The organism is Rhizobium sp. 16-488-2b (assembly GCF_017741815.1).
Lineage (GTDB): Bacteria > Pseudomonadota > Alphaproteobacteria > Rhizobiales > Rhizobiaceae > Rhizobium.
This window is the reverse complement of record NZ_JAGHMF010000004.1, coordinates 1-112,854: the sequence shown is the minus strand read 5'-3', so window position 1 is coordinate 112,854 and position 112,854 is coordinate 1. Positions and strand designations below refer to the sequence as shown.

Genomic DNA, 112,854 nt, shown 5'->3' with positions numbered 1-112,854 from the left:
GAGCACGATTATTCCACCCTCTTCACAAAGTTTTTTGCCAGGCCTGCTGAGTGAAAACAGGGCCTTTCGTGACAGTTTGCGATGGTCTATATCAGCGGCGCAAACAAAAATCGATTGGGTAAGCACTGTTTTGATGCACATTTCGGGATTGCAGCCGGCGAAGGCCAGAGCTGCGGCCAAAGGGCGGCGCGACACAGGTTTTCTCTTCAATCCGGATTTTATCTAGGCCGGCACATCAAGGATGACGACAGTGGAATATATCTCGACCCGCGGCAAAGCCCCTGCTCTCGGTTTCTGCGATGCATTGCTGGCGGGTCTGGCGCGTGACGGTGGCCTCTATGTGCCGCGCGAATGGCCGCAACTCTCCAAGAAGGAGATCCGGGCGCTGCGCGGCAAGAGCTACCAGGAGATCGCCTTCACCATCCTGTCGCCGTTCACCAACGGTGAAATTCCAGCCGACACCTTCCGGTCGATGATCGACGAAGCCTACGGCACCTTCCGCCATCCGGCGATCGCGCCCTTGGTACAGACCGGCCCGAACAACTTCGTGATGGAACTCTTCCACGGCACGACGCTCGCCTTCAAGGATGTGGCGATGCAGCTTCTGGCGCGGCTGATGGACTATGCGCTGGAAAAGCGCGGCGAGCGTGCCACCATCGTCGGCGCCACCTCGGGCGACACGGGCGGGGCGGCGATCGACGCATTCGCCGGCCGCGAGCGCACCGACATCTTCATTCTCTTCCCGCATGGCAAGGTTTCGCCGGTGCAGCAGCGGCAGATGACGACGTCGACGGCATCGAACGTGCATGCGCTCGCCGTCGAGGGCAATTTCGATGATTGCCAGAACCTCGTGAAGGCGATGTTCAACGACGGCGCGTTCCGCGACAAGGTGAAGCTCTCCGGCGTCAACTCGATCAACTGGGCGCGCATCATGGCGCAGATCGTCTATTATTTCACGACGGCGATCACGCTGGGCGCACCTGATCGCAAGGTCTCGTTCACCGTGCCGACCGGCAATTTCGGCGATATCTTCGCCGGTTACTGCGCCAAGCGCATGGGCCTGCCGATCGGCAAGCTGGTCGTCGCCACCAACGAAAATGACATCATGGCGCGCACGATCAAGACCGGCCGCTACGAGATGAAGGACGTCAAGGCGACGACCTCGCCGTCGATGGACATCCAGATTTCGTCGAACTTCGAACGACTGCTGTTCGAAGCCTATGGCCGCGATGCGTCGAAGGTTCGCGCTGCGATGGACAGTCTGAAGCAGTCTAGCGGTTTCGACATTTCGGCCGATGCCATGTCCTTCATCAAGAAGGATTTCCGCGCCGGCCGCGCCAGCGAAAAGCAGGTGGCCGAGACGATCAAGACCACGCTCGAAAAGACCGGCTACCTGCTCGATCCGCATTCGGCGATCGGCGTTTTTGTCGCCGACAAGCATGAAAAGGCCAATTCGCCGATGGTGACGCTGGCCACCGCGCATCCGGCTAAGTTCCCCGCCGCCGTAAAATCCGCATCCGGTATTGACCCCGCGCTTCCGACGTGGCTTGCTGATTTGATGGACAAGGAGGAGCGCTTTCAGATCGTTAAGCCCGAGCTCAAAGAGGTAGAAACATTTATCGACGAGCATTCCCGGGCCTAATCGGCAGAAGGCGCAGAAAGATAGCCAATGACAGTTGAGTGCACCCGGCTCAAATCCGGGCTGACAGTAGTGACACAGACCATGCCGCATCTCGAAAGTGCAGCACTCGGGGTCTGGATCAAATCAGGTTCGCGCAACGAGACAACAGACGAGCATGGAATTGCCCACCTGCTCGAACACATGGCCTTCAAGGGAACCGCGCGCCGCAGCGCCCGCGAGATCGCCGAACAGATCGAGGATGTCGGTGGCGAAGTCAACGCCGCCACCTCGACCGAAACGACCTCCTACTACGCGCGCGTCCTGAAGGACCACGTGCCGCTCGCCGTCGATATCCTGGCCGACATCCTCACCGAATCTGCTTTCGAAGAGGAAGAGCTGGAGCGTGAGAAGCAGGTCATCCTGCAGGAAATCAACGCCGCCAACGACACGCCCGATGATGTGGTGTTCGACCGGTTTTCCGAAGTCGCCTATCGCGACCAGACACTCGGCCGCGCCATTCTCGGCACGCCGCAGACGGTGGTCTCCTTCACGCCGCAGCAGATTCGCGGCTATCTCAGCCGCAACTACACGACCGACCGCATGTTCGTGGTCGCAGCCGGCGCCGTGCAGCACGACGAGTTCGTGCGCATGGTCGAGGAGCGATTCGCATCGTTGCCGACCGCGCCGAGTGCCACGCCGGTCATGGACCCCGCCAAGTATATCGGCGGCAACATCCGCGAGACGCGCGACCTGATGGACGCCCAGATCCTGCTCGGCTTCGAGGGCAAGGCCTATCACGCGCGCGACTTCTACTGTTCGCAGATCCTCGCCAACATCCTCGGCGGCGGCATGTCGTCCCGCCTGTTCCAGGAAGTGCGCGAAATCCGCGGCCTCTGCTATTCGATCTATGCCTTCCATTGGGGCTTCTCCGACACCGGCATCTTCGGCATACATGCCGCGACCGGCGGCGAGAACCTGCCGGAACTGGTGCCTGTCATCATCGACGAATTGCACAAGTCGGCGACCTCGATCGACCAGAAGGAAATCGAGCGTGCCCGCGCGCAGATCCGCGCCCAGCTTCTGATGGGCCAAGAAAGCCCGGCGGCGCGTGCCGGCCAGGTGGCGCGGCAGATGATGCTCTACGGCCGGCCGATCTCCAATCCTGAAATGATGGAGCGGCTCGAAGGCATCACCATCGAACGCCTGACCGACCTTGCGGGCCGGCTGTTCTTCGACACCGTGCCGACGCTTTCGGCGATCGGCCCGCTCGAGCATCTGGCGCCGATGGAAGACATCGCCGCGTCGCTCACCTCGCCTGCCCCACAGGGCAAGCAAGCCGTACTTTGAACCTGCATTCGCGTTGCCGGGAGTGATCGATGCCAAAATCGGTGTTTCGGTTCCTGTCTCGGCAGCCGGAAGCAGTTGAAATCGAAGACGCCAATTATGTGCTGCGGCTGCCGCGCTATCAGGATTTCAACCAGTGGCACAAGCTGCGGTCGGCAAGCCGCGGCTTTCTCGAGCGTTGGGAGCCGACCTGGCGGCGCGACGAGCTGACGGAAGGCTCCTATCGGGCCCGCGTCATTCGCGGCAAGCAGGAATATGCGTCCGGCCAGGCCGTTCCGCTGCTGCTTTTTCACCGTGAAAACATGACGCTGCTTGGCGGCATCACCATCGGCTATATCAGGCGCGGGGCGGCACAGAGCTGCATGATCGGCTACTGGATGGGCGAAGCGCATGCCGGCCAGGGCCATATGTTCGCCGCACTTCAATTGGTTATACCCTACATCTTCGCAGGCCTTGAGTTGCACCGTATCGAAGCAGCCTGTATTCCAGACAATGCTCGGAGCATCCGCCTGCTTGAAAAAGCCGGGTTTCAGCGGGAAGGCTATCTGCGCGGATACTTGAAGATCAACGGTCAGTGGCATGATCACGTGATGTTTTCACTGCTTGCCACCGATACGGATAAAGGCAGGATAACCGACAGCCGATGACCAACAAACGCATGCTGCACCCATCACCATCTGGACGTTTCGTCGCGGTGATCGCAGCGCTTTTCCTGTCGGCTTTGGCGCTGATGGCAGGGGTCGCGCAGGCGGCCGAACCGGTGAAGATTTCCCGCGACGACACCGCGCTCGATCTGACCAAGACCACAGAGATTTACGCCAACCAGGGCGAGGCCTTTCAGGTGTCTACCGCGGCCGGCGCCGACGGCATCCGTCGGCGCATCGAGGTGCGCTCGAGCTCCGGCAACCACCAGGGCGACTGGGCCGTCTTCGCGCTTGCCAACGTTTCCGACGAGCAGCTGGAGCGCGTCATCGTCGCGCCGCATTTCCGTCTGGTGAATTCCAAGCTTTTCTGGCCCGACCTCGGATCGCAGCGCATCATCGCGATCACGCCGAGCGAAGGCTTCGCGCTCGACCGGCAGCCGAGCGACGATTCCGACGTCTTTCGCATCACGCTCAACCCGGGCTCCGTCATCACCTTCGTCGCCGAGCTTTCGACGCCGGAACTGCCGCAGATCTATCTGTGGGAGCCCGACGCCTACAAGGACACGATCAACGCGTTTACGCTCTATCGCGGCATCGTGCTCGGGATCGCGGGCCTGCTGGCGGTGTTCCTCACCATCCTTTTCGTCGTCAAGGGCACTTCGATGCTGCCGGCGACCGCCGCTCTCGCCTGGGCGGTGCTCGGCTATATCTGCGTCGATTTCGGCTTCCTTGGGAAGCTCGTCAGCATCGCTTCGGCGGACCAGCGAATATGGCGCGCCTGCGCGGAAGTGGCGCTGGCATCGAGTTTCGTCATCTTCCTGTTCACCTATCTCAACCTCAACCGGTGGCATACGCATCTCGGCTACGTGACGCTCGCCTGGGTGCTGGGTCTGGCGCTGCTCTTCGGCGTCGCGATCTACGACCCCGCCATCGCCGCCGGTATCGCCCGCCTGTCCTTCGCGCTCACCGCGACGCTGGGCCTGCTGCTCATCATCTATCTCGGCCTCAACCGCTATGACCGCGCCATTCTCTTGGTGCCCGCCTGGGCGCTGATCCTGGTGTGGCTGTTCGGCGGCTGGCTGACGATCACCGGCCAGCTCGACAACGACATCATCCAGCCGGCGCTTGGCGGTGGCTTGGTGCTGATCGTGCTTCTGATCGGCTTCACCGTCATGCAGCACGCCTTTGCCGGCGGCACGTTCCAGCAGGGGCTGTTCTCCGATCTTGAGCGGCAATCACTGGCGCTGACCGGCTCCGGCGATATGGTGTGGGACTGGGACGTGGCGCGTGACCGCGTCGTCACCATCCCTGACGTTTCCGTCAAGCTCGGCCTTTCGCCCGGCACGATGCATGGCGCTGCCCGCAACTGGCTGCCGCGCCTGCATCCCGACGATCGCGACCGTTTCCGCGCCACGCTCGACGTGTTGCTCGAACATCGCCGGGGCCGGCTGAACCACGAGTTCCGCATCCGCGCCGAGGACGGGCATTTCCACTGGCTCCTGATCCGCGCCCGACCGGTGCTCGATTCCAACGGCGAAGTGATCCGCTGCGTCGGCACCGTCATCGACGTGACCGAGCAGAAGAACTCGATCGACCGGCTGCTGCAGGACGCGCTGCACGACAACCTGACCGGCCTTCCCAACCGCCAGCTGTTCCTCGACCGCCTGCAGGGTGTGCTGGCGCTGGCACCGGGTGGCGATACGCTGAGGCCGACGGTCATGGTGATCGATATCGACCGCTACAAGCTGGTCAACGACGCGCTTGGCGTAGCCGCCGGCGACAACATCCTGATCGCGCTGACGCGCCGTCTTCGCCGGCTCCTGAAGCCGCAGGACACGCTGGCGCGTCTCTCCGGTGACCAGTTCGGGCTCATCCTCGTTTCCGAGCGCGATCCCGCCAAGATCGCCGACTTCGCCGATGCGATCAGCAAGGCGATCATGGTGCCGATCAACTTCGCCAATCGCGAGATCATCCTGACGGCGTCGATCGGGCTTGCCTCCTTCGTCGACCAGCAGGAAAACGCGACGGGGATGCTCAGCGATTCCGAGCTTGCCATGTACCGGGCGAAACGCGCCGGCGGCAACCGCGTCGAGCCGTTCCAGCCCGCCTTCCGCGACTTCGGCGCCGACCGGCTGCAGCTGGAATCGGATCTCCGCCGTGCGCTGGAGCGCAAGGAACTGTCGATGGTCTACCAGCCGATCGCCGGCCTGGAAGATGTCGAGATCGCCGGCTTCGAAGCGCTGATGCGCTGGGAGCATCCGAAGCGCGGCAGCATCCCGCCGTCGGAATTCATCCCGATCGCCGAGGCTTCCGACATCATCAACATGCTCGGCGTCTTCGCGCTTGAACAGGCGACCAACGACCTGATGGCCTGGGAGAGCCAGACCGGCGAGCTGCCGATCTTCGTGTCGATCAATCTCTCGAGCGCGCAGCTCCTCAACAACGATCTCTATGACGACGTGCGCTCGGTTCTCGCCAAGACCCATTGCGATCCGACCCGGCTGAAACTGGAGCTGACCGAGACGATGGTAATGGAAAACCCGGAACAGGCGCGCCTCGTGCTGGGCAAGCTGCGCGAAATCGGGCTTGGGCTGGCGCTCGACGATTTCGGCACCGGCTACTCCTCGCTCTCCTACCTCACCCGCTTCCCGTTCGACACGATCAAGCTCGACAAGACGCTGGTCTGCGACACCAGCGACCGGAAGTCGACCGTGCTGCGCTCGGTGATCTCGATGGCGCGCGAGCTCGAGATGAAGGTTGTGGCCGAAGGTATCGAGTCCAACGAGGACGCGATCGAACTGGCAAAGATGGGTTGCACCTACGGCCAGAGCTATCTCTTCGGCCCGCCGATGGCGTCGGAATCGGTGCTGCGGCTGCTGAAGGAGCGCTTTCCGCTGACCAAGCGCGCCTGAGGTCTCTCAGGCGCCCGAGTTTCAGACCCCAAGGGTTCAGGCAGCAGCCTGCCGTGGCTCGGCGACGCGATCCTGGATCAGCCGGTGCAGATATTCGAGCTTTTCGACGACAGCGTTCGACAGCACGAAGGGATAGGAATCCGGCTGGCCCATGCTGCGCTGGATGGCGTTGATCGCCACCGATAGCGGCACCCAGGCGCTGACCAATTGCTCGGCGCTTGCCGCCCGATAAGGGTTGAAATCCACCTCCGACGCCATTTCCTCATGGCCGCGCGGATCGATGGCGATGCCGAAGCCGCGCGCGGTCTCCAGCGTATCGACGATGTGCAGATAATGCGCGAAGCACTCGGCGAAATCCTCCCAGGGATGGGCCGTCGCATAAGCGCTGATGAAGCTCTGCTGCCAGCCGAGAGGCGCGCCGTTCTGATAATGGTTCTGCAGCGCCTGGCCATAATCCTGGCGCTCGTCGCCGAAGACGGCGCGGAAGCCGTCGAAGGCATCGCGGTCGCGGACCAGGCGGTTCCAGACGAAGTGCCCGATCTCGTGGCGGAAATGGCCGAGAAGCGTTCTATAGGGTTCGTTCATCGAGGCGCGGGCAAGTTCGCGGGTGATGTCGTCGGCCTCGGCGGCGCGGATGGCGATGACGCCTTCGTCGTGGCCTGTCATGGCCGGGATGACATTGCCGTCGAGCTGCACTTCATCCTCGAGGAAGTCGAAAACCAGGCCGCCTTGCGGATCCTCGTTGCGATCGGGCGGCGGAAGACGCCAGCGCAGCAGCGAATAGAAGAGATGGCGCTGCGCCTGGCTGATGCGGCGCCAGCGATCGATCCCTTCCTGCGTATGGGTGTTCGGAACCAGGCGATTGTAGCGGCAGGCGATGCAAAACGGATTTTCCTCATCCGCATTGACCAGCCAGTTGCAGATATCGAGACCGGCATTGGCGCAGAAGCGCACCCCGCGCTGAGGGTCCGACGTCAGCTGCCACAGCGTCTCGTCGCGCGGCTCAAGCGCGCGCATCGAGAGATCATCGGGCAGGAAGCCGAGGCGATGGTTGCAGCGGACGCATTGCCGGTTGTCGAAGTGCACGACCTGATCGCAGTTATCGCAGGCGAAAAGCCGCATGGAACGCCCCATAGCGTGGTGTTGATACAAAACGACCCGCAGCGCGGATGCGCGACGGGCCATTGCGGGGATGTTTTCGATCACATGCGATCGACGACATCCTTGATCTTGCCTTTGGCATCGCCCTTGGCGGACTGGGCCTTACCCTTGGCTTCCTGGACGGCGCCCTTGGCGCGGGTGGAATTGTCGCCGGTCGCCTTGCCGACAGCCTGCTTCGCCTTGCCGGCAATCTCGTTTGCCTTGCCGGAAATCTTGTCGCTGGTGCTACCCATCTGATGTCTCCTTTTGGTACGGGCCTCGTGCCCGGTGCGAAAAGAGAACGTGGTTCGCAGCTATTCGTTCCGCGAATTTTTGCGTCTTCAGGCATGGCCGGCTTCGGTGGAGAGCATGGCCGCCGAAATGCCCATGCCGGCCAGCGCGCGCTCGTATTTATCATCGAGATTGGGATCGAAGATGAGGGCGTCGTTGGCCGGGCAATTCAGCCAGCCATTGCTGGCGATCTCGGCTTCGAGTTGCCCCGCGCCCCAGCCGGCATAGCCGAGCAGCATGGTGGCGCGCTTCGGCCCCTCGCCCTTGGCAATGGCGCGGATGATGTCGAGCGTCGCCGTCATGCAGATATCGTCGCTGACGGGAATGCTGGAATCGCAGAGATAATCATCGGAATGCAGAACGAAGCCACGGCCGCTTTCCACCGGCCCGCCCGTCTGAATCGACAGATCGCCAGATGGCGGCGGCATGAGGATCGCCTCGTCGCTCTTGATCATGTCGAGATGCATGAGCACGTCGGTGAACGAAAGCTCCTGAGAGCGATTGATGATGAAGCCCATGGCGCCGGCGTCGGAATGGGCGCAGACGTAAATCACCGTGCGGGCGAAATTGCTGTCCGATACGCCGGGCATGGCGATCAGGAACTGGCCGTCGAAGAAGCCGCGTTCACGTCTGTTTTTCAGGGTCGACAGGGACATGATACCTCCTGATGCCAGACCGCTCGAGGCGCCGACAAGAGAAACATGGGCCAATGTCCTGTTTCAATCAACTGAAAATGAAAATTAAATCGGATGCGGCTTCTGGCTAAGGGCAGCGGATTTGAATAACCATTGCCGCATGACCTTTGCCACGCACAAAAGACGCCTCGTCCTGATCCTCGCCACGGCTCTTGGCCTGTCCCTGCCCGTGCTCTCCGCAGCGCAGGCGGGCACCAGCGAATGGGTCGACAATGCCGGCGGGCGGATGCGGCTGGTGGCGATGGCGCCCGACGCGCATGGCATGATCCGCGCCGGGCTGCAGATCGAACCCAATGCCGGATGGATCACCTATTGGCGCGAGCCCGGCAATAGCGGCATCCCCCCGCAGATCACGATCGCGCCCGAGACGGGCGTGACGCTGGTTAAGATCGGCTACCCGATTCCGAAGCACATCAAGGACGACAGGCTCGACGACATCGGCTACGACGCGCCGGTGACGCTGCCGCTCACGCTTTCGGCCACAAGCGGTGCCACCGAAATCAAGGCGCAGGCCTTCGTCGGCATCTGCAAGGATATCTGCGTGCCCTTCCAAGCCGACTTCACGCTCGCGCTTTCGTCGGCGGGGCAATCACAGCCTGAGGAAAAGGCGATATTGGACGCCGCCGACGCACGGCTGCCGGAGGAGGCCTCCTCCAAGTTCAAGGTAACCAAGCACACGCTGTCGGCCGACCAGAAGGAGCTGACGCTTGATATCACGCTCCCCGACATCGGCGACACGACGCCTGACGTCGTCGTTGCCGGCCCGAGCGGCTATGTCTTCACCAAGCAGCTGATGAGCAAGCGCGATGGCACTTCGCTGACGACGACGATCTCGATCGGCAAGCTGCCGAAGAACTACGACATATCTGGCAAGAGCTGGACCGCGCTTGTGATCGACGGCGCCCGCGCCATCGAAAGCCCGCTTGCTTTCAAATAGGCCGATCCTATCATTCACACCTGCCCTTGATCCCAACGTCTGCGCCCCGACGGCGCCTCACAAACAACAACCAGGAGATAGTCATGACCATTGCAATCGGCGACACACTGCCTTCGGCGACCTTCAAGGAAAAGACGGCTGACGGCCCGGTCGAGACCACGACCGAGGCGCTGTTCAAGGGCAAGCGCGTGGTGCTCTTCGCCGTGCCCGGCGCCTTCACGCCCACCTGCTCGCTCAACCACCTGCCCGGCTATCTCGAAAACCGCGACACCATTCTCGGCAAGGGCGTAGACGACATCGCGGTCATCGCCGTCAACGACTGGCACGTCATGGGCGCCTGGGCGCAATCCTCCGGCGGCATGGGCAAGATCCACTTCCTCCCCGACTGGGACGCCTCCTTCACCAAGGCCATCGGCCTCGACGCCGACCTCTCCGGCGGCGGCCTCGGCGTGCGCTCCAAGCGCTACTCGATGCTTGTCGAAGACGGCGTCGTGAAGTCGCTCAACGTCGAGGACAATCCCGGTCAGGCGACGGTTTCGAGCGCTGCGACGATGATCGAGCAGCTTTGATGTGATGTTGCGGGGTGGGCCTGAGCGTGGTGGTTTCGGCCGTCGCGTCTGCCCCGCACCGTTGCATTCCTGGCAACGTGCTTAGATCCTCGGGACAAGCCCGAGGATGACGTTGAGAATGTAGGAAGCGACGCATTTTCAACAAGTTAGCAGCCCAATAGGCTAGCGGTGCATCGTCCCCACGACCGTCATACTCGGGCTCGTCCCGAGTATCTGCTGCGGGTGCAACTGGCTCGACGTGAATGGACGCTGGGCGAGGACGAGGCTGCGGGTGCGGCCTCACGTCCACTCCCGCGTCCGCTCCCTTCTAGCTCCATTGCACCGCTGTATTCCTGGTGGCGTGCTTAGATCCTCGGGACGAGCCCGAGGATGACGTTGAGCATGTGGGAAGCGACGTCTTTCCAACAAGTTAGCAGCCCAATAGGTTAGCGACGGCCCATCCCCTCGACCGTCATACTCGGGCTCGTCCCGAGTATCTGCTGTGGGCGCAAATGGCTCGACGTGAATGGACGCTGGGCGAGGACGGGGCTGCGGGTGCCCAGGCGCCAATACATATCCTTCCGCTTATTCCAGTGGCTCGCGCCCCTTTTACTCCCCTGCACCGTCGCATTCCTGGAGGCGTGCTTAGATCCTCGGCACCTTGGCCGAGGATGACGACGAGAGCGTGGGACGTGACGCTCTTTCAACATGTTAGCGACGAAGTAGGCTAGCGGCGCATCATCCCCACGACCGTCATACTCGGCCTCGTCCCGAGTATCTGCTGCGGGTGCAATTGGTTCGACGTGCATGGACGCTGGGCGAGAACGGGGCTGCGGGTGTGTCGCCGGACGTCCAGTCTCCGTCGGTCTTCCCTGACACCAATTCCAGTGGCTCCGTCCCCTCTCACCTCCCCTGCACCGTTGCATTTCTGGCAACGTGCTTAGATCCTCGGCACGTTGGCCGAGGATGACGCCGAGAGCGTGGCGGCGTTTTCACTCTTCGCCCCCAATCCGCCATTCAACTCCCCTGTTTTCCACCAACCTCTGTCGATCGCCGATATTTTCGCGCTCGACGACTTGCGTCATCGCCGGAAATATCGTTATAACGTTACAAAGTAATGTTATTACATGCTGAGTACCCGCAATGACCCTCCTGAACAACCTCGCCGCCGGCCTGATGAGCGCTTCGGCCATCCACCGCGTGATCGGCGCCATCGTCGTCGCCGGCCTGCTCTGGATCGCCATCGCATGGGCGGTGATGCTGCCATGAGCGAAGACCTGATCCGGCTTTCCAATCTCACCGTCGCCTATAACCGGCACCCGGCCGTGCACCACGTTTCCGGCGCGATTACGGCCGGCAGCCTGACGGCCATTGCCGGGCCGAATGGGGCGGGGAAGTCGACGCTTTTGAAGGCGATCATGGGTGAGCTCAGGCCGAGCGAGGGGCGTGTCGAGCATCGGCTGCAGCGCACCGATTTCGGCTACCTGCCGCAGGCGGCCGATATCAACAGGCGGTTTCCGATCTCGGTGCTCGATACCGTGCTGCTTGGCGCATGGCGGCAGGCGGGGGCGTTTTCGCGGGTTTCGGGTGCGGAAATGGTGAAAGCACACGAGGCGATTTCGGCGGTCGGGCTGGAGGGCTTCGAGCGGCGGCAGATCGGGTCGCTGTCGTCGGGCCAGCTGCAGCGGGTGCTGTTTGCGCGGCTGTTGTTGCAGGACGCCAAGGTGATCCTGCTCGACGAGCCGTTTACCGCGATCGACGCCCGCACCACCCGCGACCTGATCGAGATGATCCTGACCTGGCATGGCGACGGGCGGACCATCGTGGCGGTGCTGCATGATTTCGAGCAGATCCGCGCGCATTTCCCGCAGACGCTGCTGCTCGCCCGCGAGATGATCGACTGGGGGCCGACCGCCTCCGCCATGTCGTCCGAAAACCTGTTGAAGGCGCGGGCGATGGCCGAGCGCTGGGATGAGGACGCAGATGCCTGCGCGCCGGCCGCATGACCATCTACGATCTCTTCTTCGCACCCTTCGTCGATTACGGCTTCATGCGCCGGGCGCTGGTCGCATGTCTCTGCCTCGGGCTCGGCTCCGGGCCGATCGGCGTGTTTCTGATGTTGCGGCGCATGAGCCTGATGGGCGATGCGATGAGCCATGCGATCCTGCCCGGGGCGGCGATCGGCTATCTCGTTGCCGGCTCGCTGTCGCTGACGGCGATGGGGATCGGCGGGCTGGTGGCGGGACTTGCCGTCGCCCTGCTGTCCGGCGCGGTCAGCCGGGTGACGGTGCTGCAGGAGGATGCGAGCTTTGCCAGCTTCTATCTGGCATCGCTGGCGCTCGGCGTGCTGATCGTCTCGCTCAGAGGGTCCAATATCGACCTGCTGCATGTGCTGTTCGGCACCATCCTCGCCATCGATCCCCCGGCGCTCTACCAGATCGGCGCGATCACGACGCTGACGCTGATCGTGCTCGCCGCGATCTACCGGCCGCTGATCGCGGAGTGCTTCGACCCGAGTTTTCTTAGAGCGATCGGCGGGCGCGGTCCGGTCTACCACTTCCTGTTCCTGCTGCTCGTCGTGCTCAATCTCGTCGCCAGTTTCCAGGCGCTTGGCACGCTGATGGCGGTGGGGCTGATGATGCTTCCGGCCGCGATTGCGCAGCTCTGGTCGCGCAGCCTGCCCTCGATGATGCTGGTGGCTGCCTTTAGCGCCGCGGCATCCGGCTATTTCGGGCTGATCGCCTCCTACCATCTTGAGCTCGCCTCCGGGCCAACGATCATCATGACGGCGGCGGCGATCTACGGCTTTTCCATCTTTTTCGCACCGTCGGGCCTTGCCCGGCGTCTCTTCCCCCGCGCCCATCTCAAGGGCTAACCAAAGGATGCTTCTATGCCCCATAGAAGATTGCTTCTTGCCGCCTCGCTTCCCGCGTTGATGGCCTTTTCGGCCATGCCGGCTTCGGCCGAAACGCTTCATGTCGTGGCCTCCTTCACCGTGCTCGCCGATGTCGTCAAACAGGTTGGCGGCGACCATGTCGAGGTCAAGAGCCTCGTCGGGCCGAACGGCGACCCCCACGAATTCGAGCCCTCGCCCACCGACGCCAAGAATCTGAAGGCTGCGAAAGTGACCTTCGTCAGCGGCGAAGGGCTGGAAGGCTGGATGGACCGGCTGATCGCCGCGTCCGGCTACAAGGGCACGCCGGTGACCGTCTCCGAGGGTGTGAAGACGCGCACCATGGAAGAGGACGGCAAGACGGTGACCGATCCGCACGTCTGGAACAGCCCCGTCAGCGTCAAGGTCTGGGTTGAGAACATCGAGAAGGCGCTCACATCGGCAGATCCAGCCGACGCAGCGGCGTTCAAGGCCAATGCCGAGGCTTACACCAAGAAGCTCGACGAGATGGACGCCTATGCCAAGGCGAAGTTCAAGGATATCCCCGAGGATCACCGCAAGGTGCTGACCAGCCATGACGCCTTCGGCTATTTCGGCCGGGAGTATCATGTGAGCTTCCTGGCGCCGCTCGGCGTTTCCACCGAAAGCGAGGCGTCAGCCGCCGAAGTTGCCAAGCTGATCGAGCAGATCAAGGCCGAACACGTGAAGACCTATTTCTTCGAAAACTCCAACGATCCGCGCCTCGTCAAGCAGATCGCCAAGGCAACGGGGGCAGAGCCCGGCGGCGAGCTCTATGTGGAATCGCTGTCGGACGCCAAGGGCCCGGCATCCACCTATGAGAAGATGTTCCGCTACAATGTCGACCAGATCTCCGCCGCCATGGCGAAGGGTAGCTGACGATAGCGAATAGTATTTTCGACCTGCGGGATCACACCTGCAGGTCGAAGACGATCAGGCCGCCGAGGCCGCCATCCAGCGACGAGACGATGCGCTCGCCGACGGCGACATGCTCGGGATGGACGAGATAGGCGTCGCGCGCTTCCGGGCTTTCGAAGGTGACGGCAAAGCCATCGACGAAGCCGGCATGCAAGCCCTCTGGCGAGACGTTCGGGCCGTATTTGATATCCAGAATACCCGGAATGACCTGCTTCAGCGCGACGATCTGCTCGAATAAGGACTGCTTCTCTTCGCCCGTGATGGCCGATTTCAGCCGCATCAGCACTGAGTGCAGGATCATATGGTCGCCTCCCGACATGTTGTTATCCGCAAAGCATAGTGGGAATGCGGCTGCGGGCAAGATGCAAAGATTAGCCATGGAAAAAGGCGCGACCGGTGACCGGCCGCGCCTTCTCATCAATGATTGCCGAGCCGCGATCAGGCGGCGGAGCGACCTGCGAAAGACGACGTCAGGCGGTCGGCGAGCGCACGGGCCGGCGACTGAACCGGGCGCGAGCTTGACGTGGCGGCACTGACGGCGCGGTCGTCGAGCTTGAACTGCGACAGGAGCTCCAGCAGCGTCGCCGCCTGGGTCGCGAGGCCGTGGCTTGCCGCGGTCGCCTGCTCCACCATGGCCGCGTTCTGCTGCGTGCCCTGGTCCATATGGTTGACGGAGGTGTTGATCTCCGACAGGCCGGTCGACTGTTCGCGCGCCGAAAGAACGATCGACTGGACGTTGCGATTGACGTCCTGCACTTCGGTGACGATCTCCTGCAGCGCCTTGCCGGTGCGGCCGACGAGATCGACGCCGCCACGCACCTGGTCGCCGGACTTGGTGATCAGCTGCTTGATTTCCTTGGCGGCGTTTGCCGAGCGCTGGGCGAGTTCGCGCACTTCCTGGGCCACGACCGCGAAGCCCTTGCCGGCTTCACCGGCACGTGCCGCTTCCACGCCGGCATTGAGCGCAAGCAGGTTGGTCTGGAAGGCGATGTCGTCGATCACGCCGATGATGTTCGAGATCTGGCTCGACGACTGCTCGATCTCGTGCACGGCATCGACCGCCTCGCGGACGATCTCGCCGGAGCGTTCGGCACCGGCCTGGGCGCGCTTGACCAGCTCGCCGGCATCACCGGCGCGGGTGGCCGAATCCTTAACGGCCGTCGTCACCTGCTCCAGTGCCGCTGCCGTTTCCTCGACGGAGGCTGCCTGCTGTTCGGTGCGGCGGGAGAGATCGTCGGCCGATGCCTTGATCTCGGCTGCGCCGGCATCGATCATCCGGGCGTTCTCGCCAACGGTGCGCAGCGTTTCCTGCAGACGGCCGATCGATTCATTGTAGCTGATGCGCAGCGCGTCCAGCTGGTCGGCGAACGGCGTTTCGAGGCGGTAAGTCATGTCGCCATCGGAGAGGCGCTGCAGGCCGGCGCCGAGGCCATCGACGGCAAAGCGGACGTCTTCGGCCTCACGTGCCTTCTGCGCTTCGCGAGCGATGCGCTCGTTTTCGCTGAGGCCGCGATTGGCTTCCGTTTCGCGCTCGAGGCGTTCGCGCTCCAGCGCGTTGTCGCGGAAGATGGCGACCGCGGCGGCCATTTCGCCGATCTCGTCGCGGCGGGCGCCGTGCGGGATCTCATGGCTGTTGTCGCCCGATGCAAGCTTGTTCATTGCGCCGGTGATGTCGCTGATCGGGCGCACCACGCGGAAGAACGAGAAGAAGGCGGCGGCGATGGCGAGAAGAGCGGCGATGGCGACCGCCGTGACCGTCGAGATCCGGGCGAAGCTGATGACGTCGCTGGAGATTGTTATCGACTGCGCCGCCAGATCCTTGTTGTTGTCGACCACGCCCTTGATGATGCCGCTGGCTTCAGCACTGATCGGGTCCATGTTGTCGACCATGAACGGCTTCAGGCTCTCCCGCTCGCCGGCGGCTGCCCTCTTGGCGATCGTCGCGCCGAATTCGTCATAGGCGCGGAGGTCTTTCCTGAGCAGCTCCACCTTGGCGCGGGTGGCCGGCAGCGTGACGCGGGTCTCGAAGGAAGCGAATGCCTCGTCGCGGACGCCGCGGGCGCCTTCAAGCGCCTTCTCGAGCGTTGCAATTTCCTGCGGCCCCGTGGCCGACAGCATGGCCATGACATAGCGGCGCTGGTCGGTGAAGCTCTTGTCGAGCGCAGCCAGGAAGGCGTTGCCGGTCATGTTTCGAACCATCAACTGCGATTGCGTCTCAAGATTGGAAATGGAATTGAGCGCCAAGCCGCCCTGAATGACACCCAAGATAACAACGCCGCCAAACAGCGCCGGTATCAATGTCCTGATCTTCAAATTCATCATCTTAAGCCCCGGTCTTTCATCAATCTTTTCGGTCTGGTCCTCCTCAACCCGGGAGGCGTTTGACAAATCGCAATTGAGAAATGCTTACCGAACGGATCGTTGCGGCGAAATGTAGCAAGCCCTCATCGAAGCGCGGGACGCCAGCAGTGACGGCTTCGAGATGGCCGTTTCGAGGGCCAAACCGTCGTAAACGGGACGACGTCGGCGACATTCTCCTCTAAGCTGCGACGCATGACCGCACGGGAAGAGGAGCCCGCGCGTACCGCAGCATTTTCAACGGAGGAGATGAAAATGAGCAAGAACCGTGGCGTCGTCTACATGCGGCCCGGCGTTGTCGAAATCCATGACATCGATGATCCGAAGCTTGAGGCACCCGATGGGCGCCGCATCGAGCATGGCGTGATCCTGAAGGTGATCTCGACCAATATCTGCGGATCGGACCAGCACATGGTGCGCGGCCGCACCACGGCGATGCCGGGGCTGGTTCTCGGCCATGAAATCACCGGCCAGATCATCGAAAAAGGCATCGACGTCGAGATGCTCGAGGTCGGCGACATCGTCTCCGTGCCGTTCAACGTCGCCTGCGGCCGCTGCCGCTGCTGCAAGTCGCAGGACACCGGCGTCTGCCTCACCGTCAACCCGTCGCGCGCCGGCGGCGCCTATGGCTATGTCGACATGGGCGGCTGGATCGGCGGCCAGGCCCGTTACGTCACCATCCCCTATGCCGACTTCAACCTCCTGAAAATTCCGGATCGCGACCGGGCGATGGAGAAGATCCGCGATCTCACCATGCTCTCGGACATCCTGCCGACCGGCTTCCATGGCGCGGTGCGCGCCGGCGTCGGCGTCGGCTCGACTGTCTATGTCGCGGGCGCCGGTCCGGTCGGCCTTGCGGCCGCCGCTTCCGCCCGCATCCTGGGTGCCGCCGTCGTGATGATCGGCGACTTCAACAAGGATCGCCTGGCGCATGCCGCCCGCGTCGGCTTTGAGCCCATCGATCTCTCCAAGAGTGACCGGCTGGGCGACATGATCGCGCAGGTGACCGGGAGCAACGAGGTGGACAGCGCCATCGACGCCGTCGGCTTCGAGGCGCGCGGGCACTCTGGCGGCGAGCAGCCGGCGATCGTGCTCAACCAGATGATGGACATCACCCGCGCGGCAGGCTCGATCGGCATTCCCGGCCTCTACGTCACCGAGGATCCCGGCGCCGTCGACAGCGCCGCCAAGACCGGCAACCTGTCGCTGCGCTTCGGCCTCGGCTGGGCCAAGGCGCAATCCTTCCACACCGGCCAGACGCCGGTGCTGAAGTATAACCGGCAGCTGATGCAGGCGATCCTCCACGACCGCCTTCCGATCGCCGATATCGTCAACGCCAAGGTGATCCCGCTCGAAGAAGCCGTTCAGGGCTATGAGAGCTTCGACCACGGGGCGGCGACGAAATTCGTGCTCGACCCGCATGGGGATGTGGCGAAGGCGGCTTGAGGGATATGAGGATGAGGGGGTGGCCAGCGTTGGCGCGTGTGGCCCCCTCACCCTACCCTCTCCCCGCTGGGGAGAGGGGGAGCAAGAGGCCCGCCACGAGTCCCTTCTCCCCCGCGGGGAGAAGATGCCGGCAGGCAGATGAGGGGGCTGCGGGCACTGACGTTGGCCACTTTCAAAACCCCCAGCCAAAAAACAGCACACGTTTCCTCCGGCAGGTTTTACCCCCGGTTGATACGGCATCTGATCGGACGGGGCGCCAGAAGCTGCCTCGTAAATAGTTTAGTTTATTGACACCTTCCGGCGCCCCGTTCGGCGGTCTGCTATCGCGTCCTGGTTCCTTTACCGGGTGATCGGCATCTTTTCAGAGATATGCTCGCGGGGTTGTTCTTGTCCTTGAGGCTTTCGCTCCCCGGGCATCCCGAATGGGCCGTCTTGATCGACGCCGGGGCGGGCCTCCGCGGACCTGTCGCCCGCGGCACCTCAGCGCCGTTCCGCAAAGCCCTTTCAGGCTCCACGGTCGGCCAGTCGCCGTCCCTTATGTGCATAGGCGCGTGGTATCGGCGAACCGACCTTCGCGTCCGCACACCAGCTCTTCGCTGGCGGGACCATTCCGCAACGCCCCTCGTTTCACCCTGCGTCAGGGGCTTCCCGAAAGCGCCGATCCCGCCTCGCCGGTAACGCAACCGGTGTATCCGAAGACGGGACGGAGTGAGTTTGGCGCAGGCGAGGAGCGCGGGGAAAATGTGTGGTGTAAGTGGTTGATATTGTGGGATGTGGGGTGAGATGAGAAGCGCCGCTAAAGGCGTCGCGTGATCGGCGTTGATGACCGCACTCGGCCCATTGCGGACTTTCGAAGGTCTGTGCAATGTGCAGGGCATGATCGATATTACGTTGCCACCATCCGTTGCGGCTCTTTGTAAAAGTTGCGAAACCATCTGTGAGAAAGAATGCTGCGGCATCAGCGCATTCAGCTTTTCTCCGTTCAACGTAATCTACCATCTTACCAAGGTGGACGCATGCATCCTGGATAGCGATGTTGCCGAAATCCGTTCTGGACTAGCTGAACTCCTAACGAATCTTCGGGGAGCGGTTCGTCGCGTCGAAAAGGTGGTTATCTCGGAGTTCAACGCGATCCTGACTGCACAACAGATGATTGCTCTGGTTGGTGAGATTGATTCCGCCCTCTCGGAAGGCTGTGCCATCTATGCCAGTCAAGAGGATCGTGTCGACGAGAGATATCAGAATTTCCTACGGATCATCGAAACACCTAAGTGACCGCTTCTCGCGCGAAGCGATCAAACTCTTTCGACATCGGCCCAGTCCACTGATCGTCGGTCCTACCCTGTGGCCCCCTCACCCTACCCTCTCCCCAAGGGGAGAGGGGGAGCAAGAGGCAGGGCACGAGTCCCTTCTTGGATGATCAAAATATGAGATAGTCGTTTCTGCCGGGCGGGTGGCCACCCGCCCGGCAGCTGGTTGTCGGATCGTCACCTTCTCAGCCGTCAGGGGCTGTGGGGAGCAGGATCGCAACCGGCTCTTCATCAGGCCCGTGTGGTTGCAGGAACCTTGGGGTTCGTATCCAAGACAGGGACGACGAAGATGACCGATGATAGCATGATCTGTGCCGGAATCGATGTCGGCAAAAGCCATCTCGACATCGCCATCCATCCCGGCGACGCGCGGCTGCGGGTCGCCTATGATGCGGCGGGCCTGAAGCGGCTCGACGCCTTTCTTCAAGAGCATGATGTCAAAAGGGTCGGCTTCGAAGCCTCCGGCGGCTACGAGTGGCGGCTGATGGTGCATTTGCGGGGCAAGAAGCGCCCGGCGGCGCGCCTGCAGCCGGCGCAATTGCGGTACTTCGCCAGAAGCCGGCTGCAGCGGGCCAAGAACGACCGGCTGGACGCCACGCTGATTGCCGTCTTCACCGCCAGCCTCAAGACGCTGCCGGTGCTGCCCGATGCCCGCTTCGACAGGCTTTCGGCCGAACTGACCTATCTGGAGCAGATCGAACAGCAGATCGCGCTGGTGAAGACATTCGCCGAGACCGCCGTGCCCGACATCGTCAAGCGCCGGCACGCCCGCGAGATCGCCAGGCTCGAGACCTGCCGCAATGCGCATATGCTGCGGCTCGAAAAGCTGGTTCGTGGCGACCCTGATCTGGCGCGGCGGCTCGACCTTCTGGTTTCCATCAAGGGGATCGGGCTGCGCAGCGCGCTGTGCCTCGTCATCCGCATGCCCGAGCTCGGCCATGCCGGCCGCAACGAGGTCGCCGCTCTTGCCGGCGTCGCCCCCTATGATGACGACAGCGGCAAACATCGTGGCAGGCGCAGGATCCAGGGCGGTCGCGAAAGGCTGCGCAAGAGCCTGTTCATGCGCGCCTTCACAGCCAGCCGGCACAATCCGGATCTGGCGGCCTTCTACAAGCGGTTGCGCGGCAACGGCAAGGAGCACCTGTGCGCGGTCATCGCCGTCGCTCGAAAGCTCGTCATTCTCGCCAACACAATCCTCACCCGACAGACCGAATGGACGCCGAAATATGTGAAAGGATGAGACATGGTTGCTCCCCCGCGGGGAGAAGATGCCGGCAGGCAGATGAGGGGGCTGCTGGCGCTGCGGTTGGCTGTAAATCAAGCTCCCTTCGTGCCTTTGCCATCAGGCGAAGGCAGCACACCACCCAACCTCTCCGCCACCTCAAACAGCGCCGGCACCGCCGGATTGCTCGACGCAGCCGAAGCGCAGAGCACGATGTCGAACTCCGGCGCATCCTTGATCGGCCGCGAGACCAGCCCTTCCGCCAAGTCCGCACACAAGGACTGCGGGATGAGCGCGATGCCCAGGCCTTCGGCGACGAGGCGGATGATGGTGTGCTGCAGGCGGGGTTCGAGTGCGAAATGCGGGACGACGCCTGAAGAGGTGCAGTAGTTGCGGATGGCGTCGCGGAGCGTCGGCGTCACGCTTGCGGGGGCGGCGATTAGGCGTTGGCTTGCGAGGTCCGTTGGGCCGGCGATGTCGAGTTTCGCCAGGCGGTGATCTCCAGGCACGATCAGGCGCAGGCGGTCGCGGGCGAGAAGCGTGGTGCGCAGGTGCGTGGCCGGGCTGCCGCCGAAGGTGACGGCGGCGTCGAGGCGTCCTTCGATCAGCATCTCCTCGATATCTGTGGGTATGCGCTCCTCGAGCACGAGGCGGACATCCGGCCGCGCCTCGGAATAAAATCGCACCAGCGCCGGGACGACGCTGTAGGCGGCGTTCATCATGAAGCCGAGCTTCAGTTCGCCCTTCACGCCGGATGCGACCAGCTGCACGTCGCGGCAGGCGGCGTCGAAACGCTCGAGCACCGCGCGGCACTCGTCCAGAAAATGCCGGCCCGCCGCCGTCAACGCGACGTTGCGGGAATTGCGCTCGAAGAGGCGGGCGCCGAGCGTCTTCTCGATCGCGGCGATCTGGCGGCTGAAGGGCGGCTGGCTCATGTTCATGCGCGCCGCCGCGTGGCCGAAGTGCAGCGTCTCGGCGAGCGCCACGAAATAGCGCATGTGGCGCGTGTCCATTTCATACCTCTGAGGTATCAATCAGCGATGATATCGACATTGGATTATATCGATATCAGGGGCTAGACAATGGTCTTTGCAACCTGAGTTCCCTCCCCCAATGCTGACCAATCTCCTCATCGTGCTCCCCATCTTCGCGCTCATCCTGACCGGATGGATCGCGCGCAAGACCGACGCGCTCGGCCCCAATGCGACGCGCGAGGTGAACCGGCTGGTGGTCTATCTGGCGCTGCCTGCCCTGCTCTTCGACATCATGGCGAATGCCAAGCTCTCGCAGATCTGGCAGCCGGGCTTCATCCTCGCCTTCACCTCAGGCTGCGCCATCATTTTTTGCGCGACGCTCTGGTGGCGGATGGCGAAGGGGCGGCATCTGGCGGATGCGGCGATCGACAGCCTCAACGCCAGCTATGCCAATACGGGGTTCGTCGGCTTTCCGCTGGTGCTCTCTGTTGTCGGCGACAACGGCATGGCGCCGACGCTGATCGCGACGATCGTCACCGTCTGCGTGCTCTTCGCCGTCGCCATCGTCTTGATCGAGGGCGGGCTGCAATCGGAGACGCGGCGGCGCGATATCGCCAGGAAGACTTTCCTCTCGCTGGCCAAAAACCCGCTTCTGATCGCGCCGGTGCTCGGGGCGTTGTTCATGGTGTCGGGTGTGGCACTGCCGGCGCCGGTGCATGCGTTTCTCAAACTTCTCGGCGGCGCGGCATCGCCCTGCGCGCTGATTGCGCTCGGGCTGTTTCTGGCGGGATCGAAGGCTGGGGCTGCGACCGAGCGGGCGGCGACGGCGGGGATTCTGGTCGGGCTGAAGCTCATCGCGCAGCCTTTGGTGACCTGGGTCATCGCAGGGCCGCTGCTGCATTTACCACCGGTTGCGGTGCATACCTGCGTGCTGCTCGCAGCTCTGCCGACGGGCACCGGGCCGTTCATGCTGGCGGAGTTTTATGGGCGCGAGGCGAGCTTGACGGGGCGCGTGGTGCTTGCCTCGACGGTGCTGTCGATCGGGACGATTTCGGCGTATCTGGCGGTTGCTGGGTGAAATTTGGTTGGGGCGAGCGGCCCGCCACGAGTCCCTTCTCCCCATCGGGGAGAAGATGCCGGCAGGCAGATGAGGGGGCTGCATGCGGGGTGTTTAAGATAATAAATTTAAATGGATAGCTGGAGATCGGGGCCCCCTCATCCGACCCTTCGGGCCACCTTCTCCCCGTTGGGGAGAAGGGGAAGCCGAGCAAGGAGAGACGCCCCGCCCTACCGCTTCTTGAACGGCTCCATGCCCTTGCGAGCCAGCTCGTCGGCGCGTTCGTTTTCCGGGTGGCCGGCGTGGCCCTTGACCCAGTGCCACTTGACCTTGTGGCGCTGGTTGGCGGCGTCGAGTGCCTGCCAGAGTTCGCCGTTTTTCACCGGCTTCTTGTCCGCGGTCTTCCAGCCGTTCTTCTTCCAGCCGAAGATCCACTTGGAGATGCCGTCCATGACGTATTTGCTGTCGGTGTGGAGATCGACCTCGCAGGCGCTTTTCAGCGCCGTCAGCGCCGAGATGGCGGCCAAGAGTTCCATGCGGTTGTTGGTGGTTTCCGCCTCGCCGCCGCAGAGCTCCTTCTCGACCTCGCCATAGCGCAGCACCGCGCCCCAGCCGCCGGGGCCGGGATTTCCGGAGCAGGCACCGTCGGTGTAGATGTCGACGTGCTTCATGGCGTGAGCCCGTATTCTGCGGCGGATTTGATCTGCCGGTGGAAGCGCAGCTTGCGCAGGTATTCGAGCGGGTCCTTCTTCGTCACCATCGCGCCCTCCGGCGTCATCAGCCAGTCGTAGAGGCGGGTCAGGAAGAAACGCAAAGCCGAGCCGCGCGAGAGGATCGGAAGTGCTTGAAGTTCGGCGTCGCTGAGCGGACGTACGCTGGTATAGCCTTCGAGCATCGCCATGCCCTTGGTGATGTTGTAGGCGCCGTCCTTTTCGAAGCACCAGGCATTGAGGATGATCGAGACGTCGTACGCCAAGAGATCGTTGCAGGCGAAGTAGAAATCGATCAGGCCCGAGAGATCGTCGCCCAGGAAGAAGACGTTGTCGGGGAAGAGATCGGCGTGGATGACGCCCGATGAGAGATCCTTCGGCCAGTGTGCCGCGAGAAAATCGAGCTCACCACGGATCTCCGCCTGCAGCCCCTTCTCGACCTCGTCGGCGCGGGCTTCAGACTTGTCCCACAGCACCTGCCAGCCATCGACGGAGAGCGCGTTGGGGCGCTTGAGCTCGAAACCTTCGCCGGCGATGTGCATGCGCGCCAACGCCTTGCCGACCTCGCGGCAATGTTTCGCTTCCGGCTTGCGCAGCCACATGCCTTCGAGGAAGGAGATGAGGGCTGCGGGGCGATCCGACAGCTGGCCGAGCAGCGCGCCATCCTTGCGCGGCAAGGGCAGCGGGCAGGACAGGCCGCGGGCGGAGAGATGCTGCATCAGGCCGAGGAAAAACGGCAGGTCGGTTTTCTCGACGCGCTTTTCGTAAAGCGTCAGGATCAGCGGGTCCTTCGAGGTATGCAGCAGGAAGTTGCTGTTTTCGACGCCCTCGGCGATGCCCTTGTAGGACAACAGCGTGCCGGCGTCATATTCCGTCAGGAACCACTTCAGATCGTCTTCGGAGATATCGGTGTAGACTGCCAAGGCGGGCTCTCGTTTTCGGTTTGGTGCTTCGGTCGGCTTCGGGCGGCGCAAATGATACCCCCCTCTGCCCTGCCGGGCATCTCCCCCACAAGGGGGGAGATTGATCCGTGGTGAGGGTTTCCCCAAACAATTGATCTTGCAGCGAGCGGCGGCCCCCAGCCGATCTCCCCCCTTGTGGGGGAGATGTCCGGCAGGACAGAGGGGGGGTGGCCCCACCCTCCGACCAACGATTACCCGTTGACGAAGGCCATATCCGCCGTTGTCAGCTCGATGTCGCGCAGCTCGCGGTTGACCAGGAAGTGCTCGTTTTCCTGAACGGTCTCGGCAAGCTCGACCTTGGCATCGAAACGGGCGCGAAAGGCTTCGATGATCTCGTTGACGATGACCTCGGGGGCCGAGGCGCCGGCGGAGAGGCCGAGCGTGCCGACATGGCCGATATCGTCCCAATCGAGCTCGGAGGCGCGCTGCACCAGGATCGATTTCTTCGCCCCTGCCCTCAGCGCCACTTCGACGAGGCGCTTGGAGTTGGACGAGTTCGGCGCGCCGACGATGATGAAGAGATCGCAGCCGGGTGCCGCCTGCTTGACGACTTCCTGGCGGTTGGTCGTCGCGTAGCAGATCGAATCGGCCGAGGGCGCGGTGAGGTTCGGGAAGCGCTCCTGCAGGCGGGCGATGACGCCGGCGGTGTCGTCGACCGAGAGCGTGGTCTGCGTGACATAGCCGAGATTGTCGGGATCGACGGGCTCGTAGAGATCGACATCGGCAATGGTTTCGACCAGCGAGACAGCGCCTTCCGGGAGCTGGCCCATGGTGCCGATCACCTCGGGGTGGCCGGCATGGCCGATCAGCACGACGTGGCGGCCGAGCTTGTTGTGGCGCATGGCCTGCTTGTGGACCTTGGAGACCAGCGGGCAAGTGGCGTCGAGATAGAAGAGGTTGCGTGTGGTCGCATCCTCCGGCACCGATTTCGGCACGCCGTGGGCGGAGAAGACCACCGGCTGGGCGCGGTGCTCTTCCGGGATCTCGTTCAGCTCCTCGACGAAGACGGCGCCCTTGGCTTCCAGACCTTCGACCACATAGCGGTTATGAACGATCTCGTGCCTGACATAGACGGGCGCGCCATAGGATTTCAGCGCCAGAACGACGATCTGGATCGCCCGGTCGACGCCGGCGCAGAAGCCGCGCGGCCCGCAGAGCCTGATCGTCAGTGGAGGTTTCGCCGCAATATTCATGTCTTTTCCGGTGTGTGCAGATACGCGTCTCTAGCCCAATATAGGCACGAATTGAAGCGATACTATTGCGCCGGCGGATTGCCGCGCTTTCGAAACCGCGCGACGACGACGATCACGACCAGCGTGGCGGCCAGGCCATACCAGGTGAAAGCATATTGCAGGTGGTTGTTGGGAAGGTCGACCTCGGTGACGCCGCCGATCGGCATGCCCTTGGGATTGGGCGTGTCGTCGGCATCGACGAAGAAGGGCACGACCGCAGCCTTGTCGAGCCCGGTGCTCGAGGCCATGACGTCGAGGTCCTTCCAGTAGAAGATGTTCTTGGCGACGTCGTTATCGGGCACGACCCAGGAGGGCTTGCCAGAGAGTTTGCTGCGGGCAAGACCGTTGACGGTCTGCTCGCCCGTCAGCTGGCCCTGCATACGCATTTCCGGCTCCTTGTTGTCATAGGGCACGAAGCCGCGATTGACGAAGAGGAAGCGGCCATCTGAGAGCTGCAGCGGCGTGTAGACGTAAAAGCCGGTCTGGCCGCGCCAGGTGGCGAAGAAGTGGCGTTCGCGGCTGTTGTCGTAGACGCCTGTCGCGGTGACGCGGCGGTATTCAATATCCTCACCCTTGGCGGCCATTGCCTCGACCTCGGAGAGTGGGACTACGGGGGCCGCGAGGCGCGCGGCGATATCGGCGAGCAGGCCTTCCTTCCAGTGCAGCCGCTCGACCTGCCAAGTGCCGAGCGCAATCAGGATGGCGAGTGCTACGAGGACCGCGATGGCGGTCAGGACGGATCGCGTGCGGCGGGGGGCTGCGGCTGTGGCATCAATCACGGGAGAGACGTCCTTCACGGGCATTGTGGCGGTATTGCATGGCGATGAGGATGCCCTTCATCCAGCGCAGCGCCAGCAGCGAGAGGATGATCGTCAGCGGCGCGAAGAGCAGGATGTGCAGCCAGATCGGCGGCGCGTAGTTCACTTCCAGCCACAGCACCGAGCCGATGACGATGAAGCCGACGATCAGGATGACGAAGACGGCCGGGCCATCGCCGGCGTCGGCAAAGGCATAATCGAGGCCGCAGGCGGCGCAGCGCGGCTTCAAGCCCAGCAAGCCATTGAAAAGCTTGCCATTGCCGCAGCGCGGGCAGCAGCCGCGAATACCTGTTTTCAAAGGATCCACAGGCGGGAAATGCGCGCTGTCCTCGTTCATGCTATCCTCCCGACGCGGTGAGTCACCGCCTTAGGGTCAAAACTCAATCAGGATAAGGGTTCTGCAAGCTGTATTTTGTGTCTGAGTAGGAGGAGAGGTGCAGGAAATGCTCATCATTTTCAAACCTTTCCGACGCCCGCAGGCACAAAATACAGCTTGCCCGCAGGGTTGGCGATGATGGGCCGCCTGATCGCAAACAATGCTCGACAAGACCAAAAGGTCTTGCCTTGCGCTTGTTTGCTTCCATCCAATCCCATCATCGCCAACAGAACCCTCATCCTGATTGAGCTTTGGCCCTAAAGTCACCCATAATCTAATCGAAATGCGAAGTGAAATGCCTGCGCGATTTCGCCTCACTGATTCGCGCCAAACAAAAGAAGAAAACACATGTCCGAGGAAACCCCAGCCGCTCAGATCGTCATTCTGAACGGCGCACCGCGCAGCGGAAAATCATCGATCGCCAAGGCGATCCAGGACGAGTTCGACGGCCCGTGGATGAACCTCGGCGTCGATGCCTATAATGGCATGACGCCGGAGCGCTATCTGCCGGGCATCGGCCTGCGCCCCGGTGGCGAGCGACCCGATCTCGAGGAGATGGTGCCGTTCTTCTACGCGGCACTCTACGAGACCATCGCCATCCATGTCGGCCTCGGCCTCAACGTCGTCGCCGATCTCGGGCATCATGATTTCTACTCGCAACCGCTCGGCATCCTGACCGACTGCGCCCGCAGGCTGGAAGGCTTTCCGGTTCTCTTCGTCGGCGTGCATTGTCCCCTCGACACGATCATGCGCCGCCGCGAGATCCGCATGCCGGGCCGCGAGGGGCTCTATGACCAGGCAAGCGCCGAGGACCCGATCCCCGATTCGGTGCAGCGCTGGCAAGACCATGTGCACCAGCCGGGCATCTACGATCTGGAAGTGGACACGTCGCTTCTGACGCCGCTGGAGTGCGCCGAGATCATCCGGCAGACGCTGGATCTCGGGATTGCCCGGCCGTCGGCGTTCGAGCGGATCGCGAAAGCGCGGTAGGGCGGCGACACGAGAGATAGCCGCTCATTTGGATGTGTTTAGCGATGCCCCTGTAGCCTCGGCTATCAGGGGTATCGCGCATCGCTGGAAACGTTTCGGAATGCGCTAGGCGCTAAGAGGAGATACCACCAACTTATCAAGCTCAACCGACGAGCGCACTACTAGAGTATATCGCCCTCGTATCGAGGATCGGTTTTCAGCTTAGCTATCAGCTCACTCCACAAGGGTTCGCGAAATGATGGCAGCCTGCGTTCCTTCTCATAAGCGCGCTTAGTGGCTTTGACGAACGAATTGAAGCCCTCGCAATCCCGCTCATCCAGCGAGAGAAAGGGCATACCTTGCTCATCAAGCGTTTCGTAGATGCTCGTCCTGTATCGAGAATCGCCTTCGTCGAATTCGACTCGAATTCTCTCAATCAAGTAATACAACCCCATGGTGTTAAGAGAGACCAAAACTCCACGAGACACAATAATCGATCCTGCCACGCTTTACCCAACCACGATGAGTTTTGCGACGAACGTCTCATCACAACCCAACTGCCGTCGCTTTTCTGCCGGCCATCAGCCACCGTGCTTCTCAGGTGACCACCCCTGTTCAATCCTTTCCACAAGCAAAGTATCATTCCATATCGATTTGATCGGCAGCCTTCTCTGCTCGTCCGTGATTGCACCGACCATGCGAGAGTTCTCGCCGTCCCACAGCCACCAGTTTTCGATACGGCCAGTTGCGGGATCGACGACGCCAGAGCGAAAAAGCGGGAGTTTTTTCGAGTGCGATGGGATTTCGAACGCTCCGACCCGTCGTACAACCTTAGCCTTCAACGCTGCCGACAACGGAAAGAATATCCAGTAGCCCGCGTCAGTTCTGACTAGCGATTCAATATCGGAATTGCCACCGACATAAGTGCCGGGCAGTACGCGGATAGCTGAGCCCATAAGCTTGTTCTTTTGCATGAACTGCACATAAGCCTCACCTCTCGCGGTGTTTATTTCGAACACGTCGCCTGGTTGAGGCATTTTTCACGATCCTAAACAGTTGATTGGACGGAGCAACGCCTTATGCCACCTTGACCGATAACTGGCAAAGCCCACCCCGCACCCATCCTCACCCCTTGCTCGCCTTCCACCTTGGTCGGTGGCTTCAGCAGGCGATCAGCAGCAGGCCGGCGACGATGAGGGATGCGCCTTCGAGATGGTAGCGTTGCAGCTGCTCGCCGAGATCATCCGGCAGACGCTGGATCTCGGGATTGCCCGGCCGTCGGCGTTCGAGCGGATCGCGGAAGCGCGGTAGGGGTTAGCAAGGCAGGCTGGGCTGCCCGCGCTTCCTTGATAAGCCAGTTTGCGAACGCCTGTATCGGCCCTTCACTCAGCCGGATCGGCTCGGGCAGGACGAGACAAAAGGTCTTGGAGATCGACGTTCCATCAGGCCAAGGTGCGATCAGACGACCTTGTGTCAACTCGGTTTCGATATAAAGGCGTGGCACGAGTGCGACACCAAGACCAGCCAGCGCGGCTTCGATTTGCATGGAGTGGAGATCGTAACGAGCGCCAATGGCCGGGTTGGTCAGCACCAGCCCGGTTTCCTCCGCATAACGTTGCCAGGCATCCGGGTTTTGGCGTCGGTGAAGACGTGGCAGTTCATCCAGGGACACCGAGCCTTGCCCCTCGATAAGCCGCGGGTGGCAAACCGGCACCAGCGTCTCATGCAACAGTCGATGTGTTCTCATGCCCGTCCAAGCCGGATGCTCGAAATGGATCGCAGCATCGAACCCGCTACCTGCAAGCACGAAAGGCTCCATACGCTCGGTAAGATGCACGATGATGTTCGGATGCATGTCCTGAAACCGCGGCAGGTGGGGAATAAGCCAGCGCGTGGCAAAGGTTGGTATGGTGGCAATGTCGAGGCTCGCGCCATCGATGCGCTGCCCCATCAAATATTGGCTGTCTCGTTCCAGCCGGTCGAGTGTCTCGCGAACCTGGATGGCGTAACGCGCTCCGTTTGGCAAAAGCCGGACACGATTGCCGACCCGCTCGAACAGCGTGACACCGAGGAAAGCTTCCAACCGGGCGATCTGGCGGCTGATAGCACCTTCCGTCAGGGCGAGCTCGTCGGCCGCGCGTGCGAAACTCCCATGACGCGCCGACGCTTCAAAGGCCAAGAGCGCGGAGTTGCTGGGAATCTTGCGGCGCATGGTGGCTCCTACGAGGCTGGGCTCAGCGTTTGATCCGCCGTCAGCTTGATATTATGTCACTGAAGCATGACCAAGTGTCGATATATGTAAAATAGCTGGCGGCCTATCGTGAGAAAATATCAACGATAGACAAGGCCGAAAGCTTCACGCCTTCGGTCGAAGGTGGTGCGATGATCTATACGGTAGAATGCAGCTTTGCTGATCCGGCCAGCGAAGCGGAATGGAACGATTTTTACAGCCTGGACAAGTTGCCCGCCCTCATTTCGGTAGGCGGCTTTCATACCTCACAGCGTTTCAAGGCGTTGAGCCGGGGTTGCCCGGTCTATCTCGCACTTCATTCGATTGATGGCCTCGATATTCTAACGGGCGACGAATATCGCCAAAAAGGCGGCGGCAATTTCGCGCGTTGGCAGCGCCACATCACCGATTGGCATCGAAACCTCTATAGTGGCGTCGATCAAGCGCCGGCGATTGGGGAAGGCGAATATCTGGCGTTGAGCGCCCGAGGGTCTGAGCCGCTGAGCCAACTGGGGCTCACGCCGCATGCGATGCACGCAGTCGCCATGGAGAAATTCCCGGAATGTCGCTGGATTGCCAAGGTGGAGCGCGGCAATGCGCCTGACATCGAAAGCCTGCCAGCGGATGTGCATCTTTATGCGCCGATGACGGCGCAATTGACGGGTGAGATTAGCGCCTCCTCCGGGCAGGCACGGTGAGCCCGATGCCGAACGTCAAGATCTACATCCCGGCGGAGAAGATGCCGCCGGACGAAACGCTTGCAGACCTTGCCGAGCAGTGCAGTGAACTCTGCACGGTCGTTCTTCAGGCAGCACTGGTGAACGTGCATATCGTCTATGTCGCAGTCCGACACGGCCGGGGGCATCCGGCGTTCGCGGAGATTCAATATCGTCTTGAGCCATTTCGGACGTCAGCGGTCATGGCGCGGTTCATGGAAGGACTGGACGAGGCCATAAGCCGCAAGATTGGCCTTACCGCGCGCATCCGCTGCTTTGGCTATGAAGCGTCGAACATCCACGCACGAAATTGAGCGCCAGGAGAAGAACCATGTCCAGTCTTGCATTGCCGAGCCAGTCGGTCGGCGATCTGACGATCACCGCGATCAGCGATGGCTATCTTCATGCCAGCTTCGATTTTCTGGCCAACATTTATCCGGCCGATGCCGCTCGAATGCAGCAAAATGCGGGGATAACAGATCATACCTCCGTGCATATCAACTGCTATCTGGTGCGCGGTAATGGACGGACTGTACTGATCGACGCAGGAGCAGGCGGTTTCAAGCAGTGGGGTGGTCGATTGAGGGCCAATCTGTTGCTTGCAGGCGTCATCCCCTCGGCGATCGATGCAATCCTGCTGACGCATGCCCATCCCGATCATGTCGGCGGGTTGATTGACGCTTCGGGAGAAACCGCCTTCCCGAAGGCCGAGCTTTTCGCCCACCATCGGGAAGTCGCATTCTGGCAAGATGACGGCAACCTGAGCCGCGCTCCTGAACGGGCCCGCGGCAACTTCCTCGTGGCACGTCAAGCATTCGATGGCTATCGCGACAGGCTGCGCACCTTTGATACCGGCGAGGTACTTCCCGGCATGATGGCGGTTCCACTTCCGGGTCATACCGCAGGGCACACGGGCTATCGTCTCGAATCCGGCGGCCAGAATCTCCTGGTATGGGGAGACATCGTCCATTTTCCGGAGATTCAGATTCCGCGCCCCGAAGTGTCGATCGCATTCGATCAGGATGCGCAGCTCGCCGCCACGACGCGAACGGGGCTGCTCGACCTTGCCAGTTCGGACCGACTTCTGATCGCGGGGATGCATCTATCAGAGAGTGGCTTCGCCTATGTCGCACGACGGACGGATGGAGGGTACCGCATGGCCAGTGCGGGACGAGCCCCGGCATAAGCGCAAAAAAATGCGGAGCCACCTCTCGATGGCTCCGCATTTGCATCTGTGGCGGGCCCGCCGCTTTCAATCCGTTATCGCAGCCCTCACCCCGCCGCCTGGGCCGATCGCGGGCGAAGGTCGGCCGCGCGCGGTTCATCACCTAACGGGGCCGAGATGCGTAGCGGGCATGGTCAGCCCGCTGCGACCATCCTGCGGCGGCTGGCGACGCCAACAAGCGTGGCGCCGAGCAGGGCCGCGATACCGGCGAAGGCGAAGACGCCTGCCGCACCTTGAGCATCCACGATCAGCCCGCCAAGCACGGCGCCACTCGAAATCGCGACCTGAAACGTCGTCAGCATGAGGGCGCCGGCGCTCTCGGCCTCGTCGGCGGCAGCCTCGGTGATGAAGCTTTGCACGCTGACCGGCAATGCGCCGAAGGCGAAGCCCCACAGGGCGGTCGCAATGGCGGCCAGCGCCGGCGCCTCACCGGCGAAGGCAAGCAGGAAGGCGGTGACGGCAATGCCTGAGGCGGCAAGCGTGATCGCAAGCGTCGTGTTGCGCTCGGCGATCAGGCCGCCGGCGATATTGCCGATAAAGCCGCCGACGCCGAAGGCGAGAAGGATGCCGGAAATCGCCTCGACGCCGAAATGCGGCACCGTTTCAAGAAAGGGGCGGATGAAGGTGAAGCCCGCGAAGTGACCGGCGACGACGAAGAGAATGGTGACGAGGCCGAGCCGGATGGCCGGACGGCGCAAGACCTGGGCCATCGTGCCGAGGCCGCCCGAGCCTGTCGGCGGCATGGCCGGAAGCGTGAACGCCTGGACCAGGAACGCGACGACGCCCAGCGCGGAGGCGATCCAGAAGGCCGCGCGCCAGCCGAACGCCTCGCCGACCCAGGCTCCGACAGGTGCCGCACAGACGGTGGCGGCGGACACGCCGGTCATGACGATCGCCATTGCGCGCGGCATCAGCCGCTCCGGCACGAGGCGCATGGCAAGCGCCAGCGACATCGCCCAGAAGCCGCCAAGCCCGACGCCGAGCAGCGCGCGCGACAGGAGCAAGGTCACCAGCCCGTTTGCCGTGGCGGCGATCAGGCTCGAGATGATGAGCAGGCTTGTGAGCGCGAGCAGCGTGTAGCGTCGGTCGAAGCGGGCCGTGCCGAGCACGATGCCGGGGCCAGCCAGCGCGCCGACCACGGCTGTCGCCGTCACCGATTGCCCGGCCGCGCCGAGGCTGACGCCAAGGTCATGCGACATCGGTGTCAGCAGGCTCGCGGGTAGAAATTCCGCCGTCACGAGCCCAAATACACCAAGCGACAGCGAAACAACGCCTGCCCATGCGGCAGGTGTCTCGCCCTTTACGGCTGGGTGGTTGATCTCCGAGTGAATGTTCATATGCATCTCCGTCATTTCTGCGGCGACGCTACGCTCAAGCATCTGGCGTTTCCATGCTGGAAAAGCTATAAACCATAACAATTCGTCCAAACCTGCCGGAGGCCATGATGACCGATCCATTGACCGAGATGCTGCGCGGGCTGCGGCTCGATGGTGTCGAATATGGTCGCTGCCAGCCATCAGCGCCCTGGGCCACGGCCTATCCGGCGCAGGCGGAAGCGCGATTTCACTTCCTGGCGGCGGGCAGCGCCTATCTGCAGGCACCCGACGGCGAGTGGACGGAGCTGCGCCCCGGCGACGCCGTGCTCTTGCCGCGCGGCGACGCGCATGTGATCGCGAGCGAACCGGGCATTTCGCCGACCCCGGTCGACTGCCTGCCGCGCAAGCCGCTCTGCGATGGCATCGTGGACCTGCAATGTCCATGTACCGACAGCAACAACCTCATCTTTTTCGCCGTCATGCGCTTCAATGTCGACAAGCGGCATCCGCTCCTCAACCTGATGCCCGATGTGATGCGCACCAGCGATCTGGCCAAGAGCGAGCCGACGATCCCACCGTTGCTCGACGCCATGATGCGGGAGGTCGAGATGAACCGGGTGGGTGCGGGAGGTATCCTGTCGCGCCTTGCCGATGTGTTGACGGCCACGATCATCCGCACATGGGTGGAGCATGGCTGCGGCGACGCAAGCGGCTGGCTTGCCGCCGTGCGCAACCCGGAAGTCGGGCGGGTGCTCGCCGCGATCCACCTCGATCCCGCGCACGACTGGAGCGTGAACGAACTGGCGCGCCACATGGGCGCCTCGCGCTCCGGCTTTGCCCAGCGCTTCGTCAGCGTCGTCGGCGAAACGCCGGCGCGCTACGTGGCGCGGATGCGCATGCACCAGGCCCATGAATGGCTACGCGAGGGCCAGCGGGTGGCAACCGTCGCCGAACGGCTGGGTTACGATTCGGAGGCGTCCTTCAGCCGCGCGTTCAAGCGCGTGATCGGTGCTTCGCCGAGCCATTTTCGCGAGAAGCGGAATGGCGCTGTTGCGCCGATTGCCGGCTGAGGTGAGCCGATGAGCCGATTTGACGATACCGAAAACGCCTTGATCGGACGGCTGCGCGCGCTGAAGGCCAAGCCTGACGTGACGATCAACCTGCTTGATGTCATCGAACGGCTGGGCGTTGATGGATTCACGCCCGCGGAGATCAAAGCGGTGTTGCGGGCGCTCGAGCAGGACGGGGTCATTGCGTTCGCGACCGCGAACCGGATTTTGATTCTCAAGGAGTTGGCGTGATCGGCCGCTCATTGGGCGGTGAGGTTGCGGCACATAGGTAAAGGCGGGAGACAGCTTCGCGCCAATACCTGTCACTGCCAGCCATGTTAGAACGCGGGTAGAAGGACGTATTTCGAAACGCAATTCTGTATCGGGAGATGACGATGAGCCGCTTTAGCGACAAACGCATTCTAATCACCGGCGGCACGAGCGGCATGGGTCTGGTCGGCGCACGGCGTGTCATCGCCGAGGGTGGCACGGTGCTTTTGACAGGCTTGAACGAGGAACGCCTGACCTCCGCGAAGCTGGAGTTTGGAGAGAAGGCTGTTGTTATTAAGAATGATGCAGCAGAACCGACCGCTACGGCGCTGGCGGAAACTGTCGCTTCTATCGGTCCGTTGGATGGCCTGTGGCTCAACGCTGCTTTTGCGACGCTGGGATCGCCGGAGGATTTGGTCGCCTCCGAATTCGACCGCATGATGGCAACCAACGTGCGCGGCCCGATGCTGCAACTCGCAGCGCTCTCTCCATACCTTGCTGAAGGGGCGTCGGTTGTCGTTACATCGTCCAGCTCGACCTATGAAGGCGCGGCAGCAACCGGTCTTTATGCGGCAACAAAAGGTGCCGTTGTTGCAATGGCCAGATCCTGGGCTACGGCGCTTGCGCCGCGGGGGATTCGAGTAAACACCCTCGTGCCCGGACCGATTGAAACGAATTTCCGAAGTTTTCTTCCCAATGAAGCGCGGAAGGGATTCGAGAATTTTGTCGTGGAACAGGTCCCTCTTGGGCGTGTCGGCACCCCCGATGAGGCTGCCGCCGTAGCCCTTTTTCTTCTTTCGACGGACTCGTCCTATGTCACTGGAAGCCAATACGCAGTCGATGGTGGGTTGATCATGCAATGACTGGTTTGGGCCGACTGCGGTCTCATCGCTTCGCACCGACAGCAGTCATTCAACTGCGTCTGAAAGATCGGCAGGGCGGTCGAGGCAACCCTTCTAACAGCTTCCTACAAGCTCGCGGCATGTTGGAGAGAGATTAAGCAAAAGGTCGCACCTGCGGCCAAGGCCCCAGATAGCAGCGAGCCAACGACTACGCCGAGAATGTGACGGAAGGGCATCGCAAGCATCGTGCCCAACATGCAAACGACAGCGACAAAGCATATTAGCTGGTAAGCGGCCAAAAAGGGGACAGAACCCGACCCGTGCATAACCAAGAAAAAGACGATGGACAAAGGGACACCCACGATGACGGAGGTAGCCCCTTTCCACCACGATCCACCGGCCATTGCCGCGCCGACTGAGCCACCGGGAAATGTAGCGAGAAGGCCGAGCAGGAGAATGCTCCACTGCTCCCCGATACTCATGGAAGACAGTCAACTGGGAGCTGGGCAGCCGAAGTGGGTCTTTTCAAGTAGTACATTCGAACTGATGGCATTTGATCTCCGAAGACAATTCGCGATTGCAAGACATCCTACGCGCACGCCGGATATAGTTGCAAGACAGACGCCTAATGAAGAGGGCAGCCTGAATGGGATGCCTCGCGCTTTCGGTCAAACGCATCCTTATGGCCGCTTCGGGCAAGAAGCCGACTTCGTCCGCAGGTTATCCGCAGATGTGGTTAGCTCACCATCCGAAGCCCCCTCATCCGCCCTTTGGGCACCTTCTCCCCGCTGGGGAGAAGGGAAAAGCGGCGCCCTCTGCGGTCTCTTCCCCTCTCCCCTCGGGGAGAGGGTAGGGTGAGGGGGCTACAGGTGAGACGAAGCTGAGGGCCGAAAACTCCCAAAACAAAAAAATGCGGAGCCACCTGTCGATGGCTCCGCATTTGCATTTCAGGCGGTCTCTGTGATCCGTCTTTCCGCAGCCCTCACCCGGCCGCGAGTGGTGCGCCCCAGCCGCCCCAGACGTAGATCGAGAAGAACAGGAAGAGCCAGACCACGTCGACGAAGTGCCAGTACCAGGCCGCCGCTTCGAAACCGAAGTGTTGCTTGGGGGTGAAGTCGCCGCGCATGGCGCGGATCAGGCAGACGATCAGGAAGATCGTGCCGACGAGCACGTGGAAGCCGTGGAAGCCGGTCGCCATGAAGAAGGTGGCGCCGTAGATCGAGTTCTTGAAGGCAAACGGCGCGTGGGCGTATTCGTAGGCCTGGACGCTGGAGAACAGGACGCCGAGCAGCACCGTCAGCGTCAGGCCCTGGATGAGGCCCTTGCGGTCGTTGTGCAGCAGCGCGTGGTGCGCCCAGGTGACCGTGGTGCCCGAGAGCAGCAGGATGACGGTGTTGTAGATCGGCAGGTGCCAGGGGTCGAGCACCTCGATGCCCTTCGGCGGCCACTGACCACCGGTGAAGGCCAGACGCGAGGCCTGGATGGCTTCGTGCGGATAGAGGCTGGCGTCGAAATAGGCCCAGAACCAGGCCACGAAGAACATCACCTCCGAGGCGATGAACATGATCATGCCGTAGCGCAGATGCAGCGAGACGACGCGAGTGTGGGCGCCCTCATGGGCTTCCTTGACGGTATCGGCCCACCAGCCGAACATCACGTAAAGAACGACCGCAAGGCCGATGAAGAACAGCCAGGGATGGGCCCATTCGATGCCGAAGATGTGCAGCGAGCCGCCGTTGAGATAGCGCATGTAGCCGACGCCGCCAAAGGTCATGACGAAGGCGCCGAACGAAGCCAATATCGGCCACGGGCTCGGATCTATGATGTGATAATCGTGATGTTTCTGATGCGCTTCGGCCATTTGGACTCCCCCGGACCTATCCTCTCCGCTCCGGCTTAGCCGGAAACGAACCCAGTATCAAAGTTTCTTTTCAAGCGTTTGCGTTCCATCCTCGCGCGAAGCCACCGGCTTCGGTCCTTCCTTCGGATAGAACGTGTAAGACAAGGTGACCGTGTGAATATCCTTGGATTCCACGGCCTTGACGATATCGGCGTCGATGTAGAAGACGACAGGCATTTCCAGCTTCTCGCCCGGCTTGAGCTCGGTCTCGTTGAAGCAGAAGCACTGCACCTTGTTGAAATAGACACCCGCCTCGCCCGGCGTGACGTTGAACACGGCCTGGCCGCGCTGCGGCTTGTCTGACTTGTTGACGGCGGTGAAATTCACCTGGATCGTTTCGCCGATGCGCGGATTGACCTCGCGCTCGACGGGCTTGAACTCCCAATCCAACCCCGGCGCGACATTGGCATCGAAGGTGACGCGCATCTTGCGGTCGAGGATGACAGTCGAGGCCTGCTCGACGCGCTGCGTCGTGCCGTTATAGCCGGTGAGCTGACAGAACATGCGATAGAGCGGCACGGCGGCATAGCTTGCCGCGCCCATGCCGAAGACGAAGGCAAGGCACATGAAAACGACGGCGCCATTGTTGCGCGGTTTTCTCGGCGTGCTTTGCGCTTCGCTCATCTCATGCCCTCAAGTGAATTTCACGATGGTTATGGCGTAGAAAATGACGACCAGAGCGGCCAGCACGAGGCCAAGCGCAACGTTGCGGTTGCGGCGGGACTTGCGCTGGGCATCGGTGAGCTTGACGGTCTCGATCAAAGGCCGGCTCCCCAATGCGTCATCAGGAAGGACGCCAGGCGGTCGAACATCAGCGCCGAGAAGATGGCGAAGAGATAGAAGATCGAATAGGCGAAGAGCTTCTTGGCCGGCACCATCTTCTCGTCGCCATCGGGCATGCGCCAGCAGATGACGGACCAGTAGACGAAGACGGCGCTGAGCAGGCCGGCGACGACGCCATAGCCGGTGCTGGCAAAGCCGAGGAAGGTCGGCGCCACGGCGCTGAAAGCGGTCAAGACGGCGTAGACGACGATCTGGTTCTTGGTGGTGCGCTCGCCCGAGACATTCGGCAGCATCGGCACGCCGACGGACTGATAATCGCGCATCTTGAACAGTGCCAGCGCCCAGAAGTGAGCCGGCGTCCAGAGGAAAATGATGAGGAAGAGAACCGTGCTTTCGATGGTGACGCTATCGGTTACGCAGGCCCAGCCGATCATCGGGGGGAAAGCACCGGCGGCACCGCCGATGACGATGTTTTGCGGCGTCGAGCGCTTCAGCCACATCGTGTAGACGACGGCGTAGAAGAAGATGGTGAAGGCGAGGATCGAGGCTGCGAGCCAATTGACGGCGAGCCCGAGGATCGACACGGAAAAGCAGGAAAGCACGAGGCCGAAGGCGAGCGCCTCGTTGGGGGCGATGCGGCCAGCCGGAATCGGGCGCTTGGCGGTGCGGGTCATCACCGCATCGATATCGGCGTCATACCACATGTTGAGCGCGCCGGATGCGCCAGCGCCGACGGCGATGCAGAGCACCGCGATGATGCCGATGATCGGGTTGATGTGGCCGGGCGCCACGATCAGGCCGGCGAATGCGGTAAAGACCACAAGCGACATGACGCGCGGCTTGAGAAGCTCGAAGTAATCGCGTGCGCTGGCTTCCGACATGCGAAACTCGCTGTCGTCGGCTAGGCTGCTGCGATCGTCGATGACTGTCATTGGTATTGTCCTGAAAACTGAACGGTGACCGCCGCGCTCCTCCGGCGGCGGTCACGATGTCTCGCATCCATTTACTTGATGCGCGGGAGCTGTTCCCATTGGTGATAAGGGGGTGGCGAGGAAAGTTGCCACTCGAGGGTCGTAGCACCCTCACCCCACGGATTGTCTCCGGCGACGCGCTTCTTGGCGAAGGCTTCGAACACGCCGAAGAGGAAGATCAGAACGCCGAAGGCCGAAATGTAGGAGCCGATCGAGGACACATAGTTCCAGCCGGCGAAGGCATCCGGATAGTCGATGTAGCGGCGCGGCATGCCGGCGAGACCGAGGAAGTGCTGCGGGAAGAACACCAGGTTGACGCCGATGAACATGATCCAGAAGTGCAGCTTACCGATGAGCTCGTTGTACATGTAACCAGTCATCTTCGGGAACCAGTAGTACCAGCCGGCGAAGATGGCGAAGACGGCGCCGAGCGACAGAACGTAGTGGAAGTGCGCCACGACGTAGTAGGTGTCGTGCAGCGAACGGTCGAGACCGGCGTTTGCCAGCTGCACGCCGGTGACGCCACCGACCGTGAACAGGAAGATGAAGCCGATCGCCCAGACCATCGGCGTCGAGAAGGTGATCGAGCCACCCCACATCGTCGCGATCCAGGAGAAGATCTTCACGCCCGTCGGCACGGCGATGACCATGGTTGCGAAGACGAAGTAGCGCTGCGCATCGAGCGACAGGCCGACCGTGTACATGTGGTGGGCCCAGACGACGAAACCGACAGCGCCGATCGCGACCATGGCGTAGGCCATGCCGAGATAGCCGAAGATCGGCTTCTTGGAGAAGGTCGAGATGATGTGGCTGACAATGCCGAAGCCAGGCAGGATCAGGATGTAAACTTCAGGGTGACCGAAGAACCAGAACAGGTGCTGGTAAAGGATCGGGTCGCCACCGCCCTCGGGCACGAAGAAGGAAGTGCCGAAGTTGCGGTCGGTCAGCATCATGGTGATGGCGCCGGCGAGAACCGGAAGCGACAGCAGAAGCAGGAAGGCGGTGATCAGAACAGACCAGGCAAAGAGCGGCATCTTGTGCAGCGTCATGCCGGGCGCGCGCATGTTCAGGATGGTGGTGATGAAGTTGATCGCACCAAGGATCGACGACGCACCGGCGATGTGGAGCGCGAATATCGCAAGATCGACCGCGGGACCAGGCGTCCCCGTGCTCGAGAGCGGCGGATACATGGTCCAGCCGCCGCCGGCACCGTAAGCGCCGGCCGGGCCTTCGACGAACATCGACATGATGAGCAGGATGAAGGCCGGAACGATGAGCCAGAAGGAGATGTTGTTCAGGCGCGGGAAGGCCATGTCAGGCGCGCCGATCATGATCGGCACCATCCAGTTGGCGAAACCGCCGATCATCGCCGGCATGACCATGAAGAAGATCATGATCAGCGCGTGCGCGGTGGTGAACATGTTGAACATCTGCTTGGCGCCGTCGATGGCGGCATCGCCCTCATAACCGTAGACCATGGCGGCAAGGCCATGGAAAATCTGGATACCGGGCTCCTGCAGCTCCATGCGCATGGCAACGGAGAGCGCGCCGCCGACGATGCCGGCCATGATCGCGAAGATCAGGTACAGCGTGCCGATGTCCTTGTGGTTGGTTGAGAAGAGCCAGCGATTGACGAAGCTCGGCTTGTGCGAGTGGTCGTGATGGTGATCGTCATGGGCGTGCGCGCCATGATCGTGATCATGCGAATGATCGTGTGCGGAAGGTCCAGCCATGTCCCGTTCCTCTTCCTTTACTGAGCGACGTTTTCGGCGACATCGAGGGTCTTTGCGGGACCATCGGTTTCAGCCATGAGGTTCTTGTAAGCACCCGGCAGGTCGGAGGCGGCGGACGCCATCCACTGCTTGTACTTGTCCTCGGAAACGACGCGAATTGCGATCGGCATGAACGCGTGGTCCTTGCCGCAGAGTTCGGAACACTGACCGTAGAACAGGCCCTCGCGCTCGGCGCGGAACCAGGTTTCGTTCAGGCGACCGGGCACGGCATCGATCTTGACGCCGAAGGACGGCATCGCGAAGGCGTGAATGACGTCAGTCGGGGCCGCGGTCACGAGAACGCGCACGGTCTTGTTGACCGGCAGCACGAGTTCGTTGTCGACGGCGAGAAGGCGCGGATACTTGGCCTTGTCTTCCTTGCCGGCGGCGGCGCGATCCTGATCCTTCAGGAGATAGCTGTCGAAGGCGAGCGGATTGTCGCCCGAGCCTTCGTATTCATAATTCCACTGCCACTGCGTCGCGGTCGCCTTGATGGTGACATCAGGGTTCTCAGGAAGCGTCAGCTGCGCGGTCAAAAGATTGAACGACGGCACCGCCAGGAAGAGCAGCACCAGAACCGGTCCCACGGTCCAGGCGATCTCGATGGCCGTGTTATGGCTTGTCTTTGATGGAACCGGGTTCGCACTGGCCCGGAAGCGAAGACAGACGATGATAAGAAGAGCGAGCACGAAGAGCGTCACGGGAACAATAAACCACAGCGTATATTGTTCGAACCAGTGAATATCGCGCATGATCGGCGTCGCGGCTGGCTGCAAAGTGGCCTGCCACGGCATCGGTTGGTCGGCATAACTGCCGGAAGCAAAAAGCAGACAGACCATCGCGGTCATGCCTGCATAGGCCTTCTTAATCACGTTTCATCTCCCTCGAGCGCTGACCCGCGTGCACTGCACGCAGAATCCTTGCCATCCTCATGCGCTTCAAACCACAGTTTAGCACTTGCCGCAACAATCCAAAGCATTTGGCCGTGCGGCATTTTCGCCTCGATGATCCCTCCTCCGGGCGCATCGAAACATGCCATGATTTTCCTTATGATACGGAAAATGTTGGCGTCGGCCAGCCATCCTTCCCAAGAATAATCAAGAAACGTCCCATTTCCGCCGTAGTCCCCGGCTTTTCAGCGGGTGGGGCTTTTCATTTTGGACGGCCCGCCCCAACTTAGCGGCACTGATTCGAACTGCAGAGGTTTTCATGGGTTTCCGTTCCCTAGTGCGGCCGTTCGTGCTGTCGGCTTGTGTTACCGCCGCGGCGATCGCTCCGGCTTTCGCGCAGACGCCGGCGCCGACACCAGCTCCGGCCGCGCCAGCACAGCCCGCCCCCGGCGCCCCTGCCGCGCAGGCGACACCAGGACAGACGCAACCGCAGGCGCCCGGCACCGTCCGCTCCAATCACGGCGCGTGGTCCGTGGTCTGCGACAAGCCGGCCGGCGCTTCGGCCGAGCAATGCGCGCTGATGCAGAACGTGATTGCCGAGGACCGCCCGGAAGTGGGCCTCTCGGTGGTCGTGCTGAAGACCGCCGACCGCAAGTCGAAGATTCTCCGCGTACTCGCGCCGCTCGGCGTGCTGCTGCCCAACGGTCTCGGCCTCAACGTCGACGGCAAGGATATCGGTCGCGCCTATTTCGTTCGCTGCTTCGCCGACGGCTGCTATGCCGAAGTCGTGCTCGAGGACGAGTTGCTCAAGACCTTCCGCAGCGGTGCCAGCGCCACCTTCATCGTCTTCCAGACGCCTGAAGAGGGTATCGGCATTCCCGTCGACCTGAAGGGCTTCGCTGAAGGCTACGACGCGCTTCCCTGATAACAGGGGCCCAACAAGGGCTCCTGACCTCCGCGTCTGATCGCTTTTGCGATCCTTACGAATTCGACACTTGCTCGAACCGTCCCCGGGACCTACATCGGCAGGAAGCATTTCCTGCCGCAGCGGAGCATAATGACATGAATACCGATCTCCTGACGCTTTTCGACGCCGACGAAGCGAAGATGCGTTCGCTTGTCGCCGAGGCCCTTTCCGGCGCGGACGACGGGGAGCTCTATATCGAGCACGCGCAGGCCGAATCGCTGATGTTCGACAATGGCCGCCTCAAGGGCGGCAGCTTCAACACCGAGCAGGGTTTTGGCCTGCGCGCGGTGGCCGGCGAAGCGGTCGGCTACGCGCATGCGGGCGATCTCTCGGTTTCGGCGTTTAAACGGGCTGCCGACGCGGTGAGCGCGGTGACGCGCGGCTATACCGGCAGCTATGCGGCGGCCCCGCAGGGCACCAACAAGAAGCTCTATAGCGACGAAAACCCGATCGGCTCGCCCACCTTCGAAGAGAAGGTCAAGGTTCTGCAGGACATCGACGCCTATCTGCGTGGGAAGGACGACAAGGTCCGGCAGGTGACGGCTTCGGTCGCCGCCAGCTGGCAGGTGGTCGACATCCTGCGCGCGGACGGTCACCGGGTCCGCGATATCCGCCCGATGACGCGCATCAACATCTCCGTCATGGTCGGCCACGGCGACCGCCAGGAAAGCGGCTCCTACGGCAGCGGCGGACGCATCGGCTTCGGCGACTTCATCGCCGAGGGCAACTGGCAGTATGGCGCCGACGAGGCGCTGCGCCAGGCGCTGGTCAATCTCGAGGCGATCGACGCGCCTGCGGGCACGATGGACGTGGTGCTCTCCTCCGGCTGGCCGGGCGTGATGCTGCACGAGGCCGTCGGCCACGGGCTGGAAGGCGATTTCAACCGCAAGAAGACGTCGGCCTTCGCCGGCCTGCTCGGCCAGATGGTCGCTGCCCCAGGTGTTACCGTTGTCGATGACGGCACGATCGACAGCCGTCGTGGCTCTATCACCATCGACGACGAAGGCACGCCCTCGGGCTACAACGTGCTGATCGAAAACGGCAAGCTGGTCGGCTACATGCAGGACCGGCAGAACGCCCGGCTGATGGGCATGAAGCCGACAGGCAACGGCCGCCGGCAGGGCTACGCGCATGTACCGATGCCGCGTATGACCAACACCTACATGCTGGGTGGCGACAAGACGCCGGAAGAGATCATCTCTTCGGTGAAGAAGGGCATCTATGCCGTCTCCTTCGGCGGCGGCCAGGTCGACATCACCTCCGGCAAGTTCGTGTTCGGCTGCACCGAGGCCTATCTGATCGAAAACGGCAAGATCGGTCCGGCCGTCAAGGGCGCCATGCTGATCGGAAACGGTCCCGACGCGATGCAGCGGATCTCCATGGTCGGCAACGACATGAAGCTCGACACCGGCATCGGCAATTGCGGCAAGGCAGGCCAGTGGGTTCCCGTCGGCGTCGGCCAGCCGCATCTGAGGATGGATCAGGTGACGGTGGGCGGCACGCAGGCATAACAGGCCCCTCCCTGATGACCGATATCCGCATTCGCCCCTTCACGCCGTCAGACAAGGACGGCGTGATCTCGACCATCCTGCCGATCCAGAGCGAGGAGTTCGGGATCGCGATCACCGCCGCCGATCAGCCGGACCTTTCGGCCATTCCCGAGTTCTACCAGTCGGGCAAGGGTCAGTTCTGGGTGGCGACATCGGGTGATACCGTGGTCGGCACGATCGGGCTGAAAGATATCGGCAACGACCAGGCGGCACTGCGCAAGATGTTAGTGGCGGCGGATTTTCGTGGCCGCGAGCGTGGAGTGGCCACGGAGCTTCTTGCAGCACTGGTGCGGCACGCGGAAGCGCAGGGGCTTGCCGACATCTATCTCGGGACCACGGACAAATTTCTCGCCGCGCATCGCTTCTACGAGAAGAACGGCTTCGTCGAAGTCGAGAAGAGCACGCTGCCGCCAAGCTTCCCGGTCATGGCCGTCGACAGCAAGTTCTACAGGCTGAGCATCAGCGCCGCCTGAGGCTCAGAGAGCTTCATCCAGTGAAAACAGCCACTTGCGCTTGATCGCGGCCGCGAGATCGAGATCGTTGCGGTGCGCGAAGAGCAGGATGTGGCCGAGCACGTCGGCGGCCTCGTCTTCGAGGTCACGGGCCATGTCCTCGCCGGAACGGCCCTTGGGGCGCCCTCGCCCGCTGACGCGGTTCCAGGCCTGGGTGAGTTCGCCCATCTCTTCCTGGAGCTTCAGCAGAAACCAGTCGGCATCGCGCGTGATGCCGTTTTCTCCGGCATAGGCGCTCGAGGCCCGCTCGAACTTCAGGGCAAGATCATCCAGCATCATGTTCTCCTTTCGTTTACGTAGGAGAACGCTGATTCAGCGGCAATGTCCAGTCGGAATGGCTGGCGGATCAGCCGCGGTCGCCGAGCAGCATGCAGTCGTAGGACCGCTTCTTCAGCGCGTCGCATGCAGATGTCGCGGCGTCACGGCTTTCGAAGCCGACGAAGCGGGCGCGGTAGACCTTGTTGGCGCCCTTGCCGACGGCTTCCGTGTAGGGGTTGGCCGACTTCAGCGCGGCGCCGCCTTCGGACTTGGCCTGGGCGAGAAGTGCGCGGGCGGCTTCGTCGCTCGGGGCAGCCGAGATCTGGATCGACCAGTCGCCTGTCGAGGCGACGGATGCGAGCGGCTTGGCGGAAGAGCCGATTTTCGCCGTAGGCGTTACGGCGTCGAGCGCCGAGGGACGCTCCTGCGGAACGGTGTCGCTCAGATAGCCGAGTGCCTTGGGAGCAAGCTCGCTGCGGGCGATTTCGGGTGCTGCGACCGGGGCGACATCCTCGACACGCGGTGCAGATGCGGGAACCGGCAGATCGCTGGCATCGGCCGCGGAGGCGACTTCAACAGGCTCGCGCGAATTGACGCTGGCGACCAGACGGGCGCCACCCGAGGAGGATGCGCGGCCCATGGCCTTGTCGAGCAGGGCTGCCATCTTGTCGTCGCGGCTACGGGCGGTGCGGCCACCGAGGACCACGCCGACGACGCGACGGTTGCCATCCTTGACGGCGCTGACGAGGTTGAAGCCCGAGGCGTTGGTATAGCCGGTCTTGATGCCGTCCATGCCCTGGTAGCGGTACATCAGGTTGTTGTGACCGCGGATCGTGCGGCCGCGGAAATTGAAGCTCGCGGTGGAGAAGAGGCGGTATTCGCGCGGATAATTCTTCATCAGGGCGACGGCGAGCGTGGACATGTCACGCGCCGTGGTCACCTGGCGGCCATCCGGCAGGCCCGAAGCATTGTAGAACGAGGTGCGGCTCATGCCGAGCTGGCGCGCCTTCTGCGTCATCAGCCTGGCGAAATTGCTTTCCGAGCCACCGAGCTTTTCGCCCATGGCGGCGGCGGCGTCGTTGGCCGACTTGGTGATCATGCCGAGGATCGCTTCGCGCACGGTGATCGACGTTCCTGCCTTGGCGCCGAGCTTGGTCGGCGGGCGGGAGGCCGCGTATTTCGACATGACGATCGGGGTATCCCAGTTCATCTTGCCACGATTGATGGCCTCAAACGCCATGTAGATCGTCATCATCTTCGTAAGAGACGCGGGATGATTGAGGACATCGGCGTTTTCCGACGACAGAACCTTGCCGGTTCTCGCATCGAGGATGAGCGAAGCGCTGCCAGCCATAGCCGACAACGGCGCCGCAACGACCAACGTCGCGGTTATAATCGCGGCCAACAGCTTTCTCATGCACTTCCCCTCGATGAACAGCCGACCCTCGTCGCCCGAATTTTGTCCCGTTCTTAGACAGATGGACGCAATATGGCGCGACTTTGCGGCAACGTGGACCATTTTTGTCAAATTTTACCCTTTATGGTGAAAAAACCGTAAAACACGCCCTGCAATATTAGAATTCAGGCAAAGTCGGCATTCAGCAAGGCTTAACCTCGCGCTTGCTAGGGTCGCCTTCCTCACGACCCCCGCAGACGGAGCGGAGATGATGAACGCCAGAACGCTGGCAAAGCGGATCGCGATAACTGGCGGGCTGGAGGTGGCCAACCTCCTGCGCTCGGTCGGGCTGATGCGCGGCGCACGTGGGAGGGGCGCGATCTTCACGCTGCATCACGTTCGCCCCCACGAGCCCTCCGCCTTTTCGCCGAACGCGCACCTGGAGATCACGCCGGAGTTTCTCGACGCGGTGCTGACGCGGCTGAAGAGCGACGGCTATAGATTCGTGTCGCTTGCAGAGGTTCCCGAAGCGCTCCTAGAGCCCAAGCCGTCGCAGCCCTTCGCGGCCTTTACGCTCGACGACGGCTATCGCAACAACCTCGTCTACGCCATGCCCGTGTTCGAGCGGCATGAGGCGCCGTTCACGATCTTCGTGGCCAAGGGGCTGGTGGAGCGGACGCATACGATCTGGTGGGAGACGCTGACCGCGCTCTTGCGGCGCGAAGACAGGCTGAGTTTCGATTTCGGCGATGGCGCTGAGACGATCGACACCGCGACGCCCGCTGACAAGCACCGCGCCTTTGCCCGCTTCGCACGCTATATTCATGCGCATGAGGAAACGGTTGCCGTGGAGGCCGTGGATGCGCTGGCGCGGTCGCATGGAATCGACCCCACCGAGATCGTCGACGATCTGGTGATGGGCGCGCCAGAGCTCAACCTTCTCGACGCCAGCCCGCTTGCCTCGCTCGGCGCCCACACGGTCAGCCACCGTGCCGTCGCGCGGCTTTCCGACGCCGAGGTTCGCGATGAGATGACCCACTCCCAGGATTATGTCGAGGTGATCAGCGGCCACCGGCCGGGCGCATTCGCCTATCCTTATGGAACGCGCGAGGCGGTGACGCAGCAGCAGGCGGCGATAGCGAGGGATCTCGGCTTTTCTCTGGCGGTGACGACGCAGCCCGGCGTCATCGGCCGGCAATCGCTCGAGCGCTCCACCTATCTGCCGCGCCTATCGATCAACGGGCTCTATCAGAAGCCGCGCTATGTCTCCGGCCTTGCTTCGGGGATTCCCTTGAAGCTGATGGGCAATCGCGGCTGAGGGTCGGCCCCTCCCGGCCGATATTATCCACCGATCACTTTCTTTTGAGGCGGCGCGCCGTTTGCAGGTCACGCCGGCGCCCCGAGGCACGATCTTTTCAACCTAGGATGAAAATTCGAGCGAGGAGCGCCGTGGTTGCGCGGCGCTCCGTTTCGATGTCAGCGGCGGCGGGTTCGTGCCGCCTTTGCGCGGGCGATCGCAGACGCCGCCGAGGCGATGCTTACGGATACATCCGCACCTTGTCCCAGCCGCCCTCGGGCGTGGCGCGGCGGAACTCGATGCGGTCGTGGAGCCGGAACTTCTGGTCTTTCCAGAACTCGATCGAGGTCGGTTTGATGCGGAAGCCGGACCAGTGCGGCGGGCGCGGGATCTCGCCGATCGCATAGCGCGCGGTGTATTCGGCGACGGCTTTTTCCAGCGCGAAGCGGCTTTCGAGCGGGCGCGACTGCTTGGAGGCCCAGGCGCCGATGCGGCTGCCGCGGGCGCGCGTCTTGTAATAGGCGTCGGCCTCCTCGTCGCTCACCACTTCAACCGGGCCGCGCAACCGAACCTGGCGGCGCAGCGTCTTCCAGTGGAAGCACATGGCCGCTTTTTTCTGGCCGAGGACTTCGCGGCCTTTCTGACTCTCGAAATTCGTGTAGAACACAAATCCGTCTTGATCGAATCCCTTAAGGAGAACCATGCGGACATTGGGAAGGCCGTCTTCATCGACCGTCGCAAGCGCCACCGCATTCGGGTCATTGATCTCGGAAGCTTCGGCTTCCTTCAGCCAATCCGCAAAGAGCTGGAACGGCTCGTTTTGCTCGGTGAAGTCACTGGTTGTTAACTCATTTTCCGACATATTAGCTCAAATGCCCCGGGTTTATTCGATAATTGCCCAGCCCAAAACCACTGGACAGGACACAGGGTGGAAGTCATAGCAAAGTCAGTTCGTCATACAAAGGGCCTCATGCGCCAATGCGCGGCCATCTGCGTTGTCGGAACGGCAGTGCTTTCCCTCTCCGGCTGCATGGCCGGCGGGCTTGATATGTTCAGCAGCAACAAGGTCGACCGTTCGGTGGCCACAGGCACCGTGCCGCAGCCGGCGCCGACGAGCGACAGCATCTCCGACGAAATGACCGTGGGCAATGCCGTGACTTCGGCCGACATCAACGGCCTGCAGGGACGCCCCCTTCCCTGGGCGAACGCTTCCACCGGCAGCGCCGGCGTGATCGACACGATCGTCGAAAACAACGACACCGGCCAGGTCTGCCGTCAGTTCAAGACGACGCGCCACTCCTATGTCGGCATCTCGAAATTCTATGGCAAGACCTGCCTCGTCGGCGGCGGCAACTGGCAGCTTCTGAGCTTCCAGCCCGAGAGCTGAGCAGCCTTTTCAGCCAGTCGTTAACGGCTGCCCTCGGCTACGTTTCCAGATTTAGCAAAAGATAACCATTCCGCATAAAACCGCGGCGTGTCCTGACGCCAAATAAGGACTGATTAGCAAGTTTGCGGGACTGTGGTTCGCATATGTGCGCAGATTTTCTGCTCGCGAAGCGAACTTCGGCGCACCAAATGAGTTTAATCGGGGCTTCGGGGTGCCAAACGGCACCTCGCATTTGGACACCGGGCGGTTTGGAACATGCGCGATCCTTATAAGATATTGGGCGTCAGGCGCGATGCGGGGCAGGACGAGATCAAGGCAGCTTGGCGCAACATGGCCAAGGTGGTGCACCCTGACCACAATCAGGGCGACCCGCTGGCCGGTGCGCGCTTCGCCGAGATCGGCCGTGCCTACGACACGCTGAAGGACCCGAAGAAGCGCAGTCTGTTCGACAGCGCGGCGCGGGCGGCGGAAGCCAAGCAGAACGAAAAGCAGAACGAAAACACCATCATGGCGCAGCGTCAGGCGGCGCGCGAAGCCGCGATCCGCGCCAAGCAGGCGCAGGAAAACGCCGAGCGGGTGATGGAAGAACTGGCGCGGGCAGCGGCGCAGAAGGCGGCAGCCGAGGCCGCCAAGCAGCCGCAGCCGCAGCCGCAGCCGCAACAGCAGCAGCAGGCCGGCGCCGCAGAACCCGCGGAAGAAATGATCGAGCGGATCTTTGGCAACCAGGCGCGCGCGGCGAGCGGTGGCGGACGGGCGCGCGGCTTTGCTTCCGGCCGGACCAAGCGGCCGGAGCCCGAGCAAGCCGAGACCGACAAGCAAACAGATAAGACTACCGAGAGCGCCAAGGCCGGCGACTCCGGCAAGACAGTAGACGACGAGCACGGCGCGGATGAGACCGCGGCGGCGAGCGCTGCCGTCCTGCAGCCGCTCAGCCTCCTCACCTCATTCGTCCGCCGCTTTACCGGCGGTGCGACCCCCGCGCCCGAGAAGGCGCCGGACCAGCTGGCCATTGCCACGGTAACCATCGAGGACATCTTGAAGGGTGCCTGGGTGAACGTCGATCTCGGCGATGGCCGCGACGCCGGCTTCGCGCTGACGCCGGGGACCACCGAGGGCCACACGGTGCGCCTCAAAGGCCAGGGCCACAAGCTGACGGGCATGCAGCGCGGCGACGCGGTCGTCAACATTCATATCGCCCCACATGCCGACTTTACCGTCGACGGTTTCGACCTGCACACCGTGCTTCCCGTCACCATCGAAAACGCCGTGCTCGGCACCGACGCGCGCATCGACGGACCGAACGGACCACTGACGGTCACCGTGCCGGCATGGTCGGGATCGGACAAATCAATCCGCTTCGAAGGCCAGGGATTGCCCAAATCGGATGGCGGAAAGGGCGATCTGGTGGTCGAACTGCGCATTATCCTGTGGGAAAAGCCCGACGATAAGGTCACGGATTTGATGAGAATTATGAAGAACGGCCTGTTTTTGTGAATTTTAGGTGACATTAGCACCCTTTGTTACGTTCCCTAACAGTTGATGATTGCTAGCAATCTTGAACCGGCTGGCCGGCTATGCCATAGGCAGGATCGATCAATTTACCTAAGGGGCGAAACATGGCTCAGGCACAAGGCCTCATGTCAGGCAAGCGCGGCGTCATCATGGGCGTTGCCAACAATCGTTCGATTGCGTGGGGCATTGCCAAAGCTATTCATGCACAGGGCGGCGAGGTTGCCTTTACTTATCAGGGTGATGCGCTGAAGAAGCGGGTCGAGCCGCTGGCAGCCGAACTCGGCGGCATTCTTGCTGGACACTGTGATGTCAGCGATGAAGCATCGATCGACGAGGTTTTCGACAACATCGAGAAGACCTGGGGCAAGATCGACTTCATCGTGCATGCGATTGGCTTTTCGGACAAGGACGAGCTCACCGGCCGTTACGTCGACACCACGGCGGACAACTTCGCCAAGACGATGCAGATCTCCGTCTATTCGTTCACCTCGGTCGCACGCCGCGCCGAGAAGCTGATGACGGATGGCGGCTCGATGCTGACGCTGACCTATTACGGCGCCGAAAAGGTCATGCCGAACTACAACGTCATGGGCGTTGCCAAGGCAGCTCTTGAAGCCAGCGTGAAGTATCTGGCGGTCGATCTCGGACCGAAGAACATCCGCGTCAACGCGATCTCGGCCGGCCCGATCAAGACGCTTGCAGCGTCCGGTATTGGCGACTTCCGCTATATTCTGAAGTGGAACGAATACAACGCGCCGCTGCGCCGCACCGTCACCATCGAAGAAGTCGGCGATGTCGGCCTCTACATGCTGTCCGACCTGTCGCGCTCGGTCACCGGCGAAGTGCATCACGCCGACAGCGGTTATCATGTTATCGGCATGAAGGCTGTGGACGCGCCGGATATTTCCGTCATAAAAGACTGATCGTACTCTCTTAAGAGTCATGCTCGCGGCCCCTCCTCGCGGAAGCGATCAGGGGCCGTTTGCGATATGGAGCCGATCATTGCTTATCTACGTCATTCGTCACGGCCAGACAGACTGGAACGCGGAACGCCGCCTGCAAGGGCAAAAGGATATTCCGCTCAATGCCATCGGTCGTGAGCAGGCGCGCCAGAACGGCATCAATCTCGCGGAAATCCTGAAGGTCGAAGACATCGAATTCGATTTCATCGCGAGCCCGCTTGGCCGTACGCGCGCGACGATGGAGATCGCCCGCGAAGCAATGAACCTCCCGCCCAAGAACTACCGCACCGACGAGCGCCTGGTCGAAGTGTCGTTCGGTGACTGGGAAGGCTTTACGATCAAGGAATTGAAGGTGACCGCAAAGGAGCGGGTGGTCGAGCGCAATCTCAACAAGTGGGACTTCATCCCGCCGGGTGCCGATGCAGAGAGCTACGAGATCATGTCGTGGCGGGTGGCTTCCTGGCTGAACGAGGTGGACCGGCCGACGGTGTGTGTCACGCATGGCGGCGTCATTCGCAGCCTGTTTCGGACCATTGCCGACGTCCCTAAGAGTGAGGCGGCCGGGGGCGAGATTCCGCAGGACCGGATTCTCAAGATCGAGACCGACACGAAGCAGATCGCCTGGATTTAATCAGGAGAGGCTAGGCTTCGCGCCAGCCGAATTACTGTACGATATCGAGATCGTTGATGACGCGCTTTCCGTCGACTTCCGTATAGAAGACGATAACCTTTACGCCTGCCCTCAAGCCTTCGAAATTGAATTCTTCCGACGCCTGATAGGTCTTGCCGTCATCGAGCGTGAGGCTGAGATTGCTCATGTCGATGTTCTTGATCGTCGCTTCGACGTCCGCGCTTTCGGCAAAACCGCTGATCGGCGACAGAAAACTCGCTGTGGCCAAAAGTGTAGCAACTACGAAGCGCATGACGGCATTCCTTCGAAAACACGACTCAAACATCCAATTGTGCATAGATAGCCTCCCGAATATGGCGAAATTTGCCCTGAACCGTGACCATTCCCGCCCAATTGATGAAGCGCATTTTAACAACAATCAAGAGGGTTCGTTAATACAGCCGTACACTTAAAACGTGTTCCCAATACTACCTGTAAGAAATCGTAAATTAACCCCCGCTACTTACAGTCATAGGGAAACAGGGAGACTGGGGTTTTGCTATTCCGCAGGAAACATAACGAGGCAACGCGGAGTGCTTTGAGGAATACCCATATCTCGTTTCTGGTTTCCTGCCTGGTTGCCGTCGTCGTCATCATCGTCGGCTTCAGCCTGGATCGCGCCAATACCGCGGCTAATCTTCGCGAATTGACGATCCGCACGGAAAACGAGACCAGCCTTATTCGCGCGCGTGTAACGTCCCAGATCAACATGGACATCACCATCGTGCGCGACCTCTCCAACATGGTCGCGATCAGTTCGAAGGTGGGCACCGAGGAGATGGAACGGCAGATCAACTGGCTGCTCATCCAGAACCCGCATTTCGTGCATATCGCCGTTGCGCCCGATTTCATCGTGCAGTCGATCTTTCCGCCGACGGAGGGCAAGGAGCGGCTTGGCCACGACGTGCGCGAGTTCCTGATGGATCGCAAGTCGGTGGCGCGCACCACCGGCAACCAGCAGGCGCGCTTCTACGGACCGATCCGCACGCTCGACGGCAAGGACACATTCGCGATCTTCTTCCCCGTGTTCGTCAAGGAGAACGGCCAGCGGCGGGTCTGGGGCGCGGTCGAGGCAGTCATTGACGCCGACATGTTCTACGAGAACACCGGGCTGAGGCCGGCGCGCGACAGCGAGAACCGCGAGAAGTATCCGCATCTCGACCACCTCTCCATCGCGCTGCGCGATCTTGGAACGACGGGCGCGGCCGCCTCCCCATTCTTCGGTTCGCCGGAGGTGCTGGGGCAGCGGCCGCTGACGCGCAAGATCACATTCGCGGGCGGGCGTTGGGAGATCGCGGCGGCGCCGAAGACCGGCTGGACCGCCCCTCCAGAGAATCAGCAGACGTTGCGGTTCATCATTCTCGCCGCCGCCTGCCTCACCATCATTCCGGTGTTCTTCGCGACCCTTCTGCTCGGCGAGCGCAACAAGAACATCAGGCAGCTGGAGAAGCGCGAGGAGACGCTGCTGGAGCTGTCGCAGCGGCTCAATCTGGCGCTGGAGACATCCAATATCGGCATCTGGGAACTGAGGAATGGCGGCCAGAGCCTGTTCTGGGACGGCCGCGCTGCGGCACTTCATGGCAAACAAGCGATCGACGGCAGCTACTCGCTCGACGACTGGCTGGAAACGATAGCACCCGACGATCGCCGGGTGGCAAAGATCCACCTGCTGAAGGATGGCCGGTCCGGCTCGTCCTACACCACGCAATACCGGATCGAGCTTTCGGACGGCGGCACGCGCTATCTGCGCTCGGTTGGCTCGGTCTACAGCGACGCGGCAGGAACGATCAAGACGATCGGGATCGTCTGGGACGTGACCGCCGATGCGGTTGCGGCCGAGACGCTGCGCCGGGCGAAAGACAGCAGCGATATCAAGAACGCCGAGCTGGAACTTGCTCTCGACGAGCTCTCGCATCGCGAGGCCGAGCTTGCCGAGCTATCGGGCAAGCTCGATCTGGCGCTTGATTCCTACCAGTGCGGCATCTTCGAGGCCACGCTCGGCAAGCCCGGTTCGTTCTGGGACGACCGGATGCACGAGCTCTACGGGCTGGAGCCGCGCGCCGGCTTCATGGACGAGGAGACCTGGCTCTCCTGCGTGCTGGAAGAAGATCGCGCGCTCGCAATCGAAAGCGCACGGCATTTCAAGAAGGTCGGCGATACGCATACCGTCGTCTGTCGCGTGCCGACCGAGGACGGTACGATGCGCTATGTGCGCTCGACCGGAAAGGTGCACGCGACGTCGAACGGCCAGCTGAAGATCATCGGCGTTGCCTTCGACATCACCGAAGACGCGCTGATGACGGCGGAGCTGAAGGCGGCGAAGGACGAGGCGATCGGCAAGAACATCGAGCTCGAACTCGCCAACAACCGCATCGAGCACAATTCGCTGCACGACCCGTTGACCGGGCTCGCCAACCGCCGCAAGCTCGACAAGGCGCTGGAACAGCTGACCGAGGCCGGTCAGCACGCCAGGCAGAAATTCGCGATCCTGCACATCGACCTCGACCGCTTCAAGGAGATCAACGACACGCTCGGCCACGCTGCTGGCGACGCCATGCTCGTCCATGCCTCCCGCGTGCTTTCGCGCAGCATTCGGCCGAGCGATATCGTGGCGCGCATCGGCGGCGACGAATTCGTGATCCTGGCTCTCAATGCCAATGATGCCGAAATGTCGGCGCTTTCGGGCCGGATCGTCGAGGAGATGCGCCAGCCCATCGAGTTCCAGGGCTTTGCCTGCCGCTGCGGCGTGTCGATCGGGATTGCGCTGGCGAGCGGCATGCGCGTCGATGCCCGCAAGGTGCTGATCAACGCCGACATCGCGCTCTACCGCGCCAAAAGCCAGGGCCGCAATCGCTTCCAGTTCTTCAATCACAATCTGCAGGCCGACATCATCAACAACAAGCGGCTGGCCGACGAGATCCTGTCGGGCATCGAGAACGGCGAGTTCACGACATGGTACCAGCCGCAGTTCAGCGCCCGTACCATGCAGCTGACCGGCGTCGAGGCGCTGGTGCGCTGGCAGCATCCGTCCCGGGGCCTGCTGACGCCGGACAAGTTCCTGAAGGTCGCCGAAGAAATCAACGTCGTTCAGACGCTCGACCGCATCGTTCTCGAAACCGCGCTGAAGGACAAGATGCGGTGGGCGGCGCTTGGCGTTTCCGTTCCCAAGGTCTCGGTCAACGTGTCTGCCCGGCGCCTGCATGACGATGCGCTGGCCGATTCGCTGCGCATGCTGCAAATCCGGCCGGGCGAGATCTCGTTCGAGCTGGTGGAATCGATCTTCCTCGACGAGAGCGAGGACGTCGCCGCCGAGAACCTCGATAAGATCAAGGCGCTCGGGATCGATATCGAGATCGACGATTTCGGCACGGGCCACACCTCGATCGTCAGCCTCCTAAAGCTGAAGCCGAAGCGGCTGAAGATCGACCGGCAGCTGGTGCAGCCGATCATCACCTCGGCGCAGGAGCGCGCGCTGGTGCGCTCGATCATCGACATCGCCCGCTCGCTCGGCGTCGAAACCGTGGCCGAGGGCGTCGAGACTGTCGCGCATGCCAGCCTGCTTCTCGAACTCGGCTGCGATCTTCTGCAGGGCTATGCCTTCTCGCGCCCCCTCTCCTTCGACGATTTCACCGAAGCGGCCACCCACACGGCCTGGCGCATCGCTTCGTAGTATGGCTTTGCGCGATCGTTCTCGGATTTGAGGAAACACCGTTTCCCAATGGAGACGGTTTGGCGCAAAGAAAGCCTTTTGCCCTCTCGGCTTTTGGCCTATGAGTGTCGCGCCTTTTTAAAGAATGGCGCGGCCCGGGGACGCCCGGCGGCGCGATCCGGTCGGAGCATATGTCACACAATACATTCGGTCACCTCTTCCGCGTAACCACCTGGGGCGAAAGCCACGGTCCGGCGCTCGGCTGCGTCGTCGACGGCTGCCCTCCCGGCCTGCGTTTCAAGCTCGCCGACCTTCAGGTGTGGCTCGACAAGCGCAAGCCCGGCCAGTCGCGCTTCGTGACGCAACGCCGCGAGGACGACCTCGTCAAGGTGCTCTCGGGCGTGATGTTCGATGCCGACGGCGAGACGATGATCTCGACCGGCACGCCGATCTCGATGCTGATCGAGAACACCGACCAGCGCTCGAAGGATTACGGCGAGATCGCCCGCCAGTACCGGCCGGGCCATGCCGATTACACCTATGATCTGAAATACGGCATCCGCGACTATCGCGGCGGCGGGCGTTCTTCGGCGCGCGAGACGGCGGCGCGCGTCGCGGCCGGCGGCATCGCGCGGCTGGTGGTTCCCGGCGTTCGTGTGCGCGGCGCGCTGGTGCAGATCGGCAAGCACAAGATCAACCGCGACAATTGGGACTGGGACCAGGTCGACCAGAACCCGTTCTTCGCGCCGGATCCCGAGATCGTGCCCGTCTGGGAAGAGTATCTCGACGGAATCCGCAAGAAGGGTTCGTCGATCGGTGCCGTGGTCGAGGTCGTCGCTGACGGCGTTCCGGCCGGTTTGGGCGCGCCGATCTACGGCAAGCTCGACCAGGATATCGCCTCGCTTCTGATGTCGATCAACGCCGTCAAGGGCGTGGAGATCGGCAACGGCTTCGAGGCGGCCGAGATCACCGGCGAGGAAAACGCCGACGAAATGCGCATGGGCAATGACGGCCAGCCGATCTTCCTGTCCAATCATGCCGGCGGCATCCTTGGCGGTATTTCGACCGGTCAGCCTGTCATCGCCCGTTTCGCGATCAAGCCGACCTCGTCGATCCTGACCGAGCGCCAGTCAATCGATGCCGACGGCAAGAATGTCGATATCCGCACCAAGGGTCGCCACGACCCCTGCGTCGGCATCCGCGCCGTGCCGATCGGCGAAGCGATGATCGCCTGCGCCATCGCCGACCACTACCTTCGAGACCGCGGCCAGACCGGCCGGCTGAAATAGGAACGTTCCCATGCCTTACGATCAGAAGCGCGTCGTAGACGCTATCCGGGCCTTCGAGGCCGGCGAAATCGTTGTCGTCGTCGATGACGACGGCCGCGAGAACGAAGGCGATCTCATCGTTGCCGCTGTTCACTGCACGCCGGAAAAGATGGCCTTCATCGTGCGCCATACCTCGGGCATCGTCTGCACGCCGATGCCGAAGGAAGAGGCCAAGCGCCTCGGGTTGAACGCCATGGTCGCGGAAAACGACAGCGCGCATACGACGGCCTTCACCGTCACCGTCGACTTCAAGCACGGCACGACGACGGGCATCTCCGCCGACGACCGCACGCTGACGGTGCGCAACCTCGCCAACCCGAATGTCGGCGCCTCCGACTTCGTGCGCCCCGGCCACATCTTCCCGCTGGTCGCCCGCGAGGGTGGAGTTCTGATGCGCTCGGGTCATACGGAAGCCGCCGTCGATCTCTGCAAGCTCGCCGGCCTGCCGCCGATCGGCGTGATCTGCGAACTGGTCAACGACACCGGCAGCGTGATGCGTGGCCCGCAGGTCTCGAGCTTTGCCGAAGAGAACGGCCTCAAGCTGGTCTCCGTTGCCGACCTCATCGCATACCGCCAGCGCAAGGAAACGCTGATCCAGCTGCAGGCGAGCTTCGACGTCGAAACGCCGTTCGGCAAGGCCAAGGCCCACAGCTACTCACTGCCCTGGGATCCGATGCAGCATCTCGCCGTCGTCTTCGGCGACATCCGCGACGGCATCGACATTCCGGTGCGCCTGCACACGGAAAGCGTCGTGGACGACCTGTTCGGCAAGCGCTCGGTCGATCACTACATGAAGAAGATCGCAGAGAAGGGTCGCGGCGTCATCGTCTATCTGCGCGAAGGTTCTGTTGGCGTCGGCCACCAGGATAACGGCCGCAAGGCGCTGGGCCAGGGCCGCGAAGCCCATGCGGAAGCGCAGAACCGTGAAAGCGAATGGCTGGAAATCGGTCTCGGCGCGCAGATCCTGAAGGATCTCGGCGTCAGCTCGATCAAGCTACTGACCCGCAGCGAGCGCCACTATGTCGGCCTCGAAGGCTTCGGCATCAAGATCGCCGAGACAGAGATCGGCTAAGGCCAACATGATGATCAACCGGCGGGCAAGGCTCGCCGGTTTGAACCGTCGTCAGGCGGCGATGCGCTTAAAGCGCGTCCTGACGTTCTGCATGTAATATTTGCCCGGCGATTCAGACGTCACCATGGCGATGACATGGGCTTCGGCCACGCCTTCGAACATGCGCTCCTCGCCATTGTTCAGGCAGACACGCAACCTGCCGTCTTCCTGGCTGAAATAGACCGCATCGATCAGGGCGGACCTGACGGTAACGGGCTTCATCCGCGCACGCTGTTCGCTCAACGAAACGATCGAACCTGTCGCCGCGGCGCGGGCGTCGCGACGGTTACGCATCAGTGCTCTGACCCTGCGGGCGAGGCTGTTCCATGCCGTCCATGCGGCGTATCTGATCGCTCGTGTTTTCATGCTGTCATCGTAGGAGCGCGGTCCTTAAGAAGTTCGCGAAGAAGCATGGTAAACCCCCGTCAAGATTAACAGGGGGTAATCATCTAAAATCCGAACTATCTCAACGATGACAATCGGTTAGCCGCGCCAGCCATCCAGCATCTCGACCCGCTCGACACCGGCGAAACGGGCGACGCGATCAAGCTCCGCTGCGAGCTTTTCAAGGCGGCCGGCGGAGGGTTTTACGCCCGGCTCCAGCCACAAGCGCCTAACGTCGAGCGAGCCCTTCTTGCGGTCCGCCTTCATGTCGATGCGGCCGATCAGGCGATCGCCTTCCAGCAGCGGAAAGATGTAGTAGCCATATTCGCGCTTCGGCTCGGGCACGAAGATCTCGATGCGATAGAAGAAGCCGAAGAGGCGTTCGGTGCGGTTTCGATCACGGATCATCGGATCGAAGGGGCTGAGCACCCGGATGCGCGGTGGTGCGGCGGGGTAATCGTCGAGCGTATCGAGGAAATCCGAAAAGGCCCATGACGGGCGCGGCTTGCCGCCCAGTGCCGGCTCGATCAGGATCTCGGTCAGTTCATCGCGGTGCGCGGTGACCCAGCCCTTGGCCTCATCAGGCGAGACCAGCGCCCAGAAGGCCGCGATCTCGCCATGGGTGGCAAAACCCAGCCTCGTCAGCGCGCTGCGGCACGCCCACTCCACGAATTCCTCGCGGCTGACCTCGGGCTCGTGAAACTCGGCCGGGATGACGCGCTCGACCAGATCATAGACCTTCTGGAAATTCGAGCGGCCGGAGATGGCGAACTTGCCGGTGCGCCAGAAATATTCGAGCGCCGTCTTGTTGGGATGCCAGTTCCACCAGCCGCCGGAAACGTGGCCATCGGCCTTGATCTCGCGCGCCATGATGGCGCCGTCGCGGCTCACCCGCTCATAGGTCTCGTCGAAGGCATCTTCGAAGCCCTCGCCGCGCCATTTGCGCCAGCGATCCACCAGAACCTCCTCCTCCCGCCGGAACTTGTGCTTCCAGTAGCGGAAATAGCTGCTCGGCAGGATCGAGGCGTCGTGCGTCCAGTGCTCAAACAGCGCGCCGTCCTTTTCGAGCAGCGCCGTCAGGTGCTCGCGCTTGTAGGTCTGGTTGCGCGAGAAAAGGATCTGGTGATGGGCGCGCTCCACCCACTGGATGCTGTCGATCTGCACGAAGCCGAGATCGTGGATCAGCTGCAGCAGGCCGGATTTGGTGAGCACGCGGTTGGGCGGGGCACTCAGGCCCTGCTTGGCCAGAAAGATGCGGCGGGCGTCGGCATTGGAGATCAGCTTCGTCATGGCAGCGATGATAATCCGGAAAATGTTCCTAGCCACCCGAATATGGCGGGTTCGGGCGAGGATGCAATGGGGTCAGGTCGCGTCGCATTTTGATCTTCCCTCCGGCCGCATTCGTTTATAGAACGGCGCTTCACCTCAGGGGGACGCAGTGAATATCCGTTTCGAAAGCGCCGGTGTCAGCTATGGATCGCGGACTGCGCTGCAGCCGCTGACGTTGGAGCTCACCGAAAAGCGCATCGCCATCATCGGGCTGAACGGCTCCGGCAAGACGACCTTCGCGCGGCTGATCAACGGCTTGACCAAGCCGACGTCAGGCCGCGTCATCGTCAACGGGCGCGATACATCGGACGAGAAGGCGGCGCTCGGCGATGTCGGCTTCATCTTCCAATCACCGCAGAACCAGATCATCCTGCCCGTCGTGCGAGATGATATCGCCTTCGGGCTGAAAAGCCGTGGTTATTCAAAGACGGATATCGAGGCCAGGGTGGCCGAGGTGCTCGACCGCTTCAATGCCGGGCATCTGGCCGAGCGGCGCGCGCACGAGCTTTCCGGCGGCGAATTGCAAATGGCGGCCCTTTGTGCGGTTCTCGCTACCGGTCCCGATATTCTCATTCTCGACGAGCCGACCAACCAGCTCGACCTGCGCAACCGCGGCCTCGTGCAGGGGCTGATCGAGAGCCTGCACGAAAGCGCCATCGTCATCACCCACGATCTGGAGCTGATCGCCGATTATCCGCGCGTGCTGGTGTTTCACCAGGGGCAACTGGCAGCCGATGCGCCGGCCGCCCAGGCGATCGCCCGCTACCGGGAGCTCGCGGCCTGATGCAATCGCTTTATGTCGAGGGCAATAGCCGGCTGCACCTGATCTCTGCGCGGGTGAAGCTCATCGTGCTTGCCGCACTCGGCATCGCGCTCTTTACCACCACCAACATCGCGCTGCTTGCCGTGGCCGCCGTCGTTACGGGCGCGGTCTATTTCGGCATCGGCATGCCGGTTCGTGCAGCCCTTGCGCGCTTGAAGCCGATCCTTCTCACCATTCTCATCGTCGCCGTCTTCAGCCTCGCCTTCAATCCCTGGCATGGCGCAGTCGTGGCGCTGCTTCGGCTAACGGCGCTGATGCTGTTTGCCGCGAGCGTGACCGCCACCACCACGATTGCCGCCTTCATGGACGAGATCACGCTTGCCGCGCGGCCGCTGGAGCGGCTCGGGCTGGTGCGCGCCGACGATGTCGGGCTGGCCGTCGGGCTGGTTGTGCGATTCGTGCCTGAAATCATCGGCCGCTACCACGCGATTGCCGAGGCGCACCATGCGCGCGGGCTGAAGGTGCGGCCGGCGACCGTGCTGGTGCCGCTGATCATCCTGACGCTGAAGGATGCCGATAACATCGCGGCTGCGATTGACGCGCGCGGTATTCGGCGGCATGTGAATTAGCACCTATTGAACCACGGAGCCATCATGAGCACCCGAGACCTCGTTCTGTCCGCCCTGTTTGCCGCCATCATCGTCGCGCTCGGCATCCTGCCGCCAATCACGCTCGGCTTCATTCCGGTACCGATCACGGCGCAGTCGCTCGGCGTGATGATGGCCGGCGTGGTGCTCGGCGCTCGGCGCGGCACGGTGGCGGTGCTGATCGTGCTCGTGCTTGTCGCGATCGGCCTGCCGGTTCTCTCCGGCGGACGCGGCGGTCTTGCGGCGTTTGCGGCGCCCACCACCGGCTTCCTGATCGGCTGGGTCTTCGCCGCGTTTACGACGGGCTATATCAGCGAGCGGCTGGTGAAGCACGGCCAGGCGGCCGGCATGCAGCTGACCGGCTTCTTCTTCGCGGCGATGATGGGCGGGATCGTCGTGCTCTATGCCTTCGGCATCGTCTATCTCGCCTTTGCCGCGCAGATCGGCCTGAAGGCCGCGTTTACCGGCTCGATGGCCTTCATTCCCGGCGACGTGATCAAGGCCTTCGTGGCGGCGCTGGTCGGCCGCGCCGTCATGGCCGGCTATCCGCTGCTGCCGATTAAAGGCTAAGCCAGAACCTAGTTCATGAAACCGTAGAGCCAGTCCCGCGTCAGCTCAGGCAGCGGGACCGGCGCCTTGTCCTCGCGGGTCTGTGCCTGCCAGACGATCTCGACCTCGGCGGCGCGCTCATCGCCCGTATCTACCGCGATGATGAAGCCGACGGAGCGCACGCCGATCTTGTCGACGGCGGTTGTGAACAGCACCATTTCGTCATAGCGCAGAGGTCGATGCAGGATGCAGGTGATCTTGCTCGCCACATAAAGCGGCTCGTCGGCCAGTTCCGGTCGCTCGGACCAGAATTTCGCCAGCGCGGATTCGGCATAGGAGATGTAGGAGCCGAGGAACATCTGGCCGTTCATGTCCACATCACGAAATGGCACGTGGATCTGCACAATGTTGGAGCGCATCGCAGCGTTCATCGATTTCCCCCGGCTCACCCTTTGCTATTGCGCAATTCCGGACGCAAAACCGCGCTACACTTTTGCTGGAATTGCTTTAGTCCTCGAGAATAACGTCCAGCTAATATTATGTAAATGAACGCGAAAGGCGTATGACAGTGCGCGATTGTTGAAATCGCAAGCCCCTACCCCATCTGCTGTGGAACATGACGAGGCAGGCAGATAGAGTGATTTGGAGCCTTTCCTGGTTAGCTTGAAGCATTCTGCCGGAGCAGGTTTTCGTCAGGGCAAAGGCGATTGGCGAAGGGCATACCTCGGGTACGGTCGAGCCGATCGCCTTTGATCCTGGCGGAAAGATGCCCGGCCCTAGCTGGTTTGCGAAGCAAACCACCGGGGTTGGCTGAAACGGGCCGCCTGATCGTCCGGCCGGCTTGGCCGTATGCTTGGGCTACGACGCGCGCCGGCCGGACGACCATTCGACTCCGTTTGAGCCAACAGAATGCTTCAATCTAACCAGGAAAGGCTCTTATGAGCACCCGCCTTTACGAACATCCGATCTTTCTGGAACACATCACGCCCGAGGGCCACCCCGAGCGCTCTGACCGGCTGCGGGCGCTGAACGTCGCGCTGGGGCATCCGCATTTCGACCGGCTGGACCGCCAGCAGGCACCGCAGGCATCGGAAGACGCCGTGCTTCTGGCGCATCCGGAAGAGCATCTCTTCGCCGTCATGCGGCAGGTGCCGGAGGAAGACGGCGAGATCAACCAGCTCGAGGCCGACACCTATGCCAGCCCAAAAAGCTTGCAGGCGGCGCTGACAGGGATCGGCGGCGCGATGGCGGCGGTCGACGACGTCTTCACCGGCAAGGCGGACAACGTCTTCGTCGCCTCGCGGCCACCCGGCCACCACGCCGAGAAGTCGAAGGCGATGGGCTTCTGCTTCTTCAACAACGCCGCCATCGCCGCCCGCCACGCCCAGCTTAAGCATGGCGCCGAGCGCGTGGCCATCGTCGATTGGGACGTGCACCACGGCAACGGCACCCAGGACATCTTTTGGGACGATCCATCCGTGTTGTTCTGCTCCACGCACCAGATGCCGCTCTACCCGGGCAGCGGCGCCAAGACGGAGACCGGCGCGCACGACACGATCGTCAACGCGCCGCTCTCGCCCAATGTCGGCAGCGAGCATTTCCGTGAGGCGTTCAAATCCCGCGTGCTGCCGGCGCTCAACGACTTCCGCCCCGACCTCATCATCATCTCGGCCGGCTTCGATGCGCATCACCGCGACCCGCTGGCGCAGATCAACCTCGTCGGCGAGGACTTCGACTGGGCGACCGGGCGGCTGCTCGAAGTGGCCGATAAAAGTGCCGGCAACCGGGTCGTCAGCCTTCTGGAAGGCGGCTATGATCTTGAGGGCCTGGCCGAATCGGCAGGCTTGCATGTTTTGAGAATGATGAAGGGTTGAGCATGACCGACAACGCCAAGCCGGAGGTTTCCGGCCTCTCTTTCGAAAAGGCTGTCGCCGAACTCGAAAGCATCGTCGCCCGGCTGGAACGCGGCGACGTGGCGCTGGACGAGTCCATCGAAATCTACGAGCGCGGCGAAGCGCTGAAGAAGCATTGCGAGACGCTGCTTTCGGCCGCCGAAAACCGGATTGAGAAGATCAGGCTCGACCGCGCGGGAAAACCGCAGGGCGTGGAGCCGCTGGACGGGGCTTGAGGCCGCGGCAAGAGGAAGATGCGCCGGCGATATTCTCGGCGCGATCCCCATACTCTCACCTCATCCCTGTGCCCAGACTTCGTCCGGGCGATGCCACAGGGATCCAGCGTGATCAAGTCCTTGATCGCAATAGACTCTTTTCGCCGCGTAGACACGCGTCGGCTGGTTTCCTGTGACGAGCACAGGAATGAGGGAGGTAAAAGCTGTGCCCGAGTGAATGGGCTCAGGCGCCTTTAGTAGCGGTCATCTCTCTCTCCACGAGCACGTCCCATCAAACCCTCTTGGCCATCTGTCAAACGTCGGTCTATCATCCTCGAAACAGCAGAGGGGACGAGACGGCATGACGGATAGATTGAAGGGCAAGATCGCGATTGTCTCGGGCGGGGCGACCGGTATGGGCGGGGCGGCGTCGAAGCTGTTTGCGGCCGAGGGCGCGAAGGTCGCGATCATCGATCGTAATGGCGAGGCGGCGGCTGAGACCGTGAAGGATATCCGGGCCGCCGGTGGCGAGGCTGATTTCTGGACGGCCGATGTATCCGACGAGACGGCGGTGAACGCGGCCGTTTCGGACATCGAGGCGCGCTACGGCGCAGTGACCGTGCTCTTCAACCACGCCGGCACGATCGTCATCAAGCCGTTCCTTGAGACGACGCTTGAGGAATGGGACTGGCTGCATGCCGTCAACGTGCGCTCGATGTTTCTGATGACCAGGGCGGTGCTGCCGAAGATGATTACCGCCGGCGGCGGGTCGATCGTCTGTACCTCGTCGATCTCGGCTGTCGCGGCGACACCGATGGAGGTGCTCTACGACACGACCAAGGGCGCCGTGCACATGTTCGCGCGCGCCATCGCCGTCGAGTTCCGCGACCGCAACGTCCGCTGCAACGCGGTCTGCCCCGGCTTCATCCGCACACCGCACGGCCTGCGCGAAGTGGCCGACCTGCAGAAACTCGGCGTCGATGTCTCGGATGCCGCGATCGCAGCGCAACAGGGCCGCATCGGCGAGCCGGAGGATGTGGCGCGGGCGGCACTTTATCTCGCCAGCGATGAATCGAGCTTCGTCAACGGCGCGCATCTGTTCGTCGATAATGGGTTTACGGCGATGTGATTGCTGCGGTCGACTTGGCCGGTTGTGGCGGCGTCTCGACCAAGTCGCAGAGGTCGATTATATTGGCGGCATGGACAAGGATCAGGTCATAGCGATCATTCGCAAGCATGAGACCGAGCTCAGGGCAGCAGGCGCGGAGCACGTGTCGCTGTTCGGTTCTGTCGCGCGCGGCGAAGCGACTGACGAGTCGGATCTCGACGTGCTTGTCAAATTCTCAGAGCCCGTGATCCAGTCCGGCTTTGGCTATTTCAGCGCGCTAGAAAATCTGCGCCTGCTGATCAGCAGAATCACGGGCGCGCCTAGCGTCGATATAGTCGCGGAACCCTTGGGCAAGGAACGGTTCAAGCGCAACGTGGAACGGGACCGCGCCGTTGCCTACTAAGCGCCCTCTCATCCGCATGCGCGATATCGTCGAGAACGGCCAAGCCATTCTCGGATACTCGCACGGAATGGAACTTGGAGACTATGTTCGCAACAACCTGGTAAAGGATGCTTGCGAACGGTGCTTTTCACGGCTTTCGGAAGCAGCGGTAAAGCTTGGTCCGCTTGCTGAAGAGCTATTCCCCTTACACAATTGGAGCGGCATCCGGAATTTCGGCAACATTCTGCGCCATGACTATCCTGATGTACTGGACGAGGTGCTTTGGGCCGCTATCAGCGAACATCTTCCGCGATTGCTTGCCGAGCTCGAAACATTCCTGGCGAAGTATCCTGACGACCAGGAAACGCTTTAGAAAGGCCCCGCATGTCCTTCTTCCCCGGCAAAGACCCCCTCCCCGGCGATGCCTTTGCCTGCGACGCCATCGAGAACCTGATCATCCCGCGCACCAGCGATATCGGCGGGTTTCAGGTCAGGCGGGCGCTGCCGACAAGGCAGCGGCGGCTGGTGGGGCCGTTTATCTTTTTCGATCGGATGGGGCCGGCAATATTGAAGCCGGATGAGGCGCTCGATGTGAAGCCGCATCCGCATATCGGGTTGTCGACAGTCACCTATCTGTTCGATGGCGAAATCCGGCATCTCGACAGCCTTGGAACCGAGAAGGTGATCCGGCCGGGTGATATCAACCTGATGACGGCGGGGCGCGGTATCGTGCATTCGGAGCGTACGCCGGATAATCTGCGCGGCCATCCGCTCTTGATGTCCGGGCTGCAGACGTGGCTGGCGCTGCCTGATGACAAGGAGGAGATCGATCCCTCCTTCGCGCATACGGAAAAGAGCGAAATGCCCGTGATCGACGAGCGCGGGGTGCGCGGGCGGGTCGTCATCGGCGCGTTCGAGGGCATGACCTCGCCGGTGAGCGTGTTTTCCGACACGCTCTATGCCGATATCAATCTCGATGCCGGCGCGAAGTTTCCGTTCGGCGGCGCGCATGAGGAGCGGGCAATCTATGTTCTGTCGGGCGAGGTGGTGATCGCGGGCGACCGATTCGCGGCCGATCAGCTGCTGGTGTTCCGTCCGGGTGACGCGATCACGCTCGAGGGCGGCAGCCAGGGCTGTCATCTCATGCTGTTTGGCGGAGCAGCGCTAAACTCGAAGCGTTACATCTGGTGGAACTTCGTTTCCTCGTCGAAAGAGCGGATCGAAAAAGCCAAGGAAGAGTGGCGCACCGGCCGTTTCGACATCGTTCCGGGGGATGAAGAAGAATTCGTCCCTTTGCCGGAGTAGCGTTCTCCTCTAGAAAGGTGGTTTGCGGTTCTTGAAATCGACCTTTTTTGACCGCAACTTATGGCCGAGGCCATATGCCAAAGAATCACAAGAAAGAGTGCCTACCCGTGACACAACCGCCGAAGACGCCTCTGCTGGATAAAGTAACCTTTCCGGCCGACCTCAGACAGCTGGAGGATCGCGACCTGCCGCAGCTTGCGCGCGAGGTGCGCGACGAGATGATCGACGCGGTGTCGAAGACGGGCGGACATCTGGGCGCCGGCCTCGGCGTGGTCGAACTGACGATCGCCATCCACAATGTCTTCAACACGCCCGACGACAAGCTGATCTTCGATGTCGGCCACCAGTGTTATCCGCACAAGATCCTGACCGGCCGGCGCGACCGCATCCGCACGCTGCGCCAGGAAGGCGGGCTCTCGGGCTTCACCCGCCGCGCCGAAAGCGAATACGATCCCTTCGGCGCCGCGCACTCCTCGACCTCGATTTCGGCCGGCCTCGGCATGGCCGTCGCAGCGGATCTTTCCGGCTCGAAGCGCAATGTCATCGCGGTGATCGGCGACGGCGCGATGTCGGCAGGCATGGCCTATGAGGCGCTCAACAATGCCGGCGCGCTGGATGCGCGGCTGATCGTCATCCTCAACGACAACGACATGTCGATCGCGCCGCCGACGGGCGCCATGAGCGCCTATCTGGCACGCCTTGCCTCGGGCCGCACCTATATGGGCATGCGCGAGGTCGGCAAGAAGCTGACCAGCTATCTCGGCAAATCGGTCGATCGTGCCATCACCCGCGCCGTCGAACATGCGCGCGGTTACGTGACCGGCGGCACCATGTTCGAGGAGATGGGCTTCTATCATATCGGGCCGATCGACGGTCATTCCTTCGAGCACCTGCTGCCCGTGCTGCGCAATGTGCGCGACAATGCGCATGGGCCGGTGCTGATCCATGTGGTGACGCAGAAGGGCAAGGGTTACGCGCCGGCGGAGGCCGCGGCCGACAAGTATCACGGTGTCAACAAGTTCGATGTCATCACCGGCGCGCAGGCGAAGGTGAAACCGAATGCGCCGAGCTACACCAATGTGTTTGCCGAAGCGCTGGTGCAGGAAGCCGAGCTCGACGACAAGATCGTCGGCATTACCGCCGCCATGCCGAGCGGCACGGGTCTCGACAAGCTGGCAAGCGTGTTTCCGTCGCGCTGTTTCGATGTCGGCATTGCCGAGCAGCATGCCGTGACCTTCGCCGCCGGGCTTGCTGCCGAGGGTTACAAGCCGTTTACAGCACTCTATTCGACCTTCCTGCAGCGCGCCTTCGACCAGGTGGTGCACGATGTGGCGATCCAGGGGCTGCCAGTGCGCTTCCCGATCGACCGCGCCGGCTTCGTCGGCGCCGACGGGCCGACGCATGCGGGCTCCTTCGACACGACGTTCCTTGCGACGCTGCCGGGCTTCGTCGTGATGGCCGCCGCCGACGAGGCGGAGCTGAAGCACATGGTGCGCACGGCGGCTGCCTACGACGCCGGCCCGATCTCCTTCCGTTACCCTCGCGGCGAAGGCGTCGGCGTCGAGATGCCGGTTCGCGGCGAAATCCTGCAGATCGGCAAGGGCCGGATCGTCAAGGAAGGCACCAAGGTGGCGCTGCTCTCCTTCGGCACGCGATTGGCCGACTGCATGCTGGCCGCCGAGGACCTTGACGCCGCTGGCCTCTCGACCACGGTTGCCGATGCGCGCTTTGCCAAGCCGCTCGACCACGACCTGATCCGCCAGCTGGCGCGTCACCACGAGATGCTGATCACCGTGGAAGAGGGTGCGGTTGGCGGCTTCGGCAGCCATGTACTGCAGTTCCTGGCGACCGAGGGCCTGCTCGACAACGGGCTGAAGGTGCGCTCGCTTGTCATGCCCGATCTCTGGGTGGAGCAGGCGAAGCCCGAGGTGATGAATGCACAGGCCGGGCTCGACCGGGCCGGGATCGTCGGCACCGTGTTCAAGGCGCTTGGGCGGCCGGCGGCTGTCGGGTTTGCCGGGTAGGCGGATTTGGTTGATGGGTTGGGTGATCGCTCGGCCTTGGCGATTTTGTTTACGCTAACTCTGCGCAAGAATTACCCCCTCTGCCCTGCCGGGCATCTCCCCCACAAGGGGGGAGATTGGCTGGGGGCGGCCACTCGCTCCACTCTCATTGTTTGGCGTAGACCTTTCAACGGGTCGATCTCCCCCTTGTGGGGGAGATGTCCGGCAGGACAGAGGGGGGTATCACCTACTCAAAGTAAGCCGTTACCTCTCCAACGCCCCCCAGCCTCCCCGTCACAACCCCGCATTGGCCGTCGGGCGCACGACGATGTCGTTGACGTCGACGTCGGCGGGCTGGTCGATGGCGTAAAGGATGGCGCGGGCGATGGCGTCGGGTTTCAGCGCCACGGCGCGGTAGGCGACCATGGCTTCGGCGGCGAAGGGTTCGGTGATGGTGTCGGCGAGTTCGGATTCGACCACGCCGGGATAGACGCAGGTGACGCGCAGGATCTTGTTTTCCTGCCTGAGGCCATCCGAGATAGCCCGCACCGCGTATTTGGTGGCGCAATAGACCGCCGCTGTCGGCGAGACGGCGAGGCCGCCGACGGAGGAGACGTTGATGATCTGGCCAGATTGCTGGGCGTTCATGACGGGGAGCACGGCGGCGATGCCATAGAGCACGCCCTTGATGTTGACGTCGATCATCCGGTCCCATTCCTCGACCTTCAGCGAGCACATCAGCGACAGCGGCATGACGCCGGCATTGTTGACGAGGACGTCGACGCGGCCGAACTCGGCAATAGCGACGTCGACGAAGGCCTGCATGTCGGCGCGGTCGATGACATCGAGCGCTCTCGAGATCACGACACCGCCGTTGGCGCGGATTTCCTCGCTCAAAGCGTCCAGACGGTCGGTTCGGCGCGCGCCGATGACGAGTTTCGCACCGGCGAGACCCAATTCGCGGGCCGTTGCGGCGCCGATGCCGCTGCTGGCGCCTGTGATCACCACCACCTTGTTGTTCATATCGGTCATGTCTTGCTCCTCAAGCGATCTGTTGACCGACACAGGATCGCGCCGGCGGGGCCAATTGCGGTAGACGGCTTTTCCGGAATTCTTGCACGATCCTCCGAAATGGGATGATGCTCTCTTGGCAAAGCGCGCGCGACGTCCGATGCTGGCGCCATGGAAACGATTACCGATCTCGCCGCCCTGATCGACCGCCATGCCGGCGTGGATGGGAACTTCGACACCGCGCTGCCGCGTGTCGGCGTTATACGATCCTCGGCAACGACCGAGCCGCTGCATACGCTCTACAAGCCCTCCTGCTGCATCGTGGCGCAGGGGCGCAAGCGGGCTACGATCGGCGATGCCAGCTATATCTACGATGCCGCGCATTATCTCGTGGTCGGCGTCGACCTGCCGGTCATCGGCGCGGTGATCGAGGCGAGCGCTGACGCGCCCTATCTCTGCCTGCGGCTGGAGTTCGACCGCACGCTTCTGAACGAAATAATCGCGGGGCAATCAGCGCGCGACGAAAACCCGGCGGCGGCGCGGGTGAGCAAGACGACGCCACGGCTGATCGATGCGGCGGCGCGTCTGCTCGGTCTTCTCGATACGCCCGAGGACGCGCCGGTGCTGGCGCCGCTTGTCGAGCGGGAGATTCTGCATCGGCTGATATCGGGACCTCAGGGCGGGCTGATCCGGCAGATCGCCAGCGGCGAAAGCCGGCTGAACCAGATCGGCCGGGCGGTGGATTATGTCTGTCGCAATTTCGGAAGCCCGTTCGCGATCGACGAGCTGGCGGATATCGCCGGCATGAGCTCGTCATCCTTTTACGAGCATTTTCGCGCGGCGATGGCGATGAGCCCGCTGCAATTTCGCACCCAGATCCGCCTGCAGGAGGCGCGTCGGCTGATGATCGTCGAGGGCATGACGGCGGCCGAGGCGGGGTTTCGCGTCGGATATGACAGCCCATCGCAGTTCAACCGCGACTATGTCCGCGTGCACAAGGAGACGCCGAAGCGGGATGTGGCGCGGATGCGCACGTCTGCGAACTTTGCCGGATTCTAGGAAGCGGCGGGCGGCAGGAGGAATAGCGTCAGGCCGAATATGGCGTAGACGGCGAGCGCCAGCACGCCGACATACCAGGCACCGCGCCCGCCATTGGAGAGCAGTGCCGCCGCCATCATGGCGAGGAACATCATGGCCACGGCGCCCGGCCAGAATTGCAGGGACATGGGCTCAGGGCCGATGAAATAGCTGACAATGACGAGAACGGGGGCGACGAAGAGCGCGATCTGCGAGGCGCTGCCCAGCGCGATGCCGACGCTGAGATCGAGCCGGTTGGCGCGGGCGGCCGAGAAGGCCGCGGTCATTTCCGCCGCCGCGCCGACGAGCGCCACGACGATGAAGCCGACGAAGGCGGGCGTCATGCCCATCTTCTCGGCGGCGGCCTGCACCGAGCCGACGAAGACCTCGCTGATCAACGCGACGAAGAGCGCGACCACCACCAGGATGATGATGCTGGTCGAAAGCCCCCAGCCGCCATGGTGCTCCTCTGCCTCGCCGACGCTGGCGAAGAGCTCGCGGTGGGTCTTCAGCGAAAACAGCATGCCCATGGCGTAGACGGCGATCAGGATCACGGCGAGGCCGAGGCTGAGCGCCTGCACCATCTCCGGCCCCTGATCGGCGCGGTTCACCAGCGAGGGCACGAACAGGGCGACAGTGGCGAGAAAGAGCAGCGACGCTTGGAAGCGGGCGCTGACGCGATTGAACTCCTGCAGGTGATGCTTGAGGCCGCCGAGCAGGAAGGAGCCGCCGAGCATGAAGAGCGTGTTGGTGACGATGGCGCCGGCGATCGATGCCTTGACCAGCAGATATTGCCCGGCCTGCAGGGCGGCGAGCGATATGACGAGTTCGGTGAGATTGCCGAGCGTTGCGTTCAACAGGCCGCCGACGGCGTCGCCCGTGCGGGCGGAGACGGCTTCCGTTGCGCGGCTGAGCAGGGCCGCGAGCGGGATGATCGCCAGCACGGAGAGGATGAAGAGCAGCGTATGGGCCTCGGGTGCCGCCATATCGGTCAGGATCACGATGGGCACGAAGACGAGGAGCGCCAGGAGCGGCGCGGCACGAAGCTCCGCCATTGCAACCTCGACCAGCCCCGAAGGCCCATGTTTGCGCTGAACGTTCTGCACGGCGGGCTCCATCCGGATTTTCGCGCGGATGAGCATAGGGGCTTGGCGACCGTCCTGCATTGCGTGCGATCAACGCTGTGCCGATATGGCTGCCTTTCCCCCGAAGGATTGATCCTGCGCAATGCGGAACGTGACGTGCCTGCTAGTTTGGCCGGGATGAAAGCGAGGGGTGTGGTTGGAATGCAGTCAGGAGCGGCGATCGGAGTGCGGTACATGGTTGTGCCGGGCCGCCTTGGGCTTGTTAACGTCATCGACCGGGCGACGGGCCTGCCTGTCGAGGCCGGGGTGACGGCTGTCCTGCTTGAGCCGCGCGAAGCAAGGGAACTTGTGCGGTGGCTGCTGCGTCGGGCACATGCTGAGACCAGTCGCGCGCATGCTGAAGGCGGAGGGCGGCGTTCGGCATGCGCTACGGAAGACATTCCGTTCTGTAGGCTCGCGCGTAGACGCAACGAAGCCGAGATCGCCGTACAATATTGACCCACATCCACTGGAGGTCCGGTGCCCGTCAATTTTCTCCTCGCCACCGCGCTGATCGCGGCCACAGTCGCCATACAGGCCGTCTTCATGGAGATCGGGCTTCGCGCCATCCGGCATGCGCAGCCGGGATATCTCGGCCGCCATGCCACGATCGCGACCGTCGCCTGGGTCAGCTACCTCCTCATTCCCATCAGTCTCGATATCTGCCTATGGGCGCTTCTCTACTACCTGATCGGCGCCCTGCCCTCGCTTGACGACGCCATCTATTTCTCCACCGCCACCTTCACGACGGTCGGCTATGGCGATGTCGTGCTCGGCAAGGAGTGGCGGCAGATTTCGGTGTTCGAAGCGGTCAACGGCTGGATCATCTTCGGCTGGGCGACGGCGCTGATCATGGCGGTCATCCAGCGCCTGTATTTTCGCGATGGCAAGGCGAACGACGCGTGAGGTATCAGGCGCGCGAGGTCATGAAAACGCCGACCAGCGTGACGCCGAGACCGACAAACATCGTCAGCGTCAGCGGCTCGGAAAACAGCGCCCAGGCCCAGAGCATGGTGACCGGTGGGCTCAGATAGATCGCGGCGCTGACCTTGGCGACCGGGAAGAGCCGCAGGCTGGTGTAATAGACCGAATAGGCGGCGAAGGTGGCGATCAGCACCAGCCAGACCATGCCGATGGCAAAATTCTCAGTCATCGGCGGCGCGATGTCCCCCTGCATCAGTGCGCAGATACCGAAGAGCACCGAACCGGTCAGCGTGTGGATGCAGAGGCTCTGGTGCACCGGCATGTGGCCGACGCGCCGGCGCTTGTGGAGCACCGAGGCGAGCGCGAAGATCAGCATCGAGCCGACGGTCAATCCGTAAGCCCAGAGCGGCGCCGAGCCGAAGCTGAGGCTATCGAGCGAGACGATCAGCACGCCGGCGACGGCGATCGCCGTGCCCAGCCACTGGCGGCCGCTCAGGCGTTCGCCGAGCACCGGCTGCGACAGGGTGGCGATGGCGAGCGGCAGCAAGTCCGAGATCAGCGCCACGAGGCCGGTGGGTACCCGCTGCTCGATCGCCAGCGCGAAGCCGCCGAGATATAGGAAGACCGACATGACGCCGAACCACATTTGCCCGACGATCGCCTTCCGCTGCATGCGCGGGCCGATGGTCAGGGCGAAGGGCAGCAGGATCAGGCCAGACAGCAGCGTGCGCCAGAAGAGCACGAGCACGACGCTTGCCTCCTCGCTGGCATAGCGGATACCGACGAAGCCGGAGCTCCAGCCGATGATCAGCAATGTGGCCATCAGCGGCCATAGAAGGCGATGCTGCTGCTTGGTCGTGGCGGTCAATGCGTGGTCCGTCATCGGTGATCCCTGTCATGCGTCTCACCGAGGGCATAAGCCATTGGTTGCCGGCGAGCACATGACAAATTTCGATCACGGCATGACATTCAAGCGAAACCAGTCATGGAAGTTTGCAAATGCTGGCTCATCATTGCATGCTCTGATCGGCAGGCAACGAAGAGACCGAGTGACATGAGCGACCTGAACAACCGGCGACTGGAGATAGACGCGCTGCGCGCCATCTGGGCGATCCGTCATCACGGCGGCATCACGCGGGCGGCGGAAGCGCTTGGCCTGTCGCAATCGGCCGTCAGCCACAAGATAAAGCGGCTGGAAACGAGCCTCGGCTGCGAGCTTTTGAACCGCAAGGCCGGCACCACCGCCTTTACCACCGAGGGCGAGGAGCTGCTGGATTATGCCGGGCGCATTCTCGGGCTGCACGACGAGGCGCTGCTCAGCCTGTCGAAGACGACGCTCGCGGGGCGGATCGCGCTCGGGCTGACGGAGGATACGACCTGCTCGGCGCTCGCCCATATTCTCGGTCGCTTCCGCCGGCTGCATCCGGATGTTTCCGTGCGCACGCAGGTGCGGATGAGCCTGGTGCTGCGGGCAATGCTCGAGCAGGGCGAGCTCGACGCGGCGATCGTGCAGGTCTTTGCCCACGAGGTGCGCCCGACCGATGTCATCCTGTTTCGAGAGACGCTGCATTGGGTGAAGCATCCGAGCCTGCTCTTGCCGCAGACGGCGTCCGTGCCCTTCCTCTCCTTCCACGACGATTGCTTCTATCGCCACTGGGCGCTCGATATCGGGCAGGATGGCGGGATCATGCTGGAGACGGTGTTCGAATGCGCAAGTGCCGCGGGAATTATCGCCGCCGTCAGCTCCGGCATGGGCGTGGCGCTGCTCAACGAGCGGCATTTGCGGCCGGAGATGCAGATTATCACCGACCGCTTCCCCGTGCCGCCCGATCTCGTCTATGTGGTCCGTCGCGGCCGCAAGGTGCGCAACGCAGCGCTCGATACGCTGGTGGCCGAGATCGAAAGCGAGATCAGCCGCTATGGCGGGCTGGCGCTGGCCAGCTGAGGTTTGCGGCCAGATGAGGTCCTGAACACGAAAGGGGCCGCGCGATGCGCAGCCCCTTCCCTTTCCTGTCGCTGATCAGGCGTTCGATCAGAACTCCGACCATTCCTCTTTGACAGCCGCGGCACTTGCGCCACCGCCACCGAAGGCGCGGGCAACGCTGCGCTTCAGTGCGTTGGCCGGCGAGGCGACCGGGCGCGAGGCGGGAGTGGCGGTTGCGGCGCGCGGTGCCGCGCGGTCGTTGCCGAGGTTGAACTGGCGCAGCAGATCGTCCAGCGCCATGGCTTCCTGGGCGAGCGAGTGGCTGGCGGCCGTCTGTTCCTCGACCATGGCGGCGTTCTGCTGGGTGCCCTGGTCCATGTTGTTGACGGCGGTGTTGATCTCCTGCAGGCCGATCGACTGTTCGCGCGTGGCGGTGACGATGGCGCCGACATGGCGGTTGATCTCCTGCACGGCGCCGACGATTTCGGACAGCGCCTTGCCGGTTTCACCGACCAGCGAGACGCCGGAGTTCACCTGCGTACCCGATGTGTTGATCAGCGCCTTGATTTCCTTGGCGGCGTTGGCCGAGCGCTGGGCGAGCTCGCGCACTTCCTGAGCGACGACGGCGAAGCCCTTGCCGGCTTCACCGGCGCGTGCGGCCTCGACGCCGGCGTTCAGCGCCAGCAGGTTGGTCTGGAAGGCGATGTCGTCGATGACGCCGATGATGTTGGAGATCTCGCCCGAGGACTTCTCGATTTCCTGCATGGCGGTGACGGCCTTGCGGACGACCTCGCCGGAGCGCTCGGCGCCGAGACGGGTGCGCTCGACGAGCTGGCCGACATCCTCGGCGCGCTTGGCGCTGTCGCGGACCGTGGTGGTGACCTCTTCCAGCGCTGCTGCCGTCTCCTCGACGGCTGCGGCCTGCTGCTCGGTGCGGCGGGCCAGATCGTCAGCTGCGGTGCGGATTTCGCCGGCGCCGGCATTGATGGCGGACGCATTGTGGCCAACCGACTGCAGGGCTGCCTGCAGCTTCTCCACGGCGTGGTTGAAGTCGTTGCGCAGGCGGTCGAACTGGGGCGCAAAGGCGGTGGTGATGCGGATCGCGACATTGCCGTTGGCAAGGCCAGAGAGACCGTCGGCGAGGTTGTCGATGGCGAAGCGCAGTTCGCTTTCCTCGCGCGCCTTCTGCTCGTCGCCCATCTGGCGCTGGCGTTCGGCGTCTCCACGCATGCGGTCGGTTTCGCCGGCAAGGCGCAGCTTCTCGATCGCCGCGTTCTTGAACACCAGAACCGACTGCGCCATGCGGCCGACTTCGTCCTGGCGATCAAGTGCCGGAACCTCGATATCATTCTGGCCACCGGCCAGACGGCCCATGGCGGAGGTCATGCCGACGATCGGGCGAACGATGCTGCGCGACAGCATCCAGGCGAGCACGACGGCGGCGAAGGCCGCGAAGATGCCGCCGAAGAGCAGCGTCATGTTGAGCGCCGCACTTGCATCGGCCTTGATGGCGGAAAGCGCTGCGGATTCATCACGCGCGGCCTGCTTGATCTTGGCCGAAGCCTGGCGGAAGCCGTCGAGCTGGCCCTTGGTTTCGTTGACGCCGATCTTGACGATCTGGTCGATCGGCATGTCGGTTTCCTTGCGCGCCTTGCTCTGCGGCACGGCGAGCTGGTTGAAATAGAGGTCGGCGGCCTTCTGCATGGCGTCGATCTGGCTCACGAACTCGGTCTTGCCCGCGGCCGTCTGCTTGGCGGCGGCAATCGCGTTCAGCATGCGGTCGCGGTTGTTGAAGAGATCGCCATAGGTGCTGTCGCTCTTGAAGAGCAGGAAACCGCGCAGGTTCACGGCCTGCTCGAGCATGGCCTGCAGCGCGTCGTCGATCTGGTTGACCAGCAGCTCCGACCGCTTTTCCTCGATGGCAGCTTCCGCCACGGCGCCGGCCTTCGAATAGACGAAGGCGGAGACGGATACAAAGATGAGAATGAGAGCCGCGAAAGTCGCGGCGAGCTTACCGTTCAGGGACATGTTTCTTGCAAACATCAGTCGGTCTTTCCTGGGCGCCTGGCGCCATGGCAAATCGGGCACGCGTCAGCGCGTGCGGGGAAACTATCAACGAGGGAAAACATGATCGGCGGTGGAATTTCGGGCCATCATGGCGGACGCGGTTTTCGGCCGCTGCAATCGACGGCGACACTAGCCACGGAAAATTTAAAATTGTTTAAGTCGGCGCGGCAACTGGTCGCAGTTTATTGGCTGCAGGCGCTGAATTCTCGGGGATTCAACCCGTTTGACGCTTCGTCGCCACACACCATCATAGCGCAGGTTGTAGGTCTCTTTTCTCTTGCCTAGAGACCGCTAATTTTCCCATTGCTGTCGACGGGTGAGCGGGCATGGCCGATCCATGTGACATCAGAGGACTGCTGCGACGGTGGCGGCAATCAACAAAAGGCTTGCAACTGATGGCATTGCCCGGCATGGACAGGCCATGTCCGATCAAAATACACAACGCATCGACCAGCTCCTCGTCAGCCTGGGTCTCTTTGCCAGCCGTTCGCGCGCCCGCGACGCGGTCAGCCGCGGCACCGTCAAGGTCGACGGCAAGGTCGTCACCAAGGCCGGCGCCGTCTTCGGCGAGGATGTCTCGATCGAGATCGATGATCCCGCACAGGAATACGTCTCGCGCGCGGCGCTGAAGCTTGCGGCCGCGCTCGATCATTTCAAGCTCGATCCGACGGGCCATCACTGTCTCGATGTCGGCGCCTCCACTGGCGGCTTTACCGAAGTGCTGCTCGAACGCGGCGCCGCGCACGTGACCGCAATCGACGTCGGCCACGGCCAGATGCATCCGCGGCTTGCCGAAAACCCCGATGTTACCAATATCGAGGGCCTGAACGCGCGCAATCTGGAGGCCGAAGATGTCGGCCATCCCCTCACCTTCATCGTTTCCGACGTTTCCTTCATCACGCTGAAACTGGCGCTGGCCCCAGCGCTCGACCTCGCCGAACAGGGTGCGACGGCCGTATTGCTGGTGAAGCCGCAGTTCGAGGCCGGGCGCGAGGCGATCGGCAAGGGCGGCATGCTGAAGGACCCGTCGACCGCACCCGCCGTTGCCGCCGAACTGGAGCGCTGGTTCGTCGAGGACATGGGCTGGACCAGCCTCGGGCTGATCCCCTCGCCGATCTCGGGCGGGGACGGAAACCAGGAATATCTACTCGCAGGAACCAAGCCGTGAGCACTGAAACAGTCACCATCCAGAAGCTCGGCGCCCAGGGCGACGGCATCGCCAACGGCGCTGATGGCCCCGTCTACGTGCCCTTCACGCTGCCGGGCGAGACGGTCGCCATCGCGCGCGTCAAGAGCCAGGGCACGGTGATGTCGATCACCACGCCGTCTCCGGACCGGCAGGAACCGCACTGTCGGCACTTCGGCCCCGATGGCGTCAACGGCACCTGCGGGGGCTGCACGCTGCAGCACGCAGGCGACGCGCTCTATCGCGGCTTCAAGCGGCAGCTGGTCATCGACGCGCTGAAATCCAAGGGGTTGACGCCCGAGGTCGGCGAGCTTGTCGTCGCTCATCCCGGCGAGCGCCGCCGCGTGACGTTCGCTGCGCGCAAGACCGAGAAAGAAATGCTCATCGGCTTCAACCAGGCCGAAAGCCATCACCTCGTCAATATCGAGGAATGTCCCATCTCGTCGGCAAGCCTCATTGCGCGGCTGCCGGCGATCAAGGCGATTGGCGCGGCACTTGCCATCAACGCCGAAGCGTTCCGTATCACCGTGCTGGAAACGGCGACCGGCCTAGACATTGCCGCCGACGGCCTGAAGAAGCTTTCGGACCAGCAGCGGCGGAAGGCGACCGAGACCGTGCTTTCGATGCGTGGGATCGCACGCGTCTCCGTCAATGGTGAGATCCTGATCGAGCCGGTGAAGCCGATGCTCGATTTCGGCGGCGTCCAGGTATCGCCACCGGCGGGAAGCTTCACGCAGGCTACCAAGCCGGCGGAAGAAGCGATGGCCGAGCTGGTGCTTGCCCATATCGGCAAATCCAAGCGCATCGCCGACCTCTTCGCCGGCACGGGCACCTTCTCGCTCAGGCTGGCACGGATCGGCCGCGTGCATGCTGTCGAAAGCGAAGACAAGCCGCTTGCGGCACTCGACCACGCCGCGCGCAACACGCAGGGCATCAAGCCCGTCAGCGTCGAGCGCCGCGACCTGTTTCGCCGGCCGCTGATGACCTCGGAACTGAAGGTCTACGACGCCGTCGTCTTCGACCCGCCGCGCGCCGGTGCCGAATTCCAGTGCAAGGAGCTTGCCCGCTCGACGGTGAAGAAGATCGCCGCCGTCAGCTGCAACCCGCTGACGCTTGCGCGCGACCTCGCCATTCTCGTCGAGGGCGGCTATCGCATCACCTCGGTGACGCCGATCGACCAGTTCCTGTGGACCTCGCATGTCGAGGTGGTGGCGACGCTGGAGAAATAAGCCCGGCGTCCCCGCTATCGGACAAGGGTCAGCTGTCGGTCCGCAGCAGGCCGCCGGCAAGATACTTGAAGGCATCGACGACCTTTTCCAGCACAGCATGCGGATCATCGGCCGCGGCGATCCAGAGTGCTGCGTTGAGCGCCGCACCGTTGATCAGCCGGGCGGCGGCCTCGGCATCCACGGGCTTGACGATACCATCAGCAATCAGCGCCTCGATGGTCTCAGTGCTTGTGCGCAGGCAGGCGGTCTGGTTCGGCCAGTGCGAGGGATCGCCGAGCACGGCGGGACCATCGAGCAGCATGATCCGCTGGATCTCAGGCTCGAGCGCCATCTCGATATAGGCGATGCCTTCGTTGAGGAAACCCTCCCACGGCGTCCGGCCCTGTGCCTGCGCGGCGCGCTGGCGCACCAGCATCTCGGCGTCGATCTGGTCGATGACGGCCTGCAGCAGCCCCTTCTTGTCGCCGAAATTGTGATAGAGCGCGCCACGCGTCAGCCCCGCTTCGGCGGTGAAATCATCCATCGACGAGGCGGCGTAACCCTTTGTGGCAAAAGCCTTTCGGCCGGCCGCGATGAGTTTCCCCCGGGTTTCCTCGACCATCTGCGCGCGCGTTCTCGCCGTCACCCTTGCCTCCATAAATTAGCATACGCGGCGTATGTGTATTGACATACGCAACGCATGCTTCCTATATTCACATACGGGGCGTATATCACTTGCGCACCCGAGAGTGAAGAGCAGAGATCCAGGTGACGCGTTACAACGTGTCGCGCCCTTTGGCGTGACGGCGGACGCCCTGCCTTTGCCTTGTTGAAACAGGAGCATGACATGACCAAACGCGACGCAATCTTCCCCGCCGGCCGACAGGCGCTTTATGAGATCAACAGCTATTCGGCGGCGATCCGCTCCGGCGATCTTCTCTTCGTCTCCGGCCAGGTGGGCAGCCGTGAGGACGGATCGCCCGAGCCCGATTTTCCGAAGCAGGTGCAGCTCGCCTTCGACAATCTCGCCGCCGTGCTGAAGGCTGCCGGCGCCGGCTTCGATGACATCATCGACGTCACCAGCTTTCATACCGATCCCGAAAACCAGTTCGCGACGGTCAACGATGTTCGGCTGAAGGTGTTCCGCGACAAGCCCTATCCAAACTGGACGGCTGTCGGCGTCAACTGGCTGGCGGGCTTTGATTTCGAGATCAAGGTGATCGCGCGCATCCCGCAGGCGAGCTGATCCTGTTGGCTTCCGCTGCACCTGCGAGTAGCTGCGAGTGCAGCGGAAGTTCAACAGAATTTCCTAATGATCATCCAGCTCGGCAGAATATAATTCATCTATAAATTCATCTATGATAAATAATCTGCGTGTATCAATGGATAATACACGGAGGATAATATGTTTGTTATTTCCATTGATGATCATGGCGACGAACGGAATTTCCTGGCGACATCCTTCAATATTGACAGGGGCGTCGTGATTGCCACGATATGCGGCATGAAGCACAAATTCGATGCTGCCGATGTCATCGATATTCTACCGGTGGAGCCGCTTTCGGCCCGCAACAATCGCTTCATCGCGGAGCAGCCCGAGCGCCAGCGGATGCACGGATAACGGGTTTCCCCGATCTTTCCAAGTCTATAAAAAACGCCCGCGACATGCGCGGGCGTTTTGTCGTTTATATCACCTATCGATCAGGCGGCGGCGTAGCGGCGCGCCATGCCGTGATTGCCCGGCTGCAGGTTGAACTGGCCGAGCAGATACATCAGCTTGGCCGCTTCCTGCGCCAGGCCGTGGCTTGCGGCCGTCTGCTCCTCGACCATCGCGGCGTTCTGCTGGGTGCCCTGGTCCATGGTGTTCACCGCGGTATTGATCTCGGCAAGGCCGGTCGATTGTTCGCGGGTGGCGGTGACGATCGCGTCAACATGGCGGCTGATGTCCTGCACCTGGCCGACGATCGTTTCCAGCGACTTGCCGGTTTCGCCGACGAGACTGACGCCGGAGCGAACCTGGGCGTTGGAAGCCGAGATCAGCGTCTCGATCTCCTTGGCGGCTGTAGCGGAGCGCTGCGCGAGCTCGCGCACTTCCTGGGCGACGACGGCAAAACCCTTGCCGGCTTCGCCAGCGCGCGCGGCCTCGACGCCTGCGTTGAGCGCCAGGAGATTGGTCTGGAAGGCGATGTCGTCGATGACGCTGATGATGTTGGCAATCTTCTGCGAGGATTGCTCGATCTCGGTCATGGCGGAGACGGCCTTGCGGACGATATTGCCGGATTCCTCGGCGCCGCCACGGGTGCGCGACACGAGGCTGCCGGCCTCTTCGGCGCGGCGGGCGGTGTCCTTGACCGTGGTGGTGATCTCTTCGAGTGCGGCGGCAGTTTCCTCGATCGAGGCGGCCTGCTGCTCGGTGCGCCGCGCAAGGCCATCGGCGGCGTTGCGGATTTCGCCGGCGCCGGCGTCGATCGCATGCGCGTTATGACCGACCTCTTCCAGCGCTTCGCTGAGCTTGGCGACCGAGGTGTTGAAGTCGCTGCGGAGGCGATCAAGGTGATCGGCGAAAGGCTGCTCGATGCGATGGGCGAGATCGCCTTCCGACAGCGCACCGAGAGCGCCGGCCAGTGCTTCCACGACGTGATTGATCTCGGCCGCCTCGCGCGCCGTGACGGCTTCGTTGCGGGCGCGCTCGTCGCGGGCGTGGGCGCGGTTGTCTTCGGCGCTGCGTTCGAGATCGAGACGGGCGAAAGCGTTGTCGCGGAAGACGGAGACGGCGGCGGCCATGTCGCCGATCTCGTCATGGCGGTTGGTATATGGAACGGCGGCTTCGAGATCGCCGTCGGCAAGACCGGCCATGCGCGAGGCAATCGTCGTGATCGGCCGCGAGATGCGCTTCCAGGCCAGATAGGCGGCGGCGATCGCGGCAACGAGCGCGACCGCAAGACCGGCGACGATCGAGACCGTGCCGGCGTAATAGTTGCCGGCGGCCGAAACGAGGCCGGCATCGGTCGACTGACGATCTCTTGCGATCATGCCGTCGATCAGCGTCTGGATGTTGTTTGCCGACATCGACAGCTCGCCGCGATAGAGCGAATTGGCCTGGCTGCGCTTGTTGTCGAGCGCGAGCGCGATGATCTTGTCGGCGACGGCCGTGTCGTTAGCGAGCGCCTTCTGCAGCCGCGCGAAGTTCTGGGTCATATACTCGCTCTTCGGCTGCGTTTCGAAGACATCGATGGCGGTCGCAAGCCGCTGGCGGCGGGTCTTAAGCGTGGTCTCGGCGTTGCGGAAATCGGTCTTGCCGGAGGCCAGCAGATAATCGGCATAGCTGCGGCGCACGTCGTTCAGCGTCGTGACGATGGCATGCAGGCGCTCGGTATTCGGGATATTCCGGGCGCCGATCTCACGCGTATTGGCTTCGAGACTGGTCAACGCGACGGCGGCGATGGCGCCCTGCACGAGGGAAATGGCGACGAGGGACAGAAAGAGCACCGGAAGCAGCGTCTTGATCTTCATTTTGAACATAGCATTGTCTCGAATGCGGCCGACCGACATGCCTCAGCGATCGGGGGGTCGATCCGCTGGCGTCTGCGCCTTTGGTTGTGCCGGAAAAGGGGCCGGGCGCTCATGCCCGTGCTGCGTCATGCATTGCCGATCACTAAACAAGGGAATTGGTAAAATTTGATTAAAAGTAATACTTTTTGAACATTTCGGCCGCCTTGGCAGCCTCAACGGCGCATGAAAGCTTCGAAGGCGGCGCGGGCTTCGGCGCTTTGCAGGCGAGTGGCAAAGTGGCGGGCTTCTTCGTCGATGCGGGCGATGATCTCTTCGCGGTCGCCGCGGATGAGATCGCGGGACAGCCGCAGCGCCTCGGGCGGTTTGGCGGCGAGCTTTGCGGCGAGGCCGAGCGTTGCCGCCTCGACCTGATGCGGCTCCACGACTTTGAAGACCAGGCCGGCATCCCTCGCCTCCCCGCCGGAGAAGGGTTCGCCGGCGGCGAGCATGGCGAAGGCGCGCTGGGCGCCCATGATGCGCGGCGCAAGCAGACTGGAGGCCGCTTCCGGCACCAGAGCGAGATCGACGAAGGGGGTGCGGAACTGGCTGCGGGCGGAGGCGACCGTCAGGTCGCAATGCAGATGCATGGTGGTGCCGATGCCGATCGCCAGGCCATCGACGCCCGAGACGATGGGCTTTGCCGAGCGCACCAGTGCGTAGAGGAAATCGACGACTTCACGCGGCATGCCGCCGCCCATCGCAACAGCCAGGAAGTCGCCGAGATCGTTGCCTGCGGAGAAACAGCCCTCGGCGCCAAGAAAGGCCGTGGCGCGGATAGCGGGGTTGCCATCGGCCGCGGTCAGCGCCTCGGTCATGACGGAATACATGGCGCGGGTGATGGCGTTCTTCTTGTCCGAGCGGTTGAAACGGATGATCTGGACGCCGGGATGGGCCTCGGGGCGCTCGATGAGAATGTGGTCAGTCATATCGGGTCCCTCAGGCGAGAATGGATTTGGCGGCGGCAAGGCTTGCAGCGCCGTTGATGACGCTATCCTTCAACGCGGTGGTCTCGGCCAGCAGGTTTTCGGCGGCGAAGCGGCAGAGCGCGATGCGATCGGCGGCCTTGCCATCATCAGCATCGGCGAGCGCGCCCTTGGCGAGGTAGCAGCCGGTGAGCGTCAGGCCGAACAGGCGCTGATAGGGCGTGGCGCCGGAGAGCGCGTCGACCGCTTTGCCCGCTGACAGTTGCGCCAGGAGCCAGTCGGTCGCCTCCTGTAGGTCGGTGATGGCGGCGTTGAGTCGGTTCGCGGTGGCGCCGAAGTTTTCGGCATTCGAGGCACCGACGCGGTCGGCGATCTGCTGTAGTTCGGCGATCAGGCTTTTCACCTCGCCGCCATCGGATAGAGGCAGCTTGCGGGTGACGAGGTCGATCGCCTGGATGCCGTTGGTGCCTTCGTAGATCGGGGCGATGCGGGCGTCGCGCAGATAGCGCGCGGCGCCGGTTTCCTCGATGAAGCCCATGCCGCCATGCACCTGGATGCCGAGCGAGGCGACGTCGACGCCGATATCAGTGGCGAAGGACTTGGCGACCGGGGTCAGCAGGGCGGCGCGCTCCTGCCAGTGCTTTTTGTCATCGCCGGCGCGGTGCGCCATGTCGGTGGCGTGGGCGCAGCTGTAGGCAATGGCGCGGGCGCCCTGGGTCAGCGCCTTCATGGTGAGCAGCATTCTGATGACATCGGGGTGTTCGATGATCGGGCTCATGGCTCCTGTTTGGCCTGCTCCCGTCCAGCCGGGCGCCTTGCCCTGGGTGCGCTCGCGGGCATAGGCGACGGCCTTCTGCGTGGCGGCTTCGGCAATCGCGACGCCTTGCATGCCGACCGCGAGGCGGGCGTTGTTCATCATCGTGAACATGCAGGCAAGGCCCTTGTTTTCCTCCCCGACCAGCCAGCCGATGGCGCCCTTCTCCTCCCCGAAGCGGCCGTCGCCATAGATCATCGTGCAAGTGGGTGAGCCGTGGATGCCGAGCTTGTGCTCCAGCGCGTGGCAGAAGAGATCGTTGCGGGCGCCGAGCGAGCCGTCTTCGTTGACGAGAAACTTCGGCACGAGGAACAACGAGATGCCGCGCGTACCATCAGGCGCATCCGGCAGGCGGGCGAGCACCAGGTGGATGATGTTGTCGGCGGCGTCGTGTTCGCCCCAGGTGATGAAGATCTTCTGGCCAAAGATGCGGTAGCTGCCGTCGTCGCGGCGTTCGGCGCGGGCCTTGAGCACGCCGAGATCGGAGCCGGCATGCGGTTCCGTCAGGTTCATCGTGCCGGTCCATTCGCCGGAGACGAGTTTCGGGAGATAGGTCGCCTTCAGCGCGTCGCTGCCGTGGGCGGCGATGGCCTCGATGGCGCCCATGGTCAGCGTCGGGCAGAGCGCGAAGGCCATGGAGCCGGAGTTCCACATTTCGAGTGCCGCGACATTCAACATGTGCGGCAGCGCCTGGCCGCCGAAGTCTTCGGATGCCGTCAGGCCGTTCCAGCCGCCTGATATCCAGTTGCGGTAGAGATCGCGCCAGCCATCCGGCGTCGTCACCTTGCCGTCAGAGATACGCGCACCCTGGCGGTCGCCGATCTCGGCGAGCGGGGCGATCTCGTCGGATGCGAAGCGGCCGGCTTCATGAAGGATTGCATCGACCAGATCCTCGCCGAGATCGCCAAGCAGGCCGTCGTCGATCGCCTGGGCGAGACCGGCAACGTGCTTCAGGGTGAATGCGATCTCCTCGACGGGCGCCTTGTACATACTGTTCTCCTCGTAAGCCTGACGGCGCGGGATAGCTCTCCCCTACCCGCTCCTCCGACGGCAGAGCTAATTGATTTTTACGTAAACGTCAATTTCAAACTTGTGGGTGTCACTGTCATGAAACTGTAGGGTTGCCGTCATAGGGAGGCATCGCTTGAAAGGGTCTTGCCATCGGGTGCGGCGCTATGCTCATGCTCTGATATGAGCTGCCGATCCGGTGCTGCTGGTCGCCGAGACCCAGACGCCAGCGTGGAGCACACCGCCAATGCAAGAGGACCGGCAAAGAATGGATACACTGCCTGTGAGCATGCCGGGTTTCGTCTGGGGCTACCGTTTCCCTGAAGGCGGCGGCAAGCCGATACGGCTCTCCAACAACGCGCTGCCGGCGGACCTCACCACCGATGGCGGCTTTTACTGGCTGCACCTCAACCTCGCCGACGCCCGCGTGCCCGCGCTTATCGATGCGCTATCGGGGCTTACCGACGACGCCAAGGCGGCGCTCACCACGCATGACACGCATTCGGCCATCACGGTCGACGAGCAGATGCTCTACGGCACGCTGGTCGACTGCCAGCGCGAGTTCGATCACGAGACCGCCGATCTCGGCTGGCTGCACTTCGCGATCTCCGACCGCTTCATCATCACCACCCGGCTGCAGCCGCTGCGCAGCGTCGAGCGGGCGCGGCTGTTGATGGAGAAGAACCCGGCGAAGTTCACCCGGCCGGTCGATCTGTTCGAGCTGCTGGTCACCGAATTCCAGCGCACGCTGATTTCGATCGTGATGGACCTGACGGAAGAGCTGAATATCATCGAGGACTTCGTCTACGACACGGCGCCGCGCGACGAGCGGCGGCGGCTGGCGCCGGTCCGGCGCACCGTCGTGCGCATCCATCGGCACCTGAGAACCGTGCTCGGCTTGATGCGCCGGGCGGCGGCTTCCGATGACGACGAGATGCCTTTCGGCTTCGAGGATGTCGCGGGACGGCTGACGGCGCGGCTGGAGACGGTCGATCATGACATCTATGCGCTACAGGACCGGGCGCGGCTGCTGCACGAAGAAATCGATTCCAAGCTCTCGTCGGAGACGAACCGGCACCTCTATATCCTATCGATCATGACCGCCTTCCTGCTGCCGCCGACGCTGGTCACCGGCTTCTTCGGCATGAACACGGCCAACCTGCCGTTCACGCAGGGGTCGACGGGGACGGAATACGCGATCGGGATGATCATCGCTTCGATCGCGCTGGCGTGGTGGCTGTTGAAGCGGGTGAATATTTTGTGAGGTGGGTGGGTTTAGCGCTAGTGAGACGGCGGAGCCCGGAGCCCCCTCATCCGCCTGCCGGCACCTTCTCCCCGTTGGGGAGAAGAGACTCGGGGCGAGCCGCTTGCTCCATCTTCCCTTCTCCCCAACGGGGAGAAGGTGGCCCGAAGGGTCGGATGAGGGGGCTCCGGGCGCTGAGCTTAACGAATCCCCCCTCTCACCCTCAATAAGGCGAAACGCACTGCTGGCGTGGGCCATTGTAAGGCTGGAAGGTGTTGTCGTAGGCGCGGTACGAACGGTAGCGCTGCTGGCACCAGGCGACATGGCTCGAGCCGGCCGGAGCGACGTAGCGCGGTGCCGGTGCATAGCGCGGCTGGCTGGCGATGGCGCCGCCGATGATGGCGCCGGCGCCGAAGGCGGCGAGCGGGTACCAGTAGCCGTTATAGTGACGATAGCCGGGACGTGCGTAGGTGTAGCCGCGATAGCCGCCGTACCAGCCGGGACGATAGGCAGGGCGGTAACCGGGGCGATAACCGGGATAGTAGCCACCCGGCCGGCCATAATAGCCCGGACGCGGTCCGCAACGACCATAGCGGCAATATTGCACGTTTTGAACATCCGCCGATTTTTCCACCTGCGGCGCGACAGGCATCTGCACGGCCTGCGACGGCGCGACGCTTGTCACCAGCATCAATGAGGAAATGGCCGCGACGACGAGTTGCTTGAACGACCTGGGCATGAAGACTCCAATCTCACCGTAAATTAATCCTGAGTGTAACGCATTGATGGGGAAAATGTTCCTAAGCGCATCTTTTTTCGCGACCGGTCACGGTTTTTTGTTTATTCGTAAAATCTGATAAATAGTCCATTAACCAGTTTTCATCACTCTCGTTACATGAAGCAACGGCATGGAAGAGCCACTCTCCGTATTCTGCTTCTGGCGATCACGGCCGGACTGTCTCATTACGCCACGGCCGCCGACACCCTCCCCTGGAAAAAGACCGAGAACGCGCTCGTCGTCGATGGCTACGAACTGAACACTATCGACTGGGAGGCGCTGACCTCCGACAAGCGGATCGCCGGCTTCATCTCCAAGGCGTCCGACGGATTGCCCGAGAGTTTCTCGTGCGATGGCGACCATGCCGGCGACACGGTGGGACACTGCAAGACGATGTGGCGCAAATACGCGGTCAGCCGCGAGCTGTTCCAGACGCGAAGGCTGGTGGCGCGCGCGGCCGGGCTCTTGTGGGGCGCCTATCACCTCGCCCGCCCCGGCAACCCGATCGACCAGGCCAACCACTTTCTCGACTATGCGACACCCAAGCCGGACGAGATGATGATCCTCGACCTAGAGGGCATCGACCCCACGAAATTCATGTCGCTCGAGGATGCACAGATCTTCGTCGGCCATATCAAGACACGGACCGGGCGCTATCCGGTGCTCTACACCAACCACGACACGTCCCGCTACATCGCCGCCTATCGCAACGACTATCCGGTGCTGGCACGGCTGCCGATCTGGTATGCGCGCTACAAGCCCGACGTCAAAGGCGTGTTCCCGATGGGCAACTGGGACAACTACCTGCTCTGGCAGTTCTCGGCCGGCGCCAATTGCAGCAAGCGGCGCTGCCCCTACCGTGTGCCCGGCACGCTCACCGATATCGACGTCAATGTCGCCGCCATGGGCAAGGCCGACCTTGCGAAGATCTGGGCGCAGGGCAACCTGCTGCCGGCGCGCGAGCCGGATCCGCCGCTGATCCTCGCCAAGATCGAGATGGAACCGCGCCAGCCGCTGCCGCCACCGGTCGTGGCCGGAACACCGGGCCTGCCGCCGATCGCGCAATTGCCCGCCGCCACACAGTTGCCGGCAGCCGCGACAGCGGTCACGGTGGCCGCGCGGGATGGGCTCGTGACCTCATCGGTGCCGCCGCGTGAAATCAACGCCCTGAACTACCAGGATTTCTGAACGCCCAAAACGAAAAACGGCCCCGACTTTCGTAAAGCGCGGGGCCGTATTCTCTTGCGAGGTTAGCGTCAGGCGACGACGGAGAGCTTGGCCTGATCGCCCTGCAGGCGGCTGGTCATAAACAGCGCGTACCATTCGAGGAACTGCATGACGCCACCCTCGTGCAGCATCGAGTAGGGACCGGGCTCATAGGCCGGCGAGTGGATGCCGAAGGCGTTTTCCTCGACGATGCGGCGATCCTGGTCGTTGGTCTCGGTCCAGACGTGCGTCAGTTCCTCGAGATTGTAATCGACACCCTCGACGGCGTCCTTGTGGACCAGCCACTTGGTGGTCACGGCCGTCTCATTGGCGCTGAGCGGCAGGACGCGGAAGGAGATGGCGTGATCTCCGAGGATGTGATTCCACGTCGTCGGGTAGTGGAAGAGCAGCATTGTGCCGATCCGGTCGATCGTCACGTCATCCGACAGCGGACGGGCGACGGCGCGCTTGCCGGACATGGTGTAGCTCTCGGCATCCTCTATCAGCGGCATGCGGGCGGCACGGAACTGGCCATCCGGCGAGATCTGGAACTTGCTGGGAAGGCCGGCGGCCTCGCAGCGCGCCCAATGGCCCGCGATCTCCGGATCATCGGCGCCGCCATCGGTGCCGGTGACGCTCGGGGCCTCGGGATAGGTGCGGCAGAGTTCGGGATGGTTTGCGGCGCAGTGGTAGCACTCGCGGTTGTTTTCCCAGACGAGCTTCCAGTTGCCCTTCTCGATGATGGTGCTCTGGAAGGCGATCTTGGCGTCCTTCAAGTGATGCGGCATCATGTAGGGGGCGACCATGTCGCGAACCGGCTGGAAGTCGGGCGCTTTGTCGGCGAGGCAGATGAAGATATAGCCGCCGAAGCTCTCGCAATGCACAGGCTTCAGGCCGAAGCCCGACTTGTCGAAATCGTCGCCCATGTGGCGGGCGAAGGCGAGCTTGCCGTCGAGATCATAGGCCCACTGGTGATAGGGACAGACAAGACGGACCGACGAGCCGTGATCCTTGGTGCAGACGCGCGAGCCGCGATGGCGACAGCTGTTGTGGAAGGCGCGGATGACATTGTCGCGGCCGCGAACGATGACGACGGGATACTGGCCGATCTGCACGGTGAAATAGGCGCCGGCCTTCGGCAGCTCGCAGTCATGGCCCATGAACAGCCAGTCGCGATAGTAGATCATCTCCATATCGAGCTTGAAGTAATCCTCGTCGATATAGAAGGGTTGCTCGAGGCTGAAGCCCTCGCGGCGGTTCTTGAGCTGCCGTAAAACGTTGCTGCGAATATCCATCTCATATCCTCGTCTATTCGGGCTGCCACATATCGGATGGCGAAAGCCGCGGGAAGCGCTCGCCCCCTCTCCCGAAGGAGATATTGCCTATGTCATACATTTAACCACTGCCCACGCCGCCCGCGTGGTTGCAAAGCGACATCGGCTTCGAAAATGACGACAGTTGCATTCGGGCATTGGCGGCACGACGGAAAACGGGCATTTCCGCGTCGCTTCAAACAAATAGGATTATTTGCGACTTTGTCGAAATTACCAGAGATCAAGGAAGGCGAGAGTGGCCTTGCCGGCGATATTCTGTTTGCGACAGAGCTTGTGGCCGTTTGTAGCAGCGGCAATCGCAGTCGGCCCAATTTAACATCGCATTAAGCATGATTGCCTATCCTTCGGCCAAAGAGACAGGCAGCCGGATCCGAGACCATGGCGAAACTTCGTTACTTCGACGCCAGAGCGAGCATCGACCAGCCCACCGCGCCGGTCGCGCCGCATTCCGAATTTCTGCGCACCGGCAAGATCACCCGCCACCAGTCGCATTGGCTGGCCGCCGAGCGTCGCTATCTCACCCACGACGAAGTGGCCGAGAAGACCGGCCGCAAGCTGCAGACCGCCGGCGAGAAGACGCACCAGCATATCAACGGCTTTCACCGCGCCATCCAGTTTCCGAAGATGGTGTTTCACCGCACGCTGGAAGACAGCCCACATCTCGGCTACTGCCATGTGACGGCGGCGCGCACCAAGTTTGCGCAATATGACGCGGTCAGCTGGGCCTTCTACATCGCCAATTTCTACGCCGATATTGGTGACAACGACAATGTCTTCGAGAAGATCGACGTGCGTTACTCGCGCATGTACTTCGCCGTCGCCATCCGGCCCGGCGAGCATACGCCGGAGAAGATGACGATCGACCGCAATATCCGCGGCAACGGCCTGCTATTCCGCACCGACGATCCGCAGGTTGCGATCAAAAACGTGCTGCTGCTCGGCGCCCGTAACCAGCAGCTTCGCGAGATCATTCGCCAGCTTTGAGGCCATTCGCGAGCTCTGATATTGATCGCGGGGCCGCAAGGGCATAAGGACTGCCGGACAGACTATCCGGGCGGCATATGGCAGAGATCATCGACATCACCGAGAACAGCCAGCAGGCGATCGACGCCGCGTGCAAGGTGCTGGGCGAAGGTTTGCCGATCGCCATTCCGACCGAGACCGTCTACGGCCTTGCCGCCGACGCCACCAATCCGGCCGCCATCGCTCGCATCTACGAGACAAAGGGCCGCCCGCAGTTCAATCCGCTGATCTGCCATATGGCGGATCTCGAAATGGCGGAGACCTATGCCGATTTCGATCCGCTGTCGCGGGCGCTCGCGGAAGCCTTCTGGCCCGGTCCGCTGACGATCGTCGTGCCACTGAAGGCCACGAGCGGCATTCATGCGCTGGCGACGGCCGGGCTCGACACCGTCGGCACCCGGGTGCCGAAGGGATTTGCCGGCGAACTGATCCGCGCCTTCGGCCATCCGCTGGCGGCGCCGAGCGCCAACACCTCAGGCAAGATCAGCGCCACCAGCGCCGCCCATGTGCAGGCCGATCTCGGAAATAAGATCAAGCTGATCCTCGATGCCGGGGCAAGCGATGTCGGCGTGGAATCCACCATCGTCAAGGTCGAGGATGGCAAGCTCAGGCTGCTGCGACCGGGCGGGCTGCCGGCAGACGAGATCGAACGCGTTGCCGGCGTGAAGCTGGTGCGGCCGAAAGTGGCGTCCGCCGCGATCGAGGCGCCGGGCATGATGGCCTCGCATTATGCGCCGGGGGCGGCTGTGCGGCTCGATGCGATCGAGGTGAGAGATGGAGAGGCGTTGATCGCCTTCGGCCCCTCGCCTGTTGCCAATGCGGATAGAGCAAAGGTCGTGCTCAATCTCAGCGAGAGCGGCGATCTTGCCGAAGCGGCCACCAATCTTTTCGACTACATGAAGCGCGCCGATGCCAGTGGTGCTGCGACGATCGCCTTTAGCGCCATTCCCGACGTGGGTCTCGGCGAAGCCATTAACGACCGGCTGCGGCGTGCCGCGGCCCCACGGGAATAACAGAGGATAAAGCCCGATGAGCAGCGTTTCACCTGATCTACTCGACCGTTTCGCAGCCATCGTCGGCGACAAGTACGCGCTGCGCAGCGAGGCTGATCTGGCGCCGCACCTGATCGAAAACCGCGGCCTCTATCACGGCTCATCGCCGATGCTCCTGAAGCCCGCCAACGTTGCCGAAGTTTCCGCCATCCTCAAGCTCGCCAGCGAGACCGGCACATCAGTGGTGCCGCAAACGGGCAATACCGGGCTTGTCGGCGGGCAGACGCCGCGCGAGGGCAAGTCCGATATCATCCTGTCGCTGGAACGGATGAACAAGATCCGCGACGTCGATCCCGTTGCCAACGTTCTCGTCGCCGATGGCGGCGCGATCCTTGCCGACGTGCAGAAGGCGGCCGAGGCGCATGGGCGGCTGTTTCCGCTGTCGCTCGGCTCGGAAGGCTCCTGCCGCATCGGCGGCAATCTCTCGACGAATGCCGGGGGCACCGCGGTGCTTGCCTATGGCAACATGCGCCAGCTCTGCCTCGGGCTTGAGGTCGTGCTTCCGACCGGCGAGATCTGGGACGGGCTGCGCCGCCTGAAGAAGGACAATACCGGCTACGACCTGCGTGACCTCTTCATCGGCGCCGAGGGCACGCTGGGCGTCATCACCGGCGCGGTGCTGAAGCTCTTCCCGCAGCCGCTCGGCAAGCAGGTGGCCTTCGCCGGCCTGAACTCGGTCGAGGACGCGCTATCGCTGTTCAACCTCGCTTCCAGCCTTTGCGGTACGTCGCTGACCGGTTTCGAACTGATGCCGCGCTTCGGCGTGGAGATCACCGCCCGCAATATCGAGGGCGTGCGCGATCCGCTGGAGAGCGAACATGCCTGGTATGTGCTGATCGACATCTCGACCTCCGATTCGGCCGAGACCGCCGAGCGGATGATGACGGCACTGCTGGAACAGGGTTTCGAGGCAGGTCTGGTGCAGGACGCGGCCATCGCCTCATCCGTTGCGCAGCAGACAGCGCTCTGGCACATGCGCGAGAGCATGTCGGAAGCGCAGAAGCCTGAAGGCGGATCAATCAAGCACGACGTTTCGGTGCCGGTCTCGACCGTACCGCAGTTCATGCACGAAGCCGAGCAGGCGGTGATGGCGGCGATGCCCGGCGCGCGCATCTGCGCCTTCGGGCACATGGGCGACGGCAACATCCACTACAACATCTCGCAGCCCGTTGGCGCCGACAAGCAGGCGTTTCTCGAGCGCTGGCACGAGATGAACGTGATCGTGCATGGATTGGTGCTCGCGCATGGAGGCTCGATTTCGGCGGAGCACGGGATCGGCCAGCTGAAGCGCGACGAGCTTGCCGCGATCCGGCCGGCGATCGAGATCGACCTGATGCGCCGCATCAAGAAGGCTTTCGATCCGGAAGGCATCATGAACCCGGGGAAGGTCGTCAACATCGATTGACGAGCGAAGCGGTGCGCCGACCGCTTCAATCTAACCACGACGGGCTCTAACTGGTTTTGATCGCCGCCGCGTTCGAGGCGTAGGAGCTCATGATTGTCAGCGCCGGCGACGTCTGGGTGTTGTTTGCCAGATCATACATGGCCGTGAACCGGTTCATCAGCTTCTCGACCTTCTTCGGGTCCTGCAAATCATTGATATCGATGAACTTCTTCAGCATGGTCGCCTGCTTATCCACATCCATGTTCGACATGCTCGTCGGCAGGCTGAAGGTGGTGGTGATCACCTGGAACAGCGCCTGGTCGCCAATCAGCGAGTAGATCGACGTTATGCTGGGCGCCTTTCGGGCGAAGTAAAGCGCGAGGCGCACGCCGTCATTGCTCTCGCCCTGCTGCGTTTCAAGCGTCATCTGCAGATAGCCTTGCTGGGTCCGCTCCTCTGCGCCGACGTTCTGGATCGCACCGATCTTGGAGCGGGTCAGGTTACCTGATGTGTCGAAATTGAAGTCGGCGACGATCTCCTTGAATTTCGAAGCTGCCGTCTTGTTCAGGTAGCTGTTTGCGTCCGCCGGATCGGAGGTGAAGATCTTCTTCAGCGTCTCCTTGTCGTAGTCCTTCGGATCGAGGCCGTTGGCCTTCAAGACGAAATCGGTCATATCGCTGTCGGCTAGAAAGTCGTCGAGCGACTTCACCGTCGCGATCTTCTTGGCGAAGTCATCAACGTCGGTGGTCGCGTCCTTGGATGCCTTGTCTCTCAAAGGACCGGACGCCATGCCCAGCGTGGCGAGCGAAGCATAGGTGGTTCCATATTTCGCAAGCACGGCCGTCGATACGGCCTGCACCTCAGATGTAGCCTTGCCATCCGTTCCGAAATTGAACGCGCGCACCATATTGGTGATCCGATCGTCCTTCAGCGAGGCAACGTAACCTTTGGGATCGTATGGATCGCTCTGCAGCAGCTTGCGCATCTCGGTGCGCGAAACATCCTGCTCAGTCAGGCCGTAGGAGCGAAGCGCCATCTGGTACAGATCCGGAAGGCTGTCATTGCTGGTGTCCGTGTCGGAGGTGAGGTTCGTGCGTAGGAAATCGGTGACATTGGTGACTTTGTCGTCAGCCATTCGCGTCTTGAAGTTGGCAACGGAGCTATCGATCTCAGCCTGCTGCTCGTCAGTGTAATGCGCGGCATAAAGCGTATCAACACTCGTCGTCTGCTGGGTGCTCTGCGGGCCTGACATCGCAGCCGCGGAGCCATCGGCGGCGAAATTGAATGCCTCATTGACGTTGCTGTACCCGCTCGTCGCGGCAAAACTCTGGTCCGTCAGGATGCTTTTCAGATCGGCATCGCTGATCGTTGACGGCAGCGAATAGGTGCTCCTTAGGAAGCTCGTCAGCTTCGTGTCGGCAATCAGGTCGTCAACATTGGAGAGCGTGCTGATCTTGTTGCGGTAATAGCTGAGATTGTCGCTCGCGCTATAACCAGCGAGACGCGTCTGGCTGGTAGACTGCGCTCCATCGGCCGTAACACTGCCATCCGCCTGAAAATTGAAGGCGTCGTGCACGTTTTGAAAGCCGAGCAGGCTGGCATAGGTGGAATCTGTCAGAACGCTTTTGAGATCCGCGTCGCTCAAGCTTTGGGGAACGCCGTAGGCATCCTTGATATAGGATGTCATCGTCGTGTCCGCGATCAAATCGTCGACCGTCTTTATGCTGGTGATCTTGGTTGCGTAGGCGCTCGACACATTGCTGGCAGCAGTCGCCGTCGCGCCGATCTGGGCCGATGTCTGCGCGGCGTAGCCTGCTTTCGTCGCGTCGACCGTGCCGTCGACGTTGAAATTGAAAGCGGCGTTGACCGCGCTGTACCCAAGCAGGCTGGCGTAGCTTGAATCAGTCAGTACGCGCTTGAGACCCGCATCGCTGAAATCCTCGCCCGTACTGTAGGCGGCCTTGATGTAGGACGTCAGCCGCTTGTCCGATATCAGCTGATCGACGCTGGTGATCGAGCCGATGTTGGCGTCGAAGTAAGCCTTGTTGTACTCGGCTGCTTTCGGCGTGACGACAGAAGGAACAGTGAGATTGTACTGCTCGATGACGGCGTTTTTCTGATCGACGGTCTGCGCCGTGCCGTTAACAGTCCCATCTGCATTGAAGCTGAATTGGGCGGCGAGCGCCTTGTACTTGGCGCTACCGCTAGTGTTGACGAAGCTATTGGGGTCGTTGACGTCGCTGGTCAGGACCTTGCTGAGATAATCGTTGGAGGCGTAGGTCGGGTCGATACCAAAAGCGCTCAGAACGTAAGTGCGCAGGCGGGTGTTCGACGTTAAACCCGATACGCTCTGAACCTTGTCGATCGCTGTGCTGTAATAGGTCGATTCCTTGGCGGCGTTGGCGCCCTCGTCCGCGAAGGACTGGGTGTAGAGACCGAGCATATCGGTTTCCTGGCTATCGCTCTGCGCGTCCGTCGCCGCCGTGCCGAAATTGAAGGCGGACGCAAACTCCTTGTAGCGGCTATCCGACAGCTTGTTGGCGAAGCTGTTGGAATCCGTCAGGTCGCTCTCGAGAACCTTCTTCATGAAGGCCTTGGCGTAGGTCATATCCTCAAGGCCGTAAGCCTTCATCGCATAACTGTAGAGCTTATAATTGCCGAGGAAGTCGTCTACATCTTTGACCTTATTGATGTTTTCTTCGTAATATTGGGCTTCGCGCTTCACCGTCGCCTGCGACGCGACGCGGTCCAGACTCTTCTGCAAATCGCCCGATATTATCGTGTAGCCCAACGAAGCAGAGATCATAAGCGTTCTATTCCGACAAAGTCTTGGATGAATGACATACGGTTTCCGCCCCATTTTGCTATGAAAAGCTTACCCGAGACTTACCCGCGCCCTGTCGCAACCTGACACACTCCTTCGTTCACCTCTCGGAAACCCTGCCACGTTTGGTTTTGATAACCATCCAGGGAGGCAAGGTCTTCTTAACCGCGATTTTTAAGCTGTCGCGAACAGGCGGCGCCTATTGTCAGCCACAGAGGACGAAAAGTCCCGAGGAGAAGACCGGAAACCGGCTCTCAGGTAAGACAAGGGTGAGAATGAACATGAACAATACGGTTATGAAGCCCGCATGGGCTGGAGCGACACTTCGTCTTGATCCGTCGCGCTTTCCGCAGCAGGTGAGCTACGCCATCCACGACTCCACAAGCGATGTGAGCATCACGATCGACGAACGCGGCGCCATCCTGCGCAAGATCCTGCCTTCCAGCGGCCTTCCGCTCTCCATCGCGCTGCCGAAGCGCGCCTTCAAGGGCGTCGCCGCCCGCGCCATCGACCATGGCAATGGCGAAGTGACCGTCACGCTCGAACTGCATCACGAAGATCCCGATCTCTGCGTGCCGCTTCTGGTCGCGCATGATCTCGCCGACATCGCCGCCGACTGGCGCGGATGGTCGGAAGCCTTCCGTATTCCCATGCTGATGGTCGAGGCCGACGGCATTGCCCGTCCGCTGGAAGAACATCTCGGCGAACTGCGCACCAGCCACCTGAAGCCGCGCCGTCGCCACTCCTACTTCGCCAACCGCCGCCCACGCTTCCTCGTGCGCCGCTCGACCGGCACGCTCGGCGTCGCCATGAAGATCGAAGGCAAGGAAATCATCGCCCGCAGCTAAGGGCCGATGCACGAGATCAGACGGAAAGACCCGGCCGGCGTGCCGGGTTTTTCGTTTTTGGACCTCGGTTGACAAATACCCGGCGGGCCATAAGCTGCGTGCACAGCTTTGAGATCGCAACCGTCTTTCGGAGATGAGCGTCATGCCGGTGGCAACAAAGTGCATGAGACGGCTCCCGCTGGCGATTATCGCCTTCTCCCTTTCAGCCCTGACGGCAAGTGCGGCTACCCTCGACGGCATCATCGAGCGCGGAACGGTGCGGATCGGCTATATCGACGACGAAGCGCCCTTCTCCGCGGCCAAGGCCGGGGCAGAGCCGACGGGGTATGCGATCGACCTCTGCAACAGGATCGCCGACGACATCGAGCATCAGGTGCCGGAACTGAAACGCGAATACGTCCAGAAGACGCTCGCCAACGGCTTCGATGCGGTGAAGGATGGTGAAGTTGATCTGCTTTGCGGCGCGATCACGGTCAATCTGGAGCGGCGGGAGATCGTCGATTTCTCGCAGCCGATCTTCCTGACCGGGGCAAGCGCCCTGCTTCGCAAGGATTCACCTGACTATCTGCAGTCGTTCTTCTTCGACAAGCCGGCCGTCAGCGCCGTCAGCCAACGTGCGGCGTCGCCGAGCGTTATCGGCGCGCGGGCGAACTCGACGACAGGTGCAGCACTCCACGACGCCATGAAAGGCCAGGCATCGAAGACGACGATTGCCGATTTCGCAACGCATGAGGATGGCCTCAAGGCGTTGGAGGACCACAAGATCGACGCCTATATCGGCGATCAGGTGTTGCTCACCAGTCTGGCAACCCGGGCGCGCGATCCATCCCTGCTCGAGGTCGGCAATCGCTTGTTCACGCATGAGCCCTACGCGATCGCCCTGCCCCGAAACGACGCCGATTTCCGGCTGCTCGCCGATCGCGCCTTGACGGATTTCTATCTGTCCGACGATTTTCTATCGGTGCTCGACACCTATTTCGGCGCCGATGCCCCAATGCTGCACACGCAGATCATCATGCAGCACGTTCCGTAGGGATTGCGCCTACGGCAGCACGAACAGCAGCGACAAGAACAGGCCGATAAAGATGATCATGCCGACGCGGTTGTTCGACTTGAACAGCACGAGGCACTGATCGGCATCGTTGATATCGAGCGTGATGATCTGCCAGGCGAACATGCCGGCTGCGACAACCAAGCCGAGATAGGCGATGATGCCGACTCCTGCGAGCAGGAAGGCTGCGAAGGTGAGGATCAGCATCAGGCCATAGAGACCGACCAGCCATGGCTTGGTGTTGTCGCCGAAGAGGCGCGCGGTGGAGCGGACGCCGATCAGCTCGTCGTCTTCCTTGTCCTGGTGGGCGTAGATGGTGTCGTAGCCGATCGTCCAGACGACCGCGCCGATATAGAGCAGCACCGGCGCCAGCGAGAGGCTGCCGAAGATCGCGGCCCAGCCCATCAGCGCGCCCCAGGAGAAGGCAAGCCCGAGGAAGAATTGCGGCCAATCGGTGAAGCGCTTGGCGAAGGGATAGAGCGCCACGATGACAAGCGATGCGACGCCGAGAATGACCGAGAACCAGTTGAGCTGCAGGACGACCAGAAGGCCGACCAGCGCCTGAAGCAGGATGAAGATCTTCGCCTGCATGCGGGTGACGCGGCCTGATGGCAGCGGGCGCGACCGGGTGCGCGCCACTTCCATATCGATCTTGTGATCGACGAGATCGTTATAGGTGCAGCCGGCGCCGCGCATGGCGACGGAACCGACGAAGTAGAGCACCAGATGCCAGATCAGCTGACCGCCGGAAAAGAGGCCGACATGGGCAGCTGCATTGGCCGCCATCGCCGCCGACCAGAAGCAGGGCCACAGCAACAACTGCCAGCCGATCGGCCGATCCCAGCGCGCCAGCTGCGCGTATGGCCAGAGCCATGGCGGCAGCACCCGGTAAACCCAGTTGTTGGACGGCGCATCCGCAACGCGCCCGTTGATTCCGTCGATCTGTTGCATCCGGTCATCTAGCGACGTGGGGGATGGCGGGTCAAGCGGGATGGTGGGGTGGTGTGGGTGGTGAGATTGGTGGGTGCGGCCCCCTCATCTGCCTGCCGGCATCGACCGGGGTCGAGCCAACGGTCTCGACCCGTCCTACGGACCCCCGCTGGGGAGAAGGGACTCGGGGTGGGCCGCTTGCTCAACCTCCTCCCCTTCTCCCCCCACGGGGAGAAGGTGCCCGAAGGGCGGATGAGGGGGCTCCGGGCGCTGAGGTCAGCCTAAACTACGTCCCCAAAAAACTACCCATTCCACCGCCGGATCACCGGCTCGCCGAGATCATGCTCATACCCCAACACGCTGACGCTCGTCGTATCCAGCACGAAATGCGCGCCACCCTCCGGCGGCAACCCCACCCAGCGAGCCGCCAGCACCCGCAGGAAGTGGGAGGAGGAGAATATCAGGATCGGGGCATTTGCCGCGCGGATCGTGGCGATGATGCGGTCGGCGCGGGCGCCGACGTCGGTGGCGGTCTCGCCATCGGGGCAGCCGTCGCGGAAGAGTTGCCAGCCGGGGCGGTCAGCCAGGATTTCCCTAGTCTTGATGCCCTCATAGGCGCCGTAGTCCCATTCGGCGAGGTCTTCCTTGACGACCATCCGCTCGCCGAAGCCGGCAAGGCGGCAGGTGTTGCGGGCGCGCTGGGACGGGCTCGACCAGACTTCGGCGACGGTCAGGCCTTCAAGGCGCGGGCCGAGGTGGCCGGCGGCGGCTTCGCCGTTTTCGGTCAAGGGGATATCGCTGCGGCCGGTGTGGCGGCCCGACAGGCTCCATTCGGTCTCGCCGTGGCGCACCAGCGTGATCTCGGGGTAGGCACTGCTCATCTCGCAACCCTTTCAAAATGAAACAGCGGGAATAAAAAAGGCGCGGGTCTCGCCGCGCCTTTTCATCAAGTCAGAGAATGACCTTTTCGAGCGGCGGACGCGTTGCCTCGAATTCCTTCAGCTTCGCCTCGTTCGCGGCGATATAGTCGCGATTGTCGGGGGTGGAATACTGGTTCTTGGAAATCTGGATCTGCATGATGAAGAGTTCGTCCCAGCGGAAGCCCATTTCGGAGCCGGCCAGATAGAACTCCCACATGCGGAAGAAGCGTTCGTCATAAAGCGCCACGGCTTCCGCCTTGCGCGCCACGAAACGCTCGCGCCAATGGCGCAGCGTGTAGGCATAGTGCAGCGGCAGGACCTCGACGTCGCGCACCAGCAGGTTCGCCTTTTCGATGGCCGGCAGCGTTTCGCCGATCGAGGGGATATAGCCCTGCGGGAATATATACTTCTCGATGAAGGCATTGGTGCCGAAGCTCGGCTTCGGACGGGCGATCGAGTGCAGCACCATGACGCCGTCATCGGCGAGCAACTCATGCACCTTGCGGAAGAAGTTGCCGAAATTGCCGATGCCGACATGCTCGAACATGCCGACCGAGACGATGCGGTCGAACTTCTGCCCCTTCATCGTGCGGTAGTCCTGCAGCTCGAAGCGCAGCCGGTCAGTGAGACCGCGCTTTTGCGCCCGCTCGCGCGAGATCTTCAGCTGCTCTTCGCTGAGCGTGATGCCGGTGAGATCGAGCCCCGGGGTCGATTCCGTTAAATACATGCCCATGCCGCCCCAGCCGGAGCCGATTTCCAGCGCGCGCTGGTTGGGCTGAAGCAGGAGCTTGGCGGCGATGTGGCGCTTCTTGGCGACCTGCGCCTCCTCCAGGCTGATGCCCGGCGGATTGTAATAGGCACAGGAATATTGCCAGTCCTCATCGAGAAAGAGCTCGAACAGCTTTTCCGACAGGTCGTAGTGATGGGCAACGTTGCGCTTGTTGTGATTGACGGGCAGACGGCTCTTCAGCTGCTGCAGGGCGATGCGGCCGATCAGGAGGGCCGCCATCGGGATGTCGAAGATTTCGTTGGTGGTGTTCTGTTTCACCAGGGCCAGGAAATCGTAGATGTTGCCCTGTTCCAGAATGAACCGGCCATCCATGTACATTTCGCCGAGCTTGAGGGTGGGGTCGCGGCGGATCAGTCGCTCCGCCTCCTCGTCGGCAACGCGGGCGGCAACGAGATCTCCGGTGCCGTCCCCGATGGTGTGTGTCTCGCCATTGGCGAGTGTGAGCTTAAGGTTACCCTTGCGGATGATTTTTTGGACAATCGATAAGAAAGCCGACGCCATAAGTAAGGCCTCGCAATGTGACAGGAATCCAGTCAACTTAGGCCGTCTGGCCTGCCTTACAAGCGCCGTATTTGGCACTTCGGCAACAAGGCTGCCGAAGTGTGACATTTCTGCAATGCTTATCCGTAAACCCTTATTTTCGCTTCATGGCCTCGGCGAGTGCTGCGCCGAATGCCCCCTGGCTCTCCTGCTTGGGGCTGGACGAGCGCCGCTCGTTGCCGCCGCGAGGGGCTGGATTTGAACGGGTTTCGCCGCGCGGCGCAGGCGCGCCCGCGCCATCATCCTTGCGCATGGAAAGGGCGATGCGCTTGCGCTTTGCATCCACCTCGACGACGCGAACCTTGACCACATCGCCGGCCTTCACAACTTCGTGAGGATCTTTGACGAAGCGATCGGCAAGCTGCGAGACGTGCACCAGGCCGTCCTGATGGACGCCGATATCGACGAAGGCGCCGAAGGCGGCGACGTTGGTGACCGTTCCCTCAAGCGTCATGCCCGGCTTCAGGTCGGAGATCTCGTTGATCCCTTCCGCGAAGGTCGCGGTCTTGAAGCTCGGGCGCGGGTCGCGGCCGGGCTTTTCCAGCTCCGACAGGATGTCCTTGACCGTCGGGAGGCCGAACTTGTCGTCGATGAACTGGCGCGGATCGACCGATTTCAGCACCGCGCTGTCACCCATCAATGTGCGCAGGTCGCGGCCGCAGGCGGCGACGATCTTCTTGGCGACGCCATAGGCTTCGGGGTGAACCGAGGAGGCATCAAGCGGCTCCTTGCCATCGCGGATGCGCAGGAAGCCGGCGCATTGCTCGAAGGTGCGTTGGCCGAGGCGGGCGACCTTGAGCAGATCGCGGCGGGTCTCGAAGCGTCCGGTCTCGTCGCGATGCCTGACGATGGCTTCGGCGATCGAGGTTCCAAGGCCGGAGACACGCGCCAGAAGCGGCACAGAGGCCATGTTGAGATCGACGCCGACGGCATTCACCGCGTCTTCGACCACGGCATCGAGCGAACGCGACAGCTTCTGCTGGTCGACATCGTGCTGATACTGGCCGACGCCGATCGACTTCGGCTCGATCTTGACGAGCTCGGCCAGCGGATCCTGCAGGCGGCGCGCGATGGAAACGGCGCCACGCAGCGACACGTCGAGATTGGGGAATTCGGCAGCAGCGGTGGCCGACGCCGAATAGACCGAGGCACCGGCTTCCGAGACGATGACCTTGGTGGGCTTCGCGCCCGGCAGATCGGCCAGCATGTCGGCCACCAGCTTTTCGGTTTCGCGGCTGCCGGTGCCGTTGCCGATCGAGATCAGCTCGACATTGTGCTTGCGGATCAGCGAGGCGAGCTCGATCTGGGCGCCGCGCACATCGTTGCGCGGCTGGAAGGGATAGACGGTCGAGGTCGCGACCACCTTGCCGGTGGCATCGGTGACGGCGACCTTGACGCCGGTGCGGATACCCGGATCAAGCCCCATGGTCGGGCGCGAACCGGCGGGGGCCGCGAGCAGCAGGTCCTTGAGATTGCGGGCGAAAACGTGGATCGCCTCTTCCTCGGCGCGCTCGCGCAGCTCGCGCATCAGGTCGAGCGACAGCGACATGGAGAGCTTCACGCGCCACGTCCAGCTGGCGACTTCCATCAGCCAGCGATCGCCGGGGCGGCTGTTGCCGATCTCGTAGGCGGCGGCGATCATGCGCTCGACCGGCTTGTTCGGCGAGGCTACCTCGGCGTCGGCCTCGATCGTCAGCGTCAGCACTTCCTCGTTCCAGCCGCGCAGCATGGCGAGCGCGCGGTGGCCGGGGGCCGTTGCCCAGCGTTCGGAATGGTCGAAATAGTCCGAGAACTTCTCGCCCGCCGCCTGCTTGCCGTCGACCACCTTGGCCTTGAGAAGCGCGGCACCGCGCATATGGGCGCGCAGCTTGCCGAGCAGGTCGGCATTTTCGGCGATGCCTTCGGCGACGATATCGCGGGCGCCTTCCAGCGCTGTCTTCACGTCGGGCACGTCTGATGTGATGTAGGCTTCGGCCAGCGTTGCCGGCTCCTTGGAGCGGTCGGCGAGGATTGCCTCGGCGAGCGGACCGAGGCCGCGCTCGCGGGCGATCTCGGCACGGGTGCGGCGCTTCGGCTTATAGGGCAGATAGAGATCCTCTAGTTCGGCCTTGGTAGCGGCGCCCTTGAGCTTTGCCATCAGCTCGTCGCTCATCTTGCCCTGGCCTGTGATGGATTCCACGATCGTATCGCGGCGGGCTTCGAGCTCGCGCAGATAGACGAGGCGTTCGGAGAGATCGCGCAGCTGCGTATCATCCAGGCCGCCGGTCACTTCCTTGCGGTAACGCGCGATGAACGGCACGGTCGCGCCCTCATCCAGCAACTCGATTGCGGCCTTGGCCTGCTCGGGCCGGGCATTGATCTCGGAGGCGATGACTGCGGAGAGCATGCGGATATCAGCGGCCATGATAGTTCCTGCGTTTCAATTGAGGTGGCGGACCATAGCGGCGAAAAGCGGCAAGGCAAGGATGGAGATGGGTTTCCACAGCGGAAGTGGGTGGTTGGAGGGGTGCTTGCACCCCGCCTTTACGAACATCCTAGAGGCCACGGCTGCTGTCAGCTCCGATGACCAGAGGCCGCATTCAAACGAAATTCACGGCGCCATCGCGTGCGGCCATATCGAAGGCTCTCTGCCACAGTTGAAACAATTGGTAAAATTCGGCCTCACCGACAGCCCTTGCCGCGTCATCGAAAGTCGCGAAATCTGCTGATAGCTTCTTGCTGGCAGACGTCCCGATTATCCCTTCATTATCGGAGAAGTTAATTAGCTCCCAAAACGGGCCGGCCGTGGCGATCCACGCGCCAAAGGCGTGCTGAGATTGTTCCGTGCCGTTGATTTGAAGGCGGGTTTCCGGATAACCGGCAAGCTTCGCAAGCATCTCCCGCCATCGGTTGTAGCCGCTATAAGACCCTGCTTTAAAGCTGAAGCGGTCGACAGCGTTGTAGATGCAGCGATCTTCAATATCACGAGCCCGGTCAGGAAACGCAGGGTTGATGAAGGCAATCAGAGCATTGTCGGGGATATCCACGATCTCATGCTGCTGGTTGAAAACGTCGCCATCGACGAATTTCAAGCTATCGTTTTTTGTAAGACCTTCGTAGGCGGCAATGTCGAGACCCATCAGCTTTTTCCTTTAAGTAAACATGGCTTGCGGCGAAGCTCAGCCCGAGAAACAATTCTACCAATGCGATTATAAATCGGATTTGCATAATCCTATGGTGGCTAACAATCAACCCTCTCGACGGTCATTGGACAACGCGGGTACTTTGGCTCGAATGCAATGCGAGCCATGAGCGCGCGGGCAGGCACGTCGCAGGGAACAAAGATGGCCAGCGACTGCGAGAAAAACCTCGGCAAATTATTGTCTCAGGATATCCTCCCTGCTTTTGCAGCTTGTATATCTGCGCCATTCTTTGCTAGCAGAGGCGACCGTTTTCAGACCCGCAAGGTAGCGCCTTCCCCGTGGAGGCAAGGAAAGTGTCATGCCCGATCTGCTGTTAGAACTCCGCTCCGAAGAGATCCCGGCCCGCCTGCAGCGCAAGGCTGCCGGCGATCTGAGGAAGCTTGTGACCGACGCGCTCGTCGAGGCGGGACTTTCCTATGAGGGTGCGCGGGAATACTGGACGCCGCGCCGGCTGACGCTCGATATCCGCGGGCTGACCGCCCGCTCCGCCGATGTGCGCGAGGAACGCAAGGGACCGCGCACCGACGCCAACGAAAAGGCGATCGAAGGCTTCTTGCGCGCGGCCGGGCTGACCTCGATTTCCGAGGCGCAGGTGCAGAGCGATCCGAAGAAGGGTGATTTCTACGTCGCGATCATCTCCAAGACCGGCCGCAGCGCCGAGGAGATCATCGCCGAGGTGATGCCATCGATCATCCGCGACTTCCCCTGGCCGAAGCCGATGCGCTGGGGCAAGGCCTCGTCGCAGCCGGGTTCGCTGCGCTGGGTGCGGCCGCTGCAGTCGATCGTCTGCCTTTTTGGCACCGAGCACGAGGAAACGACGGTCATTCCGTTCGAAATCTCCGGCATCGTCGCCTCCAACATCACCTACGGCCACCGCTTTCATGCGCCAGAGGCGATCACCGTCAAGCGCTTCGACGATTATGTCGCCAGCCTCGAGAAGGCGAAGGTCATCCTCGACGCCGAGCGCCGCAAGGACATCATCCTGCACGACGCCCGCGACGTCGCGTTCGCCAACGGCCTCGAACTGGTCGAGGACGAAGGCCTGTTGGAGGAGGTCTCCGGCCTCGTCGAATGGCCGCAGGTGCTGATGGGGAGCTTCGAGGAAGCCTATCTCTCGATCCCGTCCGAGATCATCCGACTGACGATCAAGACCAACCAGAAGTGCTTCGTCACCCGCAAACCGGGTGAAGAGACGCTTTCGAACAATTTCATCCTCGTCTCCAACATCGAAGCGACGGATGGCGGCAAGGAAATCATCCACGGCAACGGCAAGGTCGTGCGCGCCCGTCTTTCCGACGCGCTGCACTTCTGGAAGCGCGACCAGGGCGACTTGCCGGATCTGGAGACGCTCGAGGCTTCGGCCAAGAAGTTCAGTCTGGACCTCAAAAAGCCGCTCGACCAGCGCATGGCCAAGCTCGATGCGCTGAATGTCACCTTCCATGCCAAGCTCGGCACGCAGGGCGAACGGGTGGAGCGCATCCGCGCCATGGCCGCCAAGGTCGCCTTCCCCGCCGGCGCCGACTACAAGCTGGTCGATCGCGCCGTGGTTCTCGCCAAGGCTGATCTGCGCACCGAAGCCGTCGGCGAATTCCCCGAGCTGCAGGGCGTTATGGGCCGCAAGTACGCTGCTCTTCAGGGCGAAGAGGCCGTGGTCTCGACCGCGATCGAGGAGCACTACAAGCCGCAGGGCCCATCCGACCAGCTGCCGCAGGACAAGGTGGCGATCACGGTGGCGCTTGCCGACAAGCTCGATACGCTGATCGGCTTCTGGGCCGTCGACGAGAAGCCGACGGGTTCCAAGGATCCCTTCGCGCTGCGCCGTGCCGCGCTCGGTGTCATCCGCATCATCCTTGAGCGCGGCGTGCATCTGACGCTTCTGCCGCGCATTGTCAGCCACATGGCGCGCATCGACATGGATATCGGCAATACGGTTGCCGCCGACGACATGTCGCGCCAGCTCGACCTCTTGTCCTTCTTCCACGACCGACTGAAGGTCTATCTGCGCGACCAGGGCGCCCGGCACGACCTGATCGACGCGGTGCTGACGCCCGAGACCGACGATCTCCGCATGGTTGCCCGTCGCGTCGAGGCGCTGACGGCCTTCGTCAGCTCCGAGGACGGCAAGAATCTGCTCGCCGGCACCAAGCGCGCCGTGCAGCTGCTGGCCGCGGAAGAGAAGAAGGGTACCGTGGTCGCCGACGGCGTCTCCGAGGCGCTCCTGAAGCTCGAAGCCGAGAAGGAGCTTTTCGCGGCGATCAAGACGGTTTCGGCCGAGGCATCCGGCGCGATCGAGAAGGAAGACTTCCGCTCGGCGATGGCGGCTCTCTCGACGCTGCGCGCGCCTGTCGATCGCTTCTTCACCGACGTGCTCGTCAACGACGAGGACGCGGCGATCCGCGCCAACCGCCTGGCGCTGCTGCGCCTGATCCGCGAAGCCACCGGCACCGTGGCCGACTTCTCGAAGATCGCCGGCTGATCCCTCTCAGCCGACGATGCCCAAGGTGATCACCGCCAGGACCGCGTAACGCGCGGTCTTGGCAATCGTCACCAAAAGCAGAAAGACCGGCAGCGGCTCGCGCATTACGCCGGCGACGACGGTGATGGGATCGCCGACGATGGGCAACCAGCTTGCCAGCAGCGACCACTTCCCATACCGCCGATACCAGCGCTGCGCCCGATCGAGCGCCACTTCCCCCACCGGAAACCACCGCTTGTGGCGAAAACGCTCGATGCCGATGCCAAGCAGCCAGTTGACCAGCGAACCGAGGATATTGCCGACGCTGGCGACGATGACGAGCAGCAGCGTGGAATATTGCCCGGAGAGAATGAGCGCGACCAGCCCGGCTTCTGACTGCGCGGGCAGGATAGTCGCGGCAATCAGCGAGATGGCGAAGAGGCCGGCATAGGCTGCAAGCGTGGTCATGGCGCGCTGGGCTCGGTGGTCTGCATGGTGGGCTCTCAGTTTGGCGACGGGTGGCGTTTGCGTTTTCATGAACATGTTGCGGGGCTGGGCGCAAGCGTTTGGGACGTTGAATGGCGAGATCGGCATGTCTTGACATGATATCACATGCGATATCATACAACCGCCATGATCGTCGTTGATGCTAATGTCATGGTTTCGGCTTTGCGATCCTCGAAAGGCGCCTCGCATCAGCTTGTGCGCGAGATGCTTACTGGTGGCGCCGAGTTCGCTTTGTCGCCGGCGGTGGCGCTGGAGTATGAAGATGTGCTGAAGCGGCCGGGCATTCTCGGCAAGGCTCCCTGGCTCAGCGAGAGCAAGATCGACATCGTGCTCGATGCGGTGTTCAGCAAGGCCGAGCTCGTCTCGCCGTGGTTTCACTTCAGGCCGTTCCTCGCCGACCCGAAGGACGACATTTACATCGAGTGCGCCTTGGCAGCTGGAGCCACCCTGATCATCAGCAACGATCGCCATTTCCGGCATCCCGCAGTCAGCGCCTTTGGCATGTCAGTCATGACCGCTGGAGATTTCATCGCGCAAAGGAGACAAGAGACATGAGCACCTATCCTCTCAGATTAGCCGATCATGTGATGGAAGAAGCCAAGCGCGCGGCGGCGGAGGACAATGTATCGCTGAACCAGCTGCTTTCCGCCTTCATCGCCGACGGCATCGGGCACCGGCGGGCAATCATGAGCTTGAAGAAGCGCGCGGAACGGGGCGATGTCAGTGCGGCCCTCGCCATCCTCGACAGCGTTCCCGATAGCGAACCCGATGAAGGCGACGCATTGGTCACGGCGAAGAAGACGAGCCGGAAGTAGCACGGGAAACGGCTGACGGCGGTGCCGGTGTACTAGGGAGTCTGTTCTCGGCAAGGTCCATTCATGTCGAGCCCGTCGATACGGCAGCAGATGCTCGGGACGAGCCCGAGCATGACGTCGGCGGGTGGGGCGCACTTCGGCAAGTCATTGAAAAGAAATGGCTTCCCAATTCTCAACGTCATCCTCGGCCTCGTGCCGAGGATCTAAGCACGTCTCCAGGAATGCAAGGTGAATGGCTCCCACGCCAAGCCACGCCACTGATCGCGCGCCCCCTCAACAACAAAAACAGCCGCCGGATCGCTCCGGCGGCTGCTGTCATCCTATTGTCCTTGCCGCAAGCCTTACGCCGCGCGTCGAGCCTGCGCTGCCCCGTACTCAGCCTGGGTGCCGACGCGGAAGCCGCGGATCAGGTTGAGGAGTTCGTCGGTGTCGCTGGCGAGCGATTCCGCCGAGGCCGTCGTCTCTTCGGCCATGGCAGCGTTCTGCTGGGTGGCGGCGTCGAGCTGGTTGATCGAGGAGGTGATCGAGCGCAGCGTCGTGTCCTGCTCGGAGGCGCTGTGGGCGATCTTCGAGACGATGTCGTTGGCGGCCTTGATCTGGTCGGAGATGCGCTTCAGCGCCTCGCCGGCCTCGCCGACGAAGCGAACGCCTTGTTCGACCTGGCCGGAGGAGCGGGCGATCTGGTCCTTGATCTCCTTGGCGGCAGCGGCCGAGCGCTGAGCCAGTTCGCGGACTTCCTGGGCGACGACGGCGAAGCCCTTGCCGCTTTCGCCGGCACGCGCGGCTTCGACACCGGCATTAAGCGCCAAAAGGTTGGTCTGGAAGGCGATGTCGTCGATGACGCCGATGATCTTGCCGATTTCCTCGGAAGACTTCTCGATCCCGCCCATCGCCTCGATCGCCTGGGTGACGACGGCGTCGCTGCGGCTCGCCTCGGAGCTGACCGCGTGGACGCGCTGGCTTGCTTCATGCGCGCCTTCGGCGGTCTGGCGCACGGCGACGCTGAGTTCGTCGAGGGCGGCCGAGGTTTCTTCCAGGCTTGCGGCCTGGCGCTCGGTGCGCTGCGACAGCTCGTTGGAGGCGCGGCGGATCTCTTCCTTGCTGACAGCGATATCGCCGCCCTTGACCGAGACCTTGGACATGGCGGCCTCGAGATGGCCGAGCGCATCGTTGAAGTTATCGCGCAGGGTGGCGTATTTCTGGCCGAGATCGGCGCAGCGGACCGTGAGATCGCCGCGGGCGATCTGCTCCAGCGCCTGACCGATGGTGGAGACCACATGGGCCTGCACCGCGGTTTCATCACGCTGCATGCGTTGGTTGTTCTCGCGCTCATCGTCGAGCGCCATCTGCTGGGCGGCTTCGCGCTCGGACATGGCGTGGCGCTCGCGGACCTTTTCCTGCAGCGCCTTCGTGGCCTTGGCCATCATGCCCACTTCGTTGTTCATGTCGGTGTGGGGAATGGCGATCGTAACGTTTTCTTCGGCGACAGCCTGGAGGGCGGTGTGGATGCGGGTCAGCGGGCCGGAAATGCTGCGAACCACGTAGAAGGCGGCGGCAGCACCCAGAAGCAGCACGACGAGGCCGCCGGACAGCGCCTTCAGCACGTCGGAGCGGACCTGCGCGTCGAGATCGTCGAGATAGACGCCGGTCGCGACCACAACCTGCCAGGGTTCGAACGCCTTGGTGTAGACGGCCTTGCGGAACTGCGCATCGGCCGGCTGGCCGGGCTTCGGGCCGTAGAAATCGACGATGCCACCGCCGGCGCGGCCAACCTTCACGATCTCGTCGCGGTAAGGCTTGCCGCGGCTGTCGGGCGAACCCTTGCTGCTCTTGCCGAGCTTCGGCGTATCATAGGTGATGCGCATGACGACGTCGTAGTCGTAGCCGATGAAATAGCCGTTGGGCTCGTAGCGGATCGACGAAAGCTGCTTGTATGCCAGCGCCTGTGCCTGCTCGCGGGTCAGCTCGCCGGATTTCTCGCGGTCGTAATATTGCTGCATGATGGACAGGCCGGATTCCACCTGGGTGCGCAGCATCTCGTTGCGTTCATGATAGATCGCATTGGTCGAGGAGCGTATCTGCAGGTAGGAGGCGGCACAGAAGGCCACCATCAAGCCGGCGACGAGCAAAAACAACTGCCTGGAAATTCTAAGATTCTTCATTTGGCCTCGCAACGGAGCTCTGGTGAGATCATCCGGCGCGGTATCCTACCGCGTATGCGCCGGCGCCACGGCGCCCGACGCTGGTACTGCTGCGAAAACGACATGCGGCTACCGGTCGCAGCTAGAAATGGCCTGTTTTTTATAAGAAACACTTAACCAAGGACTAGATGATGTCCCAAACACGAAGTGGGTCCAAACGCGGTGCCAGCCTGGGCCGGCGAAGTATAAAATAGAAAATGCGCCCCTGCTTCTCTTCAGGAGCGCATTTCACCACCCTTTTGAGGTGGAGCCCCGGATGACCAAAACTTTGGACGGGAGGGGCAGGGAACTTTAAATCAGGGCCTAAGCTTGAAATTAGAAACGTCGAGCGGGCGCGTTTGTTCCGCCGGCTGGCCTGCAGCACCTGCGACCACGGGCTTGGTATCAGCGCCAATGACGGCCGAGGTCGTCGCCGTATCGACACCATCGATGGCGGCTGGGGCAGCGGCAACAGCCACCGGCGCGGGCGCCTTGGTCACGAACACGACGGGCGAGCCGCCCATCCAGCCTTCGGTGCGAAACAGCTTCTTTTCGCCGTCGACGTCGCGGATCTGCGAGTGCTCGAGCGCGCCATCGGCGAGCGTCGGGACGATGTATTCCTTCTTGGCTTCCACGACCTGAAGCGGCGGGCATGTGGTGCAGGTCATCTTGAGGATGCTGCTGTCAGCGGAGGCAGCATTGGCGCCGACCACGTCGATCGACGACGCCATGGCGGAACCCGCCATCAACGCAGCAACGACACCCAAAACAACCGCAGAAACCTGACGCATGGAAACACTCCGTCTTACCTTGAACACAGGTTTAACGCGGCTTTATTTCCATCCCGTCAGGGGAAAGGGTAAAAATTTAGAGAACTGATCCGATTTCGGCGTGCGATCACGCTTTTTCGCGCTTGATCGCCTGCCAGCCGATGTCGCGGCGGCAAAAGCCGTTGTCCCACTCCACCTTGTCGAGCAGCGCATAGGCGCGGGCCTGGGCCTCGCCGACGGACTTGCCCGTCGCGGTGACGTTCAACACGCGGCCGCCGGCGGCGACCAGCGCGCCATCCTTCAGCGCTGTGCCGGCATGAAACACCTTGGCGCCCTCGCCCGCTTCCGGGATGGACTTTATCGGGGTGTTCTTGTCGTAGCTGCCGGGATAACCCTTCGAAGCCATGACGACCGTCAGTGCTGGATCGTCGCTCCATTCGGCGGTCACCTTGTCCAGCGTGCCGGTGGCGGTCGCATAAAGGATCGGCAGGAGATCGCTCTTCAGGCGCATCATCAGCACCTGACATTCGGGATCGCCGAAGCGGACGTTGTATTCGATCAGCTCCGGGCCCTTCTTGGTGATCATCAGGCCGGCGAAGAAGACGCCGGAGAAGGGGTAGCCGCTCTCGGCCATCCCTAGCATGGTGGGCTCGATGATCTCCTTCATCGTGCGCTCGACCATCTCAGGCGTCATGACGGGGGCTGGCGAATAGGCGCCCATGCCGCCGGTGTTCGGACCGGTATCGCCCTCGCCCACCCGCTTGTGGTCCTGGGCGGTTGCGAGCGCCAATGCGTGCTTGCCGTCGCTCAGGCAGAAAAAGCTTGCCTCTTCGCCATCGAGATAGGCCTCGACCACGACCTCGGCACCGGCAGCGCCAAACGCGCCTTCGAAGCAATCGTCGACGGCGGCAAGCGCCTCATCGATTGTCATCGCAACCGTCACGCCCTTGCCGGCTGCAAGACCATCGGCCTTGACGACGATCGGGGCGCCCTGCTCGCGAATATACGCCTTGGCCTTGGGGGCATTGTTGAAACGCTGATAGGCGCCGGTAGGGATATCGTAGCGCGCGCAGATATCCTTGGTGAACCCCTTGGAGCCTTCGAGTTGGGCTGCGGCAGCAGACGGACCGAAAACGGCGAAGCCTTCGGCGCGCAAGCGGTCGGCAACGCCCGCCACCAGCGGCGCTTCCGGGCCGACAACGACGAAATCGATCGCGTTGTCCTTGCAGAAGGATACGACGGCGTCGTTGTCCTCGGTGTTGACGGGGACAAGCGTCGCGTGCTCGGCAATTCCTGGATTGCCGGGGGCGGCGTAGAGCTTGGTGAGTTCGGGCGATTGCGCCAGCTTCCAGGCCAATGCGTGCTCGCGTCCGCCCGATCCGATCAACAGAACCTTCATGCCCGTCCCTTTCCAGTTTGTGAGTGGCGGTTAAGGGGCTGGAGCGGAAAGGTCAAGCCTAAAGGCTACCAACCGCCGCCGCCGCCACCGCCGCCCCCGCCACCCCCGCCACCGCCGCCCCCCCCGCCGCCGCCCCCGCTCCCCTCGCCACCACCGCCGCCTCCACCGCCCTCCCCCACCCCCCCCCCCTCGCCCCCCCCCCCCTCGACGCCCCCACCCCCCACCCACCCCCCACGCACCACCACACCGCCACCTCCGCCCCCCCCGCAC

Annotated in this window: 108 protein-coding genes and 2 pseudogenes (1 of these 110 only partly in view); 60 read left to right on the top strand and 50 right to left on the bottom strand. The window is 62.4% G+C overall.

Annotation, left to right across the window (positions count from 1 at the left end; all coding sequences use genetic code 11):
• Positions 1-9 carry the 5' end (the start) of a hypothetical protein gene (locus tag J5286_RS05225; RefSeq protein WP_209189620.1) on the bottom strand. Its footprint begins 651 nt before the window's first position, so the window shows 9 of its 660 coding nt (coding positions 1-9); it begins with the start codon at positions 7-9; its stop codon lies beyond the left edge, outside the window.
• Positions 10-241: 232 nt separating this feature from the next.
• Here J5286_RS05225 and thrC point away from each other — a divergent pair, with 232 nt between their 5' ends.
• From thrC to J5286_RS05205, 4 genes are read left to right on the top strand one after another with little or no spacing between them, the layout of a single operon-like run.
• On the top strand, positions 242-1,642 hold the full coding sequence (gene thrC / locus J5286_RS05220; RefSeq protein ID WP_209189483.1) for a threonine synthase: 1,401 nt from the start codon (positions 242-244) through the stop codon (positions 1,640-1,642).
• Positions 1,643-1,669: 27 nt separating this feature from the next.
• Positions 1,670-2,968 carry a M16 family metallopeptidase gene (locus J5286_RS05215; protein WP_026283105.1) on the top strand — a complete coding sequence of 433 codons (1,299 nt, stop codon included), beginning with the start codon at positions 1,670-1,672 and terminating at the stop codon, positions 2,966-2,968.
• A 29-nt stretch (positions 2,969-2,997) separates the two neighbouring features.
• Positions 2,998-3,612 carry a GNAT family N-acetyltransferase gene (locus J5286_RS05210; protein WP_018899059.1) on the top strand — a complete coding sequence of 205 codons (615 nt, stop codon included), beginning with the start codon at positions 2,998-3,000 and terminating at the stop codon, positions 3,610-3,612.
• Positions 3,609-6,521: an EAL domain-containing protein gene (locus J5286_RS05205; RefSeq protein ID WP_209189482.1), complete on the top strand. Its 2,913-nt coding sequence runs from the start codon at positions 3,609-3,611 to the stop codon at positions 6,519-6,521. The genes J5286_RS05210 and J5286_RS05205 overlap by 4 nt, the downstream gene beginning before the upstream one ends.
• A gap of 36 nt (positions 6,522-6,557) precedes the next feature.
• Here the strand turns inward: J5286_RS05205 and J5286_RS05200 are convergent, their stop codons facing one another.
• The 3 genes from J5286_RS05200 to J5286_RS05190 all read right to left on the bottom strand — a co-directional run bounded on the left by J5286_RS05200 (position 6,558) and on the right by J5286_RS05190 (position 8,608).
• A complete protein-coding gene (locus J5286_RS05200) occupies positions 6,558-7,643 on the bottom strand; it encodes a zinc-binding metallopeptidase family protein (protein ID WP_209189481.1) in 1,086 nt (361 codons plus the stop codon).
• Positions 7,644-7,723: 80 nt separating this feature from the next.
• Positions 7,724-7,915 carry a CsbD family protein gene (locus J5286_RS05195; protein WP_111561915.1) on the bottom strand — a complete coding sequence of 64 codons (192 nt, stop codon included), beginning with the start codon at positions 7,913-7,915 and terminating at the stop codon, positions 7,724-7,726.
• An 87-nt stretch (positions 7,916-8,002) separates the two neighbouring features.
• Complete coding sequence (locus J5286_RS05190) at positions 8,003-8,608, bottom strand: YqgE/AlgH family protein (protein WP_018899063.1); 606 nt, start codon at positions 8,606-8,608, stop codon at positions 8,003-8,005.
• A 139-nt stretch (positions 8,609-8,747) separates the two neighbouring features.
• Between J5286_RS05190 and J5286_RS05185 the strand changes: the two genes are divergently transcribed.
• From J5286_RS05185 to J5286_RS05165, 6 genes are all read left to right on the top strand, one after another.
• Positions 8,748-9,584 carry a protein-disulfide reductase DsbD domain-containing protein gene (locus J5286_RS05185; protein WP_209189480.1) on the top strand — a complete coding sequence of 279 codons (837 nt, stop codon included), beginning with the start codon at positions 8,748-8,750 and terminating at the stop codon, positions 9,582-9,584.
• An 83-nt stretch (positions 9,585-9,667) separates the two neighbouring features.
• Positions 9,668-10,153, top strand: a complete 486-nt coding sequence (locus tag J5286_RS05180; protein WP_018899065.1) for a peroxiredoxin — start codon at positions 9,668-9,670, stop codon at positions 10,151-10,153.
• A 1,122-nt stretch (positions 10,154-11,275) separates the two neighbouring features.
• Positions 11,276-11,401 carry a hypothetical protein gene (locus J5286_RS31480; RefSeq protein ID WP_280638442.1) on the top strand — a complete coding sequence of 42 codons (126 nt, stop codon included), beginning with the start codon at positions 11,276-11,278 and terminating at the stop codon, positions 11,399-11,401.
• Complete coding sequence (locus tag J5286_RS05175; protein WP_209189479.1) at positions 11,398-12,138, top strand: metal ABC transporter ATP-binding protein; 741 nt, start codon at positions 11,398-11,400, stop codon at positions 12,136-12,138. Before J5286_RS31480 ends, J5286_RS05175 begins: the two co-directional genes overlap by 4 nt.
• Entirely contained in the window at positions 12,135-13,007 is an 873-nt protein-coding gene (locus tag J5286_RS05170; RefSeq protein WP_209189478.1) for a metal ABC transporter permease, read from the top strand. The genes J5286_RS05175 and J5286_RS05170 overlap by 4 nt, the downstream gene beginning before the upstream one ends.
• A 15-nt stretch (positions 13,008-13,022) precedes the next feature.
• Positions 13,023-13,922, top strand: a complete 900-nt coding sequence (locus tag J5286_RS05165; RefSeq protein WP_209189477.1) for a metal ABC transporter solute-binding protein, Zn/Mn family — start codon at positions 13,023-13,025, stop codon at positions 13,920-13,922.
• Between the two features lie 31 nt (positions 13,923-13,953).
• Here J5286_RS05165 and J5286_RS05160 read toward each other — a convergent pair whose 3' ends face one another.
• Both J5286_RS05160 and J5286_RS05155 read right to left on the bottom strand, forming a co-directional pair.
• Positions 13,954-14,262 (bottom strand): Dabb family protein, encoded by a 309-nt coding sequence (locus tag J5286_RS05160; RefSeq protein ID WP_026283108.1) that lies wholly within the window; start codon positions 14,260-14,262, stop codon positions 13,954-13,956.
• Between the two features lie 137 nt (positions 14,263-14,399).
• Positions 14,400-16,283: a HAMP domain-containing methyl-accepting chemotaxis protein gene (locus tag J5286_RS05155; protein WP_209189476.1), complete on the bottom strand. Its 1,884-nt coding sequence runs from the start codon at positions 16,281-16,283 to the stop codon at positions 14,400-14,402.
• 291 nt (positions 16,284-16,574) lie between these two features.
• Between J5286_RS05155 and fdhA the strand changes: the two genes are divergently transcribed.
• The 3 genes from fdhA (at position 16,575) to J5286_RS05140 (ending at position 20,315) form a co-directional block, all read left to right on the top strand.
• On the top strand, positions 16,575-17,765 hold the full coding sequence (gene fdhA, locus J5286_RS05150) for a formaldehyde dehydrogenase, glutathione-independent (protein ID WP_018899073.1): 1,191 nt from the start codon (positions 16,575-16,577) through the stop codon (positions 17,763-17,765).
• Between the two features lie 822 nt (positions 17,766-18,587).
• Positions 18,588-19,040, top strand: coding sequence for a DUF6331 family protein (locus tag J5286_RS05145; RefSeq protein WP_209215328.1), 453 nt, complete (start codon positions 18,588-18,590; stop codon positions 19,038-19,040).
• Positions 19,041-19,364: 324 nt separating this feature from the next.
• Positions 19,365-20,315 (top strand): IS110 family RNA-guided transposase, encoded by a 951-nt coding sequence (locus J5286_RS05140; RefSeq protein ID WP_209189474.1) that lies wholly within the window; start codon positions 19,365-19,367, stop codon positions 20,313-20,315.
• 77 nt (positions 20,316-20,392) lie between these two features.
• Here J5286_RS05140 and J5286_RS05135 read toward each other — a convergent pair whose 3' ends face one another.
• Positions 20,393-21,310: a LysR family transcriptional regulator gene (locus tag J5286_RS05135; protein WP_209189473.1), complete on the bottom strand. Its 918-nt coding sequence runs from the start codon at positions 21,308-21,310 to the stop codon at positions 20,393-20,395.
• Positions 21,311-21,410: 100 nt separating this feature from the next.
• On the opposite strand from J5286_RS05135, the gene J5286_RS05130 reads away from it, so the two are divergent.
• Entirely contained in the window at positions 21,411-22,349 is a 939-nt protein-coding gene (locus tag J5286_RS05130; RefSeq protein WP_209189472.1) for an AEC family transporter, read from the top strand.
• Positions 22,350-22,558: 209 nt separating this feature from the next.
• Here the strand turns inward: J5286_RS05130 and rnhA are convergent, their stop codons facing one another.
• The 5 genes from rnhA to J5286_RS05105 form a co-directional block, all read right to left on the bottom strand.
• Positions 22,559-22,999, bottom strand: a complete 441-nt coding sequence (gene rnhA, locus J5286_RS05125; protein WP_018902017.1) for a ribonuclease HI — start codon at positions 22,997-22,999, stop codon at positions 22,559-22,561.
• On the bottom strand, positions 22,996-23,961 hold the full coding sequence (locus tag J5286_RS05120) for a homoserine kinase (RefSeq protein WP_209189471.1): 966 nt from the start codon (positions 23,959-23,961) through the stop codon (positions 22,996-22,998). The genes rnhA and J5286_RS05120 overlap by 4 nt, the downstream gene beginning before the upstream one ends.
• A gap of 230 nt (positions 23,962-24,191) precedes the next feature.
• The gene (gene ispH / locus J5286_RS05115) at positions 24,192-25,193 is read right to left on the bottom strand and encodes a 4-hydroxy-3-methylbut-2-enyl diphosphate reductase (protein WP_112534479.1); all 1,002 of its coding nucleotides are present in this window, start codon (positions 25,191-25,193) and stop codon (positions 24,192-24,194) included.
• 62 nt (positions 25,194-25,255) lie between these two features.
• Positions 25,256-26,035, bottom strand: coding sequence for an SURF1 family protein (locus tag J5286_RS05110; RefSeq protein ID WP_209189470.1), 780 nt, complete (start codon positions 26,033-26,035; stop codon positions 25,256-25,258).
• Positions 26,004-26,387, bottom strand: a complete 384-nt coding sequence (locus J5286_RS05105) for a DUF983 domain-containing protein (protein WP_209189469.1) — start codon at positions 26,385-26,387, stop codon at positions 26,004-26,006. Before J5286_RS05105 ends, J5286_RS05110 begins: the two co-directional genes overlap by 32 nt.
• Before the next feature lie 387 nt (positions 26,388-26,774).
• Here J5286_RS05105 and J5286_RS05100 point away from each other — a divergent pair, with 387 nt between their 5' ends.
• Complete coding sequence (locus J5286_RS05100; RefSeq protein ID WP_209189468.1) at positions 26,775-27,416, top strand: chloramphenicol phosphotransferase CPT family protein; 642 nt, start codon at positions 26,775-26,777, stop codon at positions 27,414-27,416.
• Between the two features lie 560 nt (positions 27,417-27,976).
• On the opposite strand, the gene J5286_RS05095 is transcribed toward J5286_RS05100, so the two are convergent.
• The 3 genes and pseudogenes from J5286_RS05095 to J5286_RS05090 all read right to left on the bottom strand — a co-directional run bounded on the left by J5286_RS05095 (position 27,977) and on the right by J5286_RS05090 (position 29,607).
• Complete coding sequence (locus tag J5286_RS05095; RefSeq protein WP_209189467.1) at positions 27,977-28,432, bottom strand: hypothetical protein; 456 nt, start codon at positions 28,430-28,432, stop codon at positions 27,977-27,979.
• A gap of 104 nt (positions 28,433-28,536) precedes the next feature.
• A pseudogene (locus J5286_RS31705) lies at positions 28,537-28,634 on the bottom strand (DMT family transporter); the annotation flags it as partial.
• Position 28,635: 1 nt separating this feature from the next.
• Positions 28,636-29,607 (bottom strand): LysR substrate-binding domain-containing protein, encoded by a 972-nt coding sequence (locus tag J5286_RS05090; RefSeq protein WP_209189466.1) that lies wholly within the window; start codon positions 29,605-29,607, stop codon positions 28,636-28,638.
• A gap of 170 nt (positions 29,608-29,777) precedes the next feature.
• On the opposite strand from J5286_RS05090, the gene J5286_RS05085 reads away from it, so the two are divergent.
• Genes J5286_RS05085 through J5286_RS05075 form a run of 3 tightly spaced genes read left to right on the top strand, consistent with a single transcriptional unit; the run spans position 29,778 to position 31,527 of the window.
• Entirely contained in the window at positions 29,778-30,323 is a 546-nt protein-coding gene (locus tag J5286_RS05085) for a sugar ABC transporter (RefSeq protein WP_209189465.1), read from the top strand.
• 5 nt (positions 30,324-30,328) lie between these two features.
• Positions 30,329-30,655 (top strand): hypothetical protein, encoded by a 327-nt coding sequence (locus J5286_RS05080; protein WP_209189464.1) that lies wholly within the window; start codon positions 30,329-30,331, stop codon positions 30,653-30,655.
• A 17-nt stretch (positions 30,656-30,672) separates the two neighbouring features.
• Positions 30,673-31,527, top strand: coding sequence for an MBL fold metallo-hydrolase (locus J5286_RS05075; RefSeq protein WP_209189463.1), 855 nt, complete (start codon positions 30,673-30,675; stop codon positions 31,525-31,527).
• Positions 31,528-31,700: 173 nt separating this feature from the next.
• On the opposite strand, the gene J5286_RS05070 is transcribed toward J5286_RS05075, so the two are convergent.
• Positions 31,701-32,903 (bottom strand): MFS transporter, encoded by a 1,203-nt coding sequence (locus tag J5286_RS05070; protein ID WP_209189462.1) that lies wholly within the window; start codon positions 32,901-32,903, stop codon positions 31,701-31,703.
• A 107-nt stretch (positions 32,904-33,010) separates the two neighbouring features.
• Between J5286_RS05070 and J5286_RS05065 the strand changes: the two genes are divergently transcribed.
• The 3 genes from J5286_RS05065 to J5286_RS05055 all read left to right on the top strand — a co-directional run bounded on the left by J5286_RS05065 (position 33,011) and on the right by J5286_RS05055 (position 35,064).
• Positions 33,011-33,952, top strand: a complete 942-nt coding sequence (locus tag J5286_RS05065; RefSeq protein WP_209189461.1) for an AraC family transcriptional regulator — start codon at positions 33,011-33,013, stop codon at positions 33,950-33,952.
• Positions 33,953-33,961: 9 nt separating this feature from the next.
• Positions 33,962-34,183 carry a hypothetical protein gene (locus J5286_RS05060; RefSeq protein WP_209189460.1) on the top strand — a complete coding sequence of 74 codons (222 nt, stop codon included), beginning with the start codon at positions 33,962-33,964 and terminating at the stop codon, positions 34,181-34,183.
• Positions 34,184-34,326: 143 nt separating this feature from the next.
• Complete coding sequence (locus J5286_RS05055) at positions 34,327-35,064, top strand: SDR family oxidoreductase (protein WP_209189459.1); 738 nt, start codon at positions 34,327-34,329, stop codon at positions 35,062-35,064.
• A gap of 961 nt (positions 35,065-36,025) precedes the next feature.
• Here J5286_RS05055 and J5286_RS05050 read toward each other — a convergent pair.
• The 6 genes from J5286_RS05050 to coxB form a co-directional block, all read right to left on the bottom strand.
• The gene (locus J5286_RS05050) at positions 36,026-36,904 is read right to left on the bottom strand and encodes a cytochrome c oxidase subunit 3 (RefSeq protein WP_209189458.1); all 879 of its coding nucleotides are present in this window, start codon (positions 36,902-36,904) and stop codon (positions 36,026-36,028) included.
• Between the two features lie 57 nt (positions 36,905-36,961).
• On the bottom strand, positions 36,962-37,567 hold the full coding sequence (locus J5286_RS05045) for a cytochrome c oxidase assembly protein (protein ID WP_113200609.1): 606 nt from the start codon (positions 37,565-37,567) through the stop codon (positions 36,962-36,964).
• Between the two features lie 9 nt (positions 37,568-37,576).
• Entirely contained in the window at positions 37,577-37,702 is a 126-nt protein-coding gene (locus tag J5286_RS31475) for a cytochrome c oxidase system small membrane protein (RefSeq protein ID WP_489028734.1), read from the bottom strand.
• A complete protein-coding gene (locus J5286_RS05040; RefSeq protein ID WP_209189457.1) occupies positions 37,702-38,658 on the bottom strand; it encodes a heme o synthase in 957 nt (318 codons plus the stop codon). Before J5286_RS05040 ends, J5286_RS31475 begins: the two co-directional genes overlap by 1 nt.
• A gap of 71 nt (positions 38,659-38,729) precedes the next feature.
• Positions 38,730-40,430: a cytochrome c oxidase subunit I gene (ctaD, locus tag J5286_RS05035; RefSeq protein ID WP_209189456.1), complete on the bottom strand. Its 1,701-nt coding sequence runs from the start codon at positions 40,428-40,430 to the stop codon at positions 38,730-38,732.
• 17 nt (positions 40,431-40,447) lie between these two features.
• Complete coding sequence (gene coxB / locus J5286_RS05030; RefSeq protein ID WP_018902033.1) at positions 40,448-41,341, bottom strand: cytochrome c oxidase subunit II; 894 nt, start codon at positions 41,339-41,341, stop codon at positions 40,448-40,450.
• Positions 41,342-41,678: 337 nt separating this feature from the next.
• Here coxB and J5286_RS05025 point away from each other — a divergent pair, with 337 nt between their 5' ends.
• From J5286_RS05025 to J5286_RS05015, 3 genes are all read left to right on the top strand, one after another.
• Complete coding sequence (locus J5286_RS05025; RefSeq protein ID WP_018902035.1) at positions 41,679-42,284, top strand: invasion associated locus B family protein; 606 nt, start codon at positions 41,679-41,681, stop codon at positions 42,282-42,284.
• 137 nt (positions 42,285-42,421) lie between these two features.
• Complete coding sequence (gene tldD / locus J5286_RS05020) at positions 42,422-43,837, top strand: metalloprotease TldD (RefSeq protein WP_209189455.1); 1,416 nt, start codon at positions 42,422-42,424, stop codon at positions 43,835-43,837.
• Between the two features lie 14 nt (positions 43,838-43,851).
• Positions 43,852-44,349, top strand: coding sequence for a GNAT family N-acetyltransferase (locus tag J5286_RS05015; protein ID WP_209189454.1), 498 nt, complete (start codon positions 43,852-43,854; stop codon positions 44,347-44,349).
• A gap of 3 nt (positions 44,350-44,352) precedes the next feature.
• Here J5286_RS05015 and J5286_RS05010 read toward each other — a convergent pair whose 3' ends face one another.
• Both J5286_RS05010 and J5286_RS05005 read right to left on the bottom strand, forming a co-directional pair.
• Positions 44,353-44,664 carry a nucleoside triphosphate pyrophosphohydrolase family protein gene (locus J5286_RS05010; RefSeq protein ID WP_209189453.1) on the bottom strand — a complete coding sequence of 104 codons (312 nt, stop codon included), beginning with the start codon at positions 44,662-44,664 and terminating at the stop codon, positions 44,353-44,355.
• A 70-nt stretch (positions 44,665-44,734) separates the two neighbouring features.
• Positions 44,735-46,063 (bottom strand): D-alanyl-D-alanine carboxypeptidase, encoded by a 1,329-nt coding sequence (locus tag J5286_RS05005; protein ID WP_209189452.1) that lies wholly within the window; start codon positions 46,061-46,063, stop codon positions 44,735-44,737.
• A gap of 247 nt (positions 46,064-46,310) precedes the next feature.
• On the opposite strand from J5286_RS05005, the gene J5286_RS05000 reads away from it, so the two are divergent.
• Positions 46,311-47,360, top strand: coding sequence for a polysaccharide deacetylase family protein (locus tag J5286_RS05000; RefSeq protein ID WP_209189451.1), 1,050 nt, complete (start codon positions 46,311-46,313; stop codon positions 47,358-47,360).
• 220 nt (positions 47,361-47,580) lie between these two features.
• Here J5286_RS05000 and pdxH read toward each other — a convergent pair whose 3' ends face one another.
• Complete coding sequence (pdxH, locus tag J5286_RS04995; RefSeq protein WP_047507936.1) at positions 47,581-48,201, bottom strand: pyridoxamine 5'-phosphate oxidase; 621 nt, start codon at positions 48,199-48,201, stop codon at positions 47,581-47,583.
• Positions 48,202-48,267: 66 nt separating this feature from the next.
• On the opposite strand from pdxH, the gene J5286_RS04990 reads away from it, so the two are divergent.
• The 4 genes from J5286_RS04990 to J5286_RS04975 all read left to right on the top strand — a co-directional run bounded on the left by J5286_RS04990 (position 48,268) and on the right by J5286_RS04975 (position 51,831).
• Positions 48,268-48,726, top strand: a complete 459-nt coding sequence (locus J5286_RS04990) for an RT0821/Lpp0805 family surface protein (protein WP_047507938.1) — start codon at positions 48,268-48,270, stop codon at positions 48,724-48,726.
• Positions 48,727-48,981: 255 nt separating this feature from the next.
• Positions 48,982-50,220: a DnaJ C-terminal domain-containing protein gene (locus J5286_RS04985; RefSeq protein WP_209189450.1), complete on the top strand. Its 1,239-nt coding sequence runs from the start codon at positions 48,982-48,984 to the stop codon at positions 50,218-50,220.
• Positions 50,221-50,342: 122 nt separating this feature from the next.
• A complete protein-coding gene (gene fabI / locus J5286_RS04980; RefSeq protein ID WP_209189449.1) occupies positions 50,343-51,161 on the top strand; it encodes an enoyl-ACP reductase FabI in 819 nt (272 codons plus the stop codon).
• 79 nt (positions 51,162-51,240) lie between these two features.
• Positions 51,241-51,831 (top strand): histidine phosphatase family protein, encoded by a 591-nt coding sequence (locus J5286_RS04975; protein WP_209189448.1) that lies wholly within the window; start codon positions 51,241-51,243, stop codon positions 51,829-51,831.
• 31 nt (positions 51,832-51,862) lie between these two features.
• On the opposite strand, the gene J5286_RS04970 is transcribed toward J5286_RS04975, so the two are convergent.
• On the bottom strand, positions 51,863-52,123 hold the full coding sequence (locus J5286_RS04970) for a DUF1344 domain-containing protein (RefSeq protein WP_209189446.1): 261 nt from the start codon (positions 52,121-52,123) through the stop codon (positions 51,863-51,865).
• 285 nt (positions 52,124-52,408) lie between these two features.
• On the opposite strand from J5286_RS04970, the gene J5286_RS04965 reads away from it, so the two are divergent.
• From J5286_RS04965 to ribB, 3 genes are all read left to right on the top strand, one after another.
• Positions 52,409-55,540 carry a bifunctional diguanylate cyclase/phosphodiesterase gene (locus tag J5286_RS04965; protein WP_209189444.1) on the top strand — a complete coding sequence of 1,044 codons (3,132 nt, stop codon included), beginning with the start codon at positions 52,409-52,411 and terminating at the stop codon, positions 55,538-55,540.
• Positions 55,541-55,710: 170 nt separating this feature from the next.
• On the top strand, positions 55,711-56,808 hold the full coding sequence (aroC, locus tag J5286_RS04960) for a chorismate synthase (protein ID WP_209189443.1): 1,098 nt from the start codon (positions 55,711-55,713) through the stop codon (positions 56,806-56,808).
• Between the two features lie 10 nt (positions 56,809-56,818).
• Complete coding sequence (gene ribB / locus J5286_RS04955) at positions 56,819-57,919, top strand: 3,4-dihydroxy-2-butanone-4-phosphate synthase (RefSeq protein ID WP_047507948.1); 1,101 nt, start codon at positions 56,819-56,821, stop codon at positions 57,917-57,919.
• A gap of 51 nt (positions 57,920-57,970) precedes the next feature.
• On the opposite strand, the gene J5286_RS31130 is transcribed toward ribB, so the two are convergent.
• Together J5286_RS31130 and J5286_RS04945 are read right to left on the bottom strand one after the other, a co-directional pair.
• Positions 57,971-58,324, bottom strand: coding sequence for a KTSC domain-containing protein (locus J5286_RS31130; protein WP_081992997.1), 354 nt, complete (start codon positions 58,322-58,324; stop codon positions 57,971-57,973).
• 117 nt (positions 58,325-58,441) lie between these two features.
• Positions 58,442-59,632 (bottom strand): winged helix-turn-helix domain-containing protein, encoded by a 1,191-nt coding sequence (locus J5286_RS04945; RefSeq protein ID WP_209189441.1) that lies wholly within the window; start codon positions 59,630-59,632, stop codon positions 58,442-58,444.
• Positions 59,633-59,780: 148 nt separating this feature from the next.
• Between J5286_RS04945 and J5286_RS04940 the strand changes: the two genes are divergently transcribed.
• Genes J5286_RS04940 through J5286_RS04930 form a run of 3 tightly spaced genes read left to right on the top strand, consistent with a single transcriptional unit; the run spans position 59,781 to position 61,651 of the window.
• Positions 59,781-60,455 (top strand): energy-coupling factor ABC transporter ATP-binding protein, encoded by a 675-nt coding sequence (locus tag J5286_RS04940; RefSeq protein ID WP_209189439.1) that lies wholly within the window; start codon positions 59,781-59,783, stop codon positions 60,453-60,455.
• The gene (locus tag J5286_RS04935; protein WP_209189438.1) at positions 60,455-61,063 is read left to right on the top strand and encodes an energy-coupling factor transporter transmembrane component T family protein; all 609 of its coding nucleotides are present in this window, start codon (positions 60,455-60,457) and stop codon (positions 61,061-61,063) included. The genes J5286_RS04940 and J5286_RS04935 overlap by 1 nt, the downstream gene beginning before the upstream one ends.
• Positions 61,064-61,087: 24 nt before the next feature.
• On the top strand, positions 61,088-61,651 hold the full coding sequence (locus J5286_RS04930) for a biotin transporter BioY (RefSeq protein ID WP_209189436.1): 564 nt from the start codon (positions 61,088-61,090) through the stop codon (positions 61,649-61,651).
• An 8-nt stretch (positions 61,652-61,659) separates the two neighbouring features.
• Here the strand turns inward: J5286_RS04930 and J5286_RS04925 are convergent, their stop codons facing one another.
• Positions 61,660-62,061: an acyl-CoA thioesterase gene (locus J5286_RS04925; RefSeq protein ID WP_112982209.1), complete on the bottom strand. Its 402-nt coding sequence runs from the start codon at positions 62,059-62,061 to the stop codon at positions 61,660-61,662.
• Between the two features lie 507 nt (positions 62,062-62,568).
• Here J5286_RS04925 and J5286_RS04920 point away from each other — a divergent pair.
• The 7 genes from J5286_RS04920 (at position 62,569) to dxs (ending at position 68,556) form a co-directional block, all read left to right on the top strand.
• Positions 62,569-63,504, top strand: coding sequence for a histone deacetylase family protein (locus tag J5286_RS04920; RefSeq protein WP_209189434.1), 936 nt, complete (start codon positions 62,569-62,571; stop codon positions 63,502-63,504).
• A gap of 2 nt (positions 63,505-63,506) precedes the next feature.
• Positions 63,507-63,758, top strand: coding sequence for an exodeoxyribonuclease VII small subunit (locus J5286_RS04915; RefSeq protein WP_047507965.1), 252 nt, complete (start codon positions 63,507-63,509; stop codon positions 63,756-63,758).
• A gap of 340 nt (positions 63,759-64,098) precedes the next feature.
• Complete coding sequence (locus J5286_RS04910) at positions 64,099-64,866, top strand: SDR family NAD(P)-dependent oxidoreductase (protein ID WP_209189432.1); 768 nt, start codon at positions 64,099-64,101, stop codon at positions 64,864-64,866.
• A 70-nt stretch (positions 64,867-64,936) separates the two neighbouring features.
• On the top strand, positions 64,937-65,248 hold the full coding sequence (locus tag J5286_RS04905) for a nucleotidyltransferase family protein (protein WP_209189430.1): 312 nt from the start codon (positions 64,937-64,939) through the stop codon (positions 65,246-65,248).
• Between the two features lie 16 nt (positions 65,249-65,264).
• On the top strand, positions 65,265-65,600 hold the full coding sequence (locus J5286_RS04900) for a HepT-like ribonuclease domain-containing protein (protein WP_209189428.1): 336 nt from the start codon (positions 65,265-65,267) through the stop codon (positions 65,598-65,600).
• Positions 65,601-65,611: 11 nt separating this feature from the next.
• Positions 65,612-66,532, top strand: coding sequence for a pirin family protein (locus J5286_RS04895; protein WP_209189426.1), 921 nt, complete (start codon positions 65,612-65,614; stop codon positions 66,530-66,532).
• A 107-nt stretch (positions 66,533-66,639) separates the two neighbouring features.
• Entirely contained in the window at positions 66,640-68,556 is a 1,917-nt protein-coding gene (gene dxs, locus J5286_RS04890; protein ID WP_209189424.1) for a 1-deoxy-D-xylulose-5-phosphate synthase, read from the top strand.
• A 273-nt stretch (positions 68,557-68,829) separates the two neighbouring features.
• On the opposite strand, the gene J5286_RS04885 is transcribed toward dxs, so the two are convergent.
• The gene (locus J5286_RS04885; protein ID WP_209189422.1) at positions 68,830-69,567 is read right to left on the bottom strand and encodes an SDR family oxidoreductase; all 738 of its coding nucleotides are present in this window, start codon (positions 69,565-69,567) and stop codon (positions 68,830-68,832) included.
• Between the two features lie 150 nt (positions 69,568-69,717).
• Between J5286_RS04885 and J5286_RS04880 the strand changes: the two genes are divergently transcribed.
• Entirely contained in the window at positions 69,718-70,605 is an 888-nt protein-coding gene (locus tag J5286_RS04880) for an AraC family transcriptional regulator (protein ID WP_209189420.1), read from the top strand.
• Here J5286_RS04880 and cax read toward each other — a convergent pair.
• A complete protein-coding gene (gene cax, locus J5286_RS04875) occupies positions 70,602-71,678 on the bottom strand; it encodes a calcium/proton exchanger (protein WP_449089928.1) in 1,077 nt (358 codons plus the stop codon). The genes J5286_RS04880 and cax overlap by 4 nt on opposite strands.
• A 549-nt stretch (positions 71,679-72,227) precedes the next feature.
• Here cax and J5286_RS04870 point away from each other — a divergent pair.
• Entirely contained in the window at positions 72,228-72,653 is a 426-nt protein-coding gene (locus tag J5286_RS04870; RefSeq protein ID WP_209189417.1) for a potassium channel family protein, read from the top strand.
• Between the two features lie 4 nt (positions 72,654-72,657).
• Here J5286_RS04870 and J5286_RS04865 read toward each other — a convergent pair whose 3' ends face one another.
• Positions 72,658-73,554 (bottom strand): DMT family transporter, encoded by an 897-nt coding sequence (locus J5286_RS04865; RefSeq protein WP_209189415.1) that lies wholly within the window; start codon positions 73,552-73,554, stop codon positions 72,658-72,660.
• Positions 73,555-73,725: 171 nt separating this feature from the next.
• On the opposite strand from J5286_RS04865, the gene J5286_RS04860 reads away from it, so the two are divergent.
• Complete coding sequence (locus J5286_RS04860; RefSeq protein ID WP_209189413.1) at positions 73,726-74,616, top strand: LysR family transcriptional regulator; 891 nt, start codon at positions 73,726-73,728, stop codon at positions 74,614-74,616.
• A gap of 87 nt (positions 74,617-74,703) precedes the next feature.
• Here the strand turns inward: J5286_RS04860 and J5286_RS04855 are convergent, their stop codons facing one another.
• Positions 74,704-76,638 carry a methyl-accepting chemotaxis protein gene (locus tag J5286_RS04855; RefSeq protein WP_209189411.1) on the bottom strand — a complete coding sequence of 645 codons (1,935 nt, stop codon included), beginning with the start codon at positions 76,636-76,638 and terminating at the stop codon, positions 74,704-74,706.
• Between the two features lie 84 nt (positions 76,639-76,722).
• Between J5286_RS04855 and J5286_RS04850 the strand changes: the two genes are divergently transcribed.
• The 3 genes from J5286_RS04850 (at position 76,723) to J5286_RS04840 (ending at position 79,077) form a co-directional block, all read left to right on the top strand.
• Positions 76,723-76,947, top strand: a complete 225-nt coding sequence (locus tag J5286_RS04850) for a hypothetical protein (RefSeq protein ID WP_209189409.1) — start codon at positions 76,723-76,725, stop codon at positions 76,945-76,947.
• A 136-nt stretch (positions 76,948-77,083) separates the two neighbouring features.
• Positions 77,084-77,830 (top strand): TlyA family RNA methyltransferase, encoded by a 747-nt coding sequence (locus J5286_RS04845; RefSeq protein WP_209189407.1) that lies wholly within the window; start codon positions 77,084-77,086, stop codon positions 77,828-77,830.
• Positions 77,827-79,077: a class I SAM-dependent RNA methyltransferase gene (locus tag J5286_RS04840; RefSeq protein WP_209189405.1), complete on the top strand. Its 1,251-nt coding sequence runs from the start codon at positions 77,827-77,829 to the stop codon at positions 79,075-79,077. The genes J5286_RS04845 and J5286_RS04840 overlap by 4 nt, the downstream gene beginning before the upstream one ends.
• Before the next feature lie 28 nt (positions 79,078-79,105).
• Here the strand turns inward: J5286_RS04840 and J5286_RS04835 are convergent, their stop codons facing one another.
• Positions 79,106-79,714: a TetR/AcrR family transcriptional regulator gene (locus tag J5286_RS04835; RefSeq protein WP_209189399.1), complete on the bottom strand. Its 609-nt coding sequence runs from the start codon at positions 79,712-79,714 to the stop codon at positions 79,106-79,108.
• Positions 79,715-79,903: 189 nt separating this feature from the next.
• Between J5286_RS04835 and J5286_RS04830 the strand changes: the two genes are divergently transcribed.
• Together J5286_RS04830 and J5286_RS04825 are read left to right on the top strand one after the other, a co-directional pair.
• A complete protein-coding gene (locus J5286_RS04830) occupies positions 79,904-80,302 on the top strand; it encodes a RidA family protein (RefSeq protein ID WP_209189398.1) in 399 nt (132 codons plus the stop codon).
• 159 nt (positions 80,303-80,461) lie between these two features.
• Positions 80,462-80,677, top strand: a complete 216-nt coding sequence (locus J5286_RS04825) for a hypothetical protein (protein ID WP_209189396.1) — start codon at positions 80,462-80,464, stop codon at positions 80,675-80,677.
• Positions 80,678-80,757: 80 nt separating this feature from the next.
• Here the strand turns inward: J5286_RS04825 and J5286_RS04820 are convergent, their stop codons facing one another.
• From J5286_RS04820 to J5286_RS04810, 3 genes are all read right to left on the bottom strand, one after another.
• Positions 80,758-82,578 (bottom strand): methyl-accepting chemotaxis protein, encoded by a 1,821-nt coding sequence (locus J5286_RS04820; RefSeq protein ID WP_209189394.1) that lies wholly within the window; start codon positions 82,576-82,578, stop codon positions 80,758-80,760.
• 203 nt (positions 82,579-82,781) lie between these two features.
• Positions 82,782-83,534, bottom strand: a complete 753-nt coding sequence (locus J5286_RS04815; protein WP_209189392.1) for a crotonase/enoyl-CoA hydratase family protein — start codon at positions 83,532-83,534, stop codon at positions 82,782-82,784.
• Positions 83,535-83,544: 10 nt separating this feature from the next.
• Entirely contained in the window at positions 83,545-85,335 is a 1,791-nt protein-coding gene (locus J5286_RS04810; RefSeq protein ID WP_209189390.1) for an acyl-CoA dehydrogenase family protein, read from the bottom strand.
• A gap of 286 nt (positions 85,336-85,621) precedes the next feature.
• On the opposite strand from J5286_RS04810, the gene J5286_RS04805 reads away from it, so the two are divergent.
• Positions 85,622-86,617 (top strand): transporter, encoded by a 996-nt coding sequence (locus J5286_RS04805; protein ID WP_209189388.1) that lies wholly within the window; start codon positions 85,622-85,624, stop codon positions 86,615-86,617.
• Positions 86,618-86,647: 30 nt separating this feature from the next.
• Here J5286_RS04805 and J5286_RS31125 read toward each other — a convergent pair.
• Positions 86,648-86,854, bottom strand: a pseudogene (locus tag J5286_RS31125) (hypothetical protein); the annotation flags it as partial.
• The gene (locus tag J5286_RS04800) at positions 86,820-87,335 is read right to left on the bottom strand and encodes a BA14K family protein (RefSeq protein ID WP_209189386.1); all 516 of its coding nucleotides are present in this window, start codon (positions 87,333-87,335) and stop codon (positions 86,820-86,822) included. The pseudogene J5286_RS31125 and the gene J5286_RS04800, both read right to left, overlap by 35 nt.
• A gap of 156 nt (positions 87,336-87,491) precedes the next feature.
• Between J5286_RS04800 and J5286_RS04795 the strand changes: the two genes are divergently transcribed.
• Positions 87,492-88,562 (top strand): glycoside hydrolase family 25 protein, encoded by a 1,071-nt coding sequence (locus tag J5286_RS04795; RefSeq protein WP_209189384.1) that lies wholly within the window; start codon positions 87,492-87,494, stop codon positions 88,560-88,562.
• Between the two features lie 68 nt (positions 88,563-88,630).
• On the opposite strand, the gene J5286_RS04790 is transcribed toward J5286_RS04795, so the two are convergent.
• Positions 88,631-89,875: an aromatic ring-hydroxylating oxygenase subunit alpha gene (locus J5286_RS04790; protein ID WP_209189382.1), complete on the bottom strand. Its 1,245-nt coding sequence runs from the start codon at positions 89,873-89,875 to the stop codon at positions 88,631-88,633.
• Positions 89,876-90,292: 417 nt separating this feature from the next.
• Here J5286_RS04790 and J5286_RS04785 point away from each other — a divergent pair, with 417 nt between their 5' ends.
• The 3 genes from J5286_RS04785 to J5286_RS04775 all read left to right on the top strand — a co-directional run bounded on the left by J5286_RS04785 (position 90,293) and on the right by J5286_RS04775 (position 93,394).
• Complete coding sequence (locus tag J5286_RS04785; RefSeq protein ID WP_209189380.1) at positions 90,293-90,898, top strand: DUF6656 family protein; 606 nt, start codon at positions 90,293-90,295, stop codon at positions 90,896-90,898.
• Positions 90,899-90,975: 77 nt separating this feature from the next.
• Positions 90,976-91,950, top strand: coding sequence for an L-threonylcarbamoyladenylate synthase (locus J5286_RS04780; protein ID WP_209189378.1), 975 nt, complete (start codon positions 90,976-90,978; stop codon positions 91,948-91,950).
• 16 nt (positions 91,951-91,966) lie between these two features.
• A complete protein-coding gene (locus J5286_RS04775; protein ID WP_209189376.1) occupies positions 91,967-93,394 on the top strand; it encodes an FAD-binding oxidoreductase in 1,428 nt (475 codons plus the stop codon).
• A 46-nt stretch (positions 93,395-93,440) separates the two neighbouring features.
• On the opposite strand, the gene J5286_RS04770 is transcribed toward J5286_RS04775, so the two are convergent.
• Positions 93,441-96,179: a DUF1217 domain-containing protein gene (locus J5286_RS04770; protein WP_209189375.1), complete on the bottom strand. Its 2,739-nt coding sequence runs from the start codon at positions 96,177-96,179 to the stop codon at positions 93,441-93,443.
• Positions 96,180-96,478: 299 nt separating this feature from the next.
• Between J5286_RS04770 and J5286_RS04765 the strand changes: the two genes are divergently transcribed.
• Entirely contained in the window at positions 96,479-97,045 is a 567-nt protein-coding gene (locus tag J5286_RS04765) for a DUF6101 family protein (protein ID WP_209189373.1), read from the top strand.
• Between the two features lie 163 nt (positions 97,046-97,208).
• Entirely contained in the window at positions 97,209-98,078 is an 870-nt protein-coding gene (locus J5286_RS04760) for an amino acid ABC transporter substrate-binding protein (RefSeq protein WP_245205354.1), read from the top strand.
• 9 nt (positions 98,079-98,087) lie between these two features.
• On the opposite strand, the gene ubiA is transcribed toward J5286_RS04760, so the two are convergent.
• From ubiA to J5286_RS04735, 5 genes are all read right to left on the bottom strand, one after another.
• The gene (gene ubiA / locus J5286_RS04755; protein WP_209189369.1) at positions 98,088-99,047 is read right to left on the bottom strand and encodes a 4-hydroxybenzoate octaprenyltransferase; all 960 of its coding nucleotides are present in this window, start codon (positions 99,045-99,047) and stop codon (positions 98,088-98,090) included.
• A 281-nt stretch (positions 99,048-99,328) separates the two neighbouring features.
• Entirely contained in the window at positions 99,329-99,907 is a 579-nt protein-coding gene (locus tag J5286_RS04750) for a histidine phosphatase family protein (RefSeq protein ID WP_209189367.1), read from the bottom strand.
• 70 nt (positions 99,908-99,977) lie between these two features.
• The gene (locus J5286_RS04745) at positions 99,978-101,237 is read right to left on the bottom strand and encodes a cyclopropane fatty acid synthase (RefSeq protein ID WP_113235428.1); all 1,260 of its coding nucleotides are present in this window, start codon (positions 101,235-101,237) and stop codon (positions 99,978-99,980) included.
• A 133-nt stretch (positions 101,238-101,370) separates the two neighbouring features.
• A complete protein-coding gene (locus J5286_RS04740; protein ID WP_209189365.1) occupies positions 101,371-103,680 on the bottom strand; it encodes a Tex family protein in 2,310 nt (769 codons plus the stop codon).
• Positions 103,681-103,855: 175 nt separating this feature from the next.
• Entirely contained in the window at positions 103,856-104,395 is a 540-nt protein-coding gene (locus J5286_RS04735) for a hypothetical protein (protein ID WP_112982242.1), read from the bottom strand.
• Positions 104,396-104,756: 361 nt separating this feature from the next.
• Between J5286_RS04735 and glyS the strand changes: the two genes are divergently transcribed.
• Positions 104,757-106,934 carry a glycine--tRNA ligase subunit beta gene (gene glyS, locus J5286_RS04730; RefSeq protein ID WP_209189363.1) on the top strand — a complete coding sequence of 726 codons (2,178 nt, stop codon included), beginning with the start codon at positions 104,757-104,759 and terminating at the stop codon, positions 106,932-106,934.
• 6 nt (positions 106,935-106,940) lie between these two features.
• Here the strand turns inward: glyS and J5286_RS04725 are convergent, their stop codons facing one another.
• Positions 106,941-107,381: a YqaA family protein gene (locus tag J5286_RS04725; protein WP_209189619.1), complete on the bottom strand. Its 441-nt coding sequence runs from the start codon at positions 107,379-107,381 to the stop codon at positions 106,941-106,943.
• A 144-nt stretch (positions 107,382-107,525) separates the two neighbouring features.
• On the opposite strand from J5286_RS04725, the gene J5286_RS04720 reads away from it, so the two are divergent.
• Together J5286_RS04720 and J5286_RS04715 are read left to right on the top strand one after the other, a co-directional pair.
• The gene (locus tag J5286_RS04720) at positions 107,526-107,975 is read left to right on the top strand and encodes a putative toxin-antitoxin system toxin component, PIN family (protein WP_245205352.1); all 450 of its coding nucleotides are present in this window, start codon (positions 107,526-107,528) and stop codon (positions 107,973-107,975) included.
• Positions 107,972-108,235 carry a hypothetical protein gene (locus J5286_RS04715; protein WP_209189361.1) on the top strand — a complete coding sequence of 88 codons (264 nt, stop codon included), beginning with the start codon at positions 107,972-107,974 and terminating at the stop codon, positions 108,233-108,235. The genes J5286_RS04720 and J5286_RS04715 overlap by 4 nt, the downstream gene beginning before the upstream one ends.
• A gap of 341 nt (positions 108,236-108,576) precedes the next feature.
• Here the strand turns inward: J5286_RS04715 and J5286_RS04710 are convergent, their stop codons facing one another.
• The 3 genes from J5286_RS04710 to purD all read right to left on the bottom strand — a co-directional run bounded on the left by J5286_RS04710 (position 108,577) and on the right by purD (position 112,584).
• Complete coding sequence (locus J5286_RS04710) at positions 108,577-110,397, bottom strand: methyl-accepting chemotaxis protein (RefSeq protein ID WP_209189359.1); 1,821 nt, start codon at positions 110,395-110,397, stop codon at positions 108,577-108,579.
• 335 nt (positions 110,398-110,732) lie between these two features.
• Positions 110,733-111,206 carry a plant virulence effector HPE1-like domain-containing protein gene (locus J5286_RS04705; protein WP_209189357.1) on the bottom strand — a complete coding sequence of 158 codons (474 nt, stop codon included), beginning with the start codon at positions 111,204-111,206 and terminating at the stop codon, positions 110,733-110,735.
• A gap of 106 nt (positions 111,207-111,312) precedes the next feature.
• On the bottom strand, positions 111,313-112,584 hold the full coding sequence (gene purD / locus J5286_RS04700) for a phosphoribosylamine--glycine ligase (RefSeq protein WP_209189355.1): 1,272 nt from the start codon (positions 112,582-112,584) through the stop codon (positions 111,313-111,315).
• Positions 112,585-112,854: the final 270 nt, after the last annotated feature.

Bases quoted from the DNA above. Each gene is read 5' to 3' on its own strand.
- thrC (WP_209189483.1), top strand. From the start codon at position 242: ATGACGACAGTGGAATATATCTCGACCCGCGGCAAAGCCCCTGCTCTC.
- J5286_RS05215 (WP_026283105.1), top strand. From the start codon at position 1,670: ATGACAGTTGAGTGCACCCGGCTCAAATCCGGGCTGACAGTAGTGACA.
- J5286_RS05210 (WP_018899059.1), top strand. From the start codon at position 2,998: ATGCCAAAATCGGTGTTTCGGTTCCTGTCTCGGCAGCCGGAAGCAGTT.
- J5286_RS05205 (WP_209189482.1), top strand. From the start codon at position 3,609: ATGACCAACAAACGCATGCTGCACCCATCACCATCTGGACGTTTCGTC.
- J5286_RS05200 (WP_209189481.1), bottom strand. From the start codon at position 7,643: ATGCGGCTTTTCGCCTGCGATAACTGCGATCAGGTCGTGCACTTCGAC.
- J5286_RS05195 (WP_111561915.1), bottom strand. From the start codon at position 7,915: ATGGGTAGCACCAGCGACAAGATTTCCGGCAAGGCAAACGAGATTGCC.
- J5286_RS05190 (WP_018899063.1), bottom strand. From the start codon at position 8,608: ATGTCCCTGTCGACCCTGAAAAACAGACGTGAACGCGGCTTCTTCGAC.
- J5286_RS05185 (WP_209189480.1), top strand. From the start codon at position 8,748: ATGACCTTTGCCACGCACAAAAGACGCCTCGTCCTGATCCTCGCCACG.
- J5286_RS05180 (WP_018899065.1), top strand. From the start codon at position 9,668: ATGACCATTGCAATCGGCGACACACTGCCTTCGGCGACCTTCAAGGAA.
- J5286_RS31480 (WP_280638442.1), top strand. From the start codon at position 11,276: ATGACCCTCCTGAACAACCTCGCCGCCGGCCTGATGAGCGCTTCGGCC.
- J5286_RS05175 (WP_209189479.1), top strand. From the start codon at position 11,398: ATGAGCGAAGACCTGATCCGGCTTTCCAATCTCACCGTCGCCTATAAC.
- J5286_RS05170 (WP_209189478.1), top strand. From the start codon at position 12,135: ATGACCATCTACGATCTCTTCTTCGCACCCTTCGTCGATTACGGCTTC.
- J5286_RS05165 (WP_209189477.1), top strand. From the start codon at position 13,023: ATGCCCCATAGAAGATTGCTTCTTGCCGCCTCGCTTCCCGCGTTGATG.
- J5286_RS05160 (WP_026283108.1), bottom strand. From the start codon at position 14,262: ATGATCCTGCACTCAGTGCTGATGCGGCTGAAATCGGCCATCACGGGC.
- J5286_RS05155 (WP_209189476.1), bottom strand. From the start codon at position 16,283: ATGATGAATTTGAAGATCAGGACATTGATACCGGCGCTGTTTGGCGGC.
- fdhA (WP_018899073.1), top strand. From the start codon at position 16,575: ATGAGCAAGAACCGTGGCGTCGTCTACATGCGGCCCGGCGTTGTCGAA.
- J5286_RS05145 (WP_209215328.1), top strand. From the start codon at position 18,588: ATGACCGCACTCGGCCCATTGCGGACTTTCGAAGGTCTGTGCAATGTG.
- J5286_RS05140 (WP_209189474.1), top strand. From the start codon at position 19,365: ATGACCGATGATAGCATGATCTGTGCCGGAATCGATGTCGGCAAAAGC.
- J5286_RS05135 (WP_209189473.1), bottom strand. From the start codon at position 21,310: ATGGACACGCGCCACATGCGCTATTTCGTGGCGCTCGCCGAGACGCTG.
- J5286_RS05130 (WP_209189472.1), top strand. From the start codon at position 21,411: ATGCTGACCAATCTCCTCATCGTGCTCCCCATCTTCGCGCTCATCCTG.
- rnhA (WP_018902017.1), bottom strand. From the start codon at position 22,999: ATGAAGCACGTCGACATCTACACCGACGGTGCCTGCTCCGGAAATCCC.
- ispH (WP_112534479.1), bottom strand. From the start codon at position 25,193: ATGAATATTGCGGCGAAACCTCCACTGACGATCAGGCTCTGCGGGCCG.
- J5286_RS05110 (WP_209189470.1), bottom strand. From the start codon at position 26,035: ATGCCCGTGAAGGACGTCTCTCCCGTGATTGATGCCACAGCCGCAGCC.
- J5286_RS05105 (WP_209189469.1), bottom strand. From the start codon at position 26,387: ATGAACGAGGACAGCGCGCATTTCCCGCCTGTGGATCCTTTGAAAACA.
- J5286_RS05100 (WP_209189468.1), top strand. From the start codon at position 26,775: ATGTCCGAGGAAACCCCAGCCGCTCAGATCGTCATTCTGAACGGCGCA.
- J5286_RS05095 (WP_209189467.1), bottom strand. From the start codon at position 28,432: ATGCCTCAACCAGGCGACGTGTTCGAAATAAACACCGCGAGAGGTGAG.
- J5286_RS05090 (WP_209189466.1), bottom strand. From the start codon at position 29,607: ATGCGCCGCAAGATTCCCAGCAACTCCGCGCTCTTGGCCTTTGAAGCG.
- J5286_RS05085 (WP_209189465.1), top strand. From the start codon at position 29,778: ATGATCTATACGGTAGAATGCAGCTTTGCTGATCCGGCCAGCGAAGCG.
- J5286_RS05080 (WP_209189464.1), top strand. From the start codon at position 30,329: ATGCCGAACGTCAAGATCTACATCCCGGCGGAGAAGATGCCGCCGGAC.
- J5286_RS05075 (WP_209189463.1), top strand. From the start codon at position 30,673: ATGTCCAGTCTTGCATTGCCGAGCCAGTCGGTCGGCGATCTGACGATC.
- J5286_RS05070 (WP_209189462.1), bottom strand. From the start codon at position 32,903: ATGAACATTCACTCGGAGATCAACCACCCAGCCGTAAAGGGCGAGACA.
- J5286_RS05065 (WP_209189461.1), top strand. From the start codon at position 33,011: ATGACCGATCCATTGACCGAGATGCTGCGCGGGCTGCGGCTCGATGGT.
- J5286_RS05060 (WP_209189460.1), top strand. From the start codon at position 33,962: ATGAGCCGATTTGACGATACCGAAAACGCCTTGATCGGACGGCTGCGC.
- J5286_RS05055 (WP_209189459.1), top strand. From the start codon at position 34,327: ATGAGCCGCTTTAGCGACAAACGCATTCTAATCACCGGCGGCACGAGC.
- J5286_RS05050 (WP_209189458.1), bottom strand. From the start codon at position 36,904: ATGGCCGAAGCGCATCAGAAACATCACGATTATCACATCATAGATCCG.
- J5286_RS05045 (WP_113200609.1), bottom strand. From the start codon at position 37,567: ATGAGCGAAGCGCAAAGCACGCCGAGAAAACCGCGCAACAATGGCGCC.
- J5286_RS05040 (WP_209189457.1), bottom strand. From the start codon at position 38,658: ATGACAGTCATCGACGATCGCAGCAGCCTAGCCGACGACAGCGAGTTT.
- ctaD (WP_209189456.1), bottom strand. From the start codon at position 40,430: ATGGCTGGACCTTCCGCACACGATCATTCGCATGATCACGATCATGGC.
- J5286_RS05025 (WP_018902035.1), top strand. From the start codon at position 41,679: ATGGGTTTCCGTTCCCTAGTGCGGCCGTTCGTGCTGTCGGCTTGTGTT.
- tldD (WP_209189455.1), top strand. From the start codon at position 42,422: ATGAATACCGATCTCCTGACGCTTTTCGACGCCGACGAAGCGAAGATG.
- J5286_RS05015 (WP_209189454.1), top strand. From the start codon at position 43,852: ATGACCGATATCCGCATTCGCCCCTTCACGCCGTCAGACAAGGACGGC.
- J5286_RS05010 (WP_209189453.1), bottom strand. From the start codon at position 44,664: ATGCTGGATGATCTTGCCCTGAAGTTCGAGCGGGCCTCGAGCGCCTAT.
- J5286_RS05005 (WP_209189452.1), bottom strand. From the start codon at position 46,063: ATGAGAAAGCTGTTGGCCGCGATTATAACCGCGACGTTGGTCGTTGCG.
- J5286_RS05000 (WP_209189451.1), top strand. From the start codon at position 46,311: ATGATGAACGCCAGAACGCTGGCAAAGCGGATCGCGATAACTGGCGGG.
- pdxH (WP_047507936.1), bottom strand. From the start codon at position 48,201: ATGTCGGAAAATGAGTTAACAACCAGTGACTTCACCGAGCAAAACGAG.
- J5286_RS04985 (WP_209189450.1), top strand. From the start codon at position 48,982: ATGCGCGATCCTTATAAGATATTGGGCGTCAGGCGCGATGCGGGGCAG.
- fabI (WP_209189449.1), top strand. From the start codon at position 50,343: ATGGCTCAGGCACAAGGCCTCATGTCAGGCAAGCGCGGCGTCATCATG.
- J5286_RS04970 (WP_209189446.1), bottom strand. From the start codon at position 52,123: ATGCGCTTCGTAGTTGCTACACTTTTGGCCACAGCGAGTTTTCTGTCG.
- aroC (WP_209189443.1), top strand. From the start codon at position 55,711: ATGTCACACAATACATTCGGTCACCTCTTCCGCGTAACCACCTGGGGC.
- ribB (WP_047507948.1), top strand. From the start codon at position 56,819: ATGCCTTACGATCAGAAGCGCGTCGTAGACGCTATCCGGGCCTTCGAG.
- J5286_RS31130 (WP_081992997.1), bottom strand. From the start codon at position 58,324: ATGAAAACACGAGCGATCAGATACGCCGCATGGACGGCATGGAACAGC.
- J5286_RS04945 (WP_209189441.1), bottom strand. From the start codon at position 59,632: ATGACGAAGCTGATCTCCAATGCCGACGCCCGCCGCATCTTTCTGGCC.
- J5286_RS04935 (WP_209189438.1), top strand. From the start codon at position 60,455: ATGCAATCGCTTTATGTCGAGGGCAATAGCCGGCTGCACCTGATCTCT.
- J5286_RS04930 (WP_209189436.1), top strand. From the start codon at position 61,088: ATGAGCACCCGAGACCTCGTTCTGTCCGCCCTGTTTGCCGCCATCATC.
- J5286_RS04925 (WP_112982209.1), bottom strand. From the start codon at position 62,061: ATGAACGCTGCGATGCGCTCCAACATTGTGCAGATCCACGTGCCATTT.
- J5286_RS04920 (WP_209189434.1), top strand. From the start codon at position 62,569: ATGAGCACCCGCCTTTACGAACATCCGATCTTTCTGGAACACATCACG.
- J5286_RS04915 (WP_047507965.1), top strand. From the start codon at position 63,507: ATGACCGACAACGCCAAGCCGGAGGTTTCCGGCCTCTCTTTCGAAAAG.
- J5286_RS04910 (WP_209189432.1), top strand. From the start codon at position 64,099: ATGACGGATAGATTGAAGGGCAAGATCGCGATTGTCTCGGGCGGGGCG.
- J5286_RS04905 (WP_209189430.1), top strand. From the start codon at position 64,937: ATGGACAAGGATCAGGTCATAGCGATCATTCGCAAGCATGAGACCGAG.
- J5286_RS04900 (WP_209189428.1), top strand. From the start codon at position 65,265: ATGCGCGATATCGTCGAGAACGGCCAAGCCATTCTCGGATACTCGCAC.
- J5286_RS04895 (WP_209189426.1), top strand. From the start codon at position 65,612: ATGTCCTTCTTCCCCGGCAAAGACCCCCTCCCCGGCGATGCCTTTGCC.
- J5286_RS04885 (WP_209189422.1), bottom strand. From the start codon at position 69,567: ATGACCGATATGAACAACAAGGTGGTGGTGATCACAGGCGCCAGCAGC.
- J5286_RS04880 (WP_209189420.1), top strand. From the start codon at position 69,718: ATGGAAACGATTACCGATCTCGCCGCCCTGATCGACCGCCATGCCGGC.
- cax (WP_449089928.1), bottom strand. From the start codon at position 71,678: ATGGCGGAGCTTCGTGCCGCGCCGCTCCTGGCGCTCCTCGTCTTCGTG.
- J5286_RS04865 (WP_209189415.1), bottom strand. From the start codon at position 73,554: ATGACGGACCACGCATTGACCGCCACGACCAAGCAGCAGCATCGCCTT.
- J5286_RS04860 (WP_209189413.1), top strand. From the start codon at position 73,726: ATGAGCGACCTGAACAACCGGCGACTGGAGATAGACGCGCTGCGCGCC.
- J5286_RS04855 (WP_209189411.1), bottom strand. From the start codon at position 76,638: ATGTTTGCAAGAAACATGTCCCTGAACGGTAAGCTCGCCGCGACTTTC.
- J5286_RS04850 (WP_209189409.1), top strand. From the start codon at position 76,723: ATGATCGGCGGTGGAATTTCGGGCCATCATGGCGGACGCGGTTTTCGG.
- J5286_RS04845 (WP_209189407.1), top strand. From the start codon at position 77,084: ATGTCCGATCAAAATACACAACGCATCGACCAGCTCCTCGTCAGCCTG.
- J5286_RS04835 (WP_209189399.1), bottom strand. From the start codon at position 79,714: ATGGAGGCAAGGGTGACGGCGAGAACGCGCGCGCAGATGGTCGAGGAA.
- J5286_RS04830 (WP_209189398.1), top strand. From the start codon at position 79,904: ATGACCAAACGCGACGCAATCTTCCCCGCCGGCCGACAGGCGCTTTAT.
- J5286_RS04825 (WP_209189396.1), top strand. From the start codon at position 80,462: ATGTTTGTTATTTCCATTGATGATCATGGCGACGAACGGAATTTCCTG.
- J5286_RS04820 (WP_209189394.1), bottom strand. From the start codon at position 82,578: ATGTTCAAAATGAAGATCAAGACGCTGCTTCCGGTGCTCTTTCTGTCC.
- J5286_RS04815 (WP_209189392.1), bottom strand. From the start codon at position 83,534: ATGACTGACCACATTCTCATCGAGCGCCCCGAGGCCCATCCCGGCGTC.
- J5286_RS04810 (WP_209189390.1), bottom strand. From the start codon at position 85,335: ATGTACAAGGCGCCCGTCGAGGAGATCGCATTCACCCTGAAGCACGTT.
- J5286_RS04805 (WP_209189388.1), top strand. From the start codon at position 85,622: ATGGATACACTGCCTGTGAGCATGCCGGGTTTCGTCTGGGGCTACCGT.
- J5286_RS04800 (WP_209189386.1), bottom strand. From the start codon at position 87,335: ATGCCCAGGTCGTTCAAGCAACTCGTCGTCGCGGCCATTTCCTCATTG.
- J5286_RS04795 (WP_209189384.1), top strand. From the start codon at position 87,492: ATGAAGCAACGGCATGGAAGAGCCACTCTCCGTATTCTGCTTCTGGCG.
- J5286_RS04790 (WP_209189382.1), bottom strand. From the start codon at position 89,875: ATGGATATTCGCAGCAACGTTTTACGGCAGCTCAAGAACCGCCGCGAG.
- J5286_RS04785 (WP_209189380.1), top strand. From the start codon at position 90,293: ATGGCGAAACTTCGTTACTTCGACGCCAGAGCGAGCATCGACCAGCCC.
- J5286_RS04780 (WP_209189378.1), top strand. From the start codon at position 90,976: ATGGCAGAGATCATCGACATCACCGAGAACAGCCAGCAGGCGATCGAC.
- J5286_RS04775 (WP_209189376.1), top strand. From the start codon at position 91,967: ATGAGCAGCGTTTCACCTGATCTACTCGACCGTTTCGCAGCCATCGTC.
- J5286_RS04770 (WP_209189375.1), bottom strand. From the start codon at position 96,179: ATGATCTCTGCTTCGTTGGGCTACACGATAATATCGGGCGATTTGCAG.
- J5286_RS04765 (WP_209189373.1), top strand. From the start codon at position 96,479: ATGAACAATACGGTTATGAAGCCCGCATGGGCTGGAGCGACACTTCGT.
- J5286_RS04760 (WP_245205354.1), top strand. From the start codon at position 97,209: ATGAGACGGCTCCCGCTGGCGATTATCGCCTTCTCCCTTTCAGCCCTG.
- ubiA (WP_209189369.1), bottom strand. From the start codon at position 99,047: ATGCAACAGATCGACGGAATCAACGGGCGCGTTGCGGATGCGCCGTCC.
- J5286_RS04750 (WP_209189367.1), bottom strand. From the start codon at position 99,907: ATGAGCAGTGCCTACCCCGAGATCACGCTGGTGCGCCACGGCGAGACC.
- J5286_RS04745 (WP_113235428.1), bottom strand. From the start codon at position 101,237: ATGGCGTCGGCTTTCTTATCGATTGTCCAAAAAATCATCCGCAAGGGT.
- J5286_RS04740 (WP_209189365.1), bottom strand. From the start codon at position 103,680: ATGGCCGCTGATATCCGCATGCTCTCCGCAGTCATCGCCTCCGAGATC.
- J5286_RS04735 (WP_112982242.1), bottom strand. From the start codon at position 104,395: ATGGGTCTCGACATTGCCGCCTACGAAGGTCTTACAAAAAACGATAGC.
- glyS (WP_209189363.1), top strand. From the start codon at position 104,757: ATGCCCGATCTGCTGTTAGAACTCCGCTCCGAAGAGATCCCGGCCCGC.
- J5286_RS04725 (WP_209189619.1), bottom strand. From the start codon at position 107,381: ATGACCACGCTTGCAGCCTATGCCGGCCTCTTCGCCATCTCGCTGATT.
- J5286_RS04720 (WP_245205352.1), top strand. From the start codon at position 107,526: ATGCGATATCATACAACCGCCATGATCGTCGTTGATGCTAATGTCATG.
- J5286_RS04715 (WP_209189361.1), top strand. From the start codon at position 107,972: ATGAGCACCTATCCTCTCAGATTAGCCGATCATGTGATGGAAGAAGCC.
- J5286_RS04710 (WP_209189359.1), bottom strand. From the start codon at position 110,397: ATGAAGAATCTTAGAATTTCCAGGCAGTTGTTTTTGCTCGTCGCCGGC.
- J5286_RS04705 (WP_209189357.1), bottom strand. From the start codon at position 111,206: ATGCGTCAGGTTTCTGCGGTTGTTTTGGGTGTCGTTGCTGCGTTGATG.
- purD (WP_209189355.1), bottom strand. From the start codon at position 112,584: ATGAAGGTTCTGTTGATCGGATCGGGCGGACGCGAGCACGCATTGGCC.